This window comes from Mycobacterium sp. NGS15 (assembly GCF_059813245.1).
In genome coordinates, this window is record NZ_JCALEF010000002.1 from 1 (window position 1) to 112,672 (window position 112,672).

General features: G+C 63.6%; 105 protein-coding genes and 6 pseudogenes (1 of these 111 cut by a window edge). 51 read left to right on the forward strand and 60 right to left on the reverse strand.

The window, feature by feature from the left end:
• Both AC5Y5C_RS04240 and AC5Y5C_RS04245 read right to left on the reverse strand, forming a co-directional pair.
• Positions 1–355: pseudogene (locus AC5Y5C_RS04240) on the reverse strand (4-coumarate--CoA ligase family protein); the annotation flags it as partial.
• Between the two features lie 312 nt (positions 356–667).
• Complete coding sequence (locus AC5Y5C_RS04245) at positions 668–1,867, reverse strand: serine hydrolase domain-containing protein (RefSeq protein ID WP_499969385.1); 1,200 nt, start codon at positions 1,865–1,867, stop codon at positions 668–670.
• 178 nt (positions 1,868–2,045) lie between these two features.
• Here AC5Y5C_RS04245 and AC5Y5C_RS04250 point away from each other — a divergent pair, with 178 nt between their 5' ends.
• A complete protein-coding gene (locus AC5Y5C_RS04250; protein ID WP_499969387.1) occupies positions 2,046–3,047 on the forward strand; it encodes an AraC family transcriptional regulator in 1,002 nt (333 codons plus the stop codon).
• 430 nt (positions 3,048–3,477) lie between these two features.
• Here the strand turns inward: AC5Y5C_RS04250 and AC5Y5C_RS04255 are convergent, their stop codons facing one another.
• On the reverse strand, positions 3,478–3,846 hold the full coding sequence (locus tag AC5Y5C_RS04255; protein WP_499969389.1) for a hypothetical protein: 369 nt from the start codon (positions 3,844–3,846) through the stop codon (positions 3,478–3,480).
• 213 nt (positions 3,847–4,059) lie between these two features.
• Here AC5Y5C_RS04255 and AC5Y5C_RS04260 point away from each other — a divergent pair, with 213 nt between their 5' ends.
• From AC5Y5C_RS04260 to AC5Y5C_RS04270, 3 genes are read left to right on the forward strand one after another with little or no spacing between them, the layout of a single operon-like run.
• Positions 4,060–4,698 (forward strand): GntR family transcriptional regulator, encoded by a 639-nt coding sequence (locus AC5Y5C_RS04260; protein ID WP_499970563.1) that lies wholly within the window; start codon positions 4,060–4,062, stop codon positions 4,696–4,698.
• Positions 4,699–4,720: 22 nt separating this feature from the next.
• The gene (locus AC5Y5C_RS04265; protein ID WP_499969391.1) at positions 4,721–5,935 is read left to right on the forward strand and encodes an MFS transporter; all 1,215 of its coding nucleotides are present in this window, start codon (positions 4,721–4,723) and stop codon (positions 5,933–5,935) included.
• Between the two features lie 26 nt (positions 5,936–5,961).
• Positions 5,962–6,351 (forward strand): DUF1304 domain-containing protein, encoded by a 390-nt coding sequence (locus tag AC5Y5C_RS04270; protein ID WP_499969393.1) that lies wholly within the window; start codon positions 5,962–5,964, stop codon positions 6,349–6,351.
• Between the two features lie 4 nt (positions 6,352–6,355).
• On the opposite strand, the gene AC5Y5C_RS04275 is transcribed toward AC5Y5C_RS04270, so the two are convergent.
• The 4 genes from AC5Y5C_RS04275 to AC5Y5C_RS04290 form a co-directional block, all read right to left on the reverse strand.
• Positions 6,356–7,195 (reverse strand): sulfurtransferase, encoded by an 840-nt coding sequence (locus tag AC5Y5C_RS04275; protein ID WP_499969394.1) that lies wholly within the window; start codon positions 7,193–7,195, stop codon positions 6,356–6,358.
• 10 nt (positions 7,196–7,205) lie between these two features.
• Positions 7,206–8,054, reverse strand: a complete 849-nt coding sequence (locus AC5Y5C_RS04280; RefSeq protein ID WP_499969396.1) for an enoyl-CoA hydratase — start codon at positions 8,052–8,054, stop codon at positions 7,206–7,208.
• A gap of 103 nt (positions 8,055–8,157) precedes the next feature.
• Positions 8,158–8,736, reverse strand: a complete 579-nt coding sequence (locus AC5Y5C_RS04285; protein WP_499969398.1) for a PaaI family thioesterase — start codon at positions 8,734–8,736, stop codon at positions 8,158–8,160.
• Between the two features lie 2 nt (positions 8,737–8,738).
• Entirely contained in the window at positions 8,739–9,251 is a 513-nt protein-coding gene (locus AC5Y5C_RS04290) for a flavin reductase family protein (protein WP_499969400.1), read from the reverse strand.
• Positions 9,252–9,349: 98 nt separating this feature from the next.
• Here AC5Y5C_RS04290 and AC5Y5C_RS04295 point away from each other — a divergent pair, with 98 nt between their 5' ends.
• Entirely contained in the window at positions 9,350–10,024 is a 675-nt protein-coding gene (locus AC5Y5C_RS04295) for a PadR family transcriptional regulator (protein WP_499969401.1), read from the forward strand.
• Positions 10,025–10,032: 8 nt separating this feature from the next.
• Here AC5Y5C_RS04295 and AC5Y5C_RS04300 read toward each other — a convergent pair whose 3' ends face one another.
• A complete protein-coding gene (locus tag AC5Y5C_RS04300; RefSeq protein WP_499969403.1) occupies positions 10,033–11,733 on the reverse strand; it encodes a 3-ketosteroid-delta-1-dehydrogenase in 1,701 nt (566 codons plus the stop codon).
• A 101-nt stretch (positions 11,734–11,834) separates the two neighbouring features.
• Between AC5Y5C_RS04300 and AC5Y5C_RS04305 the strand changes: the two genes are divergently transcribed.
• A complete protein-coding gene (locus AC5Y5C_RS04305) occupies positions 11,835–12,989 on the forward strand; it encodes a 3-ketosteroid-9-alpha-monooxygenase, oxygenase component (protein ID WP_499969405.1) in 1,155 nt (384 codons plus the stop codon).
• Positions 12,986–13,276, forward strand: a complete 291-nt coding sequence (locus AC5Y5C_RS04310) for a ferredoxin (RefSeq protein WP_499969406.1) — start codon at positions 12,986–12,988, stop codon at positions 13,274–13,276. Before AC5Y5C_RS04305 ends, AC5Y5C_RS04310 begins: the two co-directional genes overlap by 4 nt.
• A 573-nt stretch (positions 13,277–13,849) precedes the next feature.
• On the opposite strand, the gene AC5Y5C_RS04315 is transcribed toward AC5Y5C_RS04310, so the two are convergent.
• The 10 genes from AC5Y5C_RS04315 to AC5Y5C_RS04360 all read right to left on the reverse strand — a co-directional run bounded on the left by AC5Y5C_RS04315 (position 13,850) and on the right by AC5Y5C_RS04360 (position 24,609).
• Positions 13,850–14,926 (reverse strand): hypothetical protein, encoded by a 1,077-nt coding sequence (locus AC5Y5C_RS04315; protein WP_499969408.1) that lies wholly within the window; start codon positions 14,924–14,926, stop codon positions 13,850–13,852.
• A gap of 100 nt (positions 14,927–15,026) precedes the next feature.
• A complete protein-coding gene (locus AC5Y5C_RS04320) occupies positions 15,027–15,905 on the reverse strand; it encodes an alpha/beta hydrolase (RefSeq protein ID WP_499970565.1) in 879 nt (292 codons plus the stop codon).
• Between the two features lie 77 nt (positions 15,906–15,982).
• Positions 15,983–16,852, reverse strand: coding sequence for an SDR family NAD(P)-dependent oxidoreductase (locus AC5Y5C_RS04325; RefSeq protein ID WP_499969410.1), 870 nt, complete (start codon positions 16,850–16,852; stop codon positions 15,983–15,985).
• 5 nt (positions 16,853–16,857) lie between these two features.
• The gene (locus AC5Y5C_RS04330) at positions 16,858–17,352 is read right to left on the reverse strand and encodes a polyketide cyclase (RefSeq protein WP_499969412.1); all 495 of its coding nucleotides are present in this window, start codon (positions 17,350–17,352) and stop codon (positions 16,858–16,860) included.
• Positions 17,353–17,436: 84 nt separating this feature from the next.
• On the reverse strand, positions 17,437–18,462 hold the full coding sequence (locus AC5Y5C_RS04335) for an acyl-CoA dehydrogenase family protein (protein ID WP_499969413.1): 1,026 nt from the start codon (positions 18,460–18,462) through the stop codon (positions 17,437–17,439).
• Positions 18,459–19,613: an acyl-CoA dehydrogenase family protein gene (locus AC5Y5C_RS04340; RefSeq protein WP_499969415.1), complete on the reverse strand. Its 1,155-nt coding sequence runs from the start codon at positions 19,611–19,613 to the stop codon at positions 18,459–18,461. Before AC5Y5C_RS04340 ends, AC5Y5C_RS04335 begins: the two co-directional genes overlap by 4 nt.
• The gene (locus tag AC5Y5C_RS04345) at positions 19,613–20,389 is read right to left on the reverse strand and encodes a crotonase/enoyl-CoA hydratase family protein (protein WP_499969417.1); all 777 of its coding nucleotides are present in this window, start codon (positions 20,387–20,389) and stop codon (positions 19,613–19,615) included. Before AC5Y5C_RS04345 ends, AC5Y5C_RS04340 begins: the two co-directional genes overlap by 1 nt.
• Before the next feature lies 1 nt (position 20,390).
• Positions 20,391–21,809: an aldehyde dehydrogenase family protein gene (locus AC5Y5C_RS04350; RefSeq protein WP_499969419.1), complete on the reverse strand. Its 1,419-nt coding sequence runs from the start codon at positions 21,807–21,809 to the stop codon at positions 20,391–20,393.
• Between the two features lie 48 nt (positions 21,810–21,857).
• Entirely contained in the window at positions 21,858–22,964 is a 1,107-nt protein-coding gene (locus tag AC5Y5C_RS04355; protein WP_499969421.1) for a zinc-binding dehydrogenase, read from the reverse strand.
• A 61-nt stretch (positions 22,965–23,025) separates the two neighbouring features.
• Complete coding sequence (locus AC5Y5C_RS04360) at positions 23,026–24,609, reverse strand: acyl-CoA synthetase (protein ID WP_499969423.1); 1,584 nt, start codon at positions 24,607–24,609, stop codon at positions 23,026–23,028.
• Between the two features lie 138 nt (positions 24,610–24,747).
• On the opposite strand from AC5Y5C_RS04360, the gene AC5Y5C_RS04365 reads away from it, so the two are divergent.
• Both AC5Y5C_RS04365 and AC5Y5C_RS04370 read left to right on the forward strand, forming a co-directional pair.
• Positions 24,748–26,673 carry a flavin-containing monooxygenase gene (locus tag AC5Y5C_RS04365; protein WP_499969425.1) on the forward strand — a complete coding sequence of 642 codons (1,926 nt, stop codon included), beginning with the start codon at positions 24,748–24,750 and terminating at the stop codon, positions 26,671–26,673.
• Complete coding sequence (locus AC5Y5C_RS04370) at positions 26,670–27,557, forward strand: SDR family NAD(P)-dependent oxidoreductase (RefSeq protein WP_499969427.1); 888 nt, start codon at positions 26,670–26,672, stop codon at positions 27,555–27,557. Before AC5Y5C_RS04365 ends, AC5Y5C_RS04370 begins: the two co-directional genes overlap by 4 nt.
• 4 nt (positions 27,558–27,561) lie before the next feature.
• Here AC5Y5C_RS04370 and AC5Y5C_RS04375 read toward each other — a convergent pair whose 3' ends face one another.
• The 8 genes from AC5Y5C_RS04375 to AC5Y5C_RS04410 all read right to left on the reverse strand — a co-directional run bounded on the left by AC5Y5C_RS04375 (position 27,562) and on the right by AC5Y5C_RS04410 (position 35,923).
• A complete protein-coding gene (locus AC5Y5C_RS04375; RefSeq protein ID WP_499969429.1) occupies positions 27,562–28,197 on the reverse strand; it encodes a Dabb family protein in 636 nt (211 codons plus the stop codon).
• On the reverse strand, positions 28,190–28,537 hold the full coding sequence (locus AC5Y5C_RS04380; protein ID WP_499969431.1) for a hypothetical protein: 348 nt from the start codon (positions 28,535–28,537) through the stop codon (positions 28,190–28,192). Before AC5Y5C_RS04380 ends, AC5Y5C_RS04375 begins: the two co-directional genes overlap by 8 nt.
• Positions 28,538–28,782: 245 nt before the next feature.
• A complete protein-coding gene (gene lipP1 / locus AC5Y5C_RS04385) occupies positions 28,783–29,712 on the reverse strand; it encodes a LipP1 family hormone-sensitive lipase (protein ID WP_499969433.1) in 930 nt (309 codons plus the stop codon).
• Entirely contained in the window at positions 29,709–30,542 is an 834-nt protein-coding gene (locus tag AC5Y5C_RS04390) for an IclR family transcriptional regulator (RefSeq protein WP_255799527.1), read from the reverse strand. The genes lipP1 and AC5Y5C_RS04390 overlap by 4 nt, the downstream gene beginning before the upstream one ends.
• Before the next feature lie 190 nt (positions 30,543–30,732).
• Complete coding sequence (locus AC5Y5C_RS04395) at positions 30,733–32,175, reverse strand: NAD-dependent epimerase/dehydratase family protein (RefSeq protein WP_499969435.1); 1,443 nt, start codon at positions 32,173–32,175, stop codon at positions 30,733–30,735.
• A 125-nt stretch (positions 32,176–32,300) separates the two neighbouring features.
• Positions 32,301–33,767, reverse strand: coding sequence for an FAD-dependent oxidoreductase (locus tag AC5Y5C_RS04400; RefSeq protein ID WP_499969436.1), 1,467 nt, complete (start codon positions 33,765–33,767; stop codon positions 32,301–32,303).
• Positions 33,764–34,672, reverse strand: a complete 909-nt coding sequence (gene bphC, locus AC5Y5C_RS04405) for a biphenyl-2,3-diol 1,2-dioxygenase (protein WP_499969437.1) — start codon at positions 34,670–34,672, stop codon at positions 33,764–33,766. Before bphC ends, AC5Y5C_RS04400 begins: the two co-directional genes overlap by 4 nt.
• A gap of 69 nt (positions 34,673–34,741) precedes the next feature.
• Positions 34,742–35,923 (reverse strand): acyl-CoA dehydrogenase family protein, encoded by a 1,182-nt coding sequence (locus tag AC5Y5C_RS04410; protein ID WP_499969438.1) that lies wholly within the window; start codon positions 35,921–35,923, stop codon positions 34,742–34,744.
• A 489-nt stretch (positions 35,924–36,412) separates the two neighbouring features.
• Between AC5Y5C_RS04410 and AC5Y5C_RS04415 the strand changes: the two genes are divergently transcribed.
• The 3 genes and pseudogenes from AC5Y5C_RS04415 to AC5Y5C_RS04425 all read left to right on the forward strand — a co-directional run.
• Positions 36,413–38,035 carry a flavin-containing monooxygenase gene (locus tag AC5Y5C_RS04415; protein WP_499969439.1) on the forward strand — a complete coding sequence of 541 codons (1,623 nt, stop codon included), beginning with the start codon at positions 36,413–36,415 and terminating at the stop codon, positions 38,033–38,035.
• 155 nt (positions 38,036–38,190) lie between these two features.
• Entirely contained in the window at positions 38,191–38,985 is a 795-nt protein-coding gene (locus AC5Y5C_RS04420) for an SDR family NAD(P)-dependent oxidoreductase (protein WP_499969440.1), read from the forward strand.
• A gap of 173 nt (positions 38,986–39,158) precedes the next feature.
• Positions 39,159–39,510: pseudogene (locus tag AC5Y5C_RS04425) on the forward strand (Rossmann-fold NAD(P)-binding domain-containing protein); the annotation flags it as partial.
• An 84-nt stretch (positions 39,511–39,594) separates the two neighbouring features.
• Here the strand turns inward: AC5Y5C_RS04425 and AC5Y5C_RS04430 are convergent.
• The gene (locus AC5Y5C_RS04430; RefSeq protein WP_499969442.1) at positions 39,595–40,476 is read right to left on the reverse strand and encodes an alpha/beta fold hydrolase; all 882 of its coding nucleotides are present in this window, start codon (positions 40,474–40,476) and stop codon (positions 39,595–39,597) included.
• Between the two features lie 230 nt (positions 40,477–40,706).
• Here AC5Y5C_RS04430 and AC5Y5C_RS04435 point away from each other — a divergent pair, with 230 nt between their 5' ends.
• Genes AC5Y5C_RS04435 through AC5Y5C_RS04470 form a run of 8 tightly spaced genes read left to right on the forward strand, consistent with a single transcriptional unit; the run spans position 40,707 to position 49,872 of the window.
• Complete coding sequence (locus tag AC5Y5C_RS04435; RefSeq protein ID WP_255799557.1) at positions 40,707–41,477, forward strand: MlaE family ABC transporter permease; 771 nt, start codon at positions 40,707–40,709, stop codon at positions 41,475–41,477.
• Entirely contained in the window at positions 41,474–42,331 is an 858-nt protein-coding gene (locus tag AC5Y5C_RS04440; RefSeq protein WP_499969444.1) for an MlaE family ABC transporter permease, read from the forward strand. The genes AC5Y5C_RS04435 and AC5Y5C_RS04440 overlap by 4 nt, the downstream gene beginning before the upstream one ends.
• A 10-nt stretch (positions 42,332–42,341) precedes the next feature.
• A complete protein-coding gene (locus AC5Y5C_RS04445; protein WP_499969446.1) occupies positions 42,342–43,529 on the forward strand; it encodes an MCE family protein in 1,188 nt (395 codons plus the stop codon).
• Positions 43,526–44,557, forward strand: coding sequence for an MCE family protein (locus AC5Y5C_RS04450; protein ID WP_499969447.1), 1,032 nt, complete (start codon positions 43,526–43,528; stop codon positions 44,555–44,557). The genes AC5Y5C_RS04445 and AC5Y5C_RS04450 overlap by 4 nt, the downstream gene beginning before the upstream one ends.
• Positions 44,557–45,639 (forward strand): MCE family protein, encoded by a 1,083-nt coding sequence (locus tag AC5Y5C_RS04455; protein WP_499969449.1) that lies wholly within the window; start codon positions 44,557–44,559, stop codon positions 45,637–45,639. The genes AC5Y5C_RS04450 and AC5Y5C_RS04455 overlap by 1 nt, the downstream gene beginning before the upstream one ends.
• A complete protein-coding gene (locus AC5Y5C_RS04460) occupies positions 45,636–47,078 on the forward strand; it encodes an MCE family protein (RefSeq protein WP_499969452.1) in 1,443 nt (480 codons plus the stop codon). Before AC5Y5C_RS04455 ends, AC5Y5C_RS04460 begins: the two co-directional genes overlap by 4 nt.
• Positions 47,075–48,325 carry an MCE family protein gene (locus AC5Y5C_RS04465; protein WP_499969454.1) on the forward strand — a complete coding sequence of 417 codons (1,251 nt, stop codon included), beginning with the start codon at positions 47,075–47,077 and terminating at the stop codon, positions 48,323–48,325. Before AC5Y5C_RS04460 ends, AC5Y5C_RS04465 begins: the two co-directional genes overlap by 4 nt.
• Entirely contained in the window at positions 48,325–49,872 is a 1,548-nt protein-coding gene (locus tag AC5Y5C_RS04470; RefSeq protein ID WP_499969455.1) for an MCE family protein, read from the forward strand. The genes AC5Y5C_RS04465 and AC5Y5C_RS04470 overlap by 1 nt, the downstream gene beginning before the upstream one ends.
• A gap of 87 nt (positions 49,873–49,959) precedes the next feature.
• Here AC5Y5C_RS04470 and AC5Y5C_RS04475 read toward each other — a convergent pair whose 3' ends face one another.
• On the reverse strand, positions 49,960–50,475 hold the full coding sequence (locus tag AC5Y5C_RS04475; RefSeq protein ID WP_499969457.1) for an Rv2253/PknI dimerization domain-containing protein: 516 nt from the start codon (positions 50,473–50,475) through the stop codon (positions 49,960–49,962).
• Between the two features lie 160 nt (positions 50,476–50,635).
• Here AC5Y5C_RS04475 and AC5Y5C_RS04480 point away from each other — a divergent pair, with 160 nt between their 5' ends.
• The 4 genes from AC5Y5C_RS04480 to AC5Y5C_RS04495 all read left to right on the forward strand — a co-directional run bounded on the left by AC5Y5C_RS04480 (position 50,636) and on the right by AC5Y5C_RS04495 (position 52,929).
• Positions 50,636–50,998 (forward strand): hypothetical protein, encoded by a 363-nt coding sequence (locus AC5Y5C_RS04480; RefSeq protein ID WP_499970568.1) that lies wholly within the window; start codon positions 50,636–50,638, stop codon positions 50,996–50,998.
• Positions 50,991–51,446, forward strand: coding sequence for an Rv2576c family protein (locus tag AC5Y5C_RS04485; RefSeq protein WP_499969459.1), 456 nt, complete (start codon positions 50,991–50,993; stop codon positions 51,444–51,446). Before AC5Y5C_RS04480 ends, AC5Y5C_RS04485 begins: the two co-directional genes overlap by 8 nt.
• 143 nt (positions 51,447–51,589) lie before the next feature.
• Positions 51,590–52,315: an Rv1363c family protein gene (locus AC5Y5C_RS04490; RefSeq protein ID WP_499969461.1), complete on the forward strand. Its 726-nt coding sequence runs from the start codon at positions 51,590–51,592 to the stop codon at positions 52,313–52,315.
• Entirely contained in the window at positions 52,312–52,929 is a 618-nt protein-coding gene (locus tag AC5Y5C_RS04495) for a twin-arginine translocation pathway signal (protein ID WP_499969463.1), read from the forward strand. The genes AC5Y5C_RS04490 and AC5Y5C_RS04495 overlap by 4 nt, the downstream gene beginning before the upstream one ends.
• Positions 52,930–53,699: 770 nt before the next feature.
• Here AC5Y5C_RS04495 and AC5Y5C_RS04500 read toward each other — a convergent pair.
• Together AC5Y5C_RS04500 and AC5Y5C_RS04505 are read right to left on the reverse strand one after the other, a co-directional pair.
• Complete coding sequence (locus tag AC5Y5C_RS04500; protein ID WP_499969464.1) at positions 53,700–54,152, reverse strand: nuclear transport factor 2 family protein; 453 nt, start codon at positions 54,150–54,152, stop codon at positions 53,700–53,702.
• A 31-nt stretch (positions 54,153–54,183) separates the two neighbouring features.
• A pseudogene (locus AC5Y5C_RS04505) lies at positions 54,184–54,761 on the reverse strand (SDR family NAD(P)-dependent oxidoreductase); the annotation flags it as partial.
• 544 nt (positions 54,762–55,305) lie between these two features.
• Between AC5Y5C_RS04505 and AC5Y5C_RS04510 the strand changes: the two are divergent.
• On the forward strand, positions 55,306–56,526 hold the full coding sequence (locus AC5Y5C_RS04510) for an NADH:flavin oxidoreductase (RefSeq protein ID WP_499970570.1): 1,221 nt from the start codon (positions 55,306–55,308) through the stop codon (positions 56,524–56,526).
• Positions 56,527–56,536: 10 nt separating this feature from the next.
• Here the strand turns inward: AC5Y5C_RS04510 and AC5Y5C_RS04515 are convergent, their stop codons facing one another.
• On the reverse strand, positions 56,537–56,851 hold the full coding sequence (locus AC5Y5C_RS04515) for a hypothetical protein (RefSeq protein WP_499969465.1): 315 nt from the start codon (positions 56,849–56,851) through the stop codon (positions 56,537–56,539).
• Between the two features lie 675 nt (positions 56,852–57,526).
• Here AC5Y5C_RS04515 and AC5Y5C_RS04520 point away from each other — a divergent pair.
• Together AC5Y5C_RS04520 and AC5Y5C_RS04525 are read left to right on the forward strand one after the other, a co-directional pair.
• Positions 57,527–57,961, forward strand: a complete 435-nt coding sequence (locus AC5Y5C_RS04520; protein ID WP_499970572.1) for a MarR family winged helix-turn-helix transcriptional regulator — start codon at positions 57,527–57,529, stop codon at positions 57,959–57,961.
• Positions 57,962–58,003: 42 nt separating this feature from the next.
• Positions 58,004–59,083: a DUF1254 domain-containing protein gene (locus AC5Y5C_RS04525; protein WP_499969467.1), complete on the forward strand. Its 1,080-nt coding sequence runs from the start codon at positions 58,004–58,006 to the stop codon at positions 59,081–59,083.
• On the opposite strand, the gene AC5Y5C_RS04530 is transcribed toward AC5Y5C_RS04525, so the two are convergent.
• On the reverse strand, positions 59,080–59,649 hold the full coding sequence (locus AC5Y5C_RS04530; RefSeq protein ID WP_134084226.1) for a TetR/AcrR family transcriptional regulator: 570 nt from the start codon (positions 59,647–59,649) through the stop codon (positions 59,080–59,082). The two genes, AC5Y5C_RS04525 and AC5Y5C_RS04530, sit on opposite strands and share 4 nt — an antisense overlap.
• A 69-nt stretch (positions 59,650–59,718) precedes the next feature.
• Here AC5Y5C_RS04530 and AC5Y5C_RS04535 point away from each other — a divergent pair, with 69 nt between their 5' ends.
• Positions 59,719–60,651 (forward strand): TauD/TfdA dioxygenase family protein, encoded by a 933-nt coding sequence (locus AC5Y5C_RS04535; RefSeq protein ID WP_499969469.1) that lies wholly within the window; start codon positions 59,719–59,721, stop codon positions 60,649–60,651.
• Positions 60,652–60,780: 129 nt separating this feature from the next.
• On the opposite strand, the gene phoA is transcribed toward AC5Y5C_RS04535, so the two are convergent.
• The 4 genes from phoA to AC5Y5C_RS04555 all read right to left on the reverse strand — a co-directional run bounded on the left by phoA (position 60,781) and on the right by AC5Y5C_RS04555 (position 65,369).
• Positions 60,781–62,340 carry an alkaline phosphatase gene (gene phoA, locus AC5Y5C_RS04540; protein ID WP_499969471.1) on the reverse strand — a complete coding sequence of 520 codons (1,560 nt, stop codon included), beginning with the start codon at positions 62,338–62,340 and terminating at the stop codon, positions 60,781–60,783.
• 126 nt (positions 62,341–62,466) lie between these two features.
• A complete protein-coding gene (locus AC5Y5C_RS04545) occupies positions 62,467–63,606 on the reverse strand; it encodes a PDR/VanB family oxidoreductase (RefSeq protein WP_499969472.1) in 1,140 nt (379 codons plus the stop codon).
• Complete coding sequence (locus AC5Y5C_RS04550; RefSeq protein ID WP_499969474.1) at positions 63,606–64,523, reverse strand: metal-dependent hydrolase; 918 nt, start codon at positions 64,521–64,523, stop codon at positions 63,606–63,608. The genes AC5Y5C_RS04545 and AC5Y5C_RS04550 overlap by 1 nt, the downstream gene beginning before the upstream one ends.
• A gap of 9 nt (positions 64,524–64,532) precedes the next feature.
• On the reverse strand, positions 64,533–65,369 hold the full coding sequence (locus tag AC5Y5C_RS04555) for an SDR family NAD(P)-dependent oxidoreductase (protein WP_499969476.1): 837 nt from the start codon (positions 65,367–65,369) through the stop codon (positions 64,533–64,535).
• Between the two features lie 469 nt (positions 65,370–65,838).
• Between AC5Y5C_RS04555 and gltB the strand changes: the two genes are divergently transcribed.
• Both gltB and AC5Y5C_RS04565 read left to right on the forward strand, forming a co-directional pair.
• On the forward strand, positions 65,839–70,443 hold the full coding sequence (gltB, locus tag AC5Y5C_RS04560) for a glutamate synthase large subunit (RefSeq protein ID WP_499970574.1): 4,605 nt from the start codon (positions 65,839–65,841) through the stop codon (positions 70,441–70,443).
• Positions 70,436–71,902, forward strand: a complete 1,467-nt coding sequence (locus AC5Y5C_RS04565; protein ID WP_499969478.1) for a glutamate synthase subunit beta — start codon at positions 70,436–70,438, stop codon at positions 71,900–71,902. The genes gltB and AC5Y5C_RS04565 overlap by 8 nt, the downstream gene beginning before the upstream one ends.
• Positions 71,903–72,333: 431 nt before the next feature.
• On the opposite strand, the gene map is transcribed toward AC5Y5C_RS04565, so the two are convergent.
• Positions 72,334–73,101 carry a type I methionyl aminopeptidase gene (gene map, locus AC5Y5C_RS04570; protein WP_499969480.1) on the reverse strand — a complete coding sequence of 256 codons (768 nt, stop codon included), beginning with the start codon at positions 73,099–73,101 and terminating at the stop codon, positions 72,334–72,336.
• A 75-nt stretch (positions 73,102–73,176) separates the two neighbouring features.
• Between map and AC5Y5C_RS04575 the strand changes: the two genes are divergently transcribed.
• The 11 genes from AC5Y5C_RS04575 to AC5Y5C_RS04625 all read left to right on the forward strand — a co-directional run bounded on the left by AC5Y5C_RS04575 (position 73,177) and on the right by AC5Y5C_RS04625 (position 84,650).
• Positions 73,177–73,443: a helix-turn-helix domain-containing protein gene (locus tag AC5Y5C_RS04575; protein ID WP_078290787.1), complete on the forward strand. Its 267-nt coding sequence runs from the start codon at positions 73,177–73,179 to the stop codon at positions 73,441–73,443.
• A 25-nt stretch (positions 73,444–73,468) separates the two neighbouring features.
• Entirely contained in the window at positions 73,469–74,803 is a 1,335-nt protein-coding gene (locus tag AC5Y5C_RS04580; RefSeq protein WP_499969482.1) for a glycosyltransferase 87 family protein, read from the forward strand.
• 10 nt (positions 74,804–74,813) lie between these two features.
• Positions 74,814–75,824, forward strand: coding sequence for a PHP domain-containing protein (locus tag AC5Y5C_RS04585; protein WP_499969484.1), 1,011 nt, complete (start codon positions 74,814–74,816; stop codon positions 75,822–75,824).
• Positions 75,825–75,868: 44 nt separating this feature from the next.
• Complete coding sequence (locus tag AC5Y5C_RS04590; RefSeq protein WP_499969486.1) at positions 75,869–76,462, forward strand: TetR/AcrR family transcriptional regulator; 594 nt, start codon at positions 75,869–75,871, stop codon at positions 76,460–76,462.
• On the forward strand, positions 76,459–78,021 hold the full coding sequence (locus AC5Y5C_RS04595; protein ID WP_499969488.1) for a flavin-containing monooxygenase: 1,563 nt from the start codon (positions 76,459–76,461) through the stop codon (positions 78,019–78,021). The genes AC5Y5C_RS04590 and AC5Y5C_RS04595 overlap by 4 nt, the downstream gene beginning before the upstream one ends.
• Entirely contained in the window at positions 78,005–78,835 is an 831-nt protein-coding gene (locus AC5Y5C_RS04600) for a mycofactocin-coupled SDR family oxidoreductase (RefSeq protein WP_499969490.1), read from the forward strand. The genes AC5Y5C_RS04595 and AC5Y5C_RS04600 overlap by 17 nt, the downstream gene beginning before the upstream one ends.
• The gene (locus AC5Y5C_RS04605; RefSeq protein WP_499969492.1) at positions 78,832–80,067 is read left to right on the forward strand and encodes a cytochrome P450; all 1,236 of its coding nucleotides are present in this window, start codon (positions 78,832–78,834) and stop codon (positions 80,065–80,067) included. Before AC5Y5C_RS04600 ends, AC5Y5C_RS04605 begins: the two co-directional genes overlap by 4 nt.
• 5 nt (positions 80,068–80,072) lie before the next feature.
• On the forward strand, positions 80,073–82,010 hold the full coding sequence (locus tag AC5Y5C_RS04610) for a flavin-containing monooxygenase (RefSeq protein WP_499969494.1): 1,938 nt from the start codon (positions 80,073–80,075) through the stop codon (positions 82,008–82,010).
• An 87-nt stretch (positions 82,011–82,097) separates the two neighbouring features.
• Positions 82,098–83,582 (forward strand): flavin-containing monooxygenase, encoded by a 1,485-nt coding sequence (locus AC5Y5C_RS04615; RefSeq protein ID WP_499969496.1) that lies wholly within the window; start codon positions 82,098–82,100, stop codon positions 83,580–83,582.
• Entirely contained in the window at positions 83,583–84,365 is a 783-nt protein-coding gene (locus AC5Y5C_RS04620; protein ID WP_499969498.1) for an enoyl-CoA hydratase/isomerase family protein, read from the forward strand.
• A gap of 105 nt (positions 84,366–84,470) precedes the next feature.
• Positions 84,471–84,650, forward strand: a complete 180-nt coding sequence (locus AC5Y5C_RS04625) for a hypothetical protein (RefSeq protein WP_499969500.1) — start codon at positions 84,471–84,473, stop codon at positions 84,648–84,650.
• Here the strand turns inward: AC5Y5C_RS04625 and AC5Y5C_RS04630 are convergent.
• From AC5Y5C_RS04630 to AC5Y5C_RS04665, 8 genes and pseudogenes are all read right to left on the reverse strand, one after another.
• Positions 84,640–85,926: a D-arabinono-1,4-lactone oxidase gene (locus AC5Y5C_RS04630; protein ID WP_499969502.1), complete on the reverse strand. Its 1,287-nt coding sequence runs from the start codon at positions 85,924–85,926 to the stop codon at positions 84,640–84,642. The genes AC5Y5C_RS04625 and AC5Y5C_RS04630 overlap by 11 nt on opposite strands.
• On the reverse strand, positions 85,923–87,110 hold the full coding sequence (locus tag AC5Y5C_RS04635; RefSeq protein ID WP_499969503.1) for an amino acid deaminase/aldolase: 1,188 nt from the start codon (positions 87,108–87,110) through the stop codon (positions 85,923–85,925). Before AC5Y5C_RS04635 ends, AC5Y5C_RS04630 begins: the two co-directional genes overlap by 4 nt.
• Entirely contained in the window at positions 87,110–87,598 is a 489-nt protein-coding gene (gene rraA, locus AC5Y5C_RS04640) for a ribonuclease E activity regulator RraA (RefSeq protein ID WP_499969505.1), read from the reverse strand. Before rraA ends, AC5Y5C_RS04635 begins: the two co-directional genes overlap by 1 nt.
• Before the next feature lie 9 nt (positions 87,599–87,607).
• Positions 87,608–88,375: pseudogene (locus tag AC5Y5C_RS04645) on the reverse strand (MerR family transcriptional regulator).
• 101 nt (positions 88,376–88,476) lie between these two features.
• Positions 88,477–89,148 (reverse strand): hypothetical protein, encoded by a 672-nt coding sequence (locus tag AC5Y5C_RS04650; protein ID WP_499969506.1) that lies wholly within the window; start codon positions 89,146–89,148, stop codon positions 88,477–88,479.
• A gap of 149 nt (positions 89,149–89,297) precedes the next feature.
• Positions 89,298–89,864, reverse strand: coding sequence for a copper resistance CopC family protein (locus AC5Y5C_RS04655; RefSeq protein ID WP_499969508.1), 567 nt, complete (start codon positions 89,862–89,864; stop codon positions 89,298–89,300).
• Positions 89,864–90,529 (reverse strand): YcnI family copper-binding membrane protein, encoded by a 666-nt coding sequence (locus AC5Y5C_RS04660; RefSeq protein ID WP_499969510.1) that lies wholly within the window; start codon positions 90,527–90,529, stop codon positions 89,864–89,866. The genes AC5Y5C_RS04655 and AC5Y5C_RS04660 overlap by 1 nt, the downstream gene beginning before the upstream one ends.
• Positions 90,530–90,532: 3 nt before the next feature.
• Positions 90,533–91,189 carry a DUF6474 family protein gene (locus AC5Y5C_RS04665; RefSeq protein WP_499969512.1) on the reverse strand — a complete coding sequence of 219 codons (657 nt, stop codon included), beginning with the start codon at positions 91,187–91,189 and terminating at the stop codon, positions 90,533–90,535.
• 325 nt (positions 91,190–91,514) lie between these two features.
• Here AC5Y5C_RS04665 and AC5Y5C_RS04670 point away from each other — a divergent pair, with 325 nt between their 5' ends.
• From AC5Y5C_RS04670 to AC5Y5C_RS04680, 3 genes are all read left to right on the forward strand, one after another.
• The gene (locus AC5Y5C_RS04670; protein WP_499970576.1) at positions 91,515–92,987 is read left to right on the forward strand and encodes a hypothetical protein; all 1,473 of its coding nucleotides are present in this window, start codon (positions 91,515–91,517) and stop codon (positions 92,985–92,987) included.
• A 65-nt stretch (positions 92,988–93,052) separates the two neighbouring features.
• On the forward strand, positions 93,053–93,544 hold the full coding sequence (locus AC5Y5C_RS04675; RefSeq protein WP_499969514.1) for a DUF955 domain-containing protein: 492 nt from the start codon (positions 93,053–93,055) through the stop codon (positions 93,542–93,544).
• On the forward strand, positions 93,541–94,656 hold the full coding sequence (locus AC5Y5C_RS04680) for a hypothetical protein (protein WP_499969516.1): 1,116 nt from the start codon (positions 93,541–93,543) through the stop codon (positions 94,654–94,656). Before AC5Y5C_RS04675 ends, AC5Y5C_RS04680 begins: the two co-directional genes overlap by 4 nt.
• Positions 94,657–94,760: 104 nt before the next feature.
• Here AC5Y5C_RS04680 and AC5Y5C_RS04685 read toward each other — a convergent pair whose 3' ends face one another.
• The 4 genes from AC5Y5C_RS04685 to AC5Y5C_RS04700 all read right to left on the reverse strand — a co-directional run bounded on the left by AC5Y5C_RS04685 (position 94,761) and on the right by AC5Y5C_RS04700 (position 98,110).
• On the reverse strand, positions 94,761–95,159 hold the full coding sequence (locus tag AC5Y5C_RS04685) for a secretion protein EspR (RefSeq protein ID WP_046252093.1): 399 nt from the start codon (positions 95,157–95,159) through the stop codon (positions 94,761–94,763).
• A gap of 1,261 nt (positions 95,160–96,420) precedes the next feature.
• Positions 96,421–96,954 carry a peptidase gene (locus AC5Y5C_RS04690; RefSeq protein ID WP_499969518.1) on the reverse strand — a complete coding sequence of 178 codons (534 nt, stop codon included), beginning with the start codon at positions 96,952–96,954 and terminating at the stop codon, positions 96,421–96,423.
• A gap of 167 nt (positions 96,955–97,121) precedes the next feature.
• Positions 97,122–97,745 carry a superoxide dismutase gene (locus tag AC5Y5C_RS04695; RefSeq protein ID WP_499969520.1) on the reverse strand — a complete coding sequence of 208 codons (624 nt, stop codon included), beginning with the start codon at positions 97,743–97,745 and terminating at the stop codon, positions 97,122–97,124.
• Between the two features lie 209 nt (positions 97,746–97,954).
• A complete protein-coding gene (locus AC5Y5C_RS04700; RefSeq protein ID WP_499969522.1) occupies positions 97,955–98,110 on the reverse strand; it encodes a hypothetical protein in 156 nt (51 codons plus the stop codon).
• 174 nt (positions 98,111–98,284) lie between these two features.
• Between AC5Y5C_RS04700 and msrA the strand changes: the two genes are divergently transcribed.
• The 4 genes from msrA (at position 98,285) to AC5Y5C_RS04720 (ending at position 101,700) form a co-directional block, all read left to right on the forward strand.
• The gene (gene msrA / locus AC5Y5C_RS04705) at positions 98,285–99,040 is read left to right on the forward strand and encodes a peptide-methionine (S)-S-oxide reductase MsrA (RefSeq protein ID WP_499969524.1); all 756 of its coding nucleotides are present in this window, start codon (positions 98,285–98,287) and stop codon (positions 99,038–99,040) included.
• A gap of 244 nt (positions 99,041–99,284) precedes the next feature.
• Positions 99,285–99,611 (forward strand): rhodanese-like domain-containing protein, encoded by a 327-nt coding sequence (locus tag AC5Y5C_RS04710; RefSeq protein WP_499969526.1) that lies wholly within the window; start codon positions 99,285–99,287, stop codon positions 99,609–99,611.
• Positions 99,612–99,791: 180 nt separating this feature from the next.
• Positions 99,792–100,856 carry a DUF4328 domain-containing protein gene (locus AC5Y5C_RS04715; protein ID WP_499969528.1) on the forward strand — a complete coding sequence of 355 codons (1,065 nt, stop codon included), beginning with the start codon at positions 99,792–99,794 and terminating at the stop codon, positions 100,854–100,856.
• Between the two features lie 19 nt (positions 100,857–100,875).
• The gene (locus tag AC5Y5C_RS04720; protein WP_499970578.1) at positions 100,876–101,700 is read left to right on the forward strand and encodes a glycerophosphodiester phosphodiesterase; all 825 of its coding nucleotides are present in this window, start codon (positions 100,876–100,878) and stop codon (positions 101,698–101,700) included.
• A 54-nt stretch (positions 101,701–101,754) separates the two neighbouring features.
• On the opposite strand, the gene AC5Y5C_RS04725 is transcribed toward AC5Y5C_RS04720, so the two are convergent.
• The 5 genes from AC5Y5C_RS04725 to AC5Y5C_RS04745 form a co-directional block, all read right to left on the reverse strand.
• A complete protein-coding gene (locus AC5Y5C_RS04725; RefSeq protein ID WP_499969530.1) occupies positions 101,755–102,648 on the reverse strand; it encodes an SAM-dependent methyltransferase in 894 nt (297 codons plus the stop codon).
• A gap of 175 nt (positions 102,649–102,823) precedes the next feature.
• Entirely contained in the window at positions 102,824–103,369 is a 546-nt protein-coding gene (locus tag AC5Y5C_RS04730) for a ferritin (protein WP_499969532.1), read from the reverse strand.
• A gap of 171 nt (positions 103,370–103,540) precedes the next feature.
• Entirely contained in the window at positions 103,541–104,098 is a 558-nt protein-coding gene (locus AC5Y5C_RS04735; RefSeq protein ID WP_499969534.1) for a ferritin, read from the reverse strand.
• A gap of 18 nt (positions 104,099–104,116) precedes the next feature.
• Complete coding sequence (locus AC5Y5C_RS04740; RefSeq protein WP_499969536.1) at positions 104,117–105,058, reverse strand: LCP family protein; 942 nt, start codon at positions 105,056–105,058, stop codon at positions 104,117–104,119.
• 326 nt (positions 105,059–105,384) lie between these two features.
• Positions 105,385–106,122: a CPBP family intramembrane glutamic endopeptidase gene (locus AC5Y5C_RS04745; protein WP_499969538.1), complete on the reverse strand. Its 738-nt coding sequence runs from the start codon at positions 106,120–106,122 to the stop codon at positions 105,385–105,387.
• A gap of 103 nt (positions 106,123–106,225) precedes the next feature.
• Here AC5Y5C_RS04745 and AC5Y5C_RS04750 point away from each other — a divergent pair, with 103 nt between their 5' ends.
• Complete coding sequence (locus AC5Y5C_RS04750) at positions 106,226–106,915, forward strand: alpha/beta fold hydrolase (RefSeq protein WP_499970580.1); 690 nt, start codon at positions 106,226–106,228, stop codon at positions 106,913–106,915.
• On the opposite strand, the gene AC5Y5C_RS04755 is transcribed toward AC5Y5C_RS04750, so the two are convergent.
• Positions 106,912–107,697, reverse strand: coding sequence for a DUF2470 domain-containing protein (locus AC5Y5C_RS04755; protein ID WP_499969541.1), 786 nt, complete (start codon positions 107,695–107,697; stop codon positions 106,912–106,914). The two genes, AC5Y5C_RS04750 and AC5Y5C_RS04755, sit on opposite strands and share 4 nt — an antisense overlap.
• A 146-nt stretch (positions 107,698–107,843) precedes the next feature.
• Here AC5Y5C_RS04755 and pheA point away from each other — a divergent pair, with 146 nt between their 5' ends.
• Positions 107,844–108,770 carry a prephenate dehydratase gene (gene pheA, locus AC5Y5C_RS04760; protein ID WP_499969544.1) on the forward strand — a complete coding sequence of 309 codons (927 nt, stop codon included), beginning with the start codon at positions 107,844–107,846 and terminating at the stop codon, positions 108,768–108,770.
• The gene (locus AC5Y5C_RS04765) at positions 108,767–109,453 is read left to right on the forward strand and encodes a histidine phosphatase family protein (RefSeq protein WP_499969548.1); all 687 of its coding nucleotides are present in this window, start codon (positions 108,767–108,769) and stop codon (positions 109,451–109,453) included. Before pheA ends, AC5Y5C_RS04765 begins: the two co-directional genes overlap by 4 nt.
• Here AC5Y5C_RS04765 and AC5Y5C_RS04770 read toward each other — a convergent pair.
• The 5 genes and pseudogenes from AC5Y5C_RS04770 to AC5Y5C_RS04790 form a co-directional block, all read right to left on the reverse strand.
• On the reverse strand, positions 109,450–109,686 hold the full coding sequence (locus AC5Y5C_RS04770) for a hypothetical protein (RefSeq protein ID WP_499969550.1): 237 nt from the start codon (positions 109,684–109,686) through the stop codon (positions 109,450–109,452). The genes AC5Y5C_RS04765 and AC5Y5C_RS04770 overlap by 4 nt on opposite strands.
• Positions 109,687–109,780: 94 nt before the next feature.
• A pseudogene (poxB, locus tag AC5Y5C_RS04775) lies at positions 109,781–111,520 on the reverse strand (ubiquinone-dependent pyruvate dehydrogenase).
• Positions 111,521–111,632: 112 nt separating this feature from the next.
• Positions 111,633–111,935, reverse strand: a pseudogene (locus AC5Y5C_RS04780) (ester cyclase); the annotation flags it as partial.
• Positions 111,936–112,172: 237 nt separating this feature from the next.
• Positions 112,173–112,568 carry an NAD(P)-binding protein gene (locus tag AC5Y5C_RS04785; RefSeq protein WP_499969552.1) on the reverse strand — a complete coding sequence of 132 codons (396 nt, stop codon included), beginning with the start codon at positions 112,566–112,568 and terminating at the stop codon, positions 112,173–112,175.
• Positions 112,565–112,672, reverse strand: partial view of an alpha/beta hydrolase gene (locus AC5Y5C_RS04790; protein ID WP_499969555.1) — the final stretch only. 927 nt of this gene lie beyond the right edge of the window; only the last 108 of its 1,035 coding nucleotides appear in the window; the start codon falls outside the window, past its right edge — the gene reads right to left on this strand; its stop codon occupies positions 112,565–112,567. The genes AC5Y5C_RS04785 and AC5Y5C_RS04790 overlap by 4 nt, the downstream gene beginning before the upstream one ends.

Here is a 112,672-nt window from a genome sequence, read left to right on the forward strand (position 1 = left end):
CTGTTTGGCGAAAAGCGCTTTGGGTGCCTTCCCGCATTCGTCGTCCAGGACGCGGATTACGGCGGCGTGGCCGATCTGCGGGTGCGTCAGTAGCAATGCCTCGGGCTCATCGGGTGGTACCTGGTAGCCCTCGTATTTGATGAGCTCCTTCATCCGGTCCACGATCAGTCACGACACCTTCCGAGCCGACGGTTGCTATGTCGCCGGTGTGCGGGTAGCCGTCCGCGTCGAGGGTTTCAGCTGTCGCCTCGTCGTTTCCGAGGTACCTGGCCATGATATTGCGGCCCTTGCGCCACAACTCGCCGGGTGCGCTGACCCCGTCGGCCAGCTTGCATTCCATGTTTGCAATGGCCGGGCTTGGGCCACCGAGAAGTTTCCTTGATTGGAGAATATCGACGTGTCTTCAAAGATCTGCCGAACCGCTTCATCGGAATGGACGGCGTACAGGTATCGCTGACGCGACGTACGCGACACCGTCTACGGGATGCTTCCACCTGATCGTCCGGTTCGGCGGTGTGCGCCGGGTTCAGTGGATCGAAGTATTGCCCTGATTCCGTCAACGTTGACATTTTCTGGTCCGCCTCCGGAGCCTTATGTGGCCGTCATGTAATGGTCACGAAGACCGGTTTTCCGGTGTAGCTGAGACTTTTGGTCGCCGCTTGAACGGTCAGTCCACGATGGCCGAATGCACGAGATCGGAGTAGCGCTGGTGACGCTCCCAGCTGTAGGAGTCCTCCATCAATCCCGCGGACAGGAACACATAGGTCAGCTCGCGCTCGGGATCGACCCAGAAGCAGTTCGAGCCGGTTCCGATCCCTCCGAAGGTTCCCGGCGAAGCCAGCTGGCCGAACGCGTGGGAGGCGAGGCCCGTTCCACGGACATAGAAAGCCGGCGCGAGATTGGCGGGGATCGCCGCCCAGCCCCTCTGGTTCTGGGCGTAGTCCCACAGGCTGTTGGTCAGATCTCCGGTCGCGATCGTGCGGGCGAACTGCAGAATCGCCGGGCTCAGGATGCGTGTCCCATCTAGTTGGCCCCCACGGCGGCAGGCCTCGGTAAATCGGAACCAGTCCTGGGCAGTGGTGTAGGCGGACCCCGCAGGAACCTCGAACCCCGGAGAGGCCGCGCGCACTGCGAGTCCCTCCAACATATGAGGGTCCAACAGCGCCGGGCTGTGGTCCTTGACCGTGACCGGAACCAAACGGTCGACATGGTCGTCACGAAGCCCGTAACCGAGCGAGGTGTCGGCCATCCCGAGAGGGTCAATCAGATCTTCTTTGAGGATCTGGCCGAAGGCCCGCTGTCCACCGTCGAGTCGACGGACGATCTCGGCGAGGACGGCGTGCCCGAGCACGGCCGCGTAGCTGATACTCGTTCCCGGCACGGATTGCGGCACCATTTGGCAGACCGCTGCAGTCACGGCTGAGATATCGCCTGCGATCTCGGGCGGAATCCCCGGCGCACCGAGGGGCAAACCTGCCTTGTGTAGCATCAGGTCCGAAACGGTGGTGCTGCCCTTACCGTTGGCGGCGTACTCGGGAATCAGGTCTCGAACCTGGGTGGTGAACGCAAGTTCGCCACGATCGATGCGCTGCAACACAGCGGTGCTCACCATCTGTTTGAAGATGGACATGGTGATGAAAACCGCGTCGGGTCGGACAAGCTTGTGTGCTGCCCGGTCGGCGTATCCGACCCCTTCGTGAAGGACGATTTCTCCGTGTCGCGCGACCAGTACTACCGCGCCGTCAAACTTGTCAGCTTCGACGTCGGCAGCGATAGCAGCCGGTAAAAGCGCTAAGCGTTCCGCGTCGATGCCGTGCCGTGCCGTGTCGTTCGCCGTCGAGGCGAGGGTGGCGTTTGAACGTCGCATCTTTTCTCCATGCTTGTGTGACTGGGTACGCAGAGAGTTTGGCAGTTCGCTTACGCTGGCGCTTGCCTGCAGGCGACAACTTTTTACCTGTATATGACAGTCGCTTGCGCTCAGAACTGTTCGGCGAGTCCTGGAATATGTGGTTGCGGAGTACAGCGCCTTCCGCGACGCTGACACCATGACGCTGATCCGCGGAACGGCGCTAACAGGCTTCGTGACACTCGTATCGGAACGGGGCGGCGATCCGGGCGCGCTTTTGCGTAACGCCGGGATACCACAGGACGCTGTCGGGGAGTTCAGCTCCTTCGTCGACTATGTCGGGGTGCTACGCGCCATCGAGTCGGCTGCGATTGCGACTGTGACTGGCGACTTCGGTCGACGGCTGGCATTGCGGCAGGGGATCGAGATCTTGGGCGTCATAGGAGCAGCCGCGCGAAGTGCTCCTACCGTGGCCGACGCGTTGGGGACGCTGGAGCAGTACATGCGTGCATTCAGTCCCGCGAGCGCAGTCATGCTCAATGAGCTGGACGATCCTGAATTCTCGTTCTTCGAGTTTAGGATTCTTCTCGACCGGCTGCGCCCTCACTCCCAGACCATCGAATTAGTGCTCGGGGTGATGCTGCGCGTCTTTCGAGTACTTCTCGGGCAGCAGTACACGCCGGTGAGCGTCCATCTTCCCCACGAGGCGCTGGCGACGAAGCGGGAGTACGCCGACTACTTCGGGGCGACCACGCATTTCAGGGAACCTGGTGCCGGATTCACTGTGCGCAGCGCCGATCTGGCACGGTCGTTGTCCAGAGACGACGCAACGCACGAGGCGCTGGTCGGATATCTCGAGGGGGTCGCGCCGTGCGTGCGCGACGGTGTGGTTGTCCTCGTCGGTCAGCTCATCCGCCGTCTGCTCCCGACTGGGACGCTGGACCTGGCGATGGTCGCGGACCAGCTGAATATCCACCCGCGCACGCTGCAGCGGCGGCTCGAAGCAGAAGGCACTATGTTCGCGACGTTGATTGATGACGTGCGACGTGGGATGGCCGAGCACTACCTCCGCGACACCGACATCACTTTGACTCACCTCACCAATGAGCTCGGCTATGCCGAGCAGAGCGCACTGACCCGCGCGAGTCGACGCTGGTTCGGCGTCGGACCGCGGGCACACCGACGGTCGCTGAAGGCCTGAGTCGCGCGTGTCGACGGGCCGGATTTGAAAAAGAAGTAACCCCCGTCCTGACGTGCGGCGCAGTCAATGGCTGTCTGCGCACGTTGTTGTCGCTGGGGTCTGACTGAGATGAGCATCTAAGTTCCCGCTCGGGCTATGTGACGGGCAAGTAGCGGCTATTTTCAGCGCCAAGCTCGCAACACCGCCGAGAGAACCGAACAGGCGCCGTGCGGGCCGACGGATCACTTAGTTGACGTGGTCGGAATCCACCCGGAGACGCTCAAGAAGCTAACCCGGCGACATACAGGCCGATCGAGTCTGAGTCGGTGGACTCATCAGGCATCGTCGGAATATGAGGTGGTGGGAACAGCTGACTGACACAGACATCCTGGTGCACACGGACCTTCCCCGGACGGCCATCTCGCTCGATTGTGGAGCCGAACATGAGGTTTCACGCCGCCTTGGTCGATGCCATCGGCAGTTCCCGCACTAGCCGCGCATTCCAAACATTGGCCTCCGAAGTGCGACTGTGCATGGGGCAGGTACAGAAGAAGCGCCTGCTCACCCCCAGAGCATCGTCGCGGATCATCAGTTGATCCTCATTGCAATTGCATCCCGTGATGGCCAGCGTGCAGTGGACGTGCTCACCACGCATTTGGCGAGGGCGCGAGAGCAGCTTGCTGCCGCAGTCGAAGGTTTGGCGGCCGGGCGGGTCGACCAGGCCCTCGGCTTGCGGTAGTAGAGCGGCCTCGTCGAGGTGTCCGACAGAGGTCCCGAGCACCAGCCTCGGTTGTGCGCCGTGCTGTTGACCCTCGGCCATGTGCCGGGGAGGGGGCGGCCGTGATTGCTGACTGTGACGTAACGGCCGACATCACCGTCGACGACGTTCTGAAGGTCATGCGGTCACGCCGGATCCCCGACGGACCGGACGCGACCTTTCCCTGCCGGGGCCGAGCGCGAGCCAACCACCCGTCGGCGCGCGCTTATCGGTTTGCGATAGCCACCGGGATCATCTTAGATACATGTTGTGTCCATCATTCGAACGGCAGCCATCTCCGCAAGTGAAGAGGCGTATCGCTGCGTAAAGGAGCGCATCCTCAGCGGCGACATCCCCGGAGGTGAGCTGCTGAGCGAAGGCGAGATCTCAGCGCGGATGGGATGCAGCCGCACCCCGGTGCGCGAGGCTTTCCTGCGGCTCGAGACCGAAGGCTGGTTGCGGCTCTATCCCAAGCGCGGGGCCCTGGTGGTGCCCATTACCCCCGAGGAACGGCGGCATGTCGTCGACGCGCGCCGCGTGGTGGAGAGTGCGGCGGCGGCGCGCATTGCCGAACGGGGCGCGTCGCAGGCCCTCCTGTCTGACCTGTCCGCACTCATCGACGTGCAATTGGGGCGTGCTGCGCAGGGCGATACCGCTGGTTTCGCCGCGGCCGATGTGGACTTCCACCGCGCGATCGTTGCGAAGCTGGGCAACCCGCTGCTGGAGAACTTCTACGACAGCCTTCGCGAGCGCCAGCGCCGGATGGCGGCCGCCGCCATCGGGGTAGACCCGGCGCGGGTCGCGCGGTCGGTTGCCGGGCACCGCGCGCTGGTGGACGCGCTCGCGGTGGGTGACGCGGCACGCTTCAGCGTCGAGCTGGTCGAGCACATGAAAGTGGTGACCGAAGTTGACTAGCAGGCTGGCGCCTTGGCGGCGGGTGGCCCTCGCAATGTTCGGAATCGCCTGGGGCGGCAATGAATTCACACCGCTACTGGTGATGTACCGGCAAGCCGGGCAGTCTGCGGCATCCGTTGATATTTTGCTTTTCGCCTACGTGCTGGGCATCATTCCCGCGCTGTTCCTGGGCGGACCTCTCTCCGATCGTTATGGCCGTCGTGCGGTGATGCTGCCCGCGCCGTTCATGTCGATGGCTGGGTCCCTGGTGCTCGCGCTGGGTTCCCAGCATTTCGCGTTGCTGTTCACGGGACGCGTGTTGTCCGGTATCGCGCTGGGTCTGGCCATGGCCGCGGGCAGCTCATGGGTCAAGGAGCTTTCGGCTCCGCCGTTTGATCGTGCAGGTGCCGGGGCTCGGCGCGGGGCGATGAGCCTGACCGCGGGATTCGCGCTGGGTGCGGCCGTGGCCGGAGCATTGGCGCAGTGGGGGCCCTGGCCGCAGCACCTGGCGTTCCTGGTCAACATCGCGATCACGATTCCCGGTGCGGTGCTGGCGCTCTCGGTTCCGGAATCTGCGGCCGAGCGCGCCCCGGGACGGCTGCTGGACGATCTCAAGATCCCCGCCGCCCGGCGCCGTCGGTTCCTGCGTGTCGTTGTGCCGTTGGCGCCGTGGGTGTTCGGCTCAGCGGCGGTGGCGTACGCCGTGCTGCCGACGCTCATCGCGCCGACGCTTCCGGGTGATCGCATCGCATTCTCGGCGCTGTGCTGTCTGGTCTGTCTGGGCTGCGGTTTCGCCGCACAGATGCTTGCGCCCAGGATCGACCGGGCAGGTACCGCCCGGCTTGGCATCATCGGGCTGGCACTGGTCGCCACGGGGATGGCGCTGGCCGCCGTTGCCGCATACCGGCTCACGATCCCGTTGGTCCTGATCGCCGCGCTGGTGCTCGGCGCGGGGTACGGAACAGCGCTGGTCAGTGGGCTGCAGGAGGTCAACCGAATCGCCGGGCCCACAGACCTAGCCGGCCTCACCGCCGTCTTCTACGGCCTGACGTACCTGGGTTTCGGGGTGCCGATGATGCTGACGGTGCTCAGCGGCGCGTTGCCGGCGCTGACGCATCCGGTGCTGCTCGGCGGTGGCGCGGTATTGGCGACGCTCTGTGCGGGCGTGGTGGCGATGAACTCGCGGACCGATATCTGCGAGCAGCCGCGCGTCGAGGCGACGCAGGCTGAGGGAAAGCTTGAGTCGGCACTGCGTTAGCGGAAGGACGGATAGGCTCTCGCAGCATGATCATCGCAGGGTTGGTATTGACGGGAATCGCAGCGCTCATCCACGTCTACATCTTCTATCTGGAATCGATCACGTGGACCAGTGAGAAGACTCGGAAGGTGTTCGGTGTCCGCACGGCGGAGGAAGCCGAGATCACCAAACCGCTTGCCTTCAACCAGGGTTTCTACAACCTGTTTCTTGCCATCGCCATCGCGGTGGGGACGGTGCTGTGGGCACGTGGTTGCACACAGGTGGGCGCGACGCTGGTCTTTACGGGCGCGGGGTCGATGGTCGCCGCCGGGCTGGTGCTGTTGATCTCGTCACCGGACAAGGCGTCGGCCGCGCTGAAGCAGCTGGTGCCCCCGCTTCTTGGGATCGTTGCTCTGGCCGTGGGATTGGCGCTCTGACCGTCTAGAACGGGTCAGGTCCGGTTGCCACCGGACGCTGCGGGTCACTCGACCACTCCGACCAGGACCCGGGGTAGAGGGCGGCGTCGTATCCCGCGATGGCCAAGGCGGCGATCTGATGTGTCGCGGTGACACCCGACCCGCAGTACACGGTGACGACGGGGCTGTGTTCGACGCCGAGCTCGCCAAAGCGTTCACGAAGTTCGGCAGCGGATCGGAAGGTGCCGTCGGCATTGAGGTTCTCAGCAGTGGGCGCGGAGATGGCGCGCGGAATGTGCCCGGCACGCGGATCGAGGGGTTCCTCGTCTCCGCGATAGCGCGCAGCAGCGCGGGCGTCCAGAATTTGGATGTCCCCCCACTTCGATTGGATGGCGACCTCGGCGATATCGACGGCGGCCAAACCGTCCAGCGAAGAGATGGTGACTTCGCCGGGCCCGGGGACTACCTCGCCCGTCTCGACGGGCCCGCCGAAGCGCTGCCAGGCCGCCCAGCCTCCATCGAGAATCCGGACATCGGCAATTCCGGCGGCGCGCAGCAACCACCAGGCTCGCGAGGCCGCCTGCCCGTTCCAGTCGTCGTAGACGACCACGGCGTCACCGTCGTTGAGGCCCCAGCGGCGCGCACTGGCCTGAAAAGCCTCGGGCGTCGGCAGTGGATGGCGGCCGCGACCTGTCGCCGAGTGGTCGGCGAGGTCGGCATCGAGATCGACGAACACCGCGCCGGGAAGGTGGCCCGCCAGATACGCCGGGTGCCCGTCGGGAGCCATGACGGTCCAGCGCACGTCGAGTAGCCGAACCTCGGAGAGGCCGCCGGCGAGTTCGGCCGCCGAGATGAGCACGTCCATACCTGCGATGCTAGATCTCATCGGGCGTTGTCATGGACCGTATGTCCATCCCCCCGAGCGATCCGGCGCCTGTTTCTGCGTTGTGTGCGTGCGCGAAATGATGTAGACCGAAAGCCGAGTCCATGCCGGTCCGCAGGCCCATCTGATCCTCGCACTGGTTGACGGCCCGCTTGGCAAGGGCAAGGCCGAATTGGGGCATGGCTCTGATTCGCGAAGCCAGCAGCATGGTTTCCTGCTCCAGTCTCTCGAGAGGAACCACCCGGTTGACCATTCCGATCTGGTATGCGCGATCGGCAGTAAACCGGTCGCCGGTATAGAGAGCCTCTTTTGCGAAGCGCGGACCCAGAACCCACGGGTGCGCAAAGTACTCGACTCCCGGTATGCCCATGCGCACCACCGGATCCGAGAAGAAGGCATCATCGGAGGTGACAATGAGATCGCAAATCCACGCAAGCATGAGACCGCCTGCGATGCAGGCACCTTGGATCATGGCGATGGTTGGCTTGGGTATCTCACGCCATCGTCGGCACATACCGAGATAGACTTCCATCTCGCGCGCGTAGCGCTGGTCTCCGCCCGAGCGGTCGACGTGGTCCCACCACATCGCTGCCCGGTTCGTATAGTGCGCGTCGTGGTCGCGACCGGGCGTGCCGATGTCGTGCCCCGCACTGAAATGCTTTCCAGCCCCGGCTAGTACGATGACGTGAACGCCGTCATCTTCGACCGCCCGGATGAACGCGGTATCCAGCGCATAAGTCATCTCCGAGTTCTGCGCGTTGCGGTATTCGGGACGATTCATGGTGATGATTGCTATTCCGTCAGCAAGTCGGTACGTCACCACGTCGGTATCGTTCTGCACCCTGATCGTCTCCTTTGCCTACGTGTCCGCGCGTCGTCAACCACCGTGACGGCATTGAGAAGGCTCGGATGACGATGCGCCCACTCAGCGGAAGTCGCGTGCGTCACCGTGTCCGCGGGAAGATGAACACACCTTCGGCGCGAACGGTGATCCCAGCGGCGTCGGTGATGTAGCCCACCGCAAACGTTTTGACTCCTTCGATACGGTCGACATGAGCCTCGGCGCGGAGCGGCCCTAACGGCGTGCCGCGCTCGTAGCGGAGCTGAAGGGTCCCGGTGACCGACGGCCTTCCCGGCTGGTGCGCGGTGGCGCCCAGGACATGATCGAGAACGAGAGCGCAAATTCCACCGTGGACATGACCGGGTGGGCCCTCATACTGGGCGCCGAGGATAAACTCGCTCCATACGCTCCCGTCTGCCTCGTGATGCACTGCAAGCGGCGGCGCTAAGGGGTTGCGCACTCCGATCACGGCGTTGCCCCAGGCGGGCCCCTGTCCGTCTGCTACCTGGCGTACTCCGAACGAGCCGGACATGACGGAACGGCTGAGGTCCTCGACAACTGAATCGATGCGCGCCTTTGCCTCCGCGATGGTGGTCGCTTCGGCCTCAGTTCGGATCGTCAGCTCGACCAATCGACGGACCGACTCGGTCAGCGGCTCGTATGTGGATCGGGGATCGGACATGACTACCTTTCGTCGAACTTGCCGAAACCGCCGCGGTAGAACCGCAGGGGTCGCGGACTGCCCTCGCGAGCACGCAGGCCGGTGACGTGAGCGACGACGATAGTGTGATCGCCTGTGCTGTACTCGAACTCGAAGTCCGCTTCGATGACGGCGATGGCACCGTCGAGCGCCGGGGCACCATTGCTGTCCCGGGTCCAGGCGTTCTCCCCGAATTTCTTGCCGCGGCTGTCGACGAATGCGGTGCATACGTCCCACTGATCGGCAGCGAGAACATTGATGCATAGCCGACCGACAGAGCGGATCTGTGGCCAAATAGAGGACGTGCGGGCGGGGCAGAACGACACGTACGGCGGATCCAGCGACGCTGATGTCACTGATTGGCAGGTAAAGCCGAGCGGGCTCTGACCATCGTGGCCGGTGATCACGGTAATACCTGTGCGGAAGCGACCAAGCACCGCACGCATCGTGGCGGAGTGCGGCGGCCGCAACTTAGTCGGAGCTAGTTGGATGGTCATATCTCGAGCTTGCGTAGCGGTGGCGGCGCGGGCAAGGGGGTATCCCGGCTAGCGGTGAGCGACGCTATTAGCGTGCCCAGTGTTGTTAACCTGGCCGTGTGGATGACGCCGATTCGCGGGGCAAGCCCAACGTGGCGGGTACAGGCTGGGCGTTGCTGGGCATGCTGTCCTACGAACGTGAACTTTCGGGTTATGACATTCGTAAGTGGATCAGCTGGAGTATGCGGTTCTTCTACGGAAGCCCGGCGTACAGCCAGATTTACTCCGAACTGAAGAAACTGGAGCGTCTCGGTTTGGTGACGTCGAGGGTGGAGAACACCAGCGGTGCGCGGAGCCGCAGGCTCTACAGGATCACCGAGACTGGGCTCGAAGCTGTCACGAGGTGGGCCAATGATGCGCCGATCGACCCGCCGGTCCTCAAGCACAGTCCATTGCTGCGGGTGACGTTCGGGCACTTGATGAATCCGGCTCGGTTGAAGGAGATTCTTCAGCAGCATGTCGCTTTCGCCGAGGATATGCAGCGCGATGCCGCGAAGGACGCCAGGTGGTCCGCCGCGGATCCGTCGTGGGCGTACGCGCGGGTGGCGCTGCGGTGGGCTGAGCGGTATTACGCCAGTGAGCGTGAACTCGCCCTGCAGATGATCAAGGAACTAGACGAAGCAGAAGCGGCCTTCCCTCAAAAGGGAGTGGGTGACCGCCAGGAGATTCCTTGGCCGGCACCAGAATACTGGTATGAGATAGAGCAGCAGGCGGGCGCCGAAAGCCCGGATTGACCGGAACTTTATCGTCCGGCCGCATCCTGGGCGGCGATGTAGCCGTACACGAGGCCCTGGGCGATTGTCGCACCTGCACCGGGATACGTTGCGCCGAATGCGTTGGCGGCAGTGTTGCCGATCGCGTAGAGACCGTCGATGGCTGTGCCGTCCTCGCGAAGTACTCGTGCGCGGCTATCCGCACGCAGCCCACCGCAAGTGCCAAGGTCGCTCAGAACGACTTTAACCGCGTAGAAAGGCCCCTTTTCGAGCGGGCGGAGGTTGGGGTTTGGGGTGATCGTGGGGTCGCCGTAGTATCGGTCATAGGCGCTCTCCCCACGGTGGAACTCGCTGTCGATTCCGGCGTGTGCTGCCTCGTTGAAGCGCCGCATCGTCGCGATAAAGCTGTCCTCGGGTAGGTCGGCGCGTGTCGCTAGCTCGATCAATGTCTCAGCGCGGCAGGCGATTCCAGTCTCAAACCAGGACTGTGGAATTGGCATCCGTGGGAACAATTCCGCGGCGAAGACATAGCTGTTGCGGTACTGCTGGTCGAAAATGATCCACATGGATTCGACCGGATTGCCGGAGTGCTCCAGTTCGAGCACGCGCTGACCGAACGACATGTAGTCGCTTGATTCGTTGGCGAACCTGTTTCCCTTGTGATCGACGATCAGACAACCCGGCAGCGACCGTTCGGCGAGCATCACAGCGGGTGCCTTACCCGGCAGCGGTGCTATCGCGGGGAACCACCATGACTGGTCCATCAGGTCGATTCCAGCGCCAAGTTCCTGTGCGATCCGAATCGCGTCGCCGGTGTTCGTGTTGGCGCCGAGACTTAAGTTGGTTCCGAGAGACTCGGACTGGAATTTCCGACGCATGTCCATGTGGTGGTCGAAACCACCAGCCGCCAACACCACTCCTCGCCGTGCGGTCACAGTGATCTCGGTTCCGCCGTGGTTGACTACGGCACCGGTGACCCGGTGCTGATCGGAGGTGAGACTTACGAGCGGGGTGTCGGTCCAGATCGGAATGCCAGCGCGTAGTGCGCCTGCAAAGAGGCCCGCAGCCAGCGCCTGGCCGCCGGCTGCGTAACGGCGGCCTAAAAGCATCCCCCCCAACCCCTGCCCAAGGCGTTTGACGATGGTGGGGATGCCCTTGCGCGGAATTCGTGCCATCAGGTTGAGCCAGCGGTAGTCCGCGCCGGTGGTCGGCATTGGGAACTTGACTTCCATGACACCGGGACGAAGGCGGGACAGGTATTCGCCCAGGATCGAGGTATCGAGAGGGCGGCATTCGCAGGTGCGGCCGGCTGCACTGCCGCCAGGATGCTCGGGGTGGTAATCGGAGTAATCACGGGCCCAGAACAGCTTCATGGGGGTGGTTCGACGCAGCATCTCGACGGTTTGGGGCAGATTTTGAAGAAAACTGGTAGAGCGCTCCACTGGGGCGCTGCCTGCGACGACGGCCTGCAGATAGGCTTGCGCGCGCTGCGTGCTGTCCTGCGCACCGTCTTCGCCCAGCACTGGGCTGGCTGGCAGCCACAGCGCGCCGCCCGAGCGTGCTGTCGAGCCACCGACGTACGCGGACTTCTCGACGACTAGGACACTCAGCCCAGCTTCGTGGGCGGCGAGGGCGGCCGCCAAACCGGTGCCCGAACCGACGATCACCAGATCAACGGTGGTGTCCTGAACAGAAAGGCCAAAGGGAATTGTCGTGCTGAGTGGAGTCACGTGCAGGCACGCTAGACCCCGTTGGGATAACAGCAGATCCTGTCTCCTATTGAGCGGAACACTCAACCGCCGGGCGGGCCCGGCAGCGGTTCAATCAGACCATGACTGTGCAGTTCAATACCGACGAGGTCCGGCTTATTGAGGCCGAAGCCGCACCAACCAGATTCGCCCGTGGATGGCACTGCCTGGGGCTGGTCCGAGCCTTTGATGACGGAAATCCTCACGCGGTCAACGCGTTCGGGCAGAAGCTGGTTGTCTTCCGTGGTGAGGATGGCCGGACCAACATCCTTGACAGCTACTGCCGCCACATGGGTGGTGATCTGTCGCAGGGGACGGTGAAGGGCAGTGAGGTTGCGTGCCCTTTCCACGATTGGCGCTGGGGCGGCGACGGTCGCTGCAAAAAAGTGCCGTACAGCCGCCGGGTGCCCAAGCTCGCCCGCACTGCAACCTGGCACACGATGGAACAGGACGGCATGCTCTTCGTCTGGAACGACCCGGAGCGTAAGCCGCCACCCGACGATGTCACGATCCCTCGTATCGAAGGCGCCACAAGCGGCGACTGGACCGATTGGCATTGGTACACAACGGTTGTGAATACCAACTGCCGCGAGATCGTCGACAACGTCGTGGACATGGCGCACTTCTTCTACATCCACGGCTCGCTTCCGACACAGTTCAAGAACATCTTCGAGGGCCAGGTAGCCACTCAGTTCATGAGCAGTGGCGCGCGCCCGGACCTCGGCCAGGCTGAGGGTGCCAAGATGCTGGGTACGACGTCGTTGGCGTCGTACCATGGGCCGTCGTTCATGATCGATGAACTCGTATACCACTACGAGCACGGTGATACACGCACTGTGCTGATCAATTGCCACTATCCGATCGACGCAAATTCCTTTGTGCTGCAATACGGCATCGTCGTCCAAAAGTCGTCGAATCTGCCCGAGGAGCTCGCGATGCAGACCGCAATTGCGCTGGGTGACTTTGTGAAGATCGGATTTGAGCAGGACGTTGAGATCTGGCGTAGTAAGACCCGGATCGATAACCCACTGCTTGTCGAAGAGGACGGTCCGGTCTACCAGCTGCGCCGGTGGTACGAGCAGTTCTATGTCGACGTCGCCGATGTCACCTCCCAGATGACTGATCGCTTCGAATTTGAGATCGACACCACGCGCCCGCGCGAGGAGTGGATGAAGGAAGTCGAGGAAAACCTCGCTGCCGGAAGGATTCCCAAGCTCGCATCGGGAGCCGGTGGATGACAATCCGGCCGGACAACCGCCTCGCTGACGTACCGATGGTGCCGGTAGTCTGCCACCGTTGCGGCGCCGGGGTGGAGGTGCGCAAGAGCAGCTGGGACCAGACCAGCGTGCAATGGGACGGAGAGGCGATGGCCTCGTGTGTCGAACGCCGCGAGGCCGAGAAACTCTCTGCGCACGGGGGCGGGGGCCTTTTCCTGGCGTGTTCGGCGCTGAGTGACTCGATCTGCGTAGCTGTGCGCGACGGCGAACTTCCGGTTGTGGACGAGGCGGTATGCGTTACCGATTGAACTAGGTAGTGAGCGGTGGCGCCATTTTCTTACTTGTCTGCCCGACGATTCAAGCTGTGAGGGCAGGGTTATCTGTCGGCTTGTAGTCCGATAATCTGCTGGCGTCGTAGGTGCTGTACGTCGCGCTCAACACAGCCTACGAGGTCAGCGGCCTCTATCGCTGGTATCGACATGTCGAGCAGGATTGCCAGCTCATCGGGTGAAAACTCAGGGGCGCTCTCCCCGGGCGCGTAATCCCACCCGGTCTCGCAGAGCCCCGAAAACAGCGTTGCGTCCATCAAAAACCTCTCGAAGCGTTACCTCGCGCTTGGTGGCTACACCCGAAGGCGCAGCTCTGGTGCACATCTCGATACGGACGCGTTGACTACTTGCTAACTGTGCCAATCACGCTGCCGTGCGACCGGCTTGGAGCCGTGGCCGAGGCGTAAACGTCAAGTATCCGCACGGCGCTACACATGTAGGGCACCTAATCGAGTAGTTGTTACTGCAAGGAAGCATGCAGCCTCGTTTGTGGATATGGCTAAGCGGCTGAGCGCTCACCTGCTCAGCCGCTTAGCAACAATTAATTGTGGCTCAGGCGAATTGGAATGCACTTAGGGGGGCATCCGCGGGATAGGACGCCGGGCCGCCGAGGTCGTATGCCGCGTTGATGGCACCGATGAACGCCGCATCGTGGAGAGGCTCACTTGGAACGTCGAGCTTGATGCCCTTTTTGTTGACATCGTCGACGAGCATGTCGATGGCCTTGTCGATCGTGAGGTCGTCGGACCCGTCCATGTTCTTCTTCAGCTCGTCGTAGTCCGAGAAGACTTCGGCGGACCAGTGGACAAGGAATCGAAGGTCTTCGGTGTGGTGGCGCGCGATCACAGTGTCACCGTTCTTCAGTACCCAGTGGTCGCGATCGTCAGGGTCGCCGGTAAAGACCGTATCGAAGGCCAGTCCCTCTGGAATCTGTTGGTCAAGAGGCCCATTGGCCTCGCCGCGATGGACCATCATCTCGTTCTGCACGACGACACCTTTGTTGTACACGGGTGGGAGCAGTCGTGCGGGTGCATTGAGTGGGCCTTCCGGCCAGTAGGTAAAACCACTGCCCTGATCACGCGAGAACCAGGTGATCACCTGGGCCATCTTGACGAGATAGTCGGAAAAGAGGCCGGATTTGCCCATCACGCTGCAGAGCCATGTGGGTGCGTTCTCATGGCGCACACCGCGGAAACTGGGAGAGTCGAGGTGGCCCGGATCGCGATTGGCGCAGGGACCGTTGATATTGAACAGCATGAGCTCGGGCTTGGCATACTGGGCACCCCAGTAGCTCTTGGCCATGTTGAGAAAGTTCTCGTTGTGGAAGCAGTCGTGCATCTCGGGGTAGAGCGCCGCACCGTAGTTGGCCAGATAGCCCCGGAACGTTGGGGTGAGGAAAAGATCCAGCGAGGGTGTGTAACCCTCTGGGAACTTGCCGCTCATGGTCGCGATCAGCTCTTCGGGTGACGCGAAATGCTGCGCGATGATCAAGCGCCAGGGGCCTTCGGCCCGTACCACATTCAGTAGGCGCTCGTGTTGATCAGGAGTGTAGACATTGTCGATTTCACACGGGGGTGAGATGGGCCGCAACACGTTAGAAAGTTCCATCCGCTGCTCTTCGGTGAGCATCACTATCTCCTTCTGCAGTTGGGGCGCAGATGCCCCTGCTGGATTCGATTGTGGGCACGATCACCAGGTTGCGACGAGCCGGTGACCGCTGATCGGGAGATCAAAAGCACAGTGGGTGGGTGAATTTGGCCCGCACGAGTGCGCCGATCTCCGCTATCGCCAGACGGCCACGGGCGGTGGCGTCGGACCTCATCAAGAAGCCGTGGTGCATACCTGGATAGCGGGTGATGGTCGTCTGCACACCGGCGTCACGAAGCCGCGCGGCGTATCTTTCCCCCCAGTCGTGAATGGGGTCGCATTCGGCGGTCACGACGATCGCGGGCGGCAGGCCGGTCAGATCGGTTGCATAGGCGGGCACCCGGTACGGGTCATGCGGGACGCCGACGCCGGCATCGACGAGCTCATGCATGTAGACGATGTCGTCGTGGGAGAGCATCGGTGCGTCGGTCAGCGCCGTGATCGAAGGAGCCGCCATATCGCGGTCCAAACCCGGGTACATCAAGACCTGTGCACAGAGTGCAGGTCCGTGGTGATCGCGGGCCGCAAGAGCTACCGCAGCCGCGAGGGATCCGCCTGCGCTATCGCCTGCCACGGCAATCCTGGAGGAGTCGATGTCGAGCATGTCGGAATTTGCGGCGACCCACTCGACCGTGGCGTAGGCGTCGTCGAATTGTGCGGGTGGCGGCGATTCCGGGGCCAGCCGATAGTCAACAGAGAGCACAGTTGCGTCGCTCGCGGCGGCCAGCGCCCGGGCGAGTGGCTCGAAGGAGTGATTGGAACCCATGACCAGCCCCCCGCCGTGGAAGTACACGAGTACCGGGGATTTGAGTTCCGTTGTTGGGCGGTATATCCGCAAGGGGATTGGCCCGGCCGGGCCCGGTGCCGTGCGGTTGTCGATGGATGTCATCTTCGGCATATTCGTTGGCAAAGAAGCAGTTTCGATGGCGTGACGCACCGCACCGAGCCCTCGCTGACGCATGGGAGCGATATCGCCGAACGATGCGACTCGGGCGGCAGCATCGGGATCGAGCGGCGGAAAGCGGTCCGCGGCCGTGGTCAATTCGTGCCCACGTCGTAGCGGGGTTTGGCCCGAAGCTCCGGTGCACGCTGGGTTGCCAGCACATTCGCGCGCTCAATCATCGCCGAACCGACGTACTCCGGCTGCGTGAGGAGATAGAAACGGCCGTCCACAGCTTGATTGAAAATGGCCTCGGCTGCGTCGACCGGGTCCATCGCAGCGGCCTTGATATCGAGCATGGCCTCGCGCTGAAATTGCGCCGCTCGTTGGTCGCTCGCTCCATCGGCGGCCACGTCGCCCGCGGACTCGAAGATGTTGGACACCACTGCACCCGGCAGCACGGCTTGGACGCGGATGTGGTCGTGGCCGGCGTGCTGTATTTCCAAATGGAGACATTCGGTGAGTGCGAGCACGGCGTGCTTACTCACGATGTAGGGGGTTTGCAGGGGCACGACAGCGACACCGCCAATCGAGGACAGGTTCCAGACCCATGCCGGGGTTCCAGCGGCAATCATCCGGGGCAGGAAGGCGCGGACACCGTGAAAGACACCAGTCACGTTGATGTCCATCACCCGGTTCCAGTTGGTTACCGGGGTGTCCCAGAGGTAACCGAACTGCTCGACTCCGGCGTTGTTTACCAGCAGCCGGACGGGGCCTATGTCTTGGTAGCAGTGCTCCGCAAGTTCCTGCATCGAAAGCGGATCCCGTACGTCGCACAAGGCCCCTACTGCCTGACCGCCCGAGGCGGTCAGTTCTTCGCTGAGCGCCCCCACCGCCTCGCCATCGATATCGGCCAGTACCACGGTCATACCCAATGCGCTGGCGTGCCGCGCCAGTCCGGCACCGATGCCGGAGCCGGCTCCGGTGATGACAGCAACACCGGAGCCGAAGATGTCTTGTGCGCTCACGGCGGTTACGAACCCGCCCCGGTTGCCGAGGTGGTCTTGGCCGCACTGTGCTGGGTGAAGGGGATTGAGTCCTCGGCGTCGAGGATGACCTTCATCGAGGTGAACATCAAGCCATGATCCGCGCGTCGAATTCCGGCATCGACGACACCGCTGGACACGTCGAACGGGACCGCGTTGGTGACCTGGTTGACATACAGATAGAAACGCACATGGGTGACTTCTCCGCCGACCCCGGTCCGAAAAACATTGGTTGTGTGGTGGCGCAACGGGTAAGGGTTTTCGTTCCGGTGCTGGGTGAGCCATTGCCTAGTTTCGGCGCCGCCGTGGAGCTCGGCCTTGAGTAGGTCCTCGAACGCGCAGTCACCGGACTCGGACCGGCTGAGGTACTCCATCTCGTCGCTGATCCGTGCATCCACCTCCGCGAAATGGCCCTGGTCGTAGTGGTACCAGAACTCCGCGATGAACTCCTGTACCTCGGACAGTGTGATCTCGTTGCTCATGATGCTGAGTGAACCGTCAGACCGTCGTCCATGGCGCAATGCAGTCCAGTCAGTGGGAGACGGATACTCTCTTATGCCGCATTGTTAGCCGGCGATCAGGCTCCATAAGCCCGCTGCGCCCACACGCAGTGCCGCGTCAGTCACCTGCTGGTCCCACTGCTGGACCGAACCGAACTCTGAACGCCAGGCGAGGGCCGCCCGGGTGAACTCGTGAAGTGGGTGCTCGCGCGTGGTTCCGATGGCGCCGTGGACCTGATGGGCGTTTCGGACCAGTACCGATGAGGCGTGGCCGGCGCATGAACGTGCGACCGCCACAAGGAAATCGAGGTTAGGGGCCGACCACTCGCTGTTCACGGCGACGGTGAGCGCGGATTCGGTGGCTGCCCGGGACAATGCAGACTCGGCGGCCATGTCTGCTATGAGGTTCTGGACCGTCTGGAAGCGGGAGAGAGGGCGCCCGAACTGGAGGCGTAGCGTCGCGTGCTCGATCGAAAGTTCCAGGATTCGTTCCAGTGCGGCGCAGACTTGGATTGACCGTACGAGCGCCGATTTCAGCTGCAGCGTGGCCACCAGCTCGGCGGGTACGGGTACGGCCTGCAGGGTTGCTAGGTCCGTGACCACCCGGTTGCGTGGCTCGCCGGCCACATTGAAGCCGGTTGCTATTTGGAACATCCCGATGCTGGAGTCGGCCATGCGATATCCGTTGGTGGTTTGCCATATGGCAACTAGATGGTCGACACCGTCTGCCCAAGGCGCGTGGACCGCTACACCATGGGGGTCGAACTGACAAACGGTGCGGACCGCGCTGTCACTGGTCATCCCATTTGCATTCAGCAGCCAGCACGCCAATAAATCATGTTCAGCCAAGGGAATTCGCACCGCATGACGGACTGAAGCAGTGAGAAGCTCGGCGGCCTCGTACCAGCTCGCCCCGCTGCCGCCGCAGGCCTCAGCGCCGGTCAGCCGCACCAAGCCGAGATCGGCGAGACGATCCCACAATCCAGCGTCGCGTCCTGAACATCCGGCAACGGGATGCGTCGCACGATAGTCGGCGAAGACGTCGTTCATCATCGCGACCAGTGCAGGGTCGACTCCGATCGGGGCCGTCATCGAATCCTCAATCCACGCGCGATCACGCCGCGCAGTACCTCGTTGGTCCCGCCGCGCAGGGTGAACCCCGGGCGCTGGTCCACGGCGGCCGTCACCAGGTCCGAGAACGCGGCACCGGTGTCGCTATCGAAGCTTGAATGAGTGTCGGCGAAATCGGCGATATCGCCCTCGGTGGTGGTGCCGAGCACCTTCACCACAGCGGACGGTACATCCGCGGGGTGCTGCCGCTCCAGTGCTCCTGCGACAGCCGTGGACATCTGATGCAGGCTTGCGATGCGCGCGATAAGTCGCCCTACTGCTTCATCGCGGGGGAAATGTCCGTCAGCCATGCGGCCGACGGTTGCGGCGAGCAAGACGTACGTGGACAGAAACCGTTCCGGCCCACTACGTTCGAAGCTTAGTTCCGACGTAACTTGCTGCCAGCCTTTCCCGATTTCACCGAGCACCATCGTGTCGGGAACGAAAACGCGGTCCAGAAGTACCTCGTTGAAATGGTGGCTGCCGTTCATCGAAAGGATGGGGCGTACCTCGACGCCAGGTCCGCGTATGTTCACGATGAATTGGCTCAACCCGGCGTGCCGATTGCTGGTATCCAGCGGTGCGGTCCGGGCGAGGACGATGAACGCATGCGCGCGGTGTGCGCCCGAGGTCCAGACTTTCGTGCCGGAGAGGGACCACCCACCGTCGACAGGCTCGGCCTTGGTGCGCACGCTAGCGAGGTCGGAGCCAGAGTCCGGTTCACTCATGCCGATACCGAAGAAGCACTCGCCCTGCACGATCCGCGGCAGGAATTCGGATCGCTGAACCTGTGTGCCGTACTTGAGTAGTGACGGCACGATCTGCCGGTCGGCGATCCAGTGGGCGGCCACGGGTGCGCCCGCCGCTAGTAGTTCCTCGGTGACGACGAACCGTTCGACGAATGAACGACCGTGCCCGCCGTATTCGGTAGGCACGGTCATGCCCAGCCACCCGCGCCGGGCGAGCGTACGAGTGAAGCTCTCGTCCCATCCGCAGAGCCAGGAATCCACAGCGGGGGTGAACGAGCCCGCAGCGAGCTGCTCTGCAAGAAACTGCCTGACCTCCGCCCGCAGGGCGGTAGTTGCAGCGGCGCCAACGGCAGCAGGCGGCGGTAGCAGCCGCGGGAGATCCATCAGCACGTCCTCCATTTAGCGATGCGCTGTTCGTGTTCGGTGTCGCGGTGCGCCAGCGGTTGCATGGCCGCCGCCATACCCAGCGTCGATTCCAGTGAGCCGGTGCGGGATTCCTGTAGCAGGCGCTTGGCCATCCGCAAGGTGTGTGTGGGGTTTTTTGTGATCCGTTCGGCCAGAGCATGTGCCTGGTCGAGCAGTTCGTCGTGCGGCACCACTCGGCTGACGAGTCCCCAGCTAAGGGCGCTGGTCGCGTCGACGCGGTCGCCGGTGAGAGTCATCTCGGCGGCACGCTCGTACCCGATGGCCCGCTGCAGGAACCAGGTGCCGCCATCGCCGGGGACGAGGCCGATCTGCACGAAGCTTTCGGCGAATGACGCACGTTCAGAGGCCACCCGGATATCGCACATCATCGCCAAATCGCAACCTGCGCCGATGGCAGGTCCGTTGACCGCGGCGATCAGCGGAACCTCGAGGCGAGCCAGAGCCCTGGGGATCCGCTGGATGCCGTCGATGTAGGCATACCGCTGGTCCAGCGGTTCGAGCCCGAACATCCCGTCACGATCGGCCATTTCCTTCACATTGCCGCCACCGGAGAAGATCTTGCCCTCGCCGGTGAGGATCACCGCCCGGACCGTCGTGTCGGCATTGGCCTGGTCCACCGCAGCCTCAAGGGCGGCGATGAAGGTCTTGCCAGTGATCGCATTTCCGGCATGGGGCAGGTTGATGGTCCATACCCGCGTGTGTCGGTTGTCGGTGATAGTGAGTGGACTGGTCATATCAGGCGGGCAGCTGTAGTGACTTGGTCTGCAGGAACTCTTCGAAGCCCGCACGCCCGAGTTCTCGGCCGACTCCAGACTTTTTGTAGCCGCCGAACGGTGCAACAGGGTTGTAGCTGCCCCCGTTGATATCGAGCTGACCGGTCTGAACACTACGGGCGAAGGCGACCGCGTGATCCGTATTCTCGGCCCAGACAGCACCGGACAGGCCATAGCGGGTGCCATTGGCGATCCGCAGGGCGTCAGCTTCATCGGTGAACGGGATTACGGCGAGTACCGGACCGAACACCTCTTCCTGTCCCAGCTCCGAATCCGGATCGACGTCTACGAATACTGTTGGGGCGATGTAGTATCCGACGTCGCGGATCGCGTCTGCTCCGCCAGTGAGCAATCGTGCGCCGTCGCGCCGGGCACGCTCGATGAAGCCGCGCACGGTGTGGAACTGTGATGCTGAGGCAACAGGCCCGACCCGGGTGGTGGGATCCCACGGGTCTCCGACGGTGTACTTGGCGGCTGCGGCCTTGATCAGATCCAGCGCCTCGGCGTATCGGGACTGCGGTACGAGCATGCGGGTCCAGGCCATGCATGTCTGGCCGCCGTTGAGGAAGGCGTTACCGACGCCGACCTTCACGGCACTTGCGAGGTCTCCGTCCTCGAGGATGACGTTGGCGGACTTGCCGCCCAGCTCGAGGGCGACCTTCTTCACCGACGCGGCGGCGAGCTCCGCGACCCGCACGCCGATGCCGGTGGAACCGGTGAACGATACGAAATCCACATCGGGATGCCCGGCGATGCGTTCCCCGACTACCTGTCCACGTCCGGATACCAGATTCACCACACCGTGCGGTAGACCAGCCTCTTCGACGGCCTCGATGAATTCGAACACCGACAGCGGAGCCTCGTTGCTCGGCTTGAGTACTACGGTGCAGCCTGCCGCAATGGCCGGCAGCACCTTGGCCACCACCTGATACAGCGGGTAGTTCCACGGCGTGATGGCGCCGACCACACCATAGGGCTCCCGCACGACCAGTGAATTGCCTACCCGTTCCTCGAATGAGAATTCGGACAGCACCGCTTCGAAGCCGCGCGCCACAGCCAGGGGTACCTGCGTCTGTGCGCTCTGCGCGACACGCACCGGCGTGCCGACCTCGCTGGTGATGGTCTCGGCGATATCGGGGATCCGCTTCTCCATTGCCGTGATAACTGCCGAAACCCGTTCTCGGCGTTCGGAAATGCTGATCAACGGATTGAAAGCCTTACGGGCGGCTGCTACGGCCGCGTCGACATCGTCGGCGGTACCCTCGGGCACCCCGCCGAGTATCTGCTCTGTGGAGGGGTCGATGACCTCGATTGTCCCGTCTCCGGTGGGTGGAACCCACCGGCCGTCGATGAATAGTTCGGTGCGGTTGTAGTTGTGCATAGTTAGCCTTGTGGTTTCGGTGGTGGGTGTGGGCGGTGGCGGCCAGTGTCAGGGCACGATGCTCGCACGGACGTCCCGCTTGCCCCCGGCAGCCGCAAACGCCTCGTTGATGTCATCGAGGGGATATGACGACGCAGCGAGACGGTCGAGCGGAAGCCGGTCCTGATGCTGTTCAAGAAAGTTGAGTGCTCGGGACAACACGGCAGGGTCGTACAGGGATACGCCGACCATTGTCTTGTTGGCGAACACAAATCGTGATGGATCGAATTCGAAGGTCTTTCCGATATTGATGTTCCCGATCTCGACGTAGCGGCCGAATTGACCGAGCATCTTCAGGCCCTCATCGATGGCAGAGGGGTGGCCAACAACTTCGACCACCACGTCGGCCCCGTGCCCGTCGGTCAGCTTTCGCACGGCTTTCACGCGGTCTTTGACCGCGGCCACCTCGTTGAGGTCGATCGTGTCATCTGCCCCGAACGCTACTGACAGTTCCAGACGTTCGGGTACCCCATCGATCGCGATCACGCGGCTGGCCCCGCGGGCCTTGGCCACCGCGATCGCGTACAGGCCGAGGGCGCCGGCACCTTGTACCACGACCGTTTCGCCGAGCTGTTGGTCGACGCGTTCCAGGCCGTACATGACTTGCGATAGTGCGCAATTCGCGCCACAGGCCACTTCGTCTGGGACGGTATCGGGCACGGTATAGACCACTGCCCCGGCGGGCAGCACGTAATAGTCACCGTAACCGCCGACGAAGTAGGGAGGCTTATCGGCCCGCCCAAGCATCGCCATCGTGAGGTGGAGGCAAGCATTTCGCCTGCCTGCCAGGCAATTTCGGCAACTATGGCATGCGTAGAAGTATGGGAAGACCACACGGGTACCCACTGTCAGCGGGCTGCCGTTGGAATCGGCCTCCACTCCATCGCCGAGCGCTTCGATCGCGCCCACCATCTCATGGCCCAGCACGGTGGGCAGCTGCCCACCTAGGCCACCCGTCGCGAACGTGCCGTTCCAGGCGTGCAGGTCGGAGCCGCAGATATTGGTGCGCGTGACCCTGATGAGGATTTGGCCGACGCCGACCTCGGGCAGGCTAACTGTCTCGATCGCAAACGGCGTACCGGGTGCGTCGAATCGTGCGATGCGTCCTTCGTACACGGACTTGAGTCCTCTCGGTAACGGGTGGATTGCTCGGTGCTTGAGTCGGCTAGCGCGGCGCCTACTGGACAAGGCTGAAGCGTTCTCGCAGAGAGCGTTTCAATAGTTTTCCACTAGGGTTCTTTGGCAACGAATCGACGAAGAAGATGCGCTTGGGCGTCTTGAACCCCGCGAGACGTTCTCGGCAATGAGTGAGGATGTCGTCCTCCGTCAGGGTGATGTTGTCGCGAGGGACCACAGCCGCTACCACGGCTTCCACCCAGACCGGGTGTGCCAGACCGAATACTGCGACTTCCTGCACACCGGCATGCCCGTACAGGACTTCCTCGACCTCTCGGCTGGCGACATTTTCCCCACCTGTCTTGATCATGTCTTTTTTGCGATCCACGACGTGTAGCAGCCCGTGCTCGTCGTAGTAGCCGAGGTCTCCAGAGTGGAACCAGCCACCCCGGAAGGCCTCTGCTGTCTTGGCGGGGTCGTCTAAGTAGCCCAACATCAGGTGCGGGCTGCGGTGGGCGATTTCGCCCACCGAGCCGGGGGCGACAGGGGCGTTGTCCTCGCCGAGGATCGTCGTTTCCACATTGACGACTGGCCGTCCGGCGGCACCAGCGTGCGCATCCTGCTCATCGGGCCCGAGCGCGGACGCCAGCGGCGCCATCTCGGTCTGTCCGTAGAAGTTCCACAGCCTGAGATCGGGCAACCGGCCGCGGATCTCGGCCAGGATCTCCGAGGGCATTGCAGATGCCCCGTAATAGCCCTTGCGCAGGCTGGACAGGTCGACCGCATCGAACAGGGGACACCGGAGCAGTGAGATCCACACCGTGGGTGGAGCGAAGTAGTTGGTCACTCCGTAGCGCTCAATGGTGCGCAAGATAAGTTCGGGGTCGGGGCGCGGCAGGATGATGCTGGTCGCACCCAGGTAGATATCGGTGACCAGGAAGTTGTCCAGCTGCGCACAGTGGTAGAGCGGCAGGGAATGGATTTCGACATCGTCACCGGACATCGAGCCGGCGATGATGGTACTGATGTACTGCCACATCAGGCTGCGGCTTGTGTGCATCACCGCCTTGGGTCGGGATTCGGTGCCGCTGGTGTACATCAGGCGCAGCAGCTGGCTGTCGTCGATATACGGTTGTGGAGCAGTGGTTTTGGTATCTAACCAGTGTGCAAAGTCATCCCAGCCTGGGGGCGCCGAGTCTCCGGCCGGTACCAGCGCGGCTTTCATTCTGACGCCGCCGTCTAGTCGCATGGCATGCTCGGCTGTTGGCGTTAGGGCGGCTTCGACGATGAATCCGGTGGCCTTGCTATGGCCCAGGATATACGCGATTTCTTCGGCGGTGAGCATAAAGTTGACCGGAACTAAAACGACGCCGGCCCGTGCCGTCGCAAAGGTCAGCACGGCGTATTGCCAGCAGTTGTGCGACAACAACGCGATGCGATCTTCGGGACCGAACCCGTTGTCGTGCAGTGCGGCCGCCGCTTTGTCCACCAAATGATCGAATTCAGCGAAGGTCAGCATGACCTCGCCGTCGATGATCGCGGTCTTGTCCGGTTGTTTGCGCGCCGAGCGGCGGGGAATATCGCCGAGGGCGTGGCTACGTGCCTGTGCGGTGACGGTTGCCAACTCGATGGGTTCAGGCGTCACGAGGAAACGTCCTGCAAATGTCGTCGGTGCGTCGCATGCGCTGAAGGGTATGGGGGGAACGCTCCCGGCAGTCTCCTGTGTCCCGCTGAGTAGACAGCGCGCTGTCGGAGCGGCCGATCCGCTCCGATACTCGGTGTCATGACCACCGCATCTACATCCGAGGCGCCGTTGACCGCCGCGCCAGATCTTGAAGAACTGCGGGCGAACCTGCGGCTGGCAGACAAAGGTGTCTTGGTCGCGGTGTTGGCGCAAATCACGGGCGACCCGTCGGTCGTAGACCGATTCGAGCCCAAGATCTTTCATGTTCCCGACCCGCCGGAGCGGGCCGGTGTGACCGATGAGGACACCACAGAGGAGCTGGTTAACGCTGTCATCGATGCACTCGCAACACCACGCGGGTCCGGTGCGGTGGCCGCCAACGATCTGGAGTTATTCGTCCGGCTGCTGCCCCTGGCACTGGGCACCGAGGTTGACGCCGAACACGTGCCGCTCCTTCTCGAGCAGGGTGGATTCCAGCCGTCCAAGCCCACGCTGCCGCGCACGGTGCCGATACCGGACACGATGCATATGGCGATTATCGGTGCGGGCATCGCGGGGATCAATGCGGCCCTGGCGGCGCAGGAGGAGGGCGTCTCCTACGAGGTCTTCGATCGCAACGACGAGGTAGGCGGCACTTGGCTCACCACCACGTACCCCGGTATCGGGGTGGACACCCCTTCGGCCTATTACTCATTGTCTCGTGAGGTTAATCCTGACTGGACCAACTATTACCCGCAGGGCGCGGAGTATCAGGCATATCTCGTGGCGCTGGCAGACAAATACCGGCTGCGTGAACACACCCGTTTCGGCACTGAGGTTGAGGCACTGCAGTGGGACGAGGAGCGCCAGCAGTGGCAGATCCACTCGGTGAACGCCGACGGTGAGCCCGACGTGAGCTATGCCCGCGTCGTGGTCACCGCTGCGGGCTACCTCAACAGGCCGCGGTGGCCGGAACTGCCGGGGCGAGAGAGATTCCAAGGCATCAGTATTCACTCCGCGCGGTGGGATCCGTCATTAGATCTGACCGGTAAGCGGGTTGCCATCATCGGAGCCGGATGCACCGCCGTCCAGATCGTCGACGCCTGTGTTGACCAGGTACAGCATTTGACGGTGTTTCAGCGGCAACCACACTGGGTCGCACCCCGGAAACGGTTGACCGACGAGGTTCCTGCGCATCGCCGCTATCTCGGCAGGCATCTTCCGCACTACGCCAAGTGGAACCGGCTTAAATCGTATTGGGGCACTGCGGACAACAACTACCCGATTATCCTGCAGGACCCTGAATGGGCGAAGTCGCATCTGTCGATCTCGCCGGCCAACGACGTATTGCTGCAGATGTGTCTGGAGTACATCGAGCAGATGTTCGGCGCTGGAACAGAGCTGGCGAACAAGGTAACCCCGGACTTCGCGCCGTACGGCAAGCGGATCATCCGCGATCCGGGTGGCTACTACGCGGCGTTGACCCGCCCTCACGTCGATGTTGAAGCTAACGAGCCGGCCGCCGTGAATGCGAATGGCATTGTCGCCCAATATGGTCGGCAGATTGACCTCGATGTCATCGTCTACGCGACGGGCTACCATCTGGATTTCCTGTCTACCGTGGACATTCGTGGGCGCAACGGTGCCCGGCTGTCGGATGCCTGGGGCGACAGCCCACGGGCCTACCGCGGCGGCACGGTACCCGGATTCCCGAACCTGTTCATCACATCGGCACCCAATTACAGCCCAGGACACGGTGCCGGAGCGAACTTTTCGATGGAGGTGATGGCTCACTACATCATCGAGTGCCTGCAGCTGATGGCTCTGCGTGGTGCTACCAGCATGGAGGTGACCGAGCAGGCCTACGAGGACTACGTTGCTTCCGTCGACGAGGCGATGAGCCACACAGTGTGGTGCCACACGCCCAATGCGCATACCTACTACCGCTCCGGATCGGGCCGTGTGGTGGTTGCCACGCCCTTCCGGCTCGTAGATGTCTGGCATCAGCATCGGGAACCGAACGAAGAGGACTTTGTGCTGAAATGACGCAGAAACTTGTCGGCAGAACGGCTTTAGTCACGGGTAGCAGTCGTGGCATCGGACGTGCGGTCGCGCAGCGGCTAGCGGCAGAGGGGGCGACTGTCGCAGTCACGGCGCGGTCGTATGTGCCGTCGCAGTCAACGCGATCCGGGGTCGCTGCGGCGCTTCCGGGCACAATCGAGGAGACCATTGAGCTCATCGAGGGCGCCGGCGGTACAGCCTTTGGCTTGGCTGCCGATCTTGAGAACGCCGAACAGCGCGCGAGGCTCATCGAGCAGGTGCTCGATCGGACCGGCCGCATCGATATATTGGTCAACAATGCGGGATTCGCCGATTACGCTGTCGTCGACGAGATGACGCTGGACACGTTTGACCGCACTATTGAGCACTACCTTCGGACCCCGTTTGTTCTCACAAAAGCCGCCGTTCCGCACATGCGAGAACAGGGCGCGGGCTGGATCGTCAATATCGGGTCGGTTACCGGCGTGGCCCCGATGCGGCCATACCGTGAATACAATAAGACGTCGGGAGACGCTGTTTACGCGTCGTGCAAGGCTGCGCTGCACCGTTTTTCGCAGGGGGTGGCGGCGGAGTTGCTTGATGCCAATATCGCGGTCAACTGTGTGGGCCCCTCAACCGCGATTCGCACGCCGGGGGCAGCATCGCTGATTCCTGACGACTTTCCCACCGAGCCCGTGGAGTACTTGGCCGAAACGGTGCTGGCGATGTGCCACCTGCCCGCCGCCGAACGCACCGGACTGGTGGCGTTCAGCCTGCACTACCCATGGTCGCAACAACTGCCTGTGCGTACCCTCAACGGGGCGTCTGCGCTGCCATCGCTGGAGCCGCCCGCGACGGCCAACGTGAACATCCTTCCGGCCGGCGTATAGCGGCTCACGCCTCTGGTTCCAAAACGGGTGTGTGCAGCTGACAGAAGCTGTGGCACACGCGATCCTGGATGATGACCTCGGGGCATTCGGGGTCGAACCAGCGGTCGACAACGGCCCAGTGGATCGGATGCATCAGGTAAGGGCCCATCAGAGCCTCCAGATCAGTGAACTGCTGCTCGAACACATGCGTCCACGGTGTCGACCCAACGGGCTCGGATACCCGGCTCAGTTGCCAGGCCGTAATTGCCGGCACGTGGCGCGGCATCGAGCGCAGGTCTTCTTCGAAGCGCCCTATGGCATCGGAGTCGGTGCCGGGCACCACCCGCAGGAGAAGCGCGCGATAGACCGTCGATGCGGCCGTGCTGCCGTGCGACGCGGTACCCGAGTACCCGGCCCCGTTTACTCGGGTGATTGCCGGGTGGTCTAGCGCCGCACTGAAATCGGCAGCGCTGGAACGCCATTGTATTTCTGTGTCGAAGCGCAGGTGCACGAGGATATCGCCGCCGTTGCGCACTCCGGCAAGCGTTGGTTCGGTGAGACGGCGGCGTGCACCGGTAGCCTCGGCGGCCGCGCGGACGGCCGCCAACACCCGTTCGTGATGCTGTTCGGCGACGTCAAGGAGCCGGGTGACGTTATACATCGCAGAGCCCAGCCACATCGTCGGCCGCGGCGGCCACGCTGCGGCTACGTTCGACGATGAGTGTGCTGAGTCCTTCCCACCACGGCCCGAGGGAGGTGTCGGGGCGGCCCCTCCAGGTCATCTCCCACCACGCCCGGGGACTCGGGAGTGACCACGTGGCGGTGACAGTGTTGGACTGTTCGTCGAACCAGATAGGTGGGCTGACAAGCACGGCGCGCAGTGTCATACCGCGGGCACGGGCCCCCGGTGCATATTCAGCCAGATATGTGTCAACGAACTCGCGGGCACGACCGGGCCGGGTTACGACCTGGTCGATAACGAGAACTTCACTGTTAGCCATAGGCCCAAAGGTACGAACATCGGCCAGTGCCGGGAGGCTGGTATCCCGGATATCGGGAGACTCAAGCTGACGGCGGAGGTTGGCGTGGTGACTGTGACCTGTTGAATGGGAGGAGGCTGAGATTCGTCCTGCGAGATCGCCTGGTGGGTGCGCGATGTCGTCGGCAACCGGATTGCCGTCGTTGCCAAGCTCGCTATGGACGCCGCGCTTAGCCTTGGCAGCTGAGCGCGGCGTCGCACCGTTGCTTACTGGTTAAACAGTCGGGCGAGTTCACCGCAGGCCTGCCGACGGGCATCGTGGGCAATGTTGAGCATCGGCATTGTCATGAAGCCGTGGATTCCCCCTTCGTAGGGACATCGCACGGTGGTGACTTCGGCTGCCTCCAGCGCGTCGGCGTATGCGATGCCCTCGTCACGAAGAGGATCGTGGCCGGCGAGAACGACCACTGCTGGAGGCAGCTCGCCGAGCTCGGCGTTTAGCGGGGAGGCATACGGGTGCTCGCGGTCGGTCAGCATGGGCACGTACTGGTCCCAATACCATTGCAGGGCACGCCGGGGGTTATAGAAGCCCTCGCCGAACAGGCGGTATGACTCGGTATCGAAGTTGGCTGCGATTACCGGATAGAGCAGCAATTGGCCCGCGAGCGCTGGCCCGCCGCGATCGCGGGCCATCAGCGCGGTGACCGCGGCGAGGTTTCCGCCGGCGCTGTCGCCGCCCACTGCGATGCGGTCCGGGTTCGCACCGAATCGCGCCGCGTTGTCTGCCGCCCACTGTGTCACCGCGTAGACATCTTCAGCGGCAGTGGGCCAGCGATACTCGGGAGCGAGGCGATAGGCAACCGAAATCACAATGGCAGGAATGAGATTCGCTAGGTTTCGACAGAGGGCATCATGGCTGTCTAGGTCGCAGAATACGAACCCGCCGCCGTGTGCGTAGATGAGAGTAGGTAGCCCATCGGGTGTGATTGCCTGCGGGCGGTAGATGCGGATAGCAATTGGGCCGTCGCCGCGATCGATGGTCCGCTCTATCACCTCGGAGACAGGCTCGGGCTGCGCTGTGGGGACAAACCGTGAGCGGATCGCGGCCCTGGCCTCGGCTCCGGTCATGGTGTGTACGGGAGGAAACCCAGCGTCGAGTGTTTCGATGAGGACGGCGACCTGCGGATCGAGGCTCATGCGTACTGAGCCGTCGCCGATGCTGGGTGCGGGGCCGACCGGCCGCGCAACGGGCGGATCGGCTGCAAGGTAGGCGCCACCTGTGGCGGGCCGTCTTCAACGTTGCGCCAGATACCCATGGCTGTCATACGAACAGGTGCGACCAGGCGCTGGTCAAAGGTCATCCTGCTCATTGGGCCGCACACTGAGACCGCGGCAACTGCTGTTCCGGGGGGCCCGATTGGCGCAGCGACGCACCCGAAGCCAGGTAGTGACTCCTCGCGCTCGAACGCGGCGCCGTGCGCACGCACTTTGGCTAGCTCGGCGGACAGCTGCGATGCGGTGCCAATCGAGTACCGCGTCTTGCGGATGAGCGGATACTCATCAGGACGGTCGTTATGGGCCAGGATTGCCTTGCCCACCGCCGTGCAATGAGCGGGCTGTCGGCTGCCGACACGGGATGGGATAGCGGCGATCATCCGGTCGCCGATCTTTTCCAGATACACGATATCGGCACCGTCCAGCACGGCCAGATGGACCACTAGACCGGTCGCCCGATGTAAGTCATGGAGCAGCGGTATCGAGGCCCGGTGCAGCCGATCCTGGTGCACCGCAAGCGATCCAAGTTCGACTAGCCGCATTCCGAGCTCGTAGTCCCGACCGTCTCGCCGCAGCCATCGCAATCGCACGAGGCCCTCCAGCATGCGGTGCGCAGACGAGCGGGGCAGACCGGTCCGGCGGACGATCTGCGCGAGAGTCAACCGCCCGGCCCCGTCGAATGCATCAAGGACGAGTGAGACGCGGTCTATGACCGCGTTGGGGGTGTCAGCCTTATCAACAGTCATTGTCATGGGGCCTCCGTATGCCAGGTATATGACTATTAGTCATATACCTGTTTGTATCATATTGTGTGTGGGGAGTCACATAGGTCGGTGAAAATGACGTGCCGCACGAAGTGGTCGAACCAGCCGAAGTAGGTATCGCCCAGCGTCAGGCACTTTCGATCGCCATTTCCGGTCAGGATGTCGTCATACCGCTGTTTCACCGGTCCGGCTCGAGCTGGGCGAGAAACGGGTTCTGCTCGGCCTGGCATGCGTACCCCGCGGTGTCACGGATGCACTCGGGGCACCAGTGACCGCCCGTCAGGATTAGTCGGGGGCTGCCGGTGAAACCATGGCCTAACGCGCATTGCCAATTCAGCGGTGTGGCAACGTCTCCGTTGGCCACATCCGAGGAGAGCAACTGTCCCCCGCGGAAGGCGGCGGCTTCGTAGTAGTCCGTAATTGTCCACAGCGCCGGGGACTTCGACTCGTCGTACCCATGATTCAGGTACGACGGTTGGCGGCTGGGCTGCGGGGGCTCGAATGTCGACCAGTCACCGATGTCCTGCCAGATGCTCCGTGACCCGAAATAGGCGGCGAGGCCGTCGTCGTCGGCAGCACGAATGGCAGCCATGGTGCCCCGCGGCCGGTGGGCGAGCGGCTTCATCACGAGGTTCTTCACAATCCACGGCGGCACCTTGCCGGCGTGGCGCACGGATACCGGTGCCGCCGCGATAGCTCGCTGTAGCGCGGCAGGGAAGGCGTCTGCGCGGAACGGGACGAGTTCCTGGAGCCGGTCGCTGTCCGTGTACCACTGCCCATGGAAGTTCTTCAGTGCGAACCAGTTACGGTCGTACCACTGGCGTATGTCCCGTACACCCATCGCGGCCCCGAGCGCCGTCTGCAGCTGCCAGTTGGTCAGCCGCCACGGTTCTCCTCCGCCGATATTGTAGATTCCACCCCAGAATTCGTCGGGAACCGGGCCGCGGCAGAGGTTGGCCAGCAGCCGCGCCGAGTCTTCGACTGATACCCATTCCATGACACCGCCGAAGGGCGAATGCGTCATGATCGGATCACGGATGCTGAGTATCCCGGGGTGGAAGATGCCGGTCTGCCGTAACCACACCCATTTCGGTAGCCCAGAATCCACCAGCAGCCGCTCGGCGACCACCTTGCTCTGCCCGTAGACATCAAACTGTGAAACGCGTAGAGGGTCACCGACGCGCCCCCAATGGCGGGGTGGATTACGGTTCCCGGTTTCGGCTACTGAGCCGATCCCGACGACAGCGATACGGCCCGGATCGGGCTGTGCGCGAACGGCACGGATGATGTTGGCCATGCTTTCGACGTTGACGCGGTGGGCGAGTGTTGGGTGTTCGTCCGCAACAGGTGACACCACCGCGCCGACATGCAGAACTAGATCAACACGGTTGACGCAGTCGGCCACTGCCCAGTAATCGGTCAGGTCGCCCCATATGACTTCCAGGTTGTCCATGTCGTCGTACTGAGCGATGACCTCGCGATCAGCGTCGGTGGGCAGCACCAGCGCAACTACCGATACATGTTCGCCGAGCCCTTTGAGCTCGGCCAGAGTGCTCTTACCCCAACTGCCTGTCGCACCCGTCAACAGGACTCGAGTGTGCGTATCAGGAGGCCGACTCACAGTTTCGGTCCTTTCCTCATAGGAATTCGTCGTTGGTGTCGCATGAGGGGGCCTGCGGATGTCGTCTGTCAGGTGCGCTGGTCTAGCCCACAAGGGAACGCTTGTTCACTCGCGCCATGATGGGGTTAAGACTGGGAGGCGGTGAGACCCGCCCGGCGGCCGTAGAAAGTACTGTCGCCCAGTGATATTCCGCTTGCATAACCCCATGCGGCCAGCCCCGCCGTCGAGCGGCCCGCCGCGAACAGCCCGGGGATCGGTTGTCCGCTGACGTGGAGTACCTCGGCACGGAGGTTCGTCTGTAACCCACCCAATGTGAATCCGCCAGTGCATCCCCGCAAATCAATGGCGCCCACCGGCGAGCCAATGGGTTTGAGCCACTGCGCCTTCTTGTGTAACAGCGGGTCCTTACCGCGGGCTGCCGCTTCGTTATAGGTCGCCACCGCTGTCTGCAGTGAATTCGGCGCTAGACCTATCTGAGTTTCCAGGTCGGCGACAGTATCGGCGACCCAAGTTGGTTGTCGCATCATCAGTTTCGGTGACAGTGAGGATGCGGCCTCTTCCTGGGCGTCGCCGTCGATGATCAGATATGCGGTGTCGTCCTGGTGATAAAGGGTCACCTGTCCGACTCGGCCTGGATAGGTATCTTCGGCGACGTAGCGCTGACCGCGGGCGTTGACGAGAACACCGCGCACGAGTTGTTGTGGATCGATGAATATCGCCACTTCGGTGGCATCCATGTGCGCAAGGCTTGCACCGAGTGCTTGTGCCATCAGAATCGCCCGGCCGTCGTGCTGTTCGATCGATGCTGCGGGTCGGCCGACAATCCGCGGGGCGTATTGCGCGACCATCGAATCGTTGTAGGCGAAACTGCCGGTCGCCAGCACCACACCGCGGTGGGCACGGATGGTGATATCCGCGCCGTACTGGCGGGCACGGATGCCGACTGCCCGGCCATCGGAGTCTGTGATCAGTCGCTGTCCACGGACGTCGTAGAGCGCGCGCGCTCCCGCAGCAGTCGCTGCCGCTACAAGAGGTTTCATCAGCATGTATCCCGCGCTGGCCTCACCCTGCTTTTTGTTCTGCATCTGCGGGATATGTCCACGAGGGGCCGGGGTAGCGATGGTGTTGAACGGATGAGAGTTCTCGCCGCCGCTGTACATCAGGCCCTGGTCGCCCATGGGCTCCCAGCCGGGCTCCCCAAAAAACTCCTCCTTGAACACCACCCCACACTCGACGAGCCAATCGAAGTGCTGGAGGCTGCCCGCGCAGTAGTCTGCGATTCGGGCCTCGTCGGCTCCTGGCCCCATCGCCGCATTCAGAAAGGCCGCCATATTATCGACGGAATCATCAAAGCCGCAGGCCCTTTGGATGGGAGTGCCGCCACCGAGATAGATGAATCCGCCGGCCATCGACGCTGCGCCACCCCAGGATCCGGTGCGTTCCAGAACAAGTACGTCGGCTCCTGATCGGGCGGCTTCAATGGCCGCTGCTGCTCCGGCCGCCCCGTAGCCAACTATCGCCACGTCGACCTCGAGGTCCCAGGAGGTGATCGACTCTGCGGGGAGTGATGTGATGTCGTCGTCAGGCTTCATGGGCGCATCGCGGCCGGTAGATCAGTCACCCATTCGTGACCCCAGTAGCTGTCTGCAGTTATTTCCTCTGCAGTGTAATAGTTTTCGTCGACCCGCAGACCGGCAGTGCCGAATTCGATATCCCAGTCGCCGGGGGCCCGCACATAGAAGGACACCATCTTGTCGTTGGTGTGCCGGCCCAGCGTCGATGACAGCTGGAACCCGTCCTTGTTCACGCGGTCGAGAGCCTGGCCGACGGCGTCGAGACTATCGACTTCGACCATGAGATGGATCAGTCCTGGGTCGCGAAGGTTCATGGCGGGGCAGATGGCCAGGCTGTGGTGGCGCTGGTTCACGCCAAGGAAACGCACACGTACCGGGCCGAACTCCGGAGGTGTGGGCACGCGGAAGGCCCCGCGAGACTTGAATCCGAGTACCTCCGTGTAGAACTCGAAAAGAGTCGGCACGTCCAGCGCGGGCAGCACCACATGGCCTAGTCCCTGTGCCCCGGTCACGAACCTGGCGCCGAACGGGGTCACTACGGGGCTGTGGTCGAGCACGGCTCCGTGGAAGATCTCGGTCGATGTACCGGCTGGGTCGTCGAATGCGATGACCTCTTCAACTCGGCGTTCGTCGGCCTCTTGTTGCGTCAGCTCCTTGAATGGAACACCCGCGGCGCCGAGTTTCGCCGCCACGCGCTCCAGTGCGCTGTGGTCGCGGACCTCCCAGCCGATGGTGACGATTTTATCGACATCGCCGGGGACCACGATGATGCGTGCGGCCCGTTCGTCCATGCGTAGATAGAGGGCGTCGGTGTCAGGTCCGGAGCCCTCGGCGAAGCCCAGCGATTCGAACGCGAACCGACGCCAGCGGGGCATGTTGGTGGCCTGCACCTTGACGTAGCCCAGGCTCTTCAGGTCACTCATCGAAATTCCTTACGGTTATGGGGGATACAAGGGCCTTTGAAATCAGGTACTGCTGGATCGGAGGGATCATCAGATCATGGCGCGCAGCGGGCCTTGCGGGTCGACACCGAGGGAGCTGAGGGCCGAGGCGTGATAGACGGTGCCTGGAACGTGGATGGCGTGCGCGACCCCGGCATGCGCGTCGCGCCAATACCGTTGCAGTGGCTTGTCCATCCGCAATGCATTGCCTCCCGATCGGGAGAAGATTTCGTCCACTGCGGAGACGGCACGCCACACTGCCCGCACCTGGGTGCGTCGGCCGGCGGCGCGGTCTTGAAAGGACACATCCTTACCGGCGTCGACCATGTCGTAGATACGGTCGACATTGGACAACAATTCCTGACGGGCGGCGTTGATGTCGGCGGCGGCTTCACCGATCGCGTACATGACATACGGATCGTCTTTGATGGCAACGCCGCTGGAGCTGACCCGCTCGTATTGATAGTCCAGATGGGCGGCTAGGGCGCCTTCGGCGATACCGATCACGGCCGACGAGATGCCGAGCGGGAACATCGTCGACCATGGCATAAGGTACAGCGTCTCCGTCATCCCGGCCTTGCGCTGCGCGGTACCGTCCATCACTTCGAAAGCGTCCATCGTGCGGTAAGACGGTACGAAAGCGTCCTTGACGACGACGTCCTTGGACCCGGTTCCTCGCAGTCCCACCACGTTCCACGAGTCTGGCACGATCTGGTAGTCCTTGCGGGGCAGAATCATGTGCAGCATCTGAGGTGGCATCAGCGGCTTGCCGTCGTCGTCGCCGATCATGGCGCCGAGAATGATCCAGTCGCAGGCGTCAGTTCCAGAGCTGAATTGCCAGCGGCCGCTGAACACGTAGCCGCCGTCCACCGGGCGCGCCACGCCCTGCGGTGCGTAGGGGGAGGCCACCCAGGTGTCGACGTCGCGCGCCCATACCTCCTCGGCGACACGGGGGTCTGCGTAGGCAAGCTGATAGGGGTGTACGCCGACGACGCCGTTGATCCATCCAGCCGCTGGATCCAGCGCCGCCGTGGCCATCACTGTTTCGGCGAACTCGCGCGGGTGCACCTGCAGACCGCCGTGCTTCTTGGGCTGCAGCAACCGAATCGATCCGATCGCCTTCATCTGTTTGACCGTGGCCTCTGGCAACTGGCCCAAGGTCTCGGCCTCCCAGGCTTGCTCACGCAGTTGGTCGGCGATGTTTCTGATCCGGTCGAGAACCCGTTCGCTCATGTGAAAGTCCCTTGCTCCGATTGGTTGTCGTCGATAGTGCTCTGCCGCGGGCGTCGTCAGCTCGGGCCGTCCCGGTCAGCGGAACCTCCAGACATGGGCTGGTGTCGAATTCGCCGACGCCTGGCGATCTCACTGGCCCCCAAGTTCGTTGCGGCGTCCGATACTCGTAGAGTGGGTGACCGGCTATGCCGCTAAGCCCGACCGTGGATGCTCGTCCTCTGGACGGTGAAGGTCGGAAATCGCGTAGCGTGGCTCGGTTATGACCTCGGTAGCGGTCAGTACGACTGTGCGGTCACGTGAGACGGCCGGTCCATTGAAGTGGCGCCGGGCATCGATCCACATGGTGGGGTCTGTCGTGGTGTTGCTTCAATGTGGGCTCCGAACACCGCACCAACCGATACGCCCGGCGATCGGGACATCGCCAACCAATCGCCCGGTCACCGGGAGGGAAGCACTTCACCCGAGTGATGGCTGTCTAACTTCTGGTGCGTGAGTGATACCGCACAGCCGCAGCTGACCTCAGTGGACGCCGTCGTCGTCGGTGCGGGATTCGCGGGTCTGTACGCGCTGCATAAATTGCGCTCGCAGGGACTGTCCACCCGAGTGTTCGAGGCCGCGCCCGAAGTCGGCGGTACCTGGTATTACAACCGCTATCCCGGTGCGCGGTGCGACGTCGAAAGTGTCGACTACTGCTTTTCGTTCTCCGATGAGCTGCAGCAGCAGTGGACGTGGTCGGAGAAGTACGCCACTCAGCCGGAGATCCTGCGTTACATGAACTGGGTTGCCGACGAACTCGACTTGCGTGGCGGCATCACCTTCAACACCCGGGTCGTCTCGGCAGTCCTTGACGAGGACACCCTGCGCTGGACGGTGCGCACTGACACCGAAGAAGTGGTGCAGGCCAGGTTCCTCATCATGGCCACCGGTCCGCTGTCTGCGGCCCTTACGCCGAACTTCCCCGGACTCGACACCTTCGCCGGAAAGATCTACCACACCGCCCACTGGCCGCACGAAGGCGTCGACTTCACCGACCAGCGTGTCGCGGTAATAGGCACGGGATCCTCAGGCATTCAATCGATTCCCCTCATCGCTGAGCAAGCCCATCACCTCCACGTATTCCAGCGCACCCCCAATTACAGCGTCCCGGCGGGCAATAGAGCGCTGAGCGCCGACGACGTCGCCGAGGTGAAGGCCAACTACGCCGAGCGGCGGCGACTGTCCTGGCGCAGCGGCGGCGGATCGCCACACGTTGCCCACCCGAAACTGACCATGCAAGCCACCGAGAAAGAACGTCGCGAGGCTTTCGAAACTCGTTGGCAACTAGGTGGAGTGCTGTTCTCCAAGACCTTCACCGACCAGATGACCGATCCCGTTGCCAACGAACAAGCCCGCAAGTTCTACGAGGAGAAGATCCGCGCCGTCATCGAGGATCCAGCCGTCGCCGACCTACTCATCCCCACCGACCATCCGATCGGCACGAAGCGAATCTGCACCGACACCAACTACTTTCAAACCTTCAACCGGCCCAATGTGACGCTGGTCAGCGTCCGCAACACACCGATCGACTCGATCGACAGCCTCGGAATCAACACCGCCGACGCACGTTACGACTTCGACGCGATCGTGCTGGCCACCGGCTTCGACGCCATGACCGGCGCACTGGCCAAGATCGACATCGTCGGCCGTGGCGGACGGCGCCTGAGCGAGGACTGGTCCCACGGACCGCGCACCTACCTCGGGCTGGGCGTTGACGGATTCCCGAACCTGTTCCTGGTGTCGGGGCCAGGGGCCCCCGCTGTGCTGGCCAACATGGTGCTGCACGCCGAGGCTAACGTCGACTGGATCGCCGGGGCGATCACCTATCTAGACGAACGCGGCTACGCCGCCATCGAGGCGACACCGGACGCGGTGAGCGACTGGGGCGCCGAATGTGCCAAACGGGCCGAGGCCACCCTCTTCCCACAGGCCAACTCTTGGTACATGGGTGCCAACGTCCCGGGCAAGCCACGCGGATTCATGCTGTTCATCGGGGGATTCGCCACCTACCTCGATATCTGCGGCGAGGTAGCCGGCACCGGCTACAAGGGGTTCAGCCTGCACAAGGCGCCGTGATGGCAGGCTACGCGGCAAGATCGCCCTCGTCACCGGCGCCGGACAGGGAACCGGCCGCGAGGCGTTCGCCGAGTCGGCTCGCGCCATGAACATGCTCGCGGTGCCGTGGGTGTGGGCCGTCGACGCGGGAAGTGCCCAACGATAGGAGATCTTCAATGACCGACCGAAACGCATACGGGCCCTGGGCAGTCATCGCCGGCGGCTCAGAAGGGGTGGGCTCAGAGTTCGCGCGGATGCTGGCCGAGGACGGATTCAATCTGGTCCTCATCGCCCGCAAGCCAGGTCCGCTCGAAGACACCGCCCAACGGTGTCGCGACCTGGGCGTGCAAGCCCGCACCATCGCCGCTGACCTGCTCGACCCCGCGTCCGTCGGCCAGATCGCCTTGGCTACACAGGACCTCGAGGTCGGTCTACTGATCTACAACGCGGGAGCCAGCACCTGCAACGAGCCCTTCCTGCACGCGGACCTGACCGACTTCCAGAAAGTCATCGATCTCAACGTCACGCGGATGATGGAGCTGGTTCAACTGTTCGGGCGCCCCATGGCCGCCCGCCGCCGCGGCGGCATCCTGCTCGTCGGGTCGCTCTCGGGATACATGGGGGCCGACCGGCATTCGGTCTATGCCGGCGCCAAGGCATTCTCCCGGATGTTCGCTGAAAGCCTGTGGCTGGAACTGCGCGAGCACAACGTCGACGTGCTCGAGCTGGTCCTCGGCGTGACCCGCACGCCAGCGATGGAACGCATCGGCCTTAACTTCGACGCCCCCGGAATGCTGGTCAACACCCCAACCGACGTTGCCCACGAGGGCCTGGACAACCTCGCCAACGGCCCGGTGCTCGTGGCGGGCGGTAACGCCGAGCGTGCCGTGGACAACAGCGCTCCCGACCGGGCCCGCGTGGTGCTCGAAACCCACGAAGCCATCCGCGAACTCGTCAATCTGCGCAAGTAGCATGCGGATCGGTCTGTCAACGCACGTCGTCGTGCAGGTGCCCGGTGTTGCCTGCGAGTGGGAGCACTCGGCGACGATCGATGACCTCGCGTCGGTGGCGAGCGCCGCCGATAGGGTCGGTTTCGACTTGCAAGACGCGGAGGTCACCGCGCACCGCCAGCATCAAGCGCACCCCGAGCGCCGACCGGCCTCGACTGATCCTGCAGACCAACCATTACGGTGTCGTGGAGTGGTCGACCGCCTGGCAGCCGACCTTGGCGGCCGCGCGAAACGACAAAGTGGTCGTGGTATCCAGTAACTCAACGACCACCGTCTCGCTGGTACCGCGCCGAGCCGTGAGGGCGGTGCTGGCAGGTGACCCTGACAAGACGGTGCGCGCAGTGAAAGTGTTCGGCGGCGCGGGCCATGGTCTACGCGGCCAAGGTCGCGGTCCGCCGCTGGGTGCGCCGGCATGCAGTTACCGCGCCGTGGGCCGGAAGTGGCATCAGGCTCAATGCGTTAGTGCCGGGTGCGATCATGACGCCTACTTCCGCAGCGACCACTGGCCGTCGCCGTTGACGGTGGTGGGAACCCCGCGTTACTTGCTGCGCGCGAGCAGGTTTCGCGGCGCTACCTAGGTTCGGTCAAGAACGCCGAGACCGTGCGCTCGAACGCGTCCTTGGCTTCAATCATCGCCCAATGCCCGCACTTGGGGAACACGTGCAATTCGGCGTTGGGGATGGTCCGCATCGGGATCAGCGCCATGTCCAACGGGCTGACGCGATCGTCGCGGCCCCAGGTCAACAACGTCGGGGCCTCCACCCGGTGCATCTGGGCCCACGGCATTGGCACATCGGAGGTCCTCATCATGTCCATCATCGCCGCGAACGCCGCCTTGCCGTACATGCGTCGAGCTGCTGCCAACGTTTCCGGGTCAGTCGCCAACTGCCAGCGTTCGTCGATCAGCTCCTCGGTGACCAGCGACTGGTCGTAGACCATCGAGCGCAGCCAATCGACGAGCCGCTGCCGGGTGGGATCCTCGGTGAACTCCTGCAGCAGTCGGATCCCTTCGCTCGGGCCGGGGCTGAACACGTTGGTGCCGATGCCGCCGATGGTCACCAGGCGGCCCACACGGCTCCGGTGATGGATGGCGGTGTTGATGCCGACGCCGCCGCCCATCGAGTTGCCGACGATGTCCACCTGGTCCACGTCCAATGCATCCAAGAACGGCGCCACAACACCTTGCGCGGTGACCATGGGGTGCCCGCCCACGTCGTCGCTGACGCCGAAACCTGGGAACTCCAAGATCAGGCAGCGAAAACTTCGAGAAAAAGTGGGCACAATCCCGCGGAAGTTCCGCCAGCCTGTGACGCCGGGCCCGGAGCCGTGTAGGAACAGCACAGGTGGACCGTCTCCGACGTCGTAAAATCGCAGTACGCCTGCGGCCGTTCTGATTTCGTGCAAATCAGCACCGGGGGTGCTGGCAGGCGGCTGTTGGGAAAACTGGGTCATGGATCCTCCGTGACGGCGGGCGCGGGTGGCCGCCACGCTGTCACACGCGTGCGTCCGTGCGATCCCTGAATCCCGGTGATCGGGTCGCGAGTCTCCCCGCGCGACCACCGGACAGTCTCCCGGTAAGCGGGACAGCCTCTGTGCCCTAGCTCACTGTGCTGCCAGTGTTGCCAGTCGAGACACAGCCGATGCGCGCAAGGTCGTGCGGGCTGAGAAGGGACGACGTGGTGATGATCCGTACGGCTATTGACGCGCCGATGCGGGCAGTGGGAGGGCTGTTCGCTATGTCGGTGGACGCGGCGAAGTTCATCTTCGTGCGGCCCTTCCAGTGGCGCGAACTGCTCGACCAGTCCTGGTTCGTGGCCCGCGTGTCGCTGGCGCCAACGCTATTGGTGGCTATCCCGTTCACGGTGCTGGTTAGCTTCACCCTCAATATCTTGTTGCGCGAACTGGGCGCGGCTGATCTGTCTGGTGCCGGCGCGGCATTCGGCGCCGTCACCCAGGTTGGGCCCATGGTTACCGTGCTCATCGTGGCCGGCGCTGGAGCGACGGCCATGTGTGCCGATCTCGGTTCTCGGACCATCCGCGAAGAGATCCAAGCGATGGAGGTACTCGGCATCAACCCAGTACAGCGCCTGGTTACCCCCCGGATGCTGGCTTCCGGGATCGTGGCGCTGCTGCTCAATAGCTTGGTCTGCATTATTGGCATCATGGGCGGCTACTTCTTCTCGGTCCTTGTCCAAGACGTCAACCCTGGTGCATTCGCCGCAGGCATCACGCTGCTTACGGGGGTGCCTGAAGTGATCATCTCCTGTATCAAGGCCGCGCTGTTCGGTCTGATCGCCGGGCTGGTCGCGTGCTACCGCGGACTGACGATTAGCGGCAGCGGCGCCAAAGCAGTCGGCAACGCCGTCAACGAAACTGTTGTGTACGCCTTCATGTCGCTATTCGTCGTCAACGTCGTCGTGACTGCCATCGGCATCCAAATGACGTCCAAATGATCAGCTCGGTGACGCTGCGGTCGGCCTACCCGCGCCTGGTGCGAGGCGTGAATAGACCGGTCTTGGCTTTGGGAGCTGTCGGTGATCATGTTCTGTTCTACGCCAAGGCGTTGGCTGCGACCCCGTTCGCGGCTCGCCGCTATCGGCGCGAAGTGATCCGGCTGATCGCCGAGATATCCATGGGCGCAGGCACGTTGGCGATGATCGGCGGTACCGTTGTGATCGTCGGATTCTTGACCCTGGCAACAGGCGGGGTGCTGGCCATTCAGGGGTACAGCTCACTGGGAAATATCGGGATCGAGGCGTTGACTGGCTTTCTAGCAGCCTTCATCAACGTGCGCATCTCCGCACCGATCGTCGCAGGCATCGGGTTGGCGGCCACATTCGGAGCGGGTGTTACTGCGCAATTGGGCGCCATGCGTATCAACGAGGAGATCGATGCGCTGGAGTCGATGGGCATCCGCCCGATTGAGTACCTGGTGAGCACCCGCATTGTGGCCGGAATGATCGCCATCACGCCGCTGTACTCGATCGCAGTGATCCTGTCGTTTCTGGCCAGCGAATTCACCACCGTCGTCTTACTCGGCCAGTCGGGCGGTCTCTACGGTCACTACTTCAACACCTTCCTCAACCCGATCGACCTGCTCTGGTCATTCCTACAGGCCTTGCTGATGGCGCTGGCCATCCTGTTCATCCACACCTATTACGGCTACTTCGCCACCGGCGGCCCGTCGGGCGTGGGCGTCGCAGTCGGAACTGCGGTCCGTACTTCGCTGATCGTCGTCGTCTCGGTGACCTTGCTGATCTCACTGGCTGTCTACGGCTCCAACGGCAACTTCAACCTGTCAGGTTAGGGGACACACCGTGTCGCGTGACGCTGTTCGCCCATTGGCGGGTCTAGCCACCACTGTGGTGATTATCGGAATCATCACCGGGGCCATCGTGCTGTTCCGCGGCGATGTCAGCAGAACGGTTCCCGTGACGGTGCTCTCGCCGCGTGCAGGCCTGGTGATGGGTCCTGACGCCAAGGTCAAGCTGCACGGCGCCCAAGTCGGAAAGGTCGTGTCGATCGACGCGCTGTCCGATGGGTTGTCCGCTATCCGCTTGGCGATGGATCCCTCGGCGTTGGAACTCATTCCGGCCAACACGCTTGTCGATATCGCCTCGACCACTGTGTTCGGGTCGAAGTTTGTCGACCTGGTGCCACCCGAGCACCCTTCTCCGGAGTCGATGCATCCCGGGCAGGTACTTGCGGCCAAGAACGTCACCGTCGAGATCAACACGGTGTTCCAGCAGCTGGTGTCGGTGTTGTCTCAGATCGAGCCCGACAAGCTCAACGAAACCCTCGGTGCACTCGCGCAGGCCGTCGACGGTCGTGGGGAGAAGTTCGGCCAGACCCTCTCCGATCTGGACGCGCTGCTGGCCAGGCTCGATCCCAGTCGGTCCAACCTCAGTCGCGACATCAAGGTAGCCCCGGCGGTTATCGGCGCCTATGCCGACGCGGCACCGGATCTGCTGGCAATCGCTGCCAACGCCACCCGGATCAGCGACACCGTCGTTGAGCGCCGAGACGACCTCGACACTCTCCTGATCAGCGTCATCGGGTTGGCCGACATCGGTAACGATGTCTTGTCAACCAACAGCGCGCCACTGACCGACGTCCTGCACCTGTTGGTCCCCACCACTGAGCTCACTAACCAGTACAACTCGGCGATCAGGTGCGCCCTGGGGGGGTTGGAACCGCTGGCCACAGGCCCACCCCAGCCGCTGCCTGGTGTCATGCTGCTCGATTCGTTCCTCCTGGGTACCGAGCGGTACCGCTACCCCGTCAATCTCCCCAAGGTCGCGGCTAAAGGCGGCCCCCAGTGTATGGAGCTACCCAGCGTGGGCTTCGAACGGCGGCCGCCTTTTGTCGTTACCGACATCAACGCAAACCCGGCACAGTATGGAAATCAAGGCATTTTGCTCAATTCCGACGCACTCAAGGAAGCACTGTTCGGTCCGCTGGACGGACCACCACGCAACACCGCGCAGATCGGCCAACCCGGATGACGGCATCGAAAGGGGTAGCCGTTAAATTCGGTGCCTTCAGTGTCACGATGCTGTTGTTGACCGCCGTTTTGTTTGCCATCCTCGGCCAGTACCGCACGGGCTCTACGAACAGCTATACAGCGGTGTTCACCGATGCCTCCAGCCTGAAATCTGGTGATTCTGTGCGCATTGCTGGCATTCGCATCGGAACGGTGCACAGTGTGGCCCTGCAGTCTGACAACACGGTGCAGGTGGACTTCGACGCCGACCGGGAAGTCGTGTTGACCACTGCCACCAAAGTCGCGGTCCGTTACCTCGACCTCGTCGGCAACCGTTACCTCGACCTCATCGACAGCCCCGGATCGACCAGGATTCAGTTGGCCGGGTCGCAGATTCCGGTGGAACGTACCGAACCGGCATTGGACCTCGACCTGCTCCTGGGCGGACTCAAACCGGTCATTCAAGGACTAAACCCGCAGAACGTCAACATACTGACCAACTCGCTGATTCAAATCCTACAGGGCCAAGGTGGCACCGTGGAATCACTGCTGGCTCAGACGTCGTCGTTCACCAAGGCACTGGCCGACAACGGGCAAACGGTGCAGCAACTGATCGATAACCTGCAGCAAGTGATGGCCACCGTCGCAAAGGACGGCGACAAATTCTCCGGCGCGGTCGAAAGTCTCGAACAACTCATCTCCGGCCTGTCACGTCAGCGTGACCCCATCGGGGAAGCCATCATTGCACTCGACACCGGGACTGCGTCGATCACCGACTTACTCACTCAGGCGCGACCTCCGTTGGCCGGCACCGTCGATCAACTGAACCGCATGGCGCCGCTGCTGGCCAACGAGGACGACAAGGCGCGCCTGGACCTGGCACTGCAGAAGGCGCCCGGAAACTACCGGAAGCTCGTGAGGCTGGGCTCTTACGGCGCGTTCATCAACCAGTATTTGTGCGGATTGAACGTACGCGTCACCGACCTGCAGGGCCGCACCGCGTACTTCCCGTGGATTATGCAGAACACCGGCCGATGCGGGGAACCCTGATGCTTAAATATGCTGGCCCACAATTGGTTCGGTCCGGATTCATCGGCGTCGTCCTGATCATCCTGGTCATCGCAGTCGGGCTGCGACCACAACAGCTGATCTCCTGGGCGACCGCGCTGCACTATCGGGCGTTGTTCGCCGACGCAGGTGGCCTCACCGCAGGCAACGACGTCAAGGTCTCCGGAGTGACGACGGGCACGGTCACCGACGTCACTCTCGACCGCGGCAAGGCGCTGGTCAGCTTCAACCTGGATAGCTCCGTGCGGCTCGGTACCGACACCACCGCCCACATTAGGACCGGAACCGTACTGGGTGCCCGGATGCTGACTCTGGAACCCGCTGGCGCCGACACGCTGCACGCGGGCGGCGAGATCCCGCTCTCACGGACCTCGTCGCCGTACTCGCTGACCAACGCTGTCAGCGACTTCACCGCCAACACCGCAGGAACCGACACCACTTCACTCACCCAATCCCTGGATACCCTGTCGGACACTATCGACAGGATGGCGCCGCAACTGGGGCCCACCTTCGACGGCCTGACCAGGCTCTCGGAGAACCTCAACAGCCGAAACCAGTCACTGGCGGGGCTACTCAGGAGTGCTGCCGATGTCACCGGGATCCTGTCGGAGCGCAGCGCCCAGGTCAACACACTGCTACTCAATGCCAACGACCTGCTGGGAGTCCTCGACCAGCGTCGCTACGCGATCGTCAACCTGCTGGCCAACACCTCGGCGCTGGCCCAGCAGCTCTCTGCTTTAGTGGCCGATAACGAAAAGGAGCTGGCACCGACTCTGGAGAAGCTGAACTCGGTGACTGCCATGCTGGAGAAAAACCGCGACAACATCGCCCAAGCCCTCAAGGGGCTCGCGAAATATCAAGTTACCCAGGGCGAATCGGTGAGCAACGGGTTCTACTACAACGCCTTCGTCGGTAACCTGATCCCCTCACAGATGTTGCAACCATTCCTGGACTACGCCTTCGGGTTCCGGCGCGGCGTCAATGCTGGGCAGCCATCGGACAACGCTGGCCCCCGCGCGGAATTCCCCTGGCCGCACAACGGTATCCCCGGAGGAAGCCGATGACAGCCCACCGCACGACACTAAATAAGACTGTGCTGATCGCGCTCGTCGGACTGCTTGTCGCCGGCGCCGCGTTCATCGTGGTCCACACCATCAACCGCCCCACTGCGATCACCGCCTACTTCACCTCCGCCACGGCCATCTACCCAGGCGATGAAGTCCGAGTATCCGGGGTGAAGGTGGGCACCATCACCGCCATCGAACCACAAGGAGCACAAGCGAAACTGACCCTCGCCGTCGACCGCGGAGTCCCGATACCCGCCGACGCCAACGCCATCATCATGGCCCAGAACCTCGTCTCGGCGCGTTACGTGCAACTCGCCCCGGCCTATGAAGACAGCGGGCCCACCATGGCAGACGGAGCCCAGATCGGCGTCGAACGCACCGCCGTGCCCGTCGAATGGGATCAGGTCAAAGACCAACTGATGCGGCTGGCCACCGATCTGGGGCCGATCAACGGCGTCTCGGGGACCTCACTGAGCCGTGTCATTGATAGCGCTGCCAAGGCGATGGACGGCAACGGAGACAAACTGCGCCAAGCGATTAGCCAACTGTCCGGGGTGGGGCGCATCCTGGCTGACGGCAGCGGCAACATCGTCGAGATCATCAGCAGCCTGCAAACCTTCGTCAGCGCGTTACGGGACAGCAATAGCCAGATCGTGCAATTCCAGGACCGGCTCGCCAGCGTCAGCAGCGTCATCGACGGAAGTCGCAGCGATCTTGATGCCGCCCTGACCAATCTAGGGACCGCGGTCACCGAAGTGCAGCGCTTCGTCGCTGGAAGCCGCAACCAGACTGCAGAACAACTGCAGCGGTTGAGCCACGTAACCCAAAACCTGGTCGACAACCGCACTGCGCTGGAGAACGTTCTGCACGTCGCTCCCAACGCGATCGCAAACGGCTACAACATCTACAACCCTGACAGCGGCACCGCCGTCGGGGCGTTCGCCTTGTCGAACTTCGCCGACCCCGTGTCGGTGGTGTGCTCGGCGATCGCTGCAGTGAAGAACGCCACGGCGTCGGAGACCTCCAAGCTGTGCGCGCAGTACCTCGGTCCGGCGCTGCGGCTGATCAACTTCAACTACCTGCCGATGCCGTTCAACGCCTACCTGCGCAAATCGCCCAGCCCAGACAACCTTGTGTACTCCGATCCCAACCTGGCTCCTGGCGGGCCAGGCGGGAGCCCAGATCTGCCGACGATTCCTCCTGCGGTGTCGGCCTACACAGGCTCCGGGGACGTGCTACCACCGCCAGGGTGGGAAACAATGCCGGGCGCACCAGGTGCTCACGCCCCCAACGGATTACCGGCGAACCCTTCGCCGGCGCTGTTTCCAGGTGCTCCCATCCCTCCTGGCGTGCCTGACCCACCGCCGGCCCCCGGGCCGACCACCCTGCAGGACATGCTGCTCCCCGCCGAAGCACCGCAGGCAGGGACACCATGACCAGGAGACGCTCCACCTGTGCTCTGGCGGCGATCACCTCGTGCGTCGTATTCGCCGCCACCGGATGCACCTTCAACGGTCTGAACTCTCTGCCCTTGCCGGGCACCGTGGGCCGCGGCTCCGGGGCCCAGACCTATCACGTGGAACTGACCAACATCGGGACGCTGGAACCCAATTCGCCGGTACTGATCAGCGACGTCGTCGTCGGCAGCGTAAGCAAGCTGGCAGTGCTCGACTGGCACGCTGACGTCGAGATCTCAGTGAAGTCCGACGTCGCTGTTCCGGCCAACGTCACCGCCGCCGTCGGCCAAACCAGTCTGCTCGGTTCGATGCACCTAGCACTCAACCCGCCGCTGGATCAGCCGCCCACTGGCCGACTGCAACCCGGCGCCACCATTGGACTGGACCGGTCCTTGACCTATCCGTCTACCGAACAAACCCTGTCGTCTCTATCGGTCGTCGTCAATGGCGGTGGCCTGGGCAAGGTCGGCGATATCGTCGCAGAATTCAACGCGGCGCTCAGCGGCCGCGAAGACCACATCCGCGATCTGCTGACACGTCTCGACGACTTCGTCGGTCTGCTTGACAGGCAACGTGACGACATTAACGCCTCCATCGCTGCGCTCAACCGTCTGGCTGGCACCCTGGCGGGGCAAAATGATGTCATATCCCAAGCGCTGCACAGGATTCCGCCAGCCCTCGACGTCCTGATCAAAGAGCGGCCTCGTATTACCACCGCACTGGAGAAATTCCGTCTCTTTAGCGACATGACTACCGGGTTGATCAACGCCAGCCAAGCCGACCTCGTCACGAACCTGAAGAATCTGGAACCGACAGTGCGCGCGCTGGCCGATGTTGGACCCAGCCTGGGAACCGCCCTGGCCTTCGCACCGACTTATCCCTACCCGCAGAACTTCATCGACCGGGCGATCCGAGGGGACTACTTGAACGAATTCATCACCTTCGACTTCACCGTTCCCCGGCTCAAGAGGGGCCTGTTCCTCGGTACCCGGTGGGGGCAGGAGGGAGCCTCCCTGGTCCCAGCCCCAGGCGATCCCTTCTACGCGAACTACAGCAAGGATCCGCTGAACGCCCCGATCACGCCTCCACCCCCAGAGGTTGCCTCCGTGCCACCACTGATCGACCCGTCACCGGGATCTGCACCTGCAACAACGTGGGCGGGGGCCGCCCCGGCCGCCGCCCCGCGCTCTCCCGTACCGGCGCCCACAGTCGGAGATACCAACTAATGCTGACACGCTTCGTCCGAACGCAACTCGTGATCTTCGCTGTCATATCGGTTATCGGCATGGCCGTGATGATCGGCGTATACCTGCAGGCACCCATCCTCCTGGGCATCGGCCGCATGACAGTCACGCTTGAGTTAGCAGGCACCGGCGGGCTGTATCAGTTCTCCAACGTGACCTATCGAGGCGTGCAGATCGGCAAGGTCACCGAGGTGCGGCCCACCCGCGAAGGCGCAGAAGCAACCCTGTCGCTGAATACTTCGCCGAAGATTCCGGCTGAACTTCGTGCCGCAGTGCTCAGCGTCTCGGCTGTAGGCGAGCAGTACGTCGACCTGCAACCTCGTAACGACTCCGGACCGTACCTGCGGGACGGCTCGGTCATACCGGTGGCGAAGAGCTCGATTCCGCAAGCCGTGGGGCCCATGCTGGATCAGGTCAGCGCGTTGATCGGCAGCGTCCCCAAGGACAAGATCAGCCCCCTGCTGGACGAGACGTTCCGAGGCTTTAACGGATCCGGCTATGAATTCGGCTCGCTGCTCGATTCATCGTCGCGACTCATAGGCGACGTCAACGCTGCTGCTGACCAGTCGCGATTATTGATCGATGACAGTGGCCCCCTGCTCGACGGGCAGGCGCAGTCTATCGACGCCATTCGCACCTGGGCGCATAGCCTCAACGGGGTCACTGAGCAACTGGTCACCAACGATCCGCAGATACGCAGGCTGCTATTGCAAGGCCCCGGGGCCGCGGACGAAGCGTCGCGTTTGTTGACCCAAATCAAGCCGACGCTGCCGGTATTGCTGGCCAACCTGACTTCGCTCGGTCAAATCGGCGTGACCTACCATCCCTCACTGGAACAACTACTGGTGTTGCTGCCGCCGGTCGTGGCCTCCACCCAGTCGTACGGCGCGCCCAAGAACAACCCCGTCGGCATGTCACTAGGGGATTTCACCCTCAACATAGGTGACCCGCCGGCCTGTACGGTCGGCTTCCTCCCACCGAACATGTGGCGCTCACCGGAGGACACCACCGACATCGATACTCCCGACGGGCTGTATTGCAAACTGCCCCAGGACTCACCGATCGGGGTTCGCGGCGCCCGAAACTACCCTTGCGTGGGTAACCCCGGCAAGCGTGCGCCGACTGTCGACATCTGCAACAGCGACAAACCCTATGAGCCACTGGCGATGCGGCAGCACGCCCTGGGCCCTTACCCGATTGACCCGAACCTGATCGCGCAGGGAATACCGCCCGATAGTCGTGTCGGCCCAGACTCCAATATCTACGGTCCCCCCGAGGGGACGTCCCCACCATCACAGGGCCCGGACGCACCCCCGCCTGTAATTGGTCCGTCCCACCGAGCCGGGTCCGGCCCGGTGGCGGCGCCAAGTTCATACGGCGGGAACGGGTCTGGCGGTCCATCGGTCGCGATCGCAACCTATGACCCGCAGACTGGTCAATACGCCACGCCCGACGGCACGGTATATCGACAGTCCGACCTGGTGGCCCGCCCAGGGCCGCGGTCGTGGAGGGACCTCTTCCCAGCATGAGTCACGACCTATCCCGACACGCGGACCTCGCGACGGCATAGGTCGTGACGCGCTGCAGATCCGCGTGACGCTGGCCGTTCGGCGCGCCTAGCCGCCGACCTTGACGAGTTTGAACGGCATGCTGATGAAGAGCGTCTTGCTGCTTCCGCAAGATCCGCTTACTCCGGTGGTCTGATCATCTCCCATCAGGGTCGACGACGCTGGATCGGCGGCGCTGCCGTCGGGGGTCGCGGGATAGAAGCGGAACACCTGAAGTCCAGCCGCCGTGGCGCCGTCGGGGCAGGGCTGCCAGTTGTCCACGGTCCGCTTGACGTACCACACGGCACTCTTTTGATAGATGGGTGCCGTCCAACCCCAGTCACTGGTCACGGTGCCGGTGCACTCGCCGGGGTAACTGCACGTCGAGGTGATCGTCCACGTACTGCGGATGCTCGCCTCGTCGTGGTAGATGTCGTTAGTCTTCGCCCATTCACCGTTGGATGTAGCGGTGTAGGTGCCGTTGAGCGCCCAATCGATCGGGCTGGCTATAGCCGATGTGTTGGAATCCGTCATGATCGCACTGGCGAGCATGGCGGCCATTGTCAGCATCTTCGGCACGCGCATCGCTACTCCTCTGCTTGTCGCTAACCGGCCATAATCGGCAGAGCTCACCCTTCACTGTCCGACGTTTGCCGCGATTTGGTTGAGAACCTCCCACCTGGTGGACGCTTAGATGGCGTCACGGACTAGCCGTGCCACAGTGGCTCTCGTGTATTCGATTCCGATGGTGATGGTCGCGCTCATAGTCTGCGGAGTGCTCACGCCGGGCGTCGGGGCCGCCGAGCCCGCCGAATGCAATGAGCCGGCGTGTGTTCCAGGGATTGCTGGCGGGGTGGTTCTCGGCGCATCATGCTCGGAGACGGCCTACTTCGTGTTCGGTACCACCTCATGGGGACGGCTGGTGTTCTGCGGATCGCCGCGTCGCTACGCACCGCGTTACTTCAGATCCCCGCCTATGGCGGGGATCAAGAACGAAAATGCGGACTGCACAGGCTATTTGAACCAGGTAGCGCAGGCGCCAGATGGACTCTTCCTGAGCTGCGTCGCCGACGACAAATCGACCCGGTGGGTTCGTGGTGATGCGTAGGGGAAGCGGTCGGCCGCTGCGCGGTTGGGTCCGCAGGGGAGCGCGCGCCGTACTGTCCGCCCCGCTGATTGTGCTTACGGCCGCCGCGCTGACGGCAGCACCAGTGCGAGCTGATGATGCAGTGGTTCACCGGGTCACCTACACCGTCACCTCTGAACACCCCACCGATATCGATGTCTACTATCGCGACGTGGACCCGCCAAGCTGGGCGGACTACAGCCATAACCCCTACCACTTCAGCCCAAAAGATGAGGTCGCCCTTTCGTCGGGAAAGGCATGGGTACGCGAGGTCGCGCTTGTCGATCCCGCGCAGTGGGCCATGGTCGCGGTGGCCCGCACCTCGATTCGATCCGAAGGCGTCATACGATGCGAACTCGCAGTCGATGGAACTGTCGTTCACGCCGCTGAGGGCCCCGCTGGAGCAGTGTGCTCGCTGCGTCACTGGTAGAAAACACCGCGCAGGACTCGTGGGCCGCTGAGCGGGAACATTGGATCGTGCGGTGTGCGTCTCTCGTTAGTGTCCCCCTAGCGGAAATCGCTGAAGCGTGGTGAGTTCAGCCGATCATCGTCTGGAACGGATAGGAGGTTGCGATGCCGTCTGTCAAGCATCGATTGTCGAACCTCACGGCGAGGAAGCAACAGGCCCTGGAGCCGGGTGACCTAGCTACGATGGCCGAGACGGAGGCAGCTGAAGCTGAAGCGCTCGCGATGGCGGCCAGGTCGCGGGCGGCAGAATTACGTAGACAGGCTGACTCTGACTCAGAGGATTCCGATGGCGCCACTTCAGAAGTGGAGGGCCTCGCGCCAGAAGCGCCGTCGCGCCGCACCTCGAGATCCGCACGGATGACCGTCGTTTGCGGCGTGATGCTGCTCTGCTCGCTCGGGCTACTGGCTGTGAGCGGACTTCTTGTACGACATCACCAACAAGCCGAAACGGAACGGCAACGCACCGCCGAGTACACATCTGCGGCCCGCCAGATCGTCGTGACTTTGATGTCGCTTGACTCAGCCAAGGCCAAAGACAGCGTGCAGGCAATCATCGATAGCTCCGCTGGCCAGTTCAAGAGCGATTTCGAAGACGCTTCAGAAGATTTCGTGAAAGTGGCGCAAGACGCGAAAGTCAGCACAAAGGCGGCCGTGCAGGCGGCCGCTGTGCAGACGATGAGCGCTGACACCGCGCAGGTGCTGGTGACGGTGACATCGACAGTAAGCAACGCCGCCGGTGCCGACCGGCAGCCACGTTCATGGCGTCTGAGCCTTGAACTGACTAGGGACGGAGGACAAATCAAAATGTCCAAACTCGAATTTGTTCCATGAGCGCCGACGTCATGACCAGCGAGGTAACGGAAGGTACAGAGGACACCGTCTGCAGTACCGAGTGGACGGAACGCGGTGGTGAAGAGGCACTCGCGGGCGATGGACGCCGCGGGTGGTGGACACGTGTGAGCGTGCGTGGGCTATCGATGGTGGCACTGTCGGTGCTGTTCGTGGTTTCGGCAGGATTGGCTACGGGTCTCTACTTTGGGCAATACCGGGTCGACCAGCAGCTGACGTCCACTGCCGCCAAGACGGTGTTGAACGCGGCGTCAGAAGGCAGCGTAGCGCTGCTGTCCTACAAGCCCGATAGCCTGGCGGCGGATCTAACGGCCGCTAAGTCGCATCTAACCGGTGAATTCCTCACTTACTACAGCAAATTCGCCGACGACATCGTTGCGCCAGCTGCTAAGGACAAGGGAATTACGACCAAGGCATCGGTGGTACGGGCGGGTGTTTCTGAGCTACATCCGGAACGTGCCACGGTCTTGCTCTTTATCAATCAGACCACCACCGGTCACGGCCGGCCCGATACCGCACAGGCTGCCAGCAGCGTCATGGTAGGAATGACCAAAGTGCATGGGACATGGCTTATCTCCTCGTTCGACCCTGTGTAGCCGCACTAGTTCTTGCTCGGTGGAACATATGACATCCGTCCATCCCGACGACACGCGCGGGGGCTTATCGTGGCATTGGCATTGGCATTGGCATTGGCATTGGCATTGGCATGGGCACGTAATACGCGCCCGCCGCGAGTTGCTCGCAGCCACAATGTTGTCGATAGGTCAACGACCTTTAGGTCCTGTCGGGCCAAAAGGGAAGCGAACCGGACAGCGCCAGCTGTGCGGCTGCCAGGGTGGTACTGAGCGAGCCCCCCGAGGCGACGGCCCTGTAGAACGCCCAGGCAATTGGCGAAACCCCGCACTGCCGCCGAGTTTATCGCCGAAGTTGCTCGCGGCGAAATCGGCCCACATCTTACGAACTTCTGTGGCCAATTTTAGGTTGATCAAGCTCTGCGGCAACAGCATTGGCACGTGTTGATGACCTGACCATCGAACGTCGAGTAGTCGATAGTTACATCAGAAGGCCGCTGAACGGGAGAGGGACTAGGCGAGGGCGTCCTCGCTCCTGAAGCACGGACGCTATCCACCAGCTTGACTTGGGTCAGTGATTAGTCACGCACCGCGGCACCGGCGACTACATCGCATCCCGGAGTTCTCCATCCAGCGGCCCACGCTGCAAACCAGAGCCAGCATGTACCGGCCCCCTTCGCATGTGTGGCGACGCAGCGGGGTTGTAGCTTTCGTGACCGGCGAGATCGCCGATGAGGATCGAGTCGCGGTGCAAGTCGAAGGCGTGTTCTCCGGCCGACGCAAAACGTAGGCGCTTAGCCCAGTCTGCCGTTAGGGGAGAGAATCGCAGGGTCGCCGGTGTTTGTCGACCACCGTGCGTCGCGACGCACAATGCGCCATCCCTGAACACGCCGTTCCCAGCGGTCGAGGTACTCGCCGTTCGAGTCGAAGACCGAACCGACCAGTTCGCCCGCCCGCTGGTGTCGTGCCTGAACGTATGCCTCGCTGAGCGCGCTGTCGCCGTCCACGTCGACGATGACGCTGCCGATCAGATGCTGTGTTCCACCGCACTGGTCGAGGTGGCCGCTCATCAAGGCCCGTAGCGCGGCCAGGCCGTGCTCGTCGCGGCCCGAGCCGTAATCGAAGATGACGTCATCGGCGAACACATCACCTAACTCGTCGAAGGACTTGCCGTCCGCGATCCGCGCGAAACAAGAAAGCGCGCGAGTGATCTCACGCTCATCGAGAAGCGTTTGCAAATTGCTCATATCAGTACCCCTTTGCTCGATATATGTAGCGTCAGCCCGCTGTCTGGCCGCCGTCCACCGGAACCGCGATTCCGGTGATCATCCGTGCCTGATCGGAGGCGAGGAAGGCGACGGTTTCTGCGATGTCCTGCGGTTCACAGAGTTCGCTGTTGTTCAGCCAGGGGGCGGACCTGGACACTGCCTGCCAGTCGATGTTCTCCGGAGGCTGCAGTCCGGTGAGCATGGCAGTTTTGACACCGGTCGGACATACGGCGTTGACTCGTACACCATTGTTGGCAAACTCGAGTGCCAACGACTTGGTTAGGCCGATTAAACCGTGTTTCGAGGCGGTGTAGGCAGCCTGGTATGGAACGCCGACTAGGCCAGCTGCCGATGACATGTTCACGATGCAGCCCTTGATTGCACCAGATGTGGTATGACGCAGCGGGATAGATAGAAGGGGCCGTCGAGGTTGACGCTCATCGATCTCGACCACCGGTCGGCGAGTGCTGCAAAGTCGACAACGCCTGCGATGTTGCACAGGACGTCGAGGCGGCCGGTGTCACGGGCCGCCGCCTCAACCAGCTCGGCGCAGGCGTCCGGGTCCGTCACGTCAATCCGATGAAACACCGCTGCTGAGCCGATGCTCCAACAGCGTCCGCCAGGCCGTCGGCGTTCCAGTCGCCCAAGACCAATCGGCAACCCTCGCTGGCGAGTTGGCGAGTTGGCGAGCGACAGCGAGCCCGATGCCCGAGGCCGCGCCCGTCGCGATTGCCGTCTTGCCGTCTTGCCGTCGAATCTCATCTTAGACATGCGTACTCCTGTCGACCCTGATCTCGGTATCTGCTGTGAATCGGCTGCGTCTGAATCTGCAACGGCGACCAACCATTTCGTGGGTTGTGGTTTGTCGAGCACGTCGCCATCGGCAGCGCGATCTTGTTGCACATCTCGACCAGTCAAATTCAACTGTGACGGCGTTAGATCGCGGGTGCCCGTTGAGTGGAACACCCGAGTCGAGCATGTCTTGTGCCGGTGAACGGGACGATGCCCAGCCGGGCAGGTTGCATGGTGTTAAACCGGATCACACTGACCAGACGGCAGCGGAAAGGTTTCTATAGTGGCTTTCACCGAGCGACCAAGCACAGCGGCGTCCGTGGATCCATTGGAACCTGCGATGCTCGGGCCCGTTCGATTGCGGAACCGCGTCATTAAGGCAGCGACATCCGAGGGGCGATCCCCTGACGGGCAGGTCACCGACGATCTCATCGAGTTCCATCAGCGCTTTGCCCTAGGGGGCGTCGGGATGACCACCGTGGCCTACTGCTGTGTCTCCCGAGACGGTGCCAGCGCGCCTGGACAGGTTGTCATGGAAGCGGCCGCCATACCGGGTCTGCGGCGGCTCGCCGATACGATCCACAACGCGGGAGCGGCGGTCTCGGCCCAGCTCGGGCATGGAGGCGTCGTGGCGACCCGCAAGGTCAACCGCGTCACACCCGTGGCGCCCAGCAGATTCGTAAACCCCAGTTCTTTCGACTATTGCAGACCGATCAAGCGTCACGAGATCCAACGTGTCATCGAGCAGTTCGGCGACGCTGCCCAAGTGGCCGCTGACGCTGGATTCGACGCTGTTGAACTGCATTTTGGTCATCTGTATCTACCCAGTTCGTTTCTTAGCCCGTTGATCAACCGTCGCAAGGACGAGTATGGCGGCAGCATTGACAACCGGTCGCGGTTCGTCCGCGAGATCGCGCAGCGGGTGCGCGAGGTGGTCGGTCAGCGTATCGCCGTCACTGCCAAGTTGAGTATGGACGACGGGATGCGGGGTGGAATCTCACTGGCCGAATCACTTCGGACCGTCCAGTTACTCGACGCGGACCGTAATCTCGACGCTATCGAATTGACCCAGGGCTCCTCGGTGTACAAGCCGCTCTACATGTTCACCGGCGACACCCCGGTCGATGAGTTTGCTGCGGTGATGCCGCCACCAGTGAACCTCGGATTGCGGCTGATCGGCAAACGCGCGCTGGGCGAATACCCTTACCACGATATGTTCATGCTGGACTCTGCTCGCCAGTTCGTTCCCGTCGCCGAACACACTCCGCTGATCCTGCTCGGCGGTATCACCAATCGCGATCACATGGTCAGCGCTTTGAGCGAGGGCTTCAAATTCGTCGCGATGGGCCGCGCGCTCTTGCGCGAACCGGATCTCGTCAACCAGATGCGCGACGATCCGGCTAAGCGCAGTCGTTGCAACCACAACAACAAATGTATGGTCACCGTGTTCGGGTCTACGCACTGCGTTCTCGACCCTGCCCAGCGTTACGGTGACGTCGCTGCACCCGAGTACCTCGTCGCCGACCATGCTCGGGTGGTTCCTACAGGGGGTGTCGGGTAGGTCCCGTGGCTCAGCTCAGGTGTGGTATCACCTTGTCGGTCAGTAGCTGTACGGATTTCCGTGCCTCTTCGATGGGCATGCCACCGACGAGAGGGTGGAATACCATTGGCCCGTAGGCTGGATCGCGCGCTTCTTCGAGTAGTTGCTCGGGTGTGAGGAATAGGTATCTTCCGGAGGCCTTGACCTCGTCGATGAGCGTGGCGCCGGGAATGTGCATCATCGACAGGGTTTCGGTTGTCCAAGCACCGTAGGTAGCCGCCTCCCGCAGGATGTGTTCGCCGAGTTCTGTCCACGCCTGTTCGGGATCTTCATGCAAGAAGATCATTCCCCGGTTCACCCGTGCCAGCAGGATCAGGTTTGGTGTGATGCCGGCTGCGATGCAGAGATTCTGGTAGTACTGCGCAAGTTTCGGTTGGTAGCGATGTTCGTACCGGTCAGCGGGAGATCCATGAATTCTTCTCCACCTTGGAGGCAAGGACCGTCACACGGAACTGGTCCTGCTTCGTATCGTCGGAAATGAGGTGGCATACTCGTTCCCCGTCACCTTCGAGGCTGGCGACACGCCGATGCGCCTGCAACCGATCGATAAGATGACGTTCAACTCTGATGGTCAAATTGTTTCCGTAAGAGGTTATTTCGCGCCAGGTGAGATCTTCAATCAGTAGTGGTTACCCACGGATGGGGAGCCTTCCACATTGTGTAGGACAATCATCCCTTCTACATCGGAGCCCACCGCCGAGGTATTGGTTGCCAGCCATCGGCTACCGGTGCCCTGGGTCGATCCAGTCGATGTCAGCAATGCCCGGGTCTTTCCGGCGCCCGATGAGGCGCGGTAAATCACCGATGGCGCAATCGTGGTGGGTGCAGGGCTAACTCAGAAAACCTGACCCAATATCGGTGTGCTTGTTCGCACTATTTTAGGGCGCTATGTCAATAATCTCTGGTCTTGAGCCACCGCGGCCGGTAGATACTAGGCGACTGGTATGTCAACATGGCTGAAATGGATCCGCAGGAATGGCAGCCTCTCGGCGCGTTGGTGTATCGCGTGTCGGCGGCCTTGCGTTCGGAGATTGCGGCGGCGTTGGCGCCGCTGAATCTGCCCTTCCCGCAGTACGTCTGTATGAGGGTGCTGTCCAAGAATCCCGGCTGGTCCAATGCGGATCTGGCCCGTGCGACGGATGTGACACCGCAGTCGATGAACACGGTGCTGCAGGCGCTGCAAGACGCCGGTTTGGTGTCCCGGCCGGATACCGTCGACTCCGGGCGCGCGCGCCCCGCACAGCTGAGCCGGTCCGGTGCCGCCTTGCTCAAGCAGGCAGACATACTGGCGCAAGAGGCCGAAGAGCGGCTGCTATCGAGCATCTCGGCACAGCAGCGCAGCGACTTCTTCCAAACCCTGCGTGATATCGCCGGTGAGGATGCGACTACCTGCTGAACCTCGCGTCCGGCGGTGGCGCCGGCGAGTAGTTTCGGTGCTATGAAAAGGCTCGCGGCATGTGCGGTAGTTGGAATATCGGCAGTGCTCGTCGGGTGTTCGGCACCCCCACCGTCAGTGGTGCCCTCCAGCACGCCGGGCGTACCGGCCCCAGAGCGACGCACATCAGAGGGCGCAATCATCGTCACTCCAGACAACTTTGTACGCGCGGAGACGGACCTGTATTTCGGGAACATCGTGAAGGACGGCGGTTTTGGTTCCTTCCATCACATCCGTGAGTTGTCTCCGCTGGATAGGCAGCTGGTCATCCGCCAGAACCGCGACACGCTCTACTCGTCGGCGGTGTTCGACCTGGATGCGGGGCCGGTCACCCTCTCGACGCCGGATCCGGGACAGCGGTTCATGTCGCTGCAGCTCATCACCGAGGACCACTACGTGCCGGCGGTCTTCTACGGCAGGGGTGAGCACACCATCACCAAGGAGCAGACCGGTACCCGCTACGTTGCCGCGGCGGTGCGGACCTTGGTGAATCCGGGCGATCCGGCCGACCTGGCACAGGTCCACGCCCTGCAGGATGCCGTCGTGGCACGACAAGACCGCACGGGAGAGTTCGTTGTCTCGAAGTGGGACAACGCAAGTCAGCAGAAGGTTCGCGACGGGCTGCTCCAGCTTGCCGCGACGCTTCCCGATACCAAGGCGACCTTTGGCACCAGGGACGCCACGGACCCGGTGCGTCATCTCATCGGCACCGCATCGGCCTGGGGCGGGAACCCCGAGAAGGACGCCCTCTATCTCATGGTGAATCCCGCCAAGAACGACGGCGCCACGGTGTATCGGCTCGCCGTGGGACAGGTGCCGGTGGACGGATTTTGGTCGGTTACGGTCTACAACAAGGACGGGTACTTCACGCCAAATGCCCGGAATGCCTACTCGCTCAACAACGTTACCGCGCAGCGGGATACCGGCGGCACCACCACTGTGCAATTCGGGGAATGCGCGGACGCCGCGGTGAACTGCCTGCCGATCACGCCGGGCTGGAACTACACGGTGAGGCTGTACCGCGCGCAACCGCAGATTCTCGACGGCCAGTGGGTGTTCCCTGAGGCGCAGCCCGTCGGTTAGTCGGCCCTACTGGGGGTAACGAATTTCGCGACCTGCTGGGCAACCTCGGATCGGATATCGGCCTCGGACATGTCGTCGAGACCGAAACCGGCCCGCAGGCTGGGGCCCATCAGTCGCCAGCCAAGCTGTAGCGCGATCGCGTGGGCCCCGGCCAGGCGTGCCTCTCGATCATCGGCGTGGGCAGGACGGATCTGTTCGAGCAGCCATTCCATGCCGGGTTTACGTTCTTGCAGTTCTTCGATGGGGAAGCCGTCAAGAGTGGAGCGGACCATGACGCGCAGCTGTAGATCGTGTGCCGCCTCCAGCTCTTCACTGGGTGCCCCCGCCTCCCGCAATGCCACTGCGGCATCGGCCAGATGCTGCAAGGTGTCCGCCAGCAGCTGACGCTTGCTTCCGAAATGGCGGTGCACCAGACCGTGGTTCACACCCGCGCGAGTGGCGACCTCCCGGATGGACGTTGCCGTAGGCCCCTTCTCGGCGAAGAGCTCGGAGGCGGCGTTCAGGACGGCCTCCACGACCTCCTCCTTGCCGACAGGTCGGACGTCCGTTGCCTCCGGTGTAGTCATGTGTGTACAGTAGCGGATGGCACGGTGTAGTCGATTGACTACACCCAACGAATATCGAAGGGACGGGCCATGAACAGCGATTTTCGTGTGGTGAAGGTGGGCGAGAACATTGGTGCCCGCATCGAGGGTGTACGCCTCGGGGAGGTGGACGCCGAGACGGCGCATGCCATCAACGAGGCAATGCTGGAGCACAAGGTGATCTTCTTCCGTGGACAGCGTCACCTCGATGACGAGGCCCAGTTCGCGTTCGCGCGGTGCATGGGTGTCCCGACGTCGGCGCATCCCACGCTGAAATTCGACGGTGAGCGCGTGATGCGGCTCGATTCGGAGGAGGGTGGCCGTGCCAACCAGTGGCACACCGATGTGACCTTCGTGGACCGGATTCCCAAGGCATCCATCCTGCGGGCGGTCGAGTTGCCGCCCTATGGCGGAACCACCACCTGGACCTCGACGGTTGCGGCCTACCGACAGCTGCCCCGGGCCTTGCAGGAGCTGGCGGACAACCTCTGGGCCATGCACAACAACCAATTCGATTACGCCCAGGTCGATCCCGCCAAGGTGGCGGAGCTGCTGGCCAAGGCGGGGTCCGGATCCAAGTATGTGCGCGAGTTCGGGGCGACACATTTCGAGGCACATCATCCGGTGGTCCGGGTGCACCCCGAGACGGGCGAGAAGGCACTGCTGCTGGGCAACTTTGTCAAGCGGATCCTAGACGTGAGCGCAAGCGAGTCACAGGCGCTGTTCCGGATGTTCCAGGATCGGATCACCTGGTTGGAGAACACGATTCGATGGAATTGGGAGCTGGGTGACGTCGCGATGTGGGACAACCGGGCCACCCAGCACTACGCCATCTCCGACTACGGCGATCAGCGGCGCCGGATGCATCGCGTGACGCTTGCCGGTGATGTGCCGGTCGGTGTCAACGGCGAAAGCAGCCGGATAATTGCCGGAGACGCTAGCGACTACTCGGTGATCGACAACCCGAAGCGGCTGGTGGCGTAGGGCCGCGGGACATCGAGTGGGAATCTCGCGAGGAAATCCGGCCGATTCTCCTCGTGAGATTCCCACTCGATGGTCGGGCTAGCTCATCCCAGGGGATCGTGCGTACCCGTCCGATGATGTTCGGCGACGTCAGACCCGGCGCCTGCCCAGGAAGAACGCGACAGCGGCGGCCAGGGCGGCGGCCACCACAGCAATTCCTCCGGCCAGCCACCAGGACGGGCCGTTCGAGGCGTCCGGGCTCTTGGATCCGAGCAGCGCCCCGACGATCGTGTTGAAATTGTCGGTCTGATCGGTGAGGCCGGAGACGTTCGCGGCACCCGGGCCGTAGGCGGCGATGCGCACCTGAGTGCCGGTGTGTGTCTGCGATTCACCCTCCGGCGCGGTGGGGTACATGATCCGCATGGTGGCGCCGTCGGCAGTCTTGACCGAGACCGACAGTGCGGTCGGATTGTCGAAGTCCTCGGGAACGATGAGCGAGGAGTGTCCATGGTCGGCGGTCACGATCACCAGGGTGTTGCCGTCCTTGCGGGCGAAGTCCAGGGCGGCGGCGGCGGCCTCGTCGAGGGCGATGGTCTCGCCGATCTGACCGCAGATGTTGGCCGCGTGGTCCTGCTTGTCGATCGACGCCGATTCCACCTGCAGGAAGAAGCCCTTGTCCTGGCCCTTCTTCGAGTTCACCAGCAGATCAATGGCTTTAGTCGTCATCGCGGAGAGCTGTGGTTGATCCTTGGGCAGCTCGGGGTTGGCGCGGCAAGTGGTCGCGGGCAGCTTGCCGCCGTTGGGGACCGCCGCGGGCGCTTTATCCCACTGCACCGGCAGGTTGCCCTTGCCGAATACACCCAACACCGGGTTGTCGAGGTTGCTCACCTTGTTCAGATCGCCTGCGGTGGTGGGTAACTGGTAACCGGTGGCCTTGGCGACTTCCAGCGAGGTCTTGCCCTTGTGTTCACCGGAGGTGATGGTTTCCTCGAAGTACTTGGCGCCGCCGCCGAGGCTGATATCGGCCCGGGTACTCACCAACTGCTCGGAGATGGAGCCCTTGCCGCCGTTGTCGACGGCGTCGCCCGCGCACTTTTCCAGGGTTTCCTTGGGACCCTTGCAGTCCCGGTCGGTGACATGAGCGGTGAGCACCGCCGGGGTGGCGTCCTGCAACTCCGAGGTGGTGACGTTTCCGGTCGCGAAGCCCTGCTTCTGCACGATCTCCAGGATCGTGTCCAGAGGCTTGCCGTCGAGGTCAACCGAGATGGCGCCGTTGTAGGTCTTGGTCCCGGTCGCCCACCCGGTGCCGGAGGCCGCCGAGTCGGTCACGTAGTCCGGCTTGCCCTTCTCGGGCCCATCCTTGGTGAGGGCGAACGTGGTGTACTCGCCGGTGATCGGCAGCGCATCGAGTCCGGGAAGCGTCCCGGCGGCGCCGTGCTGGTAGTTGCGCGCCGAGGTGATCTCCGAGGTTCCCATGCCATCACCGATCAGCAGGATGACGTTCTTGGCGTTGCGGCCCTGTACCGAATTCCGCAGATCCGCCGCTTTGTCGCCGTCGCGCCCGCCCTTGATGCGGTTGGCGCCGCCGGTCGTGGCGATATCGCCGACGGGTACCTCGGGGGATTCCGAGGGCGGGGCGGCGGCCGCGGACGGCGCCAGCGCCAGGATCAGTGCGGAGGTAAGGGCCGTGGCTGCGTGGGAGATGCGCATCGGGACAGTTTCCCGGCAACCGATGAACGCGCGGTGAACCGACACGGACACGTCACGCCCAGACCGAGGTTATGGCGCATGTGTCTCGCACAAATTCGCCATAACCTCGGTCTCGGCGTGGACGTATTACTCGGTAGGCAGGTCCAGAACCAGTCGGCCTTCACCGCGGGAGACGCAGGTCAAGAGCTGCCCCTCGTCACGCTGGGATTCAGTGAGGATCTGGTCCCGATGGTCAGCGGTGCCCGCGAGTACATTCACCCGGCAGGTGCCGCAGAAACCCTGCTGGCATGAATACGCCACATGCGGCAGCCGTTCCTTGATGACATCCAGCGCCGTGCGATCGGCGGGCACCTCGAGCACCGGCCCGCCGGGGCCCAGCTGTACCTCGAACGGATGACCGTCAACCACGGGTGCGGCGGCGAATCGTTCGAAATGCAGTTCCACCGTGGGCATTTCGAGTAGGCGCCGCTGCAGGACGGCAAGCATCGGCGCGGGACCGCAGCAGTACACGGCGTCGTTCTCGCCCACATCGGGCAGCAGATCATCTGCGGTCGGCAGGCCCGACTGATCGTCGGTTCGCACGATGACGCGATCGCCGAATCGCTTGAGCTCGTTCAGGAACGGGAGCGAGTCGCGATTTCGGCCGGTGTAGACCATGGTCCATGGCTTACCCAGCTGCTCGGCGAAGGCGATCATGGACAGGATCGGTGTGATGCCGATGCCGCCGGCCACGAAATGCAGCTTGCGCGGCCCGGGCTGGGTCATGGCCAGCGGGAACGCATTGCGTGGTCCCAAGATGGACACTGTCGAGCCGACGTTCAATACGTCGTGCACCTCGATGGAGCCACCGCCGCCAGCGGGGATACGGCGCACGGCGATGCGGTAGTGGAAGGGGTCGGACACATCACCGCACAGCGAGTACTGCCGCATTCGGCCCGACGGCAGCAGCAGATCCAGGTGGGCGCCGGGATGCCAGGGCGGGAGCCGTTGCCCATCGGGCGCGGCCAGCACCAGGCTCGCTACGTCCTGGTCCTTGGCCTCGATCCAGCGGTCCTTCACCACCAGCGTCAGCGTCCGGTCGACGTGATTCTCTGGTGGCTTTTTGAGGATCAAGAGGGCGCCAATGGCCCGTACCGCGACCGGGAACAGTACGGTGCCGAGCGCGATCATGGGTGAAACGGGCAGGGTGCCGTACAACGTCGGCGGCAGCGAGGGCCGCTTGCGCTGGGAAGTGGGCTGCGGTGTGCGGCGAAGGCGATCGAACATCAGTAACCGGCCGCGGCCTTCGCGGCGGGTGAGGTACTCAGGTATGCCACCGCCTGTGCCGTGCTGCCCACCTGATCGGGAGAGAAGCCCGGACGCATGAATTCCATGGCGGACTTGGCCAGCTCGCGCCACCGCAAGAACGCGCCCCGCTTCATGGCCTTGTTCATCTGTCGCAGCACGCCGAAGACGCCGTAGTTGGGCAGCGACGGGTCCTGCCGCACCAAGAACTTGGTGTAGCGCAGCATCACCCCGACGAGCAGCAGGGTGGCCAACACAAAGGTCAACATCATGTGCCCGCGACGGATCTGGAAGTACCGGGCGACGTCGTACGCGACGCTGCGGTGCTCGACCTCCTCGGCGCCATGCCAGCGGAACAGGTCCACCATCTCCGGGTCGGCATTGAACTTCTCGAACGGGTGGTTCAGCACCCAGTCGCCGAGGACGGCGGTGAAGTGTTCGATACCCGCGATGAGGGCCAGCTTCTCCACCATCACGCGGTATCGGAGCTTTTCGCTGCGCAGTTCGTTGGTGCGCTCCAGCATGTGGGTGATGTATTCGATCTGCACAAGAGCCGGACGGACGTTGATCCCGTTCTTCTCCAGGAAGTCGCCCAGCACCTTGCTGTGGGTCTCGGCGTGTACTGCCTCCTGACCCATGAATCCGATCATCGCTTCCCGGATCTTGTCGTCCTTCACGTACGGCAATGCGCGGGTGAAGGTATCGACGAAGGCCCGTTCCCCTTCCGGCAGAAGCAGATTGAAGGCAGAAATGAAGTGCGAGACGATGGGCTCATTGGGAATCCAGTGCAGCGGGGTGTGGCTCGTGTCGAACTGGACATTGCGCGGCCGCAGTACGACCTCACCGGGCTCGGTGGGTACGACGTGCAGGCCAGTGACCTCAGTTGTATTGCGCGCCATGATGTCCTCCTATTTGTTGAGCTTGTTGCCAAGGTTGCCCCAGAAGAACCGGTTCAGCGCCGGGGCCAGGCGGCTGAGGTGGTACTGCACATGTGCTTCCGGGGTGACCGGGACGACGGACTTGCCCTTCACGACGGCGTTGACGATCTCCTTGGCCACCTTCTCGGGGCCGTATCCGCGTTTGGCGTAGAGCCCCGCCCCCCGCTGCTGCCGCTGCGCCTCGTCTTCTGCCGAGAGGCCCGAAAACTGAGTGGTGCGAATGATGTTCGTGTTGACGATGCCCGGGCAAATGGTGCTCACCTTGACCTTGTCGCGCGCGAGCTCGCCGCGCAGCACATCGGAGAACATGAACACCGCGGCCTTGCTGGTTGCGTAGGCGCCCATCTCGGGGATCGGCGTGTACGCGGCGGCGCTGGAGATATTGACGATGTGGCCGCTCTTGCGTTCGGCCATCCGTGGCCCGAAGGCGCGGCAGCCGTAGACGACTCCGCCCAGATTGATGTTGAGCACTCGCTGGAAGTCCGCGGACGGGGTATCGAAGAATCGTCCGGCCTGGCCGATGCCGGCGTTGTTGATCAAGACATCCGGCACGCCGTGGGCAGTGCACACCTCGTCGGCGAATGCGGCGACGGCGCTCTCGTCGGAAACGTCCAGGGCGTAGGGGTGGGCGGTGCCGCCCAGCTTCTCGATGAGCCCGACCGTCTCGTTGGCGGTGTCGAGGTCGATATCGGCGACGACGACACGGGCGCCCTGGTGAGTGAAAGCCAGCGCCGTCTCACGGCCGATACCGCTTCCGCCGCCGGTCACCACCACCAGGCTGTTGCGCTGGGCATTGCCGGATGTCATGCATCCTCCGAATCCTGCGCACCGCTGCGCTTACGTGATGGAGGAGAGTGTAAATCACTGCAAGTGCACAGAAAAAGGCGTGATGTTCAATTCGGGGTTTACCGGCGTTTGTCGAGGAAACGGGCGTTGACCTTGCTGTGAAGAACGCGTTGAGATCATGACGCCACGAGGTGTCGCGCCATCTAACCACCCGAGTTGGCGTCTACCGGGGTTCCTGGCATATCGTTTTGATTACTTGTCGCGTCGGGGCACGAGATCCGCTGGTCAAAGGTGTCCGGTGGGTGCCTCATCGTTACCGCGAGCACACCGAGCAGACGGCCGAGAAGGACGCTACGGACAAGGGCCAACAGGCCAGCCCTGGGGTTTGAGCACCACCCCGTGCCGGTCTGTGAGGCACCTTCGAGGAGGGCATTGCCGGGTGCATACAGCCGATGCACCCGGGCAGGCCCTGGAGACGAGACGAGCAGCCATGCCACACCCCGCGACCGGGCTCTACAACCCGGCCTACGAGCACGATGCGTGCGGTGTCGCCATGGTCGTGGATATGCACGGCCGGCGCAACCGCGACATTGTGGACAAGGCGATTACCGCACTGCTGAACCTGGAACACCGCGGTGCCGCGGGAGCCGAGCCGAATAGTGGTGACGGCGCCGGAATCATGCTGCAGATCCCGGACAAGTTCTTCCGGGCCGTCTTTACGACACGGGATGGGCTTGAGCTGCCCGCCGAGGGCAGCTACGCCTCCGGAATCGCCTTTCTGCCGCAGGGGTCCAAGGACGCTGCCGCAGCATGCGAAGCCGTCGAGAAGATCGTCGAGGCAGAGGGTTTGATCGTCCTGGGTTGGCGTGAGGTTCCTCACGACGACTCTTCACTGGGGGCCCTCGCTCGTGACGCCATGCCCACCTTCCGGCAGTTGTTCATCTCCGGTGCCTCGGGCATCGATCTGGAACGGCGCGTCTACGTGGTGCGCAAGCGCATCGAGCACGAGCTGGGTAACCAGGGATCCGGCCGGGGCAGTCTCGGCGAGGAAACCGTCTATTTCCCAAGCCTTTCCGGTCGGACCTTTGTGTACAAGGGCATGCTGACCACCCCGCAGCTGCGGGCGTTCTACCTCGATCTGCAGGACGAGCGGGTCGAGAGCGCGCTGGGTATCGTGCACTCGCGGTTCTCCACCAACACCTTCCCGTCCTGGCCGCTGGCCCATCCCTACCGCCGGGTGGCGCACAACGGTGAGATCAACACCGTCGCAGGCAACGAGAACTGGATGCGGGCCCGTGAGGCGCTCATCAAGACCGACGCTTTCGGTGATCCCGCTCAGCTCGACAAGATCTTCCCGATCTGTACGCGCGGTGCCTCGGACACGGCGCGGTTCGACGAGGCACTGGAATTGCTGCACCTGGGTGGCCGCCCCTTGCACCACGCGGTGCTGATGATGATTCCCGAGGCGTGGGAACGGCACGAGTCCATGGACCCGCAGCGGCGCGCCTTCTACGAGTACCACGCCTCTCTCATGGAGCCGTGGGACGGACCGGCCTCGGTCTGCTTCACCGACGGCACCATCGTGGGTGCCGTGCTCGATCGCAACGGCTTACGGCCGGGCCGTGTTTGGGTGACCACCGACGGACTCGTCGTGATGGCCTCCGAGGCGGGCGTGCTGGATCTGGACCCGTCCACCGTGGTGCAGCGGACCCGCCTGCAGCCCGGCCGCATGTTTCTGGTGGACACCACCCAGGGCCGTATCGTCTCCGATGAAGAGGTCAAGGCGGAGCTCGCTGCTGCAGAGCCGTACCAGCAGTGGATCGATGAAGGCCTGGTGCGCATGGAGCAGCTGCCGGACCGCCCGCACCAGCACATGCCGCACGATCGAATCGTGTTGCGCCAGCAGATATTCGGCTACACATACGAGGAGATCAACCTCCTGGTCGCGCCGATGGCCCGCACAGGCGCCGAGGCCCTCGGGTCGATGGGCACCGACACCCCGATCGCGGTGCTGTCCAACCGTTCCCGGATGTTGTTCGACTACTTCCAGCAGCTTTTCGCGCAGGTCACCAACCCCCCGCTGGATGCCATTCGCGAGGAGGTCGTCACCAGTCTCGGCGGTGTGATCGGCCCCGAGGGCGATCTGCTGCACCCGACCGCTGAGTCGTGCCACCAGATCCTGCTGCCGCAGCCGGTGCTGCACAACGACGAGCTGGACAAACTGATCCACCTTGACCCGCTGGATGAGGTCAACGGGCGGCCGCACGGGTTCTCCAGCCGAGTGATTCGCTGCCTGTATCCCGTCGCGGAGGGCGGCGCCGGGTTGCGGACCGCGCTCGAGTCGGTGCGCGCGGAGGTTTCCGCCGCCATCGCCAGCGGTGCACAGGTGATCATCCTGTCCGACCGCGAGTCGGACGACCAGATGGCGCCCATCCCTTCGCTTCTGGCTGTTGCGGCGGTGCACCACCACCTCGTTCGCGAACGGTCCCGCACCAAGGTCGGCCTCGTCGTCGAGGCCGGTGACGCCCGCGAGGTCCACCATGTGGCGGCATTGGTCGGTTTCGGTGCGGCCGCCGTCAACCCCTACATGGCCTTCGAGTCCATCGAGGACCTGATTGACCGCGGCATGATCTCGGGAGTGGAACGCGACAAGGCGATCCGCAACTACATCAAGGCCGCAGGCAAGGGTGTGCTCAAGGTCATGTCCAAGATGGGCATCTCCACACTGGCCTCCTACACGGGTGCGCAGCTGTTCCAGGCCATCGGCCTGTCGCAGGAGCTTCTGAACGAGTACTTCATCGGATTGTCCTGCCCCACAGGCGGTATCGGTCTGGACGAGATCGCGGCCGATGTTGCCTCGCGCCACCACCTGGCCTTCCTGGAGCGCCCCGAAGAATGGGCGCACCGGGAACTGGAGGTCGGCGGCGAGTATCAGTGGCGGCGCGAGGGCGAGTACCACCTGTTCAACCCCGACACCGTTTTCAAGCTGCAGCACTCCACCCGGACCGGCCAATACTCGATCTTCAAGGAGTACACCGCTCTGGTCGACGACCAGAGCGAGCGGATGGCCTCACTGCGCGGTCTGCTGAAGTTCAAGACCCCCGAAGAGAGCGGGCGTCCGTCGATTTCCATCGACGAGGTGGAGCCCGCCAGCGAGATCGTCAAGCGCTTCTCGACCGGTGCAATGAGCTTCGGCTCCATCTCCGCCGAGGCGCACGAGACCCTGGCGATCGCCATGAATCGCTTGGGCGGACGGTCGAACTCCGGTGAGGGAGGCGAGGATCCGCGACGGTTCACCCTCGACGAGAACGGCGATTGGCGGCGCAGTGCGGTCAAGCAGGTTGCCTCCGGCCGGTTCGGTGTCACCTCGCACTACCTGAGCAACTGCACCGATATCCAGATCAAGATGGCGCAGGGCGCCAAGCCAGGTGAGGGCGGCCAGCTGCCCGCGCACAAGGTGTACCCGTGGGTTGCCGAGGTGCGGCACTCGACACCCGGCGTGGGACTCATCTCGCCGCCGCCGCACCACGACATCTACTCGATCGAGGATCTGGCACAGCTGATCCACGATCTGAAGAACTCCAACCCGCAGGCGCGTATCCACGTGAAGCTGGTGTCGGAGAACGGTGTGGGCACGGTCGCCACGGGCGTTTCGAAGGCCCATGCCGATGTGGTGCTCATCTCCGGGCACGACGGCGGAACGGGCGCCACCCCGCTGACCTCCATGAAGCACGCCGGTGCGCCGTGGGAGTTGGGGCTGGCCGAGACACAGCAGACGCTGTTGCTCAACGGTCTGCGTGACCGCATCGTCGTGCAGGTCGATGGTCAGCTCAAGACCGGCCGCGACGTGATGATCGCCATGTTGCTTGGCGGCGAAGAATTCGGTTTCGCGACGGCTCCCCTGGTGGTCTCGGGCTGCATCATGATGCGTGTCTGCCACCTGGACACCTGCCCCGTGGGTGTGGCCACCCAGAACCCCGTGCTGCGCGAGCGGTTCAACGGCAAGCCGGAGTTCGTGGAGAACTTCTTCCTGTTCATCGCCGAGGAAGTCCGGGAGCTGATGGCGGAGCTCGGTTTCCGCACCGTCAACGAGGCGGTGGGCCAGGTCGCCGCGCTGGACACCGAAAAGGCGATAGCGCATTGGAAGGCCAGCAAGATCGACCTGACTCCGGTGCTGACGGAGCCGGACTCGGCGTTCATGAACCAGGACCTGTACTGCAGCGGTTCGCAGGACCACGGCCTGGAGAAGGCGCTGGACCAGCAGCTGATCGTGATGAGCCGCGAGGCGCTCGATCGCGGTATCCCGGTGAAGTTCGAGACGCTGATCACCAACGTCAACCGGACCGTGGGCACCATGCTTGGTCACGAGGTCACCAAGGTCTACGGCGGCGAGGGTCTCCCGGACGACACCATCGACATCACCTTCACCGGCTCTGCGGGTAACAGCTTCGGTGCGTTCGTCCCGCGGGGTATCACGCTGCGGTTGTTCGGCGATGCCAACGACTACGTGGGCAAGGGCCTGTCCGGAGGGCACATTGCGGTGCGGCCCTCGCGTGAGGCACCGGCCGACTTCGAGGCCGAGAAGAACATCATCGGTGGAAACGTCATCTTGTTCGGCGCCACCAGCGGTGAGGCCTTCCTCAGCGGCCTGGTGGGAGAGCGGTTCGCGGTGCGTAACTCGGGTGCTTCCGCTGTCGTCGAGGGTGTGGGCGATCACGGGTGTGAGTACATGACCGGTGGCACCGTGGTGGTGCTCGGCCCGACGGGGCGTAACTTCGCCGCGGGTATGTCCGGTGGTGTGGCGTACGTGTACGACCCGGCCAAGCAGCTGGTGGACAACCTCAACGATGAGATGGTCGATGTGGACGCGCTGGACCCTGACGATGAGCAGGTGCTGCGCAGTCTGATCGAAAAGCATGTGGCGGCGACCGACTCTACTGTCGGACAACGCATTCTGGCCGACTGGAGCGGCCAGAGCGACTCCTTCGTCAAGGTGATGCCCCGCGACTACCGTCGCGTGCTCGAGGCCATCGCCGACGCGGAGCTGACCGGAGGCGATGTGAACGAAGCGATCATGGCGGCAGCTCGTGGGTGACCCAAGCGGCTTTCTGACCCACACCACCCGCGAACTACCGAAGCGGCGTCCCGTGCCGTTGCGGTTGCTCGACTGGAAAGAGGTCTACGAAGACTTCGAGCACAAGGCCCTGCAGACACAGGCGTCGCGCTGCATGGACTGCGGGATCCCGTTCTGCCACAAGGGCTGCCCGCTGGGCAACTTGATTCCCGAGTGGAATGACATGGTGTACCGCGGGAACTGGCGCGAGGCCATCGAGCGGCTGCACGCGACCAACAACTTTCCCGAGTTCACCGGTCGGCTCTGTCCCGCACCGTGCGAGGCGTCGTGCGTGCTGGGCATCAACCAGGATCCGGTGACCATCAAGCAGGTCGAGGTCGAGCTGATCGACAACGCCTTCGAGAACGACTGGGTCAAGCCCATTCCGTCCGAGGTGAAGACCGGCAAGAAGGTTGCCGTCGTGGGTTCGGGTCCGGCCGGGCTGGCCGCCGCCCAGCAGCTCACCCGCGCCGGACACGATGTCACCGTGTACGAGCGGGCCGACCGCATCGGCGGCCTGCTGCGCTACGGCATCCCCGAGTTCAAGATGGAAAAGCGTCACATCGACCGGCGCCTGGACCAGATGCGGGCCGAGGGCACGGTTTTCAAGGCCGGCGTGAACGTGGGTGTGGACATCACCGCCGACGAGCTGCGCGAGAAGTTCGACGCCGTGGTTCTGGCGGGCGGGGCGACCGCCTGGCGCGATCTGCCGGTTCCCGGCCGTGAGCTCGAGGGCATCTACCAGGCCATGGAGTACCTGCCGTGGGCCAACAAGGTGCAGCTCGGCGATGACGTCGTGGACGCCGATGGGCAGCCGCCGATCACCGCAAAGGGTAAGCGCGTCATCATCATTGGTGGCGGCGATACCGGGGCTGACTGCCTGGGCACCGCTCACCGGCAGGGTGCGGCGAGCATCCAGCAGTTCGAGATCATGCCAAGGCCGCCGGAGATCCGGTCCGAGCGCGACCCGTGGCCCACCTACCCGACACTGTTCCGGGTGGCCTCCGCCCACGAAGAGGGCGGCGAGCGGATCTACGCCGTGAACACCGAGCGGTTCCTCGGTGAAGACGGCAAGGTGACCGGTCTGCGCGCCCACGAGGTTGTCTTCAACGCCGGCAAGTTCGAGAAGGTCGAGGGCTCGGACTTCGAGCTGGAGGCCGATATCGTCTTCCTCGCAATGGGATTCGTGGGGCCGGAGAAGCCCGGCCTGCTGGAGAGCCTGGGTGTGGAACTCACCGAGCGTGGCAATGTGGGGCGCGACGACGCGTACGCGACGTCTGTAGACGGCGTGTTCGTGGCGGGTGATATGGGTCGTGGCCAGTCGCTGATTGTGTGGGCGATAGCCGAGGGCCGCTCCGCCGCCGCCGCGGTGGACACCTACCTCACCGGCGAGACGGCGCTGCCCGCGCCGATCAAGCCAACCGCCGCGCCGCAGCGCTGAGACTCGGGGCTGTTGCCAGGCCCGGCGGAATCGGTAGCTCCGGGCAATGTCACTCGGTGTTGGGCGACATGTTTGCCTAACGCCGGTGAGAGACGTGATCTAGGTCGGGATTTGCGTTATGCTACTGACCGGTTCTGAAAGCTTGCCGACGCAGGAGATGTTCTCGTGCCCAACACGCCCGTTACGAAGACATGGGTTGGCCGAATTGCCTGGTCACTGCTCCGTCATCCCATGAAAAGCCACAGTTTCCCCGCGAAGAATGAGCGGCTCATTACTCCGGAAGAGGCCATGCGCTTCAGCCACTGAGCGTTGCTCACGGCGACAGTGCAGCGTGTCGGATCGCGGACACGCCTGTCGCTCACGATCGTTATAGACCTGTAACCAGTCCGGGCTGGGGGCGGTAGCGGATGGTGTGCCGTAGCCGATCCCCTCTAGTCCCGTAACGTCAGTACTTGCGGCCCGTCCTCGGTGATGGCGATGGTGTGCTCGGAATGCGCGCCCCGAGACCCGTCCGCCATCCGTAGCGTCCACCCGTCCGGATCCACGGTGAGCCGGTGGGTGCCGCGCCCGAACCACGGCTCCAATGCCAGCGTGAGGCCGGGTTCCAGCTTCAACCCCCGGCCGGCGGTCCCCTTGTTCGGCACATGGGGATCCTCGTGCATGGTCCGGCCTAGGCCGTGTCCGCCGAAGTCTGTGTTGATTCGGTACTTGGCCCCCTCGGCCACCGTGGCCACCGCCGCCGAGATGTCGCCCAGCCGGTTGCCCGGCCGCGCCGCCGCGATGGCCGCATCCAGGGCGGCGCGGGTGGTGTCGATGAGCCGCACATCCTCGGGATCTGCGGTGCCGACGACGACGCTCACCGCGGAGTCGGCCACCCAGCCGTCGATGCTCACCGCGAAGTCCATGCTCAGCAGATCACCATCAGCCAGCACGTAATCATGCGGAAGCCCGTGCAGCACTGCGTCATTCACCGATAGGCAGATGACATTGCGGAACGGTCCGCGCCCAAAGGAGGGGGAGTAGTCCCAGTAGCAGGACACCGCGCTGCGTTCGGTGACCATCTCACGGGCGCGGTGCTCCAGGTCGAGCAGATTGACGCCGGGCGCCGCGATCGCCGACAGTTCGGACAGCACCGAGGCCACGAACCCGCCGGTCACCCGCATGCGCGCGATCTCCGCAGGCGATTTCAACTCGATCACACGTACCTCCTGGACGGTATTTAAATACCACCTTAGGGCTTTTGGTATTTAAATACCAAGACTAGAGTCGGCGGCATGGTTCGTCAGCCGCTCACCGCAGAGCAACTCGCCGCGGGTAAGCGTCTGGGTGGGCTGCTGCGCGCCGCGCGCGGGGACCGCCCCCTTGATGATGTCGCCCGTGCGTCGGGAATCTCGCCGGAGACCCTGCGCAAGATTGAGACCGGACGGCTCCCGACGCCCGCATTTGGTGCCGTCGTTCAACTGGCCGCAACGTTGCGTCTCGACCTCAACGACGTCGCGGCCGCTTGGCAGGACGAGGCCAAGATCGGCGCCGCGTCCTAACCGCCGCGGCCGTAAAATCGGCCGGATGCACAGGTGGGGTGGGGAGATGCGGCTGCCACGTGGTGCCGTTCTGGGTGCGTTGGCGGTGGCTGTCCTGGCCATGGTGGTACACAACCGCCTCGTCCCCTTCGACACGCGATTCTTTGGGCTGACCGAAAACGGCTACGACCTGGATACCTACCGTGCCGCGGTGCGCGGGCTCTGGGATGACAAGAGGCTGTACCGGGCCCCGGCGCTGAACCAGGCCTGGTTCGTCTACCCGCCCTTCGCAACGCTGGTTCTGGCGCCGCTTGCCTGGGCCTCATTCGGCGTCGCGAAGTGGCTGCTGCTTGCGCTGTCCATCTGTGCGTTGGCAGTGATCGCATGGCGCATCCTGCGTCTGGCCGGCATGCGCGCGGACATCCGGCTCGCCGCGATGAGTGCCGCGCTCGCGGCCATCGTCATCGATGTCGAGCCGGTGCAGGCCACCCTTTGGTGGGGACAGATCAACGTCCTGCTCATGGCGGTGGTGCTGCTGGATCTGGTGCGACCGAATCAGGGGCGGTGGCAGGGGATCGGCCTCGGTCTTGCCGCGGGTATCAAGCTCACCCCGCTGGTCTTTCTGCCGTATCTGCTGCTCACGCGGCAATGGCGTGCCTCCGTGACCGCGACGGCCACCTTCGCCGCCACCGTGGCGCTGATCTGGCCACTGCTGCCGCGCGACAGCGCATGGTTTTGGAGTCATGTAGGCGATACCGCGCACATCAGCCGGATCGACCACCTGGCGAACCAGTCGATCAACGGATTCCTGGCCCGGTACTTCTTCCCGCACGCGCGCCCGGAGTGGCTATGGATTGTGTTGAGCCTCTTGGTACTTGCTAGCGGTATGGCCGTCGCGGTGTGGGCGCACCGCAGGGGAGAACGGCTCTTGGCCGTGGTGTTGGTGGGACTTACCGGTTGCGCGGTGTCTCCGTTCAGCTGGGCCGCGCACTGGGTGTGGTTCGCCCCCGCGATCATCTGGCTCGTCGCGAAGGCATGCACCACCGGGCGGCCCTGGTCGAACGGCTGGGCCTGGCGTGCGGTGGGTCTGTTCGCCATGGTCTTCATGTGGACCCTGCACCGGCCAGGTCGCGGGCACACCACGATCTACTTCAGCGGGGTGTATTGGAACTTCCTCGACCTGCGACCGTTCTGGATAGGCCAGCTGATGAGTGGCTGGTATCCATTGGCGTTCTTGTGCTTCATGATCGGCGCCGTCAGCTGGCTGCGGCTGAGCTCGCCGACAGAGTTTGACGAACTGGACGAGCTGGCGATGCTGTCGGCGGAGATTGAGGACTATCCGCCAGATAATCGTGATGAGGAGCTGGCGGCACGCGCCTAGAGTCCTGGACATGGACCCCGTCGCAGCCCTGCGTGAGATCGCCTACTACAAGGAACTCGCTCGCGAGGAGTCGCGCCGCGTCATGGCGTACCGGAAGGCCGCCGACGTTATCGCTGCGCTCAGTCCCGAAGAGCGAGAGCGCCATGGCGCCGGCAAGACCTGGAAGAGCCTGACGGGCCTGGGGCCCAAGACGGCGACCGTCGCCGTCGAGGCCTGGGCCGGCAAGGTGCCCAGCACTCTCGAACAGCTGCGCGCCAACGCCAAGAGCACCGGCGGTGGCAGTATGCGCGCCGCACTCAAGGGGGACCTGCATCTGCATTCGAACTGGTCGGACGGCTCGGTGCCCATCGAAGAAATGATGAGCGCCGCCAAGGCGCTTGGCCACGAATACTGTGCGCTCACCGACCATTCGCCCCGCCTGCGCGTTGCCAATGGGCTGTCAGCTGAACGGTTGCGCGCCCAGCTGAAGGTCATCGGTGGACTGCGGGATCAGGTGGCGCCCATGCGAATCCTCACCGGTATTGAGGTCGACATCCTGGATGACGGCGCGCTGGACCAGGACCCCGAGCTTCTCGACCAGCTCGACATCGTTGTGGCGAGTGTGCATTCCAAGCTTGCGATGGACTCTGCCGCGATGACCCGGCGCATGATCGCCGCCGTCACCAATCCGCGTGTCGACGTGCTGGGCCACTGTACGGGTCGGCTGGTGGAGGGGGAGCGAGGTACCCGAGGCGAATCGACATTCGATGCGGCAGAGGTCTTCCGGGCGTGCCGCGACTCGGGCACCGCCGTCGAGATCAACTCTCGCCCGGAGCGCCGCGATCCGCCGCGCCGCCTGCTCGACCTCGCGCTGAACATCGGGTGCGACTTCTCCATCGACACCGACGCGCACGCACCGGGGCAGCTGGAATTCTCCGGATATGGCTGCGAGCGCGCGCTGGAGGCCGGCGTTCCGGAGGAACGAGTGATCAACACGTGGCCCGTTGAGGAACTGTTGGCCAGGACCACAACGGGCGGCTGATCGCCTATTGACACTTTGAACACATTCGCGCAAAGTGTTCAAACGTGAAGCTTGTGAAGACAGCGGGCCCGCGCGGTGAGGTACCCGAGCCGATCGTCGCTGCCGTTGCGCAGACCCTGGTCCGCTCCGGAATTCAACGTTTCAGCCTGTCGGCCGCGGCCGACGAGGCGGGCGTCTCCCGCGGAACCATCTACAACTGGTTCGGTGGCAAGAAGGAGGCCATCGACGTCGCCGTCGGCTTCATCGCCGGTGCCTTCATCGAGCTGTTCGCGGGGGCGGTGAGCGCCAAGACCACCCTGACCGACCAGGTCGGCGAGGCGGCGGTACGCATCAGCGACCACCGCGCGTGGTCCGATCGCCTGGACCCGACGCTGCACGTGTCCAACGTGTTGGAGCTGGTGCTCGACGAATGTGGTGATGACCTGATGCGCCGGTCGGTCGAATTCTGGGCGCCGCAGGTCGAGGCCGCCAAAGAACGCGGCGAGATCGGTCAGGATGTCGACGCCACCGAAGGCGCCGAATGGATCATGCGAACGCTGATGAGCATCGAAGTGCTGCCTGCCATCTCCGTGAATCTGAAGGACCCGGCCGTGGTGCGCGACTACTTCTCTCGATTCGTCCTGCGTGGACTGGCATGAGCGACATCGACTGTCAGGTCGCGATTATCGGCGCCGGTCCGGGCGGTATCGCCGCCGCACACTACCTGCGTCAGCAGGGTATCGACGACTTCGTGATCCTGGACCGTGCCGAGGATTTCGGTGGCACCTGGCGTGACAACACCTATCCGGGCCTTGGCGTAGATATCCCGGTGTTGTTCTACCAGTTGAGCTTTGCACGAACGGGCCGGTGGAAGAAGCTATTCGCCGACGGTGCCGAAATCCAGCGTTATCACCTGTCGGTGGCAGAAGAACTCGGGTTGCGCAGGCACTTTCGGGGAGGCAGCGCCGTCACCGCGGAACGCTGGAACGAGGACGGCGGATACTGGGAGCTGACCGTGGCCGGGAAGCCGAGCATTCGGGCCCGGTACGTCATCAGTGCGGTAGGCGGATACATCGACACCAAACCGGGCCCCGATATCCCCGGCCTCAGCGACTTCCGCGGCAGAACCATGCGACCCAATGCGTGGGACCATACCTACGATTACGCGGGTAAGCGTGTCGCGGTGGTCGGCACCGGTTCCAGCGGCATCCAGATTGCCCCCGCTGTTGCCGGCGCAGCGGCGTCGGTCACGACATTCCAGCGCACCCCCGCATGGATTATTCCGAAACCCAACCCCGATCTCTCGCCCCGTACCCAGCGGATGCTGAGTGCGCCGTTCGTGTTGACAGTCATCAACGCGCTGATCGTCGGAGTCATGGACGCCGTACAGGCGGTGCTGTTCCATCTGCTGCCGCTGTTACCGGAATCCTTGTTGCGCCAGATGATTCCCCGCTACGACGATATGGCGCGGCGGTGGTACCGCAAGCTGCTGGCAGGCACCGTCAGGGACACCGTGTTGCGTGACGCCCTGATGCCCGGGTACGGGATTTTGGCGCGTCGCACCGTTTTATCCAACGACTTCCTGCAGGCCGTCGATGCCGGAAAGGTGCGGCTGGTGACCGACCCCATTGTGCGCGTCACCGCAACCGGCATCGAGACAAGGGACGGCACGCATCATGATGTCGATCTCTTGGTGTTGGCGACCGGGTACGAGATCTATACCGACCCGGAGCACTACAAGCCCGGAACTGTTCGGGGCCGTAACGGGTTTGACCTGGGCGAGTACTACCGCGACCACGAGATGCGGACCTATGGCGGCTCGGCGCTACCGGGCCTGCCCAACCGGTGGGTGTTGGTGGGCCCCGAGGGCAATCAAGGGCAGGGCTGGCACGCCATGGTGGAGGCCAATGCGCGCCACGCCGCTCGCGTCATTGCGGCATCCCGTCGCAGTCGCCGCGAGGTCGCTGAAGTGAGGCAACAGGCTTTCGACAAGTGGGTGCGCCGGATGGCCCATCAGGGCAAGGCGATTCGCCTGTACGCCACTGACTGCCAGCCGCCGCTGAGCACCTACTTCGTCAATTCCAAGGGCGAGGCCCGCTACTACCGGCCCCAGACGGTGAGCGAGATGAACTGGTTCTCACGGCATTCGCCACTCTCCGACTACTCGTTTCGTCCAGTCTCCCTGAAAGCAAAGGTGCTTCATGAGCAATCAGCCTGACAAGCCGCTCGCCGGGCGCGTCGCCTACATCACCGGGGCGGGGCGCGGCCAGGGCCGTGCGCACGCCATTCGGCTCGCCGCCGACGGAGCCGACATTGTGGCCATCGACACCTGTGACAAGCCGTCGCCCTACAACGAATACCCGGCCACCACTGCCGAAGATTTCGACGAGACCGTGGCAGCGGTCCGGGATCTGGGCCGCGAAATCATCGCCGAGCGCATCGACGTACGTGACCTCACCGGGCAGCAGAAAGTGATCAATGAGGCGATCACGCGATTCGGCCGCTTGGACATCGTGGTCGCCAATGCGGGCATCGCGAGCTGGGCGCGGCTGTGGGAGATCGAGGCCGATCAGTGGCGCGATGTCATCGACGTCAATCTGACCGGTGTGTGGAACACCATCAAGGCGGCGGTCCCCGCGATGATCGAAGCCGGCAACGGCGGGTCCATCATCACGGTGAGCTCCTCTGCCGGGATCAAGGCCATGCCGGGCTGCGGCCATTATGTGGCGGCCAAGTTCGGTGTGGTGGGGCTGACGAATTCGCTGGCGGTCGAGCTGGGGGAGTACGGGATTCGGGTCAACTCCATCCACCCCTACGGAACCAACACGCCGTTGGCGGCCGATGAATCGGTGCTGCGGATGTTCGAGAAGCACCCGGCATACCTGCAGAGCTTCAGCCAGACGCTGGTGGACAACGACAGGCTTGTCGAACCCGCCGAAATCGCCGAAGTGGTGGCCTGGCTCGCCGGCGATGCGTCCGGCGTCATGACCGGAGCTCAGATTCCCGTCGACAAGGGGTATTTGAAGCGATGACCAGATGCCCGTTCGCGCCCGGGTTCGATTTCACCGACCCGGATCTTATCCAGCAGCGTATCCCCGTCGAGGAGTTCGCATACCTGCGTAAGACCGAACCCGTCTGGTGGAACGCCCAGCCCAGGGGAGTGGCCGGATTCGACGACGACGGCTACTGGGTGGTGTCCAAACACGTTGACGTCAAGGAGGTATCGCGGCTCAATGACGTGTTCTCCAACAGCGTGAACACGACGGTGGTGCGCTACAACGAGGACATCACCGCCGAGCAGCTCGACATCCAGCGCCAGAACCTGCTCATCGACATGGATGAGCCCAAACATCGCATTCTGCGGCGCATCGTCTCGCCGTTGTTTACGCCCAAGGCCGTCAACGGATTACACGGACGATTGGTCGCGCGCGCCAAGAATATCGTGGAGGCCGCCGCCGAAAGGTCCAGCGGCAATTTCGTGTCCGATATCGCCTCGGTGCTGCCCATGCATGCCATCGCCGATCTGGTGGGCATCCCCGAGTCGGATCGTCAGCAGGTGCTGGACTGGACAAACCAGATGTTCGCCTATGACGACCCGGCCATCGGCAAAGATACCGCCACCGCCGCCACTGTTTCCATGCTGGGCTACGCCTACGCGATGGCCGAAGAGCGGCAAGTGAATCCGCGGGACGACATCCTCACCGGATTGGTCCAGGGTGCGTATGACGATCGTCCGCTTACCCCACTGGAGTTCGCCTACTTCGTCATCCAGCTCATGGTCGCGGGTAACGAAACCTCACGTAATGCCATCACACACGGTGTGCTGGCATTCGCCGACCACCCCGCGCAATGGGAGCTGTATCGGGAGCGCCGCCCGCAGACCACCGCCGACGAGATCATCCGCTGGGCCAGCCCGATCGTCGCCTTCCAGCGCACCGCGCTGCAGGACGTCGATCTCGGAGGCGTGCAGATACGGAAGGGTCAGCGCGTGGGGATGTTCTACGCCTCAGCCAACTTCGACGAGGAGGTGTTCGACAACCCGTTCACCTTCAACATCGAGCGCGACCCGAACCCGCATCTGTCCTTCGGAGGTCACGGGATCCACTACTGCCTCGGCGCAAACCTCGCCCGGCTGGAGATCGGCATCATGTTCGACGCCATGGCGGACAGGCTACCGGATCTCATGCCCACCGGAGCACCCACCCGATTCAGGTCGGGGTGGATCAACGGTGTCGTATCACTGCCCGCGAGCTACCTCGGGTAGGCGCCGTGAGTAACCGCTACGCGGGGCACTCCTTCACCACGTCCACACACGAGATCATCGCTGCCCTACAGGATGTCAGCGTCCCGACGCTGTTGTTGTCGTTGGTGCATATCACCGGCGATCCGCGGTACATCCGCGAATTCAAGCAGGCCGCCACCTTCCTCAACGAAGTTCAGGGCTTCATGTCCGAGGAGGACAAGGCGAGGGCCCGAGAGCTGGCACTCCAGGTGATCGTGGACTACCGCGATCGAGGATGCCCGGAACGGGAGCCACTTGACGCCGATGTCGTCCGGGAAATGGTGAATTGGGCTGCCTGTGAAGAGGTTCCCCAACAGTACCTGCCGCTGGTACTGGAGGAACTCGATCTGGAGGGCAGCGATCCGCGACGTGCCACACCTCTGGATTCGGAACAAACGAACAGCTTGCCCGTCGTCGTGATCGGTTGCGGCGAATCGGGGATCTTGGCTGGAATCAGGCTCGCACAGGCCAACATCCCGTTCACCATCGTCGAGAAGAACCCGGGCCCCGGCGGAACCTGGTGGGAGAATACGTATCCGGGCGCCCGTGTGGACGTCGCCAATCACTTCTACTGTTATAGCTTCGAGCCGAGCGATGGCTGGAGCCACTACTTCGCCGAACAGCCCGAGCTACGTGACTACTTCCAGCAGGTTGTCGACAGGCGCGGTCTCGGTGAGCACGTGCGATGGGAGACCGAGGCTGAGTCGGCGACCTGGAATGATCGACACGGGCGCTGGAACGTCCGGGTGCGCACTAAAGATGGCGCCGTACGGGAGCTTGCGGCCCGTGCCGTCATCAGCGCGGTGGGTCAGCTCAACCGCCCCAACATCCCGCACTTCGATGGCGCCGGGACCTTTACGGGCCCTGCCTTCCACTCCGCGCAGTGGGACGGCTCGGTAGATCTGGCCGGGAAACGTGTCGCCCTCATCGGCGCGGGTGCCAGCGGATTCCAGATCGCGCCGGCCATCGCCGAGACCGTAGAGCACCTGACCGTCTTCCAGCGCACCCCGCAATGGATGTTCCCCAATGCCATGTACCACGACCGGGTGGAGGACGGCGTGCGGTGGGCCATGAGACATCTGCCGTTCTACGGGCGCTGGTATCGATTCCTGCTCATGTGGCCCGGTGCGGACAAGGGGCTGGATGCCGCCGAGATCGATCCCGACTACCCCGACCAGGATTACGCGGTGAGCGCGATCAACGCCGCCGCACGAATGATGTTCACCGACTGGATAACCCAACAGGTGGGGGGTGATGAACGGCTACTCGGCCAGGTTTTGCCCGACTACCCGGCCACGGCTAAGCGGACACTCCAGGACAACGGCAGCTGGTTGCGCACCCTCCGGCGCGGCAATGTCGCGCTGGTACGCACACCGATCGACCGAATCGAGCCGGACGGCGTCGTCACCCGGGACGGTGCTGTGCACGCCGCGGATGTGATCGTGTACGCCACGGGATTTCGGGCCACCGAGGTGTTGTGGCCGATGCGGATCACAGGACGGGACGGCGTCGAGCTGCGCAGCATGTGGGGGGAACGGCCTTACGCGCATCGCGGCATCACCGTTCCGGGGTTCCCCAATTTCTTCATCCTCTACGGACCCGGCACCCACCTGGCCCACGGCGGGAGCCTTATCTTCCAATCCGAACTGCAGATGCGGTACATCACCCAATGCCTCGAACACCTGGCCGCCGACAGCACCCTGGCGATGGAGCCCGAGCCGCGCGCAGCGGCCCAGTGGCATCGGCGCACACAGGACCAGATCAAGAAGATGGTGTGGTCGCACCCTGCCGTCGAGCACTCCTATTTCAAGAACGCGGACGGCGAGATACACACCGTCAGCCCCTGGCGGCTACCCGAGTACTGGCATGCCGTCCGGAGTCCGGACTGGTCCGAGTACGTGTTCACCCGCACCGAACAACCCTGACCTGCGGCGTCGTCAGCACACTGCGCGCGCAATCGCAAGGGCCTAACTTTACTTTTATCCCCGATCCGTAAGCGGTAGCATCGCGGCATGTCCGAACACTTTGACGTGCTCATTGTCGGCGCCGGCATCTCCGGAATCAGCGCGGCCTGGCACATTCAGAACCGCTGCCCGTCCAAGACCTACGCGGTGCTTGAGGCCCGCGACGATATGGGCGGCACCTGGAACCTATTCAAATACCCGGGTATCCGGTCCGACTCGGACATGTACACGCTGGGCTTCCGCTTCTCGCCGTGGAACGACAGCCGCACGCTGGCGGACGGCCCGTCGATCTTGGACTACGTGCACAAGACCGCGGCCAATTCCGGAATCGACGGACACGTCCGGTATCGGCACAAGGTAGTCGGCGCGGCATGGTCCACGGAGACCCAGCAATGGACCGTCCAGGTGGATCACGACGGCAAGATCGTCGAGTACACCTGCTCGTTCCTGTTCTGCTGCAGCGGCTACTACGACTACGACCAGGGCTATTCGCCGGAGTTCCCCGGCGTGGCCGATTTCAAGGGCACCGTAGTGCACCCGCAGCACTGGCCCGAGGACCTCGATTACAAGGGCAAGAAGGTCGTGGTGATCGGCTCCGGCGCCACCGCGGTGACTCTGGTTCCGGCGATGGCGCCCGATACCGGTCACATCACCATGCTGCAGCGCTCGCCCACGTACATCCTGTCGCTGCCGAACGAGAACCCGATCATTAATGGTTTGCGAAAGATATTGCCGCCCAAGGTTGCTTACCCGATCGCGCGCTGGATCAATATCGGTCAACTGATCTTCAGCTACCAGGCCAGCCGGAAGTTTCCGCGGGCTGCCCGGCGGATCATCATGCAGCAGGCCAAGCTTCAGCTGCCCAGGGGCTACGACTACAAGACGCACTTCGGTCCCAAGTACAACCCCTGGGACGAGCGCCTCTGCGTCGTGCCGAACGGTGACTTGTACAAGACGATCCGCAAGGGCAAGGCCGATATCGTCACCGACCACATAGAGACCTTCGACGAGACGGGGATAAAGCTCAAGTCGGGTAAGCACCTCGACGCCGACATCATCATCACCGCGACAGGTTTGAACCTGAAGTTCTTCAGTGGTGTCATCCCGACGGTCGATGGTGTGCCCGTGGACCTGCCCGCGCAGACCGTGTACAAGGGCGCGATGCTCACGGGTATCCCGAACATGGCGTTCACCATCGGGTACACCAACGCCTCGTGGACACTCAAGGCGGACCTGGTGTCCGAGTATGTCGGCCGACTGCTGAATTACATGGACGAGAACGGTTATGTCACAGCGGTTCCCGAGCTTGCCGACGAGACGCTTGAGAAGCAGCCGTTCATGGACTTCACTCCGGGCTACGTGCTGCGTGCCTTGGAAGAACTGCCGAAGCAGGGCGACAAGCACCCGTGGCGTTTGAAGCAGAACTACGCCTACGACATCGGGATGATGCGGCGTAGCCGGATCACCGAGGGCATGCGCTTCGGTAGGAAGAAGGCTGCGGCCGAGACGGCACCGGTGGCCGTCAACAGCTAGATGACCGAGCTCCTCACAGAGATTCGGGACGGGGTGGCGGTGCTCACCCTGCACGGCCCGGCGACGCGCAACGCATTCACGGCCGAGGTGGGTCGGGAGCTCGGCGCCGCCTATCGGCGGCTCGACGATGACTCGGCCGTGCGTGTCATCGTGCTTACGGGTACTCCGCCCGCATTCTGCAGTGGCGCGCAGATCTCGCCGGGTTCGGAAACGTTTTCTGCCCCGGACAATCCGGATTTTTCCGCGTCCCCCGTGCGGCCCGCCGCATTCGAACTGAGTACTCCCGTGATCGCGGCGGTGAACGGGCATGCCATCGGTATCGGGATGACGCTGGCGCTGCACGCCGACATCCGGATCCTCGCCGAGGAGGGCCGTTACGCCGTACCGCAGGTGAGATTCGGGGTAGCGCCGGATGCCATGGCGCACTGGACGTTGCCACGACTAGTAGGTACTGCGGTGGCTGCCGAACTACTGCTCACCGGTGCGGCATTCTCGGCCCGGAGGGCCGTCGAGGCCGGTCTGGCCAACAGATATCTGCCTGCCGAACAGGTACTGGCCGCTGCGTTGGACATGGCTCGTGATATCGCGATAAATGTCGCGCCGCAGTCCGCGGCGCTGACAAAGCGGCTGCTCTGGGACGCGCAGATGACGGGGATGCCACCCGCTGAGGTTGCGGCGCGCGAGACGAGCGATCACCTGCGGCTCATGGGCTCAGAGGATGCGGCCGAGGGCCCGCGTGCGTTCGCGGAGGGCCGCGCCCCACGCTGGAGTGGCCGCGGATAACGCCGCAGCGTGCCGCGGTTGAATCCTGCATCCCGCACGCCTAGTCTATATCTGGGTAAAGATCGTAACCAGATATTTATCGTGGCAACTGGGAGGGAGTGCACCGTGGGACGACACAACCGGCCGTCTGCCGTGGACGGTGTGCCCGCCACTGACTCGAGGCCGCCCGATGCGGACTGGACCGCCGACTTCGTCTGGGATAGCGAACCCCCGGATACGTCATTCGCGGTGATCGGCCCTGATCAGGCTTTCGTCCCAACTCCGCCGCCCTGGTTCAGGGGCTGACCGGTCCGAGGAGTCTGTCCAAGTAGCCGCCGCTGAACACGCCCTCGGGGTCGAATCTGGCGCGGACGTCTTGGAATGTCTGCCATTCCGGATAGCGCTGACTCAGCTGCGCGGCGGTCAAGGAGTGCCGCTTGCCCCAATGGGGGCGGCCGCCCAGCCTGATCAGGATGGGTTCGAGGTCGTGGAAATACGACTCCCATGGTCCGTGAATCGTCTGATGCACGGCCAAGTAGACGCTTTCGCGGCCATAGGCCGGGGCCAGTAGTGCGTCATCGGCCTGGGTGAAGCGGACCTCCAACGGGAAGGCCACCTGATGATGGTTCTGCTCAATCGTGGTCAGTGCGGTCTCGATGGCATCGCGAGCATTCTCCAGCGGAAGTGAATACTCCATCTCAGTGAACTTCACCTTGCGGGGGCTCGCGAACACCGCAGCGCTCTCATCCTGCGACTCGTTGGAACCAGCAAGACTGGCAACAAGTTTCGATATATACAGGGCTGCAGTGGGTACACGCCCGGCCGTCCACATCAACGCGCCGAGCGCGCCGTTTTCCACCAGATCGCGCTGAATCCAATGCCGCACCGGATTGCGGGGCCACGGGTCTTCCAGGGTGCGAGTCGACTGCAGCAGCAGGACCCGGCGTGTGTGCGGAAAGAGGTACAGCTCAAGGTGATCGGTATCGCTCAGCAATGTGGGCAGATCGGCCAGCACGGTGTCCAGATCGTGCACGGACTGGCGGCGGTGCAGCCGGAAGGCCGGAACACATTGCAGGGTGAACTCGGTAACCACGCCCAGCGCGCCCAATGAGATCCGTGCCGCCCGCAGTTCGTTGCCGCCGGTGATCTCGTGAATAGCGCCGTCGGCAGCCATGATTCGCATCGAAACGATGGTCTGCGAGATATTGCCGAACCGCAGGCCCGTCCCATGCGTTCCGGTTGCTGCCGCTCCGGCGAGAGTCTGGACGTCGATATCGCCGAGATTGGGCAGGGCCAGCCCGCGCCGCAACAATGTGCGGTTCAGATCATGCAGGTTGATGCCGGCCTGAACCCGCACCCGGTTCTGCTCATCCACCGAGACCAGTCGCCGCAGTTCTGAGGTGTCAACCTGCACACCGTCGGTGACGCACAGCTCGGTAAAGGAGTGCGACGAACCGACCGGTCGCACTGTCCGGCCTGCAGAACGTCTCAGGGCGAAAGCCAGCTCCTCCTCGGACCGCGGCCGGGCCACCAGTTCCGGTGCACAAGATGTTTGACCACTCCAGTTGTGCCACAGGCTCACAGGAACATCATTCCCTCACCGCGATAGGTGGATACCGATCCCGCATGCTGACCGTCCTCGACGAGCTGTAGTTCGGTGAAGTGCTCGCAGAGTTCGCCGGCCTTGGCGTGCCGGAACCACACCACATCGCCGATTTCCAGTTCCCGCGCGCCCCGCAACGGGGTCTGCACCTCCCCGGCACCCTCGGACGCGTCAAAGGACAAACCTGTGGGCCACGAGGGCACCGGCACGCGACTTGCCCCGGCAGGGCCGCTGGCGATGTACCCACCGCCCAGTACCGTCGCTAGGCCGGGTGCTGGTTTGCGCACCACCGGCAGCGCGAACGCGGCGGCCGGATCCAGGTGCAGGCTGCGGTAGTTGTCGAAAAGTGCCGGGGCGAAGAAGCCAGACCCGGCAGCCAATTCGGTGGCGAATCCCAGGCCCGCGATGCGGGCGAGGCTGCCCGTACCACCGGAGTTCACCAGCTCGAGCGGCGGTGCTCCGGCGGCCCGGAGCCGCGCGGTTACCGCATCCAGCAGCCGAGGGAGACGCTGGCCGAGGTCGCGCAGCGAGGACGCTTGCATGCCGCGAACTGCCAACTGGTACCACGGGTTTCCCGGGACGATGTCGCCGACGCCGGCGATCTGTCCGTCATAGGCCATCACCGCCGCGAGCCGCAGCCCCGGGGTGGCGCACACCAGATCGGTGAGGGCGGCCGCCTGTTCGGGGGTGTGCACCGGCGATCGCTTGGGCCCTAGATGTACCGGGCCGTCGAGGGGACGCCACCCGGCGTCGATATCCAGGCACACCGGGATCGGTGCGTTGGTCTCCTGGGATACCGCCGCGAGCAGATTCACATGCTCGGCGGAATCGATCAGGGGGCGGATGACGGAGCGATGCCGGGCCGCCGTGGCCAGGGCGCCCCGGTCGACACTGGGGTAGGCGATCAGTAGATCGTCGACGCCGGCGTCGGCGAGATGCACGGCCTCCGCGGGTGTGAAGGCGAGCACCCCCCGAAAACCTGGTATTTGCAAAAACTTTCGTATCAGTGTGGTGCTGCGTATCGACTTGCTGGCCACTCTGATCGGCAGACCGGAGGCGGCGGCCACCAGCGACGCGGCGTTGGCCCGCGCCGCGTCCACATCGACCGCAGCCAGTGGTACGGGTGCTCCCCTGAGCGCCTCGGCCAGCCGCCGCACCGACATCAGGCAGGAACCACGACAACGCCGTCGTGGTCGGCGTAACAGATCGCCCCCGGTGTGAAGTCGATACCGCCGAAGCTGACGACGATGTCGCGCTCCCCGGCACCTGTCTTGGTGCCCTTGCGCGGGTTGGTGCCGAGGGCCTTGATGCCGATATCCATGGTGGCCAACTCGGCACTGTCCCGAACCACACCGTTGATCACCAGGCCCGACCATCCGCTATCGACGGCGATCCCGGCGATGATGTCGCCGACCAGCGCGCAATGCAGCGATCCGCCGCCGTCGATCACCAGGATGCCACCCGAACTAGGCTCTGAGAGAATGGATTTCAGTAAAGCGTTGTCATGATGGCAGCGCACTGTGGTGATGGCCCCGGCGAATACGGGCCGCCCCCCGAACTGGGTGAGCTGAAGATCGCAACTGGCCATGTCGATGCCCAGCTCGTCTCCCAGGTCGGCGGTCGGTTGGGGTGTGATCGGTGCTGTCGTCATACCCTGAGTTTATTGCCCAGGTTGAGTAGCCTCTGAAGCCACCGCCGCGGCGATCACATCGTGCAGCCACTGCGCAAGACCGGGCTCCGCGTCGTCGTAGTAGGCCCGGAACCGGTCGTCCGTCACGTACATCTACGCAAGACACACCTGCATCTGCGGGGAGCAGTCAAAGAACTCGTCGATGCTGCGCCGGTGGGCGTGTGCCAATGCGTCGGCCCGCTTCGACCCCGGTGCCACACTGTCTCGTTTGGCGGCCGCGAGATCGGCAAGGAGCCGGTCACCCTCGGCCTTGATCCGGACCCAGTCCTCCTTGGTGTACTGGGCCGAGCGCTCCTGGCTTTGCCTCCAGACCGCGGTATCGCCCCAGCGCTGATGTGCCTCTGCCGCGTACTCGTCGACGTATTTGTTGTCGCCGAAGATCTCGATCTGCTCCTCGACGGACAGCTGAATACCGCTTTTGTGAGCGTTCATCATCTTCTCCACTGCCGCGACCATGTGGTGCAAGCGGTCGATACGGTCCAACAGCAGGGAGCGCTGGCTTTCCAGGTGCGCGTGCATGTCGGTATCCGGATTGTCGAGCAGGGCCGCTATCTGCTCAAGGCCAAACCCCACCTCGCGATACAGCAGCACCAGATGCAGCCGTTCGATATCGGTGTCGGTGTATCCGCGGTAGCCGGCCTGGGTACGTGCGCCGGGCACCACGAGACCGATCTCGTCATAGTGGTGCAGTGCCCGGACCGAGAGGCCGGTCAGTTCGGAGACCCGACCCACCGTCATCAGGTTTGGTCCACTTGTGTCTTCGTTCACGTCCGACACTGTGCGGCCTCCCGTGACGTGAGGGTCAAGCCTTTTCTCGTGACGGCGGCGGGTGAAGCCGATCAGTCCAGTTCGGTGGCGTCCTCGTGGCCACGCCGGCGCCGCAGCAGCAGCAACACGAGGATCGCGAACGCGGCACCGAACGCGATCTTCAGGTTCGGCGATTGTCTGCCCGCTTCGGGCGCGGGGCCGGGAATCGGGGGCGGGGCCGAATCGACCGTCGACTTAGCCTGCGCGGCAGCCTCCCGGGCCGCCGCTGCGAGATCCGGCTGGGCAGGTTCAGGTGTGGGTGCCGGTTTGGCCGCCTCCGGTTGAGGCGCCTCGACAACCGGCTTGGGGGCCTGAGCTACGGGCTGAGCAGCGGGCGCCGGCTCAGGCTTGGGGGCCGCGTCTGGCGCCGACGCCGGGGGTGCAGCTGGCTTGGGGGCTTCGGACGCCGGCGTTTCGGATGCCGGTGCCTCCGCGGGCTTCGCTGGTTTGGCGGGCTTCGGTGCGGCAGGCGGCTTCGGTGTGGGTGCCGGCGCCGGGGTGGCGTTGGAGCCGGATTCGGCCTTGGGCCCCGACTTCGGCGGTGCCGACGAGCCAGCAGGTCGTTTAGCAGGCGCGCGTTTGGCCGCTGGACGTTTCGCGGCCTTCGCGGGGCGGGCCGGTGCCGCGGGCTTTGGTGCGTCGCCGCCGACGGGCTTCTCCGGTGTCTGGTTGGGCTCGTTAGCCGAATTGTCCTGGTCCGCCATGCGCCTGCTCCTTCGCAAGTTTCGGTCGTCCTGGGTGTTCGTGGCGCGCACGCGGCCACGATGGGCGGCTCACACCCGGATCTCTGCCGCCCCGCCGTTGTCCATCATGCCGTCACACCGTAAAAAGGCCAGTCGGCCCCCTTCGCGGTCTACGACTGACGACGCTGAGTCCAGATGAGCGCCGCGCCCACAGAGACCACCACTGCCACGACGAACGGCCACATGGGCAGGTCGCCGTCGGTCGGATTCGCGGAAGGCACCGGAGCAGAAGAACTCGTCCCCGAGGGCTGCTGGGACACCGTCGGTGCGCCTGCGGAGGCCGGCGCACCCGAGCCGGTGATGGTGAACTGCCAGGATCCGTCGACCGGGTGCCCGTCCTCGGAGATCACCCGAAAGTTCACCGCGTACTTTCCCGCGGGCGCTCCCGCCTTCATCCCGACAGAGATCGTCGCACCGGACACCACCGGATCGCCCGCCTGCCACTGGTCGGTCTTGGCATCCGGCCCGATGATCGTCAGCGCGGAAAAACGTTTCTGCAGCGGCTCGTTGAAGGTGGCGCTGACCTGGGCGGGGGGCCCGGACAGCACGGCGTTCTCCGCCGGATCGGAGGACACCTTGACGGCGTGCGCGGCCGCCACGCCGGGCAACACCAGGCCCAGGGCCAACACGATAAAGGCAGACAAGAACACGGACACCGACTTGCGTAGAACCACCATCACTGTTGCCTCCGCCGATTTGTGACCGCAAGCACGAGCGCGACGGCACCGAGGATCACGCCGATCCCGCCGAACCAGCGGGCCGTCTTATCCGGATGTACCGCGCTCTGCCCGGAATCATGGGTTGCCGATACCTGGGGCGCGTGCGCCGAGTGTCCATCGTGATCGGCCTTGCTCTGCGTCAGGTCGAGCGCAGGTGCGGGGTGCTCCGGCTCGGTACCGCCGGGCTGGGCCTGCTGATCCCACGTGACGACCTGACCGTCGGCATACGTCTGTATCGCGGGGAAGACCACCGACTCGGTATCGGGGAGTTTGACGCGCACCCGGAACAAGGCGAACTGGTCGGGCCCGATCCCATTGCCCGGGACGGCCTTCCAAGTCACAGATCTGACCGTGCCCTTCGCGGCGTCCCGATCCACGGTGCTGGTCCAGCCCGGGAGCAGCTCCGTGCTCGCCGAGCCGACATCCGGTAGCCGGACCGTCAACTCGGTGGTCAGCGCCTTGCTCTGGGATTCGTTGGGAACCGAGAACTCCAGCGTCGCGTAGCCACCGCGGGCGGTGTTATCCGTGGTCACGCGCACGTGGGCGGACGCCGGAACAGCCAGAACCAATAGTGCCGCGGCCGCCGCGGTCGACACCGCGATCAGTCGGGGAAACATGCGCATGGATTACCTCACTCCGAGTCGGGCAAGCAGATCTGCGTCGATACCGTCGAGCTCGCGGGCGATGGCGGCATGGGCCGCGCGCCTGCGGGTCGGCGGCATGTGTTCGGAGGCCCCCACTGCGGTACCCAACTCTTCCAGCCGGGCACGGACCGTCGAGGTGAACTTCTTGGTTTCCGCGTCCTTGGGTGCCCGGTCGAGGACGGCCTGGAGGGACTGCTCAGCGCCGGCGATACGGGCCGACAGCTCCGCTCCGACGCCCGAGTACTGGCCAAGCTCTGCAAGCGGTATGCCAAGGCGATCGGCGCGGCGTTGATCCAACACCCCGCGGACCGCGATGGCCCCCTTGTACAGCACCGGCAGCAGCACCGGGGCCAGCAGCCGCACCACAGTCAGGGTGCGTTTGATCCGGGTGGGCGAGAGCAGCTTGCCCTCCCGCACGGCCCTGAGCTGGTCCTGGGCGATCTGCCGCTGAGCCTTCAATGTCGCGAGCTCCGTCTTGCGCGAGTCGCGCCGGGCGGCCGACTCCGAACGCGCCTGCATGAGCATCCGTCGCCGGTCGTTACGCGCCGCCAATCTGGCTTCGAGCTTGGCCTTCGCCTTCAGAGCCCGAGCCTCGGCACGTTTCGTCGAGCGGCTCTTGCGGCTGGTGAGAAAACCCATCCCAGCGGCCTCCGTTCATCGCGTTGCGAGTGTGGCGCTAACCCTAGCGCGCCGGCCCGCGCTGGCCCCGTGCGGATGGGACCGCGTATTCAGGTGGTCGCGCCGCACGCTGCAAAGGTTCCCGATAGTCTCCAGCGAAGTCCTAGAAGCCGCCATTCTGGCGTTGCATGGGGAACATGAGGTGAAAGGGGCCACAATTTGCGATAGATATTTGACCTCCGAGCAAATTCCCGGCATGCTGTTCGCCGTGGGGCGACATCGAGCAAATCCGAGCAGGAGAAGCCAGCAGCTGAAGCGTGCCTCCGCGCGCGCGGCTGCGGTAACGCTGCTCAGCTCGGGGACACTCTTGGGGGGATTTGGGGTTTTCGCCAGCACGACCCCGGCCGCGGACGCAAAACCGGGCGGCGGATCGGGTGGCGATCATGACAACGACCACGGTCTAGGTGGCGCACTCCACAAGCTCACCGGAGGCTTGCTCGGTGGCGGAGTCGGTGGTGGCGGTGGGCCGGGCAGCGGCGGCACGCGCAACGCGCCCTCGTCTCCGAGCTTTGGCAAAAGCCTGCACGGCGGCTCTGGATCGGAAGGCGCGGCGGGCGGTAATAGCAGCGACTCCTCCGCCGGCGACAAAGGCAAGGGCGACAAAGACAAGGGCGCCGGGGCAAGTGTTCCCAAGCCGGGGTCTGCCGGTGCCAACGGTAAATCGCCCGACAATGCCGCAGGCGGCCATGATTCGAGCACCAACGGTCCTGGTTCGGGCACCAGCACCCCGAACGGTTCGAGCACCAGCACCCCCGGCTCTTCCAGTGGTACGTCGGGGATCGGTGGCGGCACCGAGATAACGCTGCCGCATTCGGGTGGTGCTGCGGGCGTCCACACTCCGGACGCCACCACGCCCACTGCTGAAAGCTCTAGTGGCACAACAACTCATACCGAAGAGCGGCCGAGCTTGAAGGGTGCTTTGGGCTCGGTTGCCGGCGCGATGGCGCCTAAGGCTCAGACCGCCACGACACCCAAGACCGAGACCGCGACCTCGCCGCACACCGCGACGGCGCCGGGCGCGACGGTCGACACACCCACTTCCGGCCCGACACACACAGAGCACGAGGCGGGTTCGTCCGAGGAGCTGAAGGTTCCGGGCGTCACCATCAACGTGGGCGGCCGCACCATCGTCATCTGGAAGAAAAAGCCGGGCACGTCGACGCACACACCTGGTGCCGGCGGTGGATCGAGTCCCGAGCATGAATCCGATGACCACGATCATGCGATCACCCTGCCCGGCCTTCCCGATATCGGTGGCGTCCCGGCCACGGCCACGCCGTCGTTCGGTGGTGCGGCCGGCACCCGGAACCCGGGAGGGAACCCCGGTATTCATACCGGCCCCATAGCTCCCCCGAGCGTGCCGACGCCCAAGGCTCCCGCGGTCGCGATCGCGACACCACCCGCGCCGCCGGTCATTGCCCCACTAGCGCCGGTCGTGCCGCCGGCGCCGCCGGTCGTCACCATCAAGCAGGCCGAGAGCGGCCGGGGTGGCGACGTCGTCGTGACAGCCGGCGGTTCCAAGCAACCCGAGGCCGTCGCCAAGCCGATCGAGCAGTTCGTCGCGGCCGAGACCATCGCGCCCCGTACCGGCTACGGCGACTACCTCCGACTGACGAAGACATCCGAGATCGCCGCAGTGGCCATTCCGGGTGCCGTGGGCATCGCGATGATGACCTTCGTGGGAGGCGCCATCGGATACCGGCAAGCCAAGGCCGGGCATACCGTGCGCGCCTCCGCTGCCGCCCGTTTCCTGGAGTAGGGGAGAATCGATACAGCACCCGTCAGGGGTCTGTCCGGGAAGGTACGTGTTGAGGGGAGACGCACATGGGCGCAGGCCGTCGTGTGACCGACGCCGTCAACGCTGTGCTCGATCTGGCCCCGCGCAAGGGTGAGGTGACGCTGACCGCACTCGTGGACGCCGTCGGTCGCGATCGCGACCGATCCATCGAGATCATCTCTGCTGATCTACCGCCCGGGGTATGCGGTCAATGGCGCCAGTACGAGAACGAAGACATCTTCATCATCCAGCGCGGCCTGCCCACCTGGGATCGCACGCTCGCCCATGAACTAGGGCATGTGGTGCTGCGGCACGAGGGCATCTCGGTGGTTGAAATGGCCAGGGACGAAGCAGAATTCGCCAGTGATGACCTCATCGCGTACATGCTGTCCCAGCGCACCGGATGCATGGGCGCGGCCGGGATGGAGGCCGAACAAGAGGCCGAGGACTTCGCGGCGTTGCTGCTCTACCGCCTGGGCCGGCTGCCCTCGGACCGTGCTTCCATCGTTCAGGTCAGGCTCGGGGAGGCCTTTGGGTGATCGCCTGGGTGATTGCCGGGCTGCTGGGTATGGCGACGGGTTTGCGCATCGGGTGGGTGCTCGTCCACAAACAATCCCCGGTGAGCACCGGAATGATCGTTGCGCTGGGGAGCCTGGCGCTGGTGTCGGCGCTGAACTGGGAGCCGCTGACGATTCTTGTGGACAGCTCGCTGGGCTGGCCCAACATCTCGGTGGCGGTGAGCCAGGCCGCGCTGACGGCCTGTGCGGCGGGCAGTTGCGTGATGATCACCAGCATGTCGGCCAGCCGTACCGCGGCGGCCAACAAGCGATGGGCGCGCTGGCAGTACCTGGCTGCGGTGGTGATCGCCGGCGCCAGCCTTGCCGTGTTCTTTTCCCGCGGTCCGCTACCCGAGATGACGCCGCGCGAGTTTCTCAAGCGCGATCTGGGCGGATTCGCTTCTGGCACAGCCTGGCTCGTCCCGATGTTGTACATCGCCGTCGCCCTATCGGTGGTGCTGTGGGCGGGGATGGCCTACTCGAATCGCAGCCGTCGGGGCCGCGCCTTGTTCTTATTCACCGTCGGGATCAGCCTGCTGGTGTTGGCTGTCTTGGTGGTGGCCGGTGTCGCGGTGGCGAATTCGGAGTACGTGACGATCGGGACCGCGGCCACATTGATCGGCTGTGCGATGGCGATGGTGGCGTTGGGGTCGCTGTTGCCGACCTTTGAGACCTGGCTGGTCGCCCGACGTGAGATGTTCGTATTGGCCCCGTTGTACAACGATCTCAAGAAGCGTCAGCCGGATGCAGCGATCGGCGTGCGGCCACGCGGACCGCTGGCCTTCCAGGTGGCAGATCGGATGGCCTATATCTCCGATGCGCTCTTCCTGGAGGCGATGCACGCCCAGGGGCTAGACCCCGAATCGGAGGGTGATGGCGATATAGAGCTCGGTGCGGAACCGGTGAAACTCGACGTTCCACCGGATGCGCAGGCCCACGCGGTGGTGAAATGGGTTCTTACCGAGGGTGATCCGGAAGAGAATTTCCCGGGCCCGGAATGGCTACACCAGCCTGACGGATACTCCGATCGCGAATGGATTCTCGCGATTGCCACTGAGTACCGCAGACTGGTGCGTGCCGAACGTCATTCTTAAGTTGTAAATCGCCGCCCCTCCGTGCGCACCCCGCCGACTCGATGAGCGGTGAACGCCAAACTGGCCGGTCCTTCCCCGAGTGGACCGGCCAGGTGAGCAGCGGACTAACTGTCGAGACCCTCTTGGCGACGGTATTCGTCGACGGCCTGAGTGATGCGGTCCTGTGCCTCGACGGACAGCCCCACGGTGCGGGCCGCGATCCGACGGACACCCTCATCGCGCATGTTGGCGAGCCAGGTCAGTTCCTGGTCGAGCTTCTCGTAGTACTCATCGTCGGTGAAGTACGCCGGCTTGATGCGGAAGAAGTTCGCGAGCGCCTTCATGGTCGCCGACGAAGGGTTGGTGCGGTTACCTGATCGCAGCTGCGACAGGTACGGCGCGGACATCGTGATGCCCTCGGAACGCAGGGCCGCGATCACCTCGGCAGAGGTGTGTGGGCCGCGCCCGGGCGGGTACACGGTATCGAACAACCGATTCAAACGTGCGGTGAACGTGGTGCTCATCGAGCCTTACCTCCACAAACAGATAAAGTTGCTAATTCGGGGGACGTATTTGCTGCCTATCGTAACCTTAGTTTTGCCTGCAGCCAAGCGCAACCATCAAGTTCGCCTACGTTGGACATGGTGTTCGGTTCTCCAAACCTGCTAGCTCGGGCACATCTGTGCAGCGTCCAATATTCGGGACGATCTGGGAATCTTCGTTCTCAGGCAAATGATTGATAAATCCCCAGGGCGATGGCTCGGAGGCTCCGCTGCGGGCCGTGTGGAGAGTTCGCATTCGTTTCCTAAGTCGGCCGGACACGGTGCCCGGCTGTATAACCTGCTGAGTTGCTACTCGCACCGACACCGAGCCTTGTCCGCGCATGCCTCGCTGACCTGGCCCGATGTCATGTCCGTGACGATAACGGCAGCTAGCGATTATGGCGGGAATCGCCGCGCATAGGTAACGTTTAAATAGTGGAACGTTGACGGCAAGTGTGCCTGTCAACAGGGCATCCCCTCTGACCAGCGGTAAATCCGTGCCTGCGGACTGTGAGCAAGATCACAGCAACGGGTGGGTGAGTGTGGTCGGTCACTGCCGCCCGATACCGGCCTCGGGAGCCGTCAAGACCCTCCGGCACCGCGATCGCGGCGGGTGCTGAGGCGATGTTCTTGAGCAGATGTGACGGAAGTGACCGCTGCCGCGGAGCGCTCGTGAGGAACGCGGCCACGTCAGCGCACATCGTGCCCGGCGGCGCGGTCAGCAGCACGGGGCTTCTCTGATGATCGCTGGCGGGGCGGCCTCGGTTGGCCTTATCGGGCCACTGGGCAGGGCTTCGATATCGAGGAAATGATCGCCAGGAAGGCGAAACTAGTCGTGTGGGCGGTCGCTGGTTCAGGGGCGTCGTTTGCGTTGTTCTTGCACCCCATCCAGCTCGCGGAGCCGATGGGCGCCAAACCTGTGCGGTAGGTGATGGGCCTGCCCGGGGAAATGGCCTGAGGACGTGCCCGACGGCGACAGAGAGGCTGTGAACCATGACCGTCGACAGGGATTGGATGCCGGAAGTGCCGTTGACTGCCGGCAGTGCAGCGGGTGCCTCATCGCAGCAGGCGTGGGAATGGTTGCCAGATCTTGTGCAGCCGACGTAACAGGTTCGCCCGACCGGCTGTCTGGCGCCGGCACATTGATCTCTTGTTGTGAGAGGTTGCGCCTTTGCCCGCTGGGTGGGATCGGCTTCGTGGGCATCGAAAACTTAAGCGTAAGAAGATATTTCAGTCATACCCACTACGCGGCAAGCAGCATGGCCAATACCGCCGTATCGGGATCGCTGATGGGATCGATGCCCACCCGACTCACCACCGATGTGACCGTGCCGTCCGACTCGGCCTCGGCCCATGCGGCTCGATGCTCCAGGCCCAGGTGTGGCAGGCCGGGAAGAAGAAGGCAACCCGAGGCCGCACCAAGGCATTCCGGCAGTGTGGGGTTGGTCTCGGATGGCGGATGCAGCATGACCAACGCCGGTGGTTGGTGTTCTGCAAAATGCCCGGGTGCGACGGCGGATTCTCCGAGTACCGTGCCTTCGGCGACCACCAAACCGACCATGCCGGGTGCGGGATCGTCAGGCAGATCCTCGCGGGCACCAAAAATCGTTGTGGTGGAAAGTAAGCCGGGCAGCGTGGCGATGCGCACCGTCACGATCAGCAGCTGCATCCATTCCTTGGTGGAATCGGGCCAGCGGCCGCACACTACGAACCCTCTGAGTGAACCGCCCGCGTGGAAGGGCGCGATCTCGATCGGCTGATCGGAACTGGTCGTCATATCTGCCACGCTCGCAATCACTCTGACATCACAATCAACGTTGCGCGACGCTGCTCATTCCAGAATTACCATGCGCGGAGTCACCCCGCAATTGCTAGCGGACACGCCGAAAACACACTTGGGCCCCGGATTCGTAACAAACCCGGGGCCCAAGCGAAACAGCGAGATCAGCCGAAGATAAGACCCGACGTCTTCGTGGTGGCCGCGGTGTAGCGGTCCTGGACGTCGGCCCAGTTGACCACGTTCCAGAACGCCTTGACGTAGTCCGCCTTGACGTTCTTGTACTGCAGGTAGAAGGCGTGCTCCCACATATCCACCTGGAGCAGCGGGATGATGCCCAGCGGGACGTTGGCCTGCTGGTCGTACAGCTGGAAGGTCAGCAGCTTCTGCCCCAGGCTGTCGTAGCCGAGCACTGCCCAGCCCGAGCCCTGCAGACCGTTGGCCGCCGCGGTGAACTGCGCCTGGAACTTGTCGAACGAACCGAACTGGTCGTCTATGGCAGCGGCCAGATCGCCGGTCGGCTTGTCACCGCCGTTGGGAGACAGGTTCTTCCACCAGATCGAGTGGTTCACGTGACCACCGAGGTGGAAGGCCAGGTTCTTCTCATTGAGGAAGATCGCGGCGTGGTCCCCCTTCTCGCGAGCCTCTTCCAGCTTGGCGACAGCGGAATTGACGCCCGCCACGTAGGTCGCGTGGTGCTTACTGTGGTGCAGCTCGTTGATCTGTCCCGAGATGTGGGGCTCCAGAGCTCCGTAGTCGTAGTCCAAATCGGGCAGTGTGTACTCAGCCACGAGATTCCTTTCCGCTCGCTTCTATCCGCGTGTGTGCAGATTCATTCCATGAGAAGACACGGCCAAACCGGTTTACACCGGACTGCCGGCCTACCGATTCAACCCTGCTCTATTGCGCAACGCGTCGCAAGGACGTACGCATCCTCAATTGGTTACCCAATGTTGGTCGGGTGAAACGAAGCGCCAAAAAATCTGGCTAGATCAGCTGGCTAGATCAGAATGAGAAACGCGAGACCGGCCGCGAGGATGAGGGCGATGAGAAGCGCGCGGAAGGCCGCGACGCGGTACGAGGTGTTGTAGCAGCGAGGGGTCAACTGCCAGCCGGACGTGGATAGGGACTCGTGCCCTGCCGACTGTGCTGTCATCGCCGCCCTCCTGCCACCGGTGCAAGTACCTCCACGGTGAGATGAGTCACAGCATCTCGCGTGTGACGGTCATCATAGCTCTAAATCGCGATGCGTGAAAATTCACCCTGCGTGCGGCTGGAAACCCCAGCTAGACCAGCAAATTGGTTGCCTGTTCCGCGTACCATCGAGGGCATGGCTTCTTGGGTAGATAACGTTCGCGATCAGATCTTGGGGCGACTCGAAGACGGGCTCACCCCGGGAAGGTCGGCAATCGTCGAGGAGGGTGCGGCTCTACCTGGGCGCGCCACCCCGATCCGGATATCCGGCACTCACTTCGTCAGTGGTCACGCGATCGTGCCGCCCTTCCCGGAGGGGCTGGAAACCGCAGTGTTCGGAGAAGGGTGTTTCTGGGGTGCTGAGCGAGGCTTTTGGAAGGTTCCCGGTGTCTACTCCACGGCTGTCGGGTACGCCGGGGGCTACACGCCCAATCCGACCTACGAAGAGGTGTGCTCGGGGCGGACCGGGCATGCCGAAGTCGTGCTCGTGGTGTTCGATCCCCGGGAGGTGACCTACGAGCAGCTTCTGGTGCAGTTCTGGGAGAGCCATGACCCCACGCAGGGCATGCGGCAGGGCAACGATCGAGGCAGCCAGTATCGGTCGGCCATCTATGCGACGAATGAGAGTCAGGCGGCACAGGCCGCCGCGAGCGCCACGCGATATGGGTCCGCACTCGCTGACGCGGGATACGGAGCGGTCACCACGGAGATTGCTCCGCTGGACGGGCCGATCGGGGATTCGGAGGTGACTTCCCGGACCTTCTACTACGCCGAGGAGTACCACCAGCAGTACCTGGCCAAGAACCCGAACGGGTACTGCGGGCTTGGCGGGACGTCGGTTTCCTGCCCCATCGGACTGGATGTGCCACCCGGTGGTCCAGCACGGGCGTGAGCTATCCCACGGCGCCGACTATGAATTCGCTAACTATGCACAGGCAGTGCTACGGTTCCCCGTCGCCAGCCCTGCTGAGTGCCCCCACGAAGTCCTGGCCAGCGCAAATGCAAATGAGCAGCCTGTGGTTTGTGGATCAACCTGTGGATACTGTGGATAAGCCGACATTGCTGTGGCGTGCGTCACACTGCGAAAAGTTGCAGACACCGCGGCAGTCATATCAATCGAGCGACAGGAATGGATGATGAGCTTCCCTTCGGGCGATGGAGTTCCACAGGTCGGCATCGACGAGATCTCGGCCGCGTTAGATCTTGGTGTCAAGTTGCTTGACGTCCGCGAGGATGATGAGTGGGCGGCGGGGCATATCGAGGGCGCGCAACATATACCGCTCGGTGATGTGCCCTCCCGAATGGACGAGCTCGATCCGGATGCTCCGCTGTGGGTGATCTGCCATGCGGGCGGGCGATCTCAGCGTGCCGCCGCCTACCTGAACCGCAACGGATTCGACGTCAGCAATGTTTCTGGTGGCATGCTGGCCTGGGTACAGGCAGGTAAGCCGACGATCAGCTGAGTTCCCGGCGACCTCCCGCGCGGGCTGGCGCCAGTGCACTACTCGCTGCCGGTTGCACCCCCAGGCCGTTACGCTGGACGAATGATCCAGGTGTGCTCCCGCTGCGGTACTCAGTGGAACGTGCGTGAGCAGCGTCGATACTGGTGCCCGCGGTGTCGGGGCACGCTGCTTGAACCGGGAATGACCGCCCCGTCACGTCCTTCGGCGCCGATGCCGCGCCCGCCTGCCGGAGCGCAGCCGTCGGGCGGAAAGTACTGGGTTCCGCCCACCGGGCAGGGTGCCGTGGCAACGCCCACCGGTCGTCCCACGGCACGTCCCGCGCGGCTTCCCGCGGGATATCGATGGATTGCCGTGCGTCCGGGCTCGCCCCCGACACCGGCTCGCCGAAGGCGTCCGCTCGGACCGACGCCGCGCTACGGATACGTCCCCCGCTGGGGTCTGGTAGACCACATTGAACCGGCGGGATCCTCACGCCAAGGGATAGCCGGGGGTCGCGTCCCCAGCCGGGTGCTCGAAAAGCTCCTACTGGCCACAATCATCACCCTGGCAATCGTTTCGTGTGCGCATTTTCTTCGATATGCGCTGATGGTTTACAACCGCGGAGCGCTGATTCCGCGGTTCGTCGCCAGCACCTCGAACGGGCTAGTGCTCCTCAGCGTGGCGCTCGCCTTTGCGGTGATGGCGGCCACCGCATGGTTCCTCACCGACTGGATGATCGAGCGACGCGCCGAAACATACCGCGACCTGGGATTTGATGATCCGCGGGCACGGTGGGAGATCCGAGTGGGCTGCTTGTTGCCGATCGTGAATATCGTCGGCATACCGCTGCTTCTTCTCGAGCTAGCCAAGATCGAGAACCGGTGGTATCGGCAGTACCGAAATATCGTGTGGTGGTCGGTCCTGTGGGGCGTGACCTGGCTGTTGGTGCTCGTGACGTGGGTCGTCCGTGATCCGCTCACGGTGCAGGGCGTCGCCGACAATGCGCTGTTCACCACGTTCGACTACGCGATCGCGGCGGTTGCGGCCTGGTCGCTTCGGCGCGTGTACAACGGCTTCACCGTGCCGGAGGGACATCAGCGGGCAGTGCGCTGGCTGGCGGTGGAATCCCCGCAGGGGCCCGTACCCGTCGATGCCGATCAACCGGATGTGCCGACGACACGCGAAGACAATTCCGGCGTTGCGGTTGAACCAACGGGGCACGAACCGGCAGCATTGGAGCGTGACCGAGTCGCCGGAGCCTGGTGATGGCGCGGAACCGCAGTTTATGCAAGGAGCCGGCGATATAGACGGCAGGGCTGAACGGCATCCGTTCGTCGTCGCGCATCGAGGTGCGTCGGCGGATCTGCCCGAGCACACCCTTGCCGCCTATGAGCTCGCTCTCGAGGAGGGGGCCGACGGGGTGGAATGCGATGTCCGCCTCACTCGGGACGGACAACTGGTCTGTGTGCACGACCGCAGGGTGGATCGCACGTCGGATGGGACCGGGCTGGTCAGCGAGATGACGCTGAGTCAGCTGCGTGCGTTGGACTTCGGCGGTTGGCATCCGGGCGCCGCGGAGACTGAATCGGGCACCGGGCTGCTCACGCTGGAGGAGCTGGTGTCGCTAGTACTCGACTGGAACCGTCCGGTGAAACTGTTCATCGAAACCAAACACCCCGTCCGCTACGGGTCGCTGGTGGAGAACAAGGTGCTGGCCCTGCTGCACCGGTTCGGGATCGCTGCACCGGCGTCGGCGGATATGTCGCGGGCGGTGGTCATGTCGTTCTCGGCCGCGGCGGTGTGGCGCATCCGTCGCGCGGCTCCCATGCTGCCGACCGTGCTCCTGGGCGAGACGTCACGGTATCTGGGAGGCAGCGCGGCGACCACCGTGGGAGCCACCGCCGTGGGGCCTTCCGTTGCGACCCTGCGTGAGCACCCGGAGTTGGTCGACAGGGCTGCGGCTCAGGGGCGGGCGACATACTGCTGGACCGTCGATCACTACGAGGACGTCGAGTTCTGCCGGAGCATCGGCGTCGCCTGGATAGCCACCAATCATCCTGGCCGCACCAAATCCTGGTTACAGCGAGGCCTCACCGGTACCGCCTTGTAGCTGAATGACCCCGTCCGCCCGCGCGGACCTCGCTGCAGCACCTTAGTTTTGGCCTTAAGACAGGTATGTCGCTGGCAGCGTGGCGGTAAGGAACCGGCGCTCCGCGAATTCCTGAGAGTACGGCGCCGGGTCGCCGTCCAGAGGACGGTCATAGCGTTCTGCGAGTTTGCGACCGGTGATCGTCTGTATCAGCCAGCCGTGGCCCGATAGCCATTCCCCGGAGAGGGTACGTCCGTCGTTCACCTGTGATAGCACATCCGCCTGGAACTCGTTCGGGCCCAACGCATCACGAACGTCAGCCCACGGTTGGCCAGAGGGTGCGATCCCATCGGTGTCGGTCGCGATGCTGCTGCCGAGCGCCGACATTTCGATCACTCGCTCAAAGAGCGCGTCATGACTCGGACCGGGTAGGTGTGAGACGAGTGCCTCGGCCAGCCATGCGGTGGGCAGGTCGGGATCGAAGTCCGCGGCGGTCAGGTCCGACTGCCATGGGCCGCTGAGGAAGGTCCCGACCTGGCGGCGTTCGGCACGGGATTCCGCGCCGCTACCGGCGAGCACCTCTTGCTTGAAGCTGAGCAGTTCGGGGTAGTCGACCTCGAAGATCGTGGTGCCCTCGGGCCAATCCAGGCGGTAAGCGCGGGTATCGAGGCCACCCGCCAACAGCACCACCTGGCGAGCGCCGGAATGCGTCGCTGCCAGGAGGGAATCGTCGTAATGACGCGTCATCAGGGACCGGCACTGTGCAATGAAGGATTTTTGGTCGCTAGTCGAGTCCGCAGCAACGGGCGAATCCGCTGGTTGATGGTTCAGCAATGCCAGCGCATACGGCTCGCCTGACGCCCGTACCAGGTACTCGGCCAGTGCATCGACAAACAAAGGATCGGCGCGAAGTGACTCGATGGCACGAGAAGCCGTGAGTGTTAATTGAATATGTCGGCCGCGGGACATCCGGTCCACCGCCCCCTTCCGTCGCTTCGTCCTTAGAGATGGCAAATCAGGATCTGCCAAGCAAGATTAGCCGACGGGGGTTGCGTGAATAGGCGTGACGGGCATGAAATCAAACTCTCCCGGTCCTCTACCGCGGTAGAGGACCGGGAGAGTGGTCAGCGTTAGGCCAGGTTGACTACAGCGAGCCACCCGCGGCCGGGGGTGCAGTGGGATCGCTTGACACCACCGAGATCTCGCGTGCCACGAACTCCTCGAGGTCGAAGTAGTTGTCTCCGGCACGCTCTGCGACGGTGAGGAGGGTGTCCATGAGGGCGACCTCCTCGACCTGTTCCTTGAGGAACCACTGCATGAACTGCTCACCGATGTAATCGCCCTCGTCCCGGGCGGTGCGGGCCAGCTCGGTGACCTGCTCGGTGACGGTCTGTTCCTGGGCCAGCGCCAGCGCCAGCGGCTCGTGCGGCGCGGTAAATCCATTCGTTACCGCGCCCACCGCGGGGATCTCCACGGTGACGCGCCGGTCGATGAGGTATCGCACGATCATCATGGCGTGATTGCGTTCTTCGACAGCCTGCTTGTAGAAGTGCGCGGCGAGTTGCGGAAGGTCGGCGTCATCGAAATACGCGGCAATTGCAATGTATTGCTGAGACGCGGTGAACTCGTGGCCGATCTGGTCATGGAGAAGCGCGTTGAATTTAGTCTTGGGGGTGTCTGTCGCGGACATAAATTCGACAATAGACCAGGTCAGAGGCCCTGTCAGCCAAGGTCAGCCTTAATGAGGTTACGGTCACCTAAGTAGTGGTTGAATATTGCGCAAGCTAATTGGCCAATTCTTAACTTAGCCAAAGTTAATTTGTGCGCACCTGTAATGGGAAATCGTCGTGCACAAAATTAGTCAGAGTATGCCGCCGGCGGCGGGCGGCGCCGTCGCATCCTGGCCGACAGGGCGGTTCAGTTCGCGCTCGACGAAGTTCTCCAGATCGAACAGGTCGTGATCGGCGCGGTCGACGACCGTCAACAGTGTGTCCATGGTGGCGACCTCCTCGACCTGTTCCTTCAGGAACCACTGCATGAACTGCTCGCCGTAGTAGTCGCCCGAAGACCGGGCTGAGCGGGCGAGTTCGGTGATCTGATCGGTCACGCGCTTCTCCTGCTCGAGAGCGAGGGCGATGGGTGCGCGCGCGTCGGCGAATTCGTTGATGATGGGGTCGACACCGGGGATCGAGATGGCGACGTTCTTGTCGATCAGATAGCGGATGATCATCATCGCGTGATTGCGCTCCTCGACGGCCTGCGCGTAGAAGCGCTTGGCCAGCTGCGGCAGATCGGCGTCGTCGTAGTAGACCGCGATGGCGATGTACTGCTGAGAGGCCGTGAACTCGTTGCGGATCTGATCACGTAGCAGTTCGAGGAACGGTGAGGATGCGCGCGCGTGGGGATCGGTGGTAGCCACACCGAAAAGCCTAGTGCGTCAAGGGGTCGGTGTGGCCGGGTCGGGCAAGAGGTCTACCGGAACTTGTTGACCGGTGCGTAGAGCTTCGAAAAGCCGCGCCGAGGCATCCTCATCCCATGTGACGACGTCGCCCGCCCAGTTCGAGGAGAACGAGCCGATGGGCATTGTCAGGTTTTGCACGGAACCGGCCAGGGCCAGACCCAATTGGGCGAGATTCCAGCTGTGATCGCCCTGCGCGATGGTGATGGCGTCGGCGGTGGACGTGGCGAGCGGATACCAGCGGAACGGGTTGGCCCACACCGCCGGACTGCTCACCCTGCGAAGCAATGCGGACATGAACGCCCGTTGGTGTGTCATGCGATCCAGATCGGCGCGCGGTGTGGCCCGGCTGCGTACATACCCAAGGGCGCTGGGTCCGTTGAGTGTCTGGCACTCGGGCGCCAGGCTGATTCCGGCCAGTGGATCGTCGATCGACTCGTCGAGACAGATCGAGACGCCGCCGAGGGCATCGACCACCGAGGCGAATCCACCGAATCCGATTTCCGCGTAGTGGTCGATGCGCAGTCCGGTGGCCTGTTCGACGGTTTGGGTGAGCAACGCGGGTCCGCCCAGCGTGAACGCGGCGTTGATCTTGTCGCTGCCGTATCCGGGAATCGGGACGTACGAATCGCGTGGGAGGGACACCATGGTGGCTGACCCGCCGTCGTAGAAGGCGGGTATGTGCACCAGCAGGATTGTGTCGGTGCGGCCATCTCCGGTATCTCCGCCGGTGGCGAGCTCCGCTTCCTGCTCCGGGCTGAGGGCCTGGCGGCTATCTGAACCGACCAGAAGCCAATTGGTTCCACTACCGGGCGAGGGGCGCTCCGGGTAGTCGGTGAGGGCGTCGACCCGATGCAGCCGCCCATCGATCCAGAACGCCGTGCCGATGACGGCGCAGAATCCAAGGAGGACAAGGGTCATCGCGAGAACGAAGGTGCGTCGTATCCAGGTTCCCCACTGCCGTTTCCGCCGTGGACGCGATGACGGTGGGGGTGGCAGCGGTTTGGCAGGCGGTGCCGAACGGCGCGATCGCGGATCGCGGGAGGAAGGCCTCGGTGACGGTGACTGTTCGCGGCGCGGAGGCGGGGGGCTCTGCCGGCGCGGCGGGTTACCGCGTGCCGGAGGAGGTGGCTGGTGTGGATGCCGACGGATGACCTCGCTGTCCTCCCGGCTCTCCCGTTGCCGAGGGCGCCGTCCACGGAAAGGGATGGTGGGCTCGGTCATCGTGCGCATCCCATGAGATGAGGCTAATGGAGCCAGACCAGGTGATCCCGGAGCAACGCGAATCCCACGAAGGCCACGGTGTCGATCACACCATGGGCGACGACCAGCGGCCACAGCCGTCCGGTGCGGTGCCAGACGTACCCGAAGACCAGACCCATCACCACGTTTCCGATACCGGCCGACACACCCTGATAAAGGTGGTAGCAACCGCGTAGCAGCGCCGAGGCTGCGATGGCGGTGGTCGTTCCATAGCCCAGCTGCCGCAGTCGTGTCTGGAGGTAGGCGACGACGACGATTTCCTCGGCCCATCCGTTCGCGAACGCGGACAGCACCAACACCGGCAGTCGCCACCAGGTGTCATCGAGCGAGGCGGGAACGACCTGAACGCTCAGGCCCATCCAGCGCGCCCCTACGTACAGCGCCAAGCCCGGCAGGCCTATGAGCGCGGCCAATCCGAGTGCGCTCAAACCGTCAGACCGCCAGCGCCAGCGGCCGAGCCCGATCGAGGACAGGCTGAAACCGCTGCGCCACAGCAGATACGCCGCAAGCGCTCCCCAGGCCACCAGCCGTGTGATCGATACCAGATTCAAGCCCAGGTCTATCAGGCTGAGCTCGGCGCGACGGGGATTGAGGGCGACCGTCTGACCGGCAAGTCCCGCCAGGACGGCAGACGCGAACTGCAGGATGGCGCTGACCGCGCTCATCCCGAAGCTGATGGCGAGCACGATCCCGATCTCGATGCGGATGGTGCGTGGTGTCATGTCCGATGCGGCCTCCTTAAGTGGGAGGGGCCCCCTGCATGCGCGAAGAGGTGAAGACTGCGATTCGGCCACGGCGCCCATTGTGGCTGGTATTGGTGGAAGAGTGTCCAATGTGGTGAGCACCCTGCGCTCTGTGGCATCGCCCGATGGGGTTCGGCTGAGCCTGACCGTGTCCGGTGAGGGGCCGCCGCTCGTGATGGTGCACGGCGCGATGGATTCGGGGGCCAGTTGGTCCGATGTCGCCGTGGAGCTGCGGCGAGACTTCACCTGCTTTCTCGTCGACCGGCGTGGTCATGGTGCGAGCACCGACGCCGCAGAGCACAGCCTGGCGCGCGAGGCGGAGGATGTCATCGCGGTAGCCGCGGAAGCTGGACCCGACGCGGTGATACTCGGCCATTCCTTCGGCGCCGTCGTTGTGCTGGAGGCGTTGCGCCGCGGACTTGATGTGGCGGCCGTCGTCTTGTACGAGCCGCCGCTTCCGGTGTCGGACGGCGTCGCTGTGGCGAATCGGGAAGGGAGCGCGGCAGTTCGAGCGCGTTCTGCGACCGTGTCCCGGGAGTTTCACGCGCTGGATCGTTGCGTGGGGGTGCTCGATGAGTACACCCACGCGGTCATCCCCATGCTGCTACTCGAAGGGGCGAACTCGCCACCGCAGTTCCGTGAGCCGGTGGGGTATCTGGCACGGCGGGTGGCCGGGGTGCGAGTCAAAGAGCTTGTTGGGCAAGGTCATTTCGCGCATCGCGAGGCTCCTGCGATGTTCGCCGGGGTGTTGCGTGAACTGTTGCTGGGTTAGATCTTGCGGGCACGCAGTCCGTTGAGAAACGGGCAGCCGGCCAGAATGCGAAGCGCTTGGCTCAGGCCCGCGGTGTCGTTGACGGGCTCGCGGAACGGCAGCCGCACGTCGTGGTCGCCCGCCGTGCCTTCCACACGCAGCTGGATGCCGTAGCGGTCGATGCCGAGCAGCCGGACCTCTCCGTGTTGCAGGTTCAGCGGAAGACGTCGTGCCAGTCGCTCGACGAGATCGCGGTGGTCATGGTCGATATGTGACAACCACCCGGCTTCGAGCGCGCAGAAGGGATCGGGCCGGGCACCGAGCAGCGCCGAGACATCAACCGATTCGGCTCCCGTCGAATCGGCGACAACGACCGATTCCACGGTCAGGCACAGCAGGACCGAGCCCGGCTCCGTGCGCAACCGCATATCGGTGCGGATGTCCAGCAGCGCCGGATTGGGTATGCGGCTGGCGATGACGTCGACGATGCCGCGGGCCTCCCGGTCGGAGGCGGCCACCACGTTGCCGCGTACCCAGACCAGTGATCTGACCGGCTCGCGCAGCGGAAGCGGCGCTTGATCGGTCAGCTCAAGGAGGGCGGGCATCCCGGACTGGCCTGCCGCGACAACGGTGGCGGCAATGGCGCTGTCCGAGGGAACCGCGATGGCGAAGGTGCCGTCGTCGAACAGATGGTGCAAAGAGGTTCCGACCACATCGGCTCCGGCGATGGCGAGAGTTGAGCTCGCGGCCCGTGCACAAGCGGAACGAACGCGCTCGGCGGTGGTGGGCGGTGCTGCGGTCATGGCGACCCTCTCCTATTCAAACCCTGTCGTACTCACGAACTGAGGTAAGCCTAAGTTAACAATGGACTGTGGAGAGTGCAAGGGACACCTGTGCTGTCCCCTGTGTCGGGGGTTCGCCCGCGGTGGGAACGCCTAAGGTTTGAAGTGTGCAGCGCATCACGTATCTGGGGCCGGAAGGCACGTTCTCCGAGGCCGCGCTGACCACACTGCGGACCACGGGACGGATTCCCGGCTCGCCACAGGTGGAGCCGGTCTCGGTTGCCAGTGCGCGCGAGGCGTTGGTGCAGGTGCAGAAGGGGGACGCAGACTACGCCTGCGTTCCGATTGAAAGCTCGCTTGAGGGCCCGGTGGTGCCGACCCTGGATACCCTGGCGGTGGGCACTCCGCTGCAGATCTTCGCCGAGACGGTATTGCCGGTGTCCTTCACCATCGCGGTGCGGCCGGGCACGTCCGCGGAGGATGTGAAGACCGTCGCCGGTTTCCCGATCGCCGCCGCGCAGGTGCGGGAGTGGCTGGCAGCCCACCTGCCGAACGCCGAGCTGATCGCCGCCAACTCAAATGCGGCAGCGGCCGAGGATGTCAAGGCACTGCGGGCAGACGCGGGCGTATGTACTGAATGGGCCGCGGAGCGACTGGGGCTGGATGCCCTGGCAAGCGGTGTCGTCGATGAAGCCCATGCGCACACGCGTTTCGTCCTGGTGGGGCCCCCTGGGCCGCCGCCCGCGGCCACCGGTTCGGATCGCACCTCGGTGGTGCTCGGGCTGGGGAACGTACCCGGTGCGCTCGCGACCGCTATGAACGAGTTCGCAATCCGGGATATCGACCTCACCCGCATCGAATCCCGGCCCACCCGCACCGGCCTGGGTACTTACCGGTTCTTCTTGGACTGCGCTGGCCACATCGATGACGTTGCCGTGGGCGAGGCACTCAAGGGACTGCATCGTCGTTGTGCGGATGTGCGGTATTTGGGATCGTGGCCGAGAGGAATCACGGCACTCGCCGGCGCTAACCCGCCGGTGTTGGACGAGGCGTCCGGATGGCTCGCCGAGACGCGGGAAGGAAAGCTGCGATGAGTGGGCGCCTTGTCCTGGTCCGCCATGGGCAGTCGTATGGAAACGTCGAGCGCAGACTGGACACGAAACCACCGGGCGCGGCGCTGACCGAACTCGGACTGCAACAGGCGCGCTTGTTCGCAAAGCAATACGAGGAGCATGCGCCTGCGGTACTGGTGCATTCGGTGGCGCTGCGCGCCGTGCAGACCGCTGCCGAGATCGCGGGACATCTCGGTGTGGCGGCGCTTCAGCTCGACGGCTTGCACGAGGTGCAGGCTGGGGAGTTGGAGGACCACACCGGCCTGGAGTCGTTCGAGATTTTTGACCGCACCTATGAGCGGTGGCATTTCGGTGATTTCGAGACCCGGTTGCCCGGTGGTGAATCCGCCCAGGACGTATTCGACAGATACTTGCCGGTGGTTGCCGAGCTGCGGTTGCGACACTTGGAGAACGACGCGTCGACCGGCGATGTGGTGATTGTGAGCCATGGGGCGGCGATCCGCCTGGTGGCCGCGACGCTCGCCGGCGTGGATCCGGGCTTCGCGGTGAACCATCACCTGCGCAATGCGGAAGCCGTTGTGCTGGCGCCGATTACCGACGGACGGTGGAGCTGTGTGCACTGGGGCGATGCGGCCGCGCCCTTCCCGCATCAGGAGGCCGCCAGCGCCGAGGAACTGGCGCAGTCGGCCGACCCGATGGGCTAGACCGCCAGCTGGATCTCGCCTTCGCAATCACGGCAATCACATTGTGCGGCAACGCAATCAATGACGAGGCTGTGCCGCAGTAGGTACTGTCCGTCACAGTCGCGGTCTGTACATTCGGCATGTCGAGAGGAATGCACAATCAGTGTGCCGTGACAGTGGTCGATATCTCGGATGCAATCACGGCAGGCCACACCGCAGCTGATGGCGTGTCGCCACTCCGGTGATTTCTTCATACCCGTGTTGTAGCACCGAACACTGACAAGGTCTCGTAACCGCGCGGGCTCAGTCAGTGGGTTTCCGGCCCGAACGCTGCGGCCTGGTCTTCCTTCACCTCCGATGTAGATGCGCGCCGAGATTCGTCTTGGCTAGGTCGATGAGCTCGTCGCCACGTCCGGAGAGCAGGGTTCGGGTTGCCCACAACGAGAACCCGGCTACTTGTGCGGCGGTGATCGTCGGGGGAATCGACAGCTCCTGACGGGCGGTGAGCACCTCCACGAGTGCGGGGCCCGGATGGCTAAAGGCTTCGGTGAGGGCCGTATCCAGCTGGTCGGGGCGATCGACTCGGATGCCGTGGATTCCGAGTGCGCGAGCAACGTCCGCGAACACCGGATTATCCAGGCTTGTACCGTAATTCACGATGCCGGCGGCCTTCATCTCTAATTCCACGAAGCTGAGTGCACCGTTATTGAACACGACCATCTTGATGGGCAGATGCGACTGGGTCAACGTGATGAGATCGCCCAGCATCATCGCTAGTCCACCGTCGCCCGAAAGGGTGACAACCTGACGGTCGGGATGGGATGCCTGCGCACCGATCGCCTGGGGCACGGCGTTGGCCATGCTGCCGTGATTGAACGAGCCGAGCAGTCGGCGGCGCCCGTTCATCGATAGGTACCGCGCCGCCCAGATGACAGGCGTGCCGACGTCGGCGATGAAAACCGCATCGTCGGCGGCCAACTCGCTGATTCTTCGCGCGACGAGCTCCGGCCGCACGGGCGTCTGATTGCGGTCATCCACGGCTAACCGGTCGAGTTGGGCACGCGTGCGCGTGTAGTTTTCCCGTGCGCGATCCAGGTGTTTGCTATCGGCGTGCGGCAGAAGTGATGAGTTGAATTGTCGAAGGGTGTCTTTCACTGAACCAATGAGGGGGAGATCGACCCGGACACGGCGACCGATGTGTTCACCGCGGATGTCGACCTGGATGACGATGGCCTTGGGCGGATAGAACTGCCGGTACGGAAAATCCGTCCCGAGCATCAGCAGTACGTCGGCGTCCTCGAGCGCGTCGTACCCGGAGCGAAATCCGAGTAGGCCCGTCATGCCAACGTCGAAGGGATTGTCGTGTTCGACGAATTCCTTGCTGCGCAAGGTGTGCACGATGGGTGCCTGCAGGATGCGTGCGGTGGCCAGCAGCTCATCGTGGGCTCCCTCGCAGCCGGCTCCGGCCAGGATGGTGATGGCGCTTGATCCGTTGAGCACCCGCACGGCCTGTTCCAGGGATCCTGTGTCGGGCAGCCGGGTCCCGATGCCGGCCACGGTGGACGCCGATGGAGGTGCCACGTCCGTCTTGGCGCTCAGGATGTCGCCGGGGATCGTCAGAACAGCCACACCCCGTTGGTCGAGTGCGGCGCGGATTGCGGTGTCCAGGACATACGGCAGCTGCTCGACACTGCTCACCAGCTCGCTCTACACGCTGCATTCGGCGAACAGGTTCTGTGGGTGGGTCTCTTGGAAGTAGCCGCTACCGATCTCGGCGCTCGGGATGTGCGAGGCGATGGCCAACACTGGTACCCGGCTGCGATGAGCATCGAAGAGGCCGTTGATGAGATGAAGGTTCCCGGGGCCGCAACTGGCCGCGCAGACCGCAAGCGTGCCGGTCAGCGCCGCTTCTGCCCCGGCGGCGAATGCCGCCGACTCCTCGTGGCGCACGTGAACCCATTCCACCGTGCCGTCGCGGCGCAACGCCTCCGTGAACCCATTCAGCGAGTCGCCGGGCAGACCGTAGATACGTTGAACACCAGCGGCTTTCACAGTGTCGAGAATGAGCTGAGAGACGGTACGTGCCATGACTGTGCTCCGAATCGGATGGGCCGCGTCGGCGACTAGGTGTGATGTCCGGGGGTGGTTGACGTTCTCCCTCGGATGCTAGCGAGTCGAATCTCGCCATGCGTCCGCGTGTTTACGGCTGGATATGGCCGCCGAGTTGGTGCACCAACGAGTACAGGTTGGCTACACCCCAGTGCTCGACGATCTGTCCGTCCCGCACGCGCATCGCATCGACGGTTTCGAATTTGATGATGCGACCGGTCGGCTCGATGCCGAGGAACGCGCCCCGGTGAGTTCCGTGGTAGGTCTTGAAAGTAGTTACCACATCACCATCGACTGTCTGCCAATGAATCTCGGGGCGGAAGTCGGGAAATGCCGCGTGTAACCGGCGATAGAGCACGCGCACGCCGTCCTTGTCGGGCGTGGTTCCCGGTTGCGGGGTGTGATCTCTTTAGCCCTCGCGCCCGCAACGTTGTTGCTCATGGACCCGCTCCCGTCGGTGGGGCCGATTTCCCGGCCGTCTACGCGAATACAACCGGGCTGCGGTCCGTATATTCCGCGGTGAGCAGGCGGGGTCTTGGTTCACCGTGAGGTGATCAAACCTGGTCGGCGATCGCCGGAACCAACTGCAGCGCCGTGGCGCCGGTTTCGATGACGGCCACCCGCTTGCCGGTCAGGTCGTAGTCGTGGTCTCACGCAGTGGTGTGTTGGAGTTTCCCGCCGAAGGTGTCGATGCCTTATCGGTCTCCACGTGGCGGATATCGGTGCCCCCCTCGTCGAATCTTCCGCCGAGCACCGTGGTGCTCAGCCTCAGCTTGTCGCGCAGGCCTTGTCCATCGAAGAGACGGCTCCAGTTCCCTGTCTGGGCAAAGGAATAGCTGTAGATGAATGACGGAATATCAACCGCCACACCGGGGTATTTGTTGATGAACCACGTTCCACCCACGGATGGATGCTTATCGACGCGAAATCGTCGATACCCGCCTTGCGTAACCTGACCCCCCGCGGCGATACCGCCGAATCCGGCGCCGACGACTAGAACCTCATGCTGGGGGGCGGGCGTGCTCACGATGGACCTGCCTTGGAGTTGCTCGGATTGGTGACCTGGTGGATGAAGTGCGCCATGTCGTCAATGGCGGTGCGGGCGTCAGGCAAGATGTCGGCGGCAATCTG

Excerpts from the sequence above, each read along its gene's own strand:
- AC5Y5C_RS04245 (WP_499969385.1), bottom strand. The coding sequence starts at position 1,867 with ATGCGACGTTCAAACGCCACCCTCGCCTCGACGGCGAACGACACGGCA.
- AC5Y5C_RS04250 (WP_499969387.1), top strand. The coding sequence starts at position 2,046 with ATGACGCTGATCCGCGGAACGGCGCTAACAGGCTTCGTGACACTCGTA.
- AC5Y5C_RS04255 (WP_499969389.1), bottom strand. The coding sequence starts at position 3,846 with ATGGCCGAGGGTCAACAGCACGGCGCACAACCGAGGCTGGTGCTCGGG.
- AC5Y5C_RS04270 (WP_499969393.1), top strand. The coding sequence starts at position 5,962 with ATGATCATCGCAGGGTTGGTATTGACGGGAATCGCAGCGCTCATCCAC.
- AC5Y5C_RS04275 (WP_499969394.1), bottom strand. The coding sequence starts at position 7,195 with ATGGACGTGCTCATCTCGGCGGCCGAACTCGCCGGCGGCCTCTCCGAG.
- AC5Y5C_RS04285 (WP_499969398.1), bottom strand. The coding sequence starts at position 8,736 with ATGTCCGATCCCCGATCCACATACGAGCCGCTGACCGAGTCGGTCCGT.
- AC5Y5C_RS04290 (WP_499969400.1), bottom strand. The coding sequence starts at position 9,251 with ATGACCATCCAACTAGCTCCGACTAAGTTGCGGCCGCCGCACTCCGCC.
- AC5Y5C_RS04305 (WP_499969405.1), top strand. The coding sequence starts at position 11,835 with ATGACTGTGCAGTTCAATACCGACGAGGTCCGGCTTATTGAGGCCGAA.
- AC5Y5C_RS04310 (WP_499969406.1), top strand. The coding sequence starts at position 12,986 with ATGACAATCCGGCCGGACAACCGCCTCGCTGACGTACCGATGGTGCCG.
- AC5Y5C_RS04315 (WP_499969408.1), bottom strand. The coding sequence starts at position 14,926 with ATGCTCACCGAAGAGCAGCGGATGGAACTTTCTAACGTGTTGCGGCCC.
- AC5Y5C_RS04320 (WP_499970565.1), bottom strand. The coding sequence starts at position 15,905 with ATGCGTCAGCGAGGGCTCGGTGCGGTGCGTCACGCCATCGAAACTGCT.
- AC5Y5C_RS04330 (WP_499969412.1), bottom strand. The coding sequence starts at position 17,352 with ATGAGCAACGAGATCACACTGTCCGAGGTACAGGAGTTCATCGCGGAG.
- AC5Y5C_RS04335 (WP_499969413.1), bottom strand. The coding sequence starts at position 18,462 with ATGACGGCCCCGATCGGAGTCGACCCTGCACTGGTCGCGATGATGAAC.
- AC5Y5C_RS04340 (WP_499969415.1), bottom strand. The coding sequence starts at position 19,613 with ATGGATCTCCCGCGGCTGCTACCGCCGCCTGCTGCCGTTGGCGCCGCT.
- AC5Y5C_RS04345 (WP_499969417.1), bottom strand. The coding sequence starts at position 20,389 with ATGACCAGTCCACTCACTATCACCGACAACCGACACACGCGGGTATGG.
- AC5Y5C_RS04350 (WP_499969419.1), bottom strand. The coding sequence starts at position 21,809 with ATGCACAACTACAACCGCACCGAACTATTCATCGACGGCCGGTGGGTT.
- AC5Y5C_RS04365 (WP_499969425.1), top strand. The coding sequence starts at position 24,748 with ATGACCACCGCATCTACATCCGAGGCGCCGTTGACCGCCGCGCCAGAT.
- AC5Y5C_RS04370 (WP_499969427.1), top strand. The coding sequence starts at position 26,670 with ATGACGCAGAAACTTGTCGGCAGAACGGCTTTAGTCACGGGTAGCAGT.
- AC5Y5C_RS04375 (WP_499969429.1), bottom strand. The coding sequence starts at position 28,197 with ATGTATAACGTCACCCGGCTCCTTGACGTCGCCGAACAGCATCACGAA.
- AC5Y5C_RS04380 (WP_499969431.1), bottom strand. The coding sequence starts at position 28,537 with ATGGCTAACAGTGAAGTTCTCGTTATCGACCAGGTCGTAACCCGGCCC.
- lipP1 (WP_499969433.1), bottom strand. The coding sequence starts at position 29,712 with ATGAGCCTCGATCCGCAGGTCGCCGTCCTCATCGAAACACTCGACGCT.
- AC5Y5C_RS04390 (WP_255799527.1), bottom strand. The coding sequence starts at position 30,542 with ATGACAATGACTGTTGATAAGGCTGACACCCCCAACGCGGTCATAGAC.
- AC5Y5C_RS04400 (WP_499969436.1), bottom strand. The coding sequence starts at position 33,767 with ATGAAGCCTGACGACGACATCACATCACTCCCCGCAGAGTCGATCACC.
- bphC (WP_499969437.1), bottom strand. The coding sequence starts at position 34,672 with ATGAGTGACCTGAAGAGCCTGGGCTACGTCAAGGTGCAGGCCACCAAC.
- AC5Y5C_RS04410 (WP_499969438.1), bottom strand. The coding sequence starts at position 35,923 with ATGAGCGAACGGGTTCTCGACCGGATCAGAAACATCGCCGACCAACTG.
- AC5Y5C_RS04420 (WP_499969440.1), top strand. The coding sequence starts at position 38,191 with ATGACCGACCGAAACGCATACGGGCCCTGGGCAGTCATCGCCGGCGGC.
- AC5Y5C_RS04430 (WP_499969442.1), bottom strand. The coding sequence starts at position 40,476 with ATGACCCAGTTTTCCCAACAGCCGCCTGCCAGCACCCCCGGTGCTGAT.
- AC5Y5C_RS04435 (WP_255799557.1), top strand. The coding sequence starts at position 40,707 with ATGATCCGTACGGCTATTGACGCGCCGATGCGGGCAGTGGGAGGGCTG.
- AC5Y5C_RS04440 (WP_499969444.1), top strand. The coding sequence starts at position 41,474 with ATGATCAGCTCGGTGACGCTGCGGTCGGCCTACCCGCGCCTGGTGCGA.
- AC5Y5C_RS04450 (WP_499969447.1), top strand. The coding sequence starts at position 43,526 with ATGACGGCATCGAAAGGGGTAGCCGTTAAATTCGGTGCCTTCAGTGTC.
- AC5Y5C_RS04455 (WP_499969449.1), top strand. The coding sequence starts at position 44,557 with ATGCTTAAATATGCTGGCCCACAATTGGTTCGGTCCGGATTCATCGGC.
- AC5Y5C_RS04460 (WP_499969452.1), top strand. The coding sequence starts at position 45,636 with ATGACAGCCCACCGCACGACACTAAATAAGACTGTGCTGATCGCGCTC.
- AC5Y5C_RS04465 (WP_499969454.1), top strand. The coding sequence starts at position 47,075 with ATGACCAGGAGACGCTCCACCTGTGCTCTGGCGGCGATCACCTCGTGC.
- AC5Y5C_RS04470 (WP_499969455.1), top strand. The coding sequence starts at position 48,325 with ATGCTGACACGCTTCGTCCGAACGCAACTCGTGATCTTCGCTGTCATA.
- AC5Y5C_RS04475 (WP_499969457.1), bottom strand. The coding sequence starts at position 50,475 with ATGCGCGTGCCGAAGATGCTGACAATGGCCGCCATGCTCGCCAGTGCG.
- AC5Y5C_RS04480 (WP_499970568.1), top strand. The coding sequence starts at position 50,636 with ATGGTGATGGTCGCGCTCATAGTCTGCGGAGTGCTCACGCCGGGCGTC.
- AC5Y5C_RS04485 (WP_499969459.1), top strand. The coding sequence starts at position 50,991 with ATGCGTAGGGGAAGCGGTCGGCCGCTGCGCGGTTGGGTCCGCAGGGGA.
- AC5Y5C_RS04490 (WP_499969461.1), top strand. The coding sequence starts at position 51,590 with ATGCCGTCTGTCAAGCATCGATTGTCGAACCTCACGGCGAGGAAGCAA.
- AC5Y5C_RS04495 (WP_499969463.1), top strand. The coding sequence starts at position 52,312 with ATGAGCGCCGACGTCATGACCAGCGAGGTAACGGAAGGTACAGAGGAC.
- AC5Y5C_RS04500 (WP_499969464.1), bottom strand. The coding sequence starts at position 54,152 with ATGAGCAATTTGCAAACGCTTCTCGATGAGCGTGAGATCACTCGCGCG.
- AC5Y5C_RS04510 (WP_499970570.1), top strand. The coding sequence starts at position 55,306 with ATGCTCGGGCCCGTTCGATTGCGGAACCGCGTCATTAAGGCAGCGACA.
- AC5Y5C_RS04515 (WP_499969465.1), bottom strand. The coding sequence starts at position 56,851 with ATGATCTTCTTGCATGAAGATCCCGAACAGGCGTGGACAGAACTCGGC.
- AC5Y5C_RS04520 (WP_499970572.1), top strand. The coding sequence starts at position 57,527 with ATGGATCCGCAGGAATGGCAGCCTCTCGGCGCGTTGGTGTATCGCGTG.
- AC5Y5C_RS04525 (WP_499969467.1), top strand. The coding sequence starts at position 58,004 with ATGAAAAGGCTCGCGGCATGTGCGGTAGTTGGAATATCGGCAGTGCTC.
- AC5Y5C_RS04530 (WP_134084226.1), bottom strand. The coding sequence starts at position 59,649 with ATGACTACACCGGAGGCAACGGACGTCCGACCTGTCGGCAAGGAGGAG.
- AC5Y5C_RS04535 (WP_499969469.1), top strand. The coding sequence starts at position 59,719 with ATGAACAGCGATTTTCGTGTGGTGAAGGTGGGCGAGAACATTGGTGCC.
- phoA (WP_499969471.1), bottom strand. The coding sequence starts at position 62,340 with ATGCGCATCTCCCACGCAGCCACGGCCCTTACCTCCGCACTGATCCTG.
- AC5Y5C_RS04545 (WP_499969472.1), bottom strand. The coding sequence starts at position 63,606 with ATGTTCGATCGCCTTCGCCGCACACCGCAGCCCACTTCCCAGCGCAAG.
- AC5Y5C_RS04550 (WP_499969474.1), bottom strand. The coding sequence starts at position 64,523 with ATGGCGCGCAATACAACTGAGGTCACTGGCCTGCACGTCGTACCCACC.
- AC5Y5C_RS04555 (WP_499969476.1), bottom strand. The coding sequence starts at position 65,369 with ATGACATCCGGCAATGCCCAGCGCAACAGCCTGGTGGTGGTGACCGGC.
- gltB (WP_499970574.1), top strand. The coding sequence starts at position 65,839 with ATGCCACACCCCGCGACCGGGCTCTACAACCCGGCCTACGAGCACGAT.
- AC5Y5C_RS04575 (WP_078290787.1), top strand. The coding sequence starts at position 73,177 with ATGGTTCGTCAGCCGCTCACCGCAGAGCAACTCGCCGCGGGTAAGCGT.
- AC5Y5C_RS04580 (WP_499969482.1), top strand. The coding sequence starts at position 73,469 with ATGCACAGGTGGGGTGGGGAGATGCGGCTGCCACGTGGTGCCGTTCTG.
- AC5Y5C_RS04585 (WP_499969484.1), top strand. The coding sequence starts at position 74,814 with ATGGACCCCGTCGCAGCCCTGCGTGAGATCGCCTACTACAAGGAACTC.
- AC5Y5C_RS04595 (WP_499969488.1), top strand. The coding sequence starts at position 76,459 with ATGAGCGACATCGACTGTCAGGTCGCGATTATCGGCGCCGGTCCGGGC.
- AC5Y5C_RS04600 (WP_499969490.1), top strand. The coding sequence starts at position 78,005 with ATGAGCAATCAGCCTGACAAGCCGCTCGCCGGGCGCGTCGCCTACATC.
- AC5Y5C_RS04605 (WP_499969492.1), top strand. The coding sequence starts at position 78,832 with ATGACCAGATGCCCGTTCGCGCCCGGGTTCGATTTCACCGACCCGGAT.
- AC5Y5C_RS04615 (WP_499969496.1), top strand. The coding sequence starts at position 82,098 with ATGTCCGAACACTTTGACGTGCTCATTGTCGGCGCCGGCATCTCCGGA.
- AC5Y5C_RS04620 (WP_499969498.1), top strand. The coding sequence starts at position 83,583 with ATGACCGAGCTCCTCACAGAGATTCGGGACGGGGTGGCGGTGCTCACC.
- AC5Y5C_RS04635 (WP_499969503.1), bottom strand. The coding sequence starts at position 87,110 with ATGTCGGTGCGGCGGCTGGCCGAGGCGCTCAGGGGAGCACCCGTACCA.
- rraA (WP_499969505.1), bottom strand. The coding sequence starts at position 87,598 with ATGACGACAGCACCGATCACACCCCAACCGACCGCCGACCTGGGAGAC.
- AC5Y5C_RS04650 (WP_499969506.1), bottom strand. The coding sequence starts at position 89,148 with ATGGCGGACCAGGACAATTCGGCTAACGAGCCCAACCAGACACCGGAG.
- AC5Y5C_RS04655 (WP_499969508.1), bottom strand. The coding sequence starts at position 89,864 with ATGGTGGTTCTACGCAAGTCGGTGTCCGTGTTCTTGTCTGCCTTTATC.
- AC5Y5C_RS04660 (WP_499969510.1), bottom strand. The coding sequence starts at position 90,529 with ATGCGCATGTTTCCCCGACTGATCGCGGTGTCGACCGCGGCGGCCGCG.
- AC5Y5C_RS04665 (WP_499969512.1), bottom strand. The coding sequence starts at position 91,189 with ATGGGTTTTCTCACCAGCCGCAAGAGCCGCTCGACGAAACGTGCCGAG.
- AC5Y5C_RS04675 (WP_499969514.1), top strand. The coding sequence starts at position 93,053 with ATGGGCGCAGGCCGTCGTGTGACCGACGCCGTCAACGCTGTGCTCGAT.
- AC5Y5C_RS04685 (WP_046252093.1), bottom strand. The coding sequence starts at position 95,159 with ATGAGCACCACGTTCACCGCACGTTTGAATCGGTTGTTCGATACCGTG.
- AC5Y5C_RS04690 (WP_499969518.1), bottom strand. The coding sequence starts at position 96,954 with ATGACGACCAGTTCCGATCAGCCGATCGAGATCGCGCCCTTCCACGCG.
- AC5Y5C_RS04700 (WP_499969522.1), bottom strand. The coding sequence starts at position 98,110 with ATGACAGCACAGTCGGCAGGGCACGAGTCCCTATCCACGTCCGGCTGG.
- msrA (WP_499969524.1), top strand. The coding sequence starts at position 98,285 with ATGGCTTCTTGGGTAGATAACGTTCGCGATCAGATCTTGGGGCGACTC.
- AC5Y5C_RS04710 (WP_499969526.1), top strand. The coding sequence starts at position 99,285 with ATGAGCTTCCCTTCGGGCGATGGAGTTCCACAGGTCGGCATCGACGAG.
- AC5Y5C_RS04715 (WP_499969528.1), top strand. The coding sequence starts at position 99,792 with ATGACCGCCCCGTCACGTCCTTCGGCGCCGATGCCGCGCCCGCCTGCC.
- AC5Y5C_RS04720 (WP_499970578.1), top strand. The coding sequence starts at position 100,876 with ATGCAAGGAGCCGGCGATATAGACGGCAGGGCTGAACGGCATCCGTTC.
- AC5Y5C_RS04725 (WP_499969530.1), bottom strand. The coding sequence starts at position 102,648 with ATGTCCCGCGGCCGACATATTCAATTAACACTCACGGCTTCTCGTGCC.
- AC5Y5C_RS04730 (WP_499969532.1), bottom strand. The coding sequence starts at position 103,369 with ATGTCCGCGACAGACACCCCCAAGACTAAATTCAACGCGCTTCTCCAT.
- AC5Y5C_RS04740 (WP_499969536.1), bottom strand. The coding sequence starts at position 105,058 with ATGACCCTTGTCCTCCTTGGATTCTGCGCCGTCATCGGCACGGCGTTC.
- AC5Y5C_RS04745 (WP_499969538.1), bottom strand. The coding sequence starts at position 106,122 with ATGACACCACGCACCATCCGCATCGAGATCGGGATCGTGCTCGCCATC.
- AC5Y5C_RS04755 (WP_499969541.1), bottom strand. The coding sequence starts at position 107,697 with ATGACCGCAGCACCGCCCACCACCGCCGAGCGCGTTCGTTCCGCTTGT.
- AC5Y5C_RS04765 (WP_499969548.1), top strand. The coding sequence starts at position 108,767 with ATGAGTGGGCGCCTTGTCCTGGTCCGCCATGGGCAGTCGTATGGAAAC.
- AC5Y5C_RS04770 (WP_499969550.1), bottom strand. The coding sequence starts at position 109,686 with ATGAAGAAATCACCGGAGTGGCGACACGCCATCAGCTGCGGTGTGGCC.